At 60.0% G+C, this 109,960-nt stretch carries 108 protein-coding genes, 2 pseudogenes and 1 riboswitch (1 of these 111 running past the window's edge); of the genes and pseudogenes, 52 read left to right on the forward strand and 58 right to left on the reverse strand.

The features are described 5' to 3' along the window. Together AC1DYF_RS10320 and AC1DYF_RS10325 are read right to left on the reverse strand one after the other, a co-directional pair. Positions 1–569: the 5' portion of an AraC family transcriptional regulator gene (locus AC1DYF_RS10320; RefSeq protein ID WP_477876633.1), read on the reverse strand. 313 nt of this gene lie to the left of the window's left edge; 569 of the gene's 882 nt are visible here — the first part of the coding sequence; it begins with the start codon at positions 567–569; the stop codon falls past the left edge of the window. 317 nt (positions 570–886) lie between these two features. Further along, positions 887–1,336 (reverse strand): hypothetical protein, encoded by a 450-nt coding sequence (locus tag AC1DYF_RS10325; protein WP_477876634.1) that lies wholly within the window; start codon positions 1,334–1,336, stop codon positions 887–889. A 242-nt stretch (positions 1,337–1,578) separates the two neighbouring features. On the opposite strand from AC1DYF_RS10325, the gene AC1DYF_RS10330 reads away from it, so the two are divergent. The 3 genes from AC1DYF_RS10330 to AC1DYF_RS10340 all read left to right on the forward strand — a co-directional run bounded on the left by AC1DYF_RS10330 (position 1,579) and on the right by AC1DYF_RS10340 (position 3,648). Continuing rightward, positions 1,579–1,773: a hypothetical protein gene (locus AC1DYF_RS10330; protein WP_477876635.1), complete on the forward strand. Its 195-nt coding sequence runs from the start codon at positions 1,579–1,581 to the stop codon at positions 1,771–1,773. Between the two features lie 338 nt (positions 1,774–2,111). Next, the gene (locus AC1DYF_RS10335) at positions 2,112–3,269 is read left to right on the forward strand and encodes a metallophosphoesterase family protein (protein ID WP_477876636.1); all 1,158 of its coding nucleotides are present in this window, start codon (positions 2,112–2,114) and stop codon (positions 3,267–3,269) included. A gap of 133 nt (positions 3,270–3,402) precedes the next feature. Beyond that, a complete protein-coding gene (locus AC1DYF_RS10340) occupies positions 3,403–3,648 on the forward strand; it encodes a DUF982 domain-containing protein (protein WP_477876637.1) in 246 nt (81 codons plus the stop codon). On the opposite strand, the gene AC1DYF_RS10345 is transcribed toward AC1DYF_RS10340, so the two are convergent. From AC1DYF_RS10345 to AC1DYF_RS10355, 3 genes are all read right to left on the reverse strand, one after another. Further along, positions 3,645–4,508 (reverse strand): calcium-binding protein, encoded by an 864-nt coding sequence (locus AC1DYF_RS10345; RefSeq protein WP_477876638.1) that lies wholly within the window; start codon positions 4,506–4,508, stop codon positions 3,645–3,647. The two genes, AC1DYF_RS10340 and AC1DYF_RS10345, sit on opposite strands and share 4 nt — an antisense overlap. Before the next feature lie 507 nt (positions 4,509–5,015). Continuing rightward, complete coding sequence (locus tag AC1DYF_RS10350; protein ID WP_477876639.1) at positions 5,016–5,687, reverse strand: class I SAM-dependent methyltransferase; 672 nt, start codon at positions 5,685–5,687, stop codon at positions 5,016–5,018. A 449-nt stretch (positions 5,688–6,136) separates the two neighbouring features. Next, positions 6,137–6,961: an AraC family transcriptional regulator gene (locus AC1DYF_RS10355; RefSeq protein WP_477876640.1), complete on the reverse strand. Its 825-nt coding sequence runs from the start codon at positions 6,959–6,961 to the stop codon at positions 6,137–6,139. 121 nt (positions 6,962–7,082) lie between these two features. Here AC1DYF_RS10355 and AC1DYF_RS10360 point away from each other — a divergent pair, with 121 nt between their 5' ends. Next, on the forward strand, positions 7,083–8,309 hold the full coding sequence (locus AC1DYF_RS10360; protein WP_477876739.1) for an MFS transporter: 1,227 nt from the start codon (positions 7,083–7,085) through the stop codon (positions 8,307–8,309). Between the two features lie 230 nt (positions 8,310–8,539). Then, the gene (locus tag AC1DYF_RS10365; RefSeq protein ID WP_477876641.1) at positions 8,540–11,638 is read left to right on the forward strand and encodes a P-loop NTPase fold protein; all 3,099 of its coding nucleotides are present in this window, start codon (positions 8,540–8,542) and stop codon (positions 11,636–11,638) included. A 25-nt stretch (positions 11,639–11,663) separates the two neighbouring features. Here AC1DYF_RS10365 and AC1DYF_RS10370 read toward each other — a convergent pair whose 3' ends face one another. Beyond that, on the reverse strand, positions 11,664–12,605 hold the full coding sequence (locus tag AC1DYF_RS10370) for a LysR substrate-binding domain-containing protein (protein WP_477876642.1): 942 nt from the start codon (positions 12,603–12,605) through the stop codon (positions 11,664–11,666). A 69-nt stretch (positions 12,606–12,674) separates the two neighbouring features. Here AC1DYF_RS10370 and AC1DYF_RS10375 point away from each other — a divergent pair, with 69 nt between their 5' ends. The 5 genes from AC1DYF_RS10375 (at position 12,675) to AC1DYF_RS10395 (ending at position 18,314) form a co-directional block, all read left to right on the forward strand. Next, positions 12,675–13,913, forward strand: coding sequence for a YbfB/YjiJ family MFS transporter (locus tag AC1DYF_RS10375; protein ID WP_477876643.1), 1,239 nt, complete (start codon positions 12,675–12,677; stop codon positions 13,911–13,913). Between the two features lie 311 nt (positions 13,914–14,224). After that, positions 14,225–14,581 (forward strand): hypothetical protein, encoded by a 357-nt coding sequence (locus AC1DYF_RS10380; RefSeq protein ID WP_477876644.1) that lies wholly within the window; start codon positions 14,225–14,227, stop codon positions 14,579–14,581. A gap of 190 nt (positions 14,582–14,771) precedes the next feature. After that, entirely contained in the window at positions 14,772–17,045 is a 2,274-nt protein-coding gene (locus tag AC1DYF_RS10385) for a heavy metal translocating P-type ATPase (protein WP_477876645.1), read from the forward strand. Positions 17,046–17,306: 261 nt separating this feature from the next. After that, positions 17,307–17,765 carry a Cu(I)-responsive transcriptional regulator gene (gene cueR / locus AC1DYF_RS10390; RefSeq protein WP_477876646.1) on the forward strand — a complete coding sequence of 153 codons (459 nt, stop codon included), beginning with the start codon at positions 17,307–17,309 and terminating at the stop codon, positions 17,763–17,765. Between the two features lie 114 nt (positions 17,766–17,879). Next, complete coding sequence (locus AC1DYF_RS10395) at positions 17,880–18,314, forward strand: hypothetical protein (protein WP_477876647.1); 435 nt, start codon at positions 17,880–17,882, stop codon at positions 18,312–18,314. Between the two features lie 24 nt (positions 18,315–18,338). Here the strand turns inward: AC1DYF_RS10395 and AC1DYF_RS10400 are convergent, their stop codons facing one another. Continuing rightward, on the reverse strand, positions 18,339–18,905 hold the full coding sequence (locus AC1DYF_RS10400) for a copper chaperone PCu(A)C (protein ID WP_477876648.1): 567 nt from the start codon (positions 18,903–18,905) through the stop codon (positions 18,339–18,341). A gap of 28 nt (positions 18,906–18,933) precedes the next feature. Next, positions 18,934–19,506: a hypothetical protein gene (locus AC1DYF_RS10405; protein WP_477876649.1), complete on the reverse strand. Its 573-nt coding sequence runs from the start codon at positions 19,504–19,506 to the stop codon at positions 18,934–18,936. Between the two features lie 2 nt (positions 19,507–19,508). Next, positions 19,509–19,597, forward strand: a riboswitch (glycine riboswitch). A 156-nt stretch (positions 19,598–19,753) separates the two neighbouring features. On the opposite strand from AC1DYF_RS10405, the gene gcvT reads away from it, so the two are divergent. From gcvT to AC1DYF_RS10425, 4 genes are all read left to right on the forward strand, one after another. Continuing rightward, positions 19,754–20,890 (forward strand): glycine cleavage system aminomethyltransferase GcvT, encoded by a 1,137-nt coding sequence (gcvT, locus tag AC1DYF_RS10410; RefSeq protein ID WP_477876650.1) that lies wholly within the window; start codon positions 19,754–19,756, stop codon positions 20,888–20,890. A 76-nt stretch (positions 20,891–20,966) separates the two neighbouring features. Beyond that, on the forward strand, positions 20,967–21,332 hold the full coding sequence (gene gcvH / locus AC1DYF_RS10415; protein ID WP_477876651.1) for a glycine cleavage system protein GcvH: 366 nt from the start codon (positions 20,967–20,969) through the stop codon (positions 21,330–21,332). Further along, the gene (gene gcvP / locus AC1DYF_RS10420) at positions 21,329–24,193 is read left to right on the forward strand and encodes an aminomethyl-transferring glycine dehydrogenase (RefSeq protein WP_477876652.1); all 2,865 of its coding nucleotides are present in this window, start codon (positions 21,329–21,331) and stop codon (positions 24,191–24,193) included. Before gcvH ends, gcvP begins: the two co-directional genes overlap by 4 nt. Before the next feature lie 130 nt (positions 24,194–24,323). Next, positions 24,324–26,207, forward strand: coding sequence for an ABCB family ABC transporter ATP-binding protein/permease (locus tag AC1DYF_RS10425; RefSeq protein WP_477876653.1), 1,884 nt, complete (start codon positions 24,324–24,326; stop codon positions 26,205–26,207). A 149-nt stretch (positions 26,208–26,356) separates the two neighbouring features. Here AC1DYF_RS10425 and AC1DYF_RS10430 read toward each other — a convergent pair whose 3' ends face one another. After that, positions 26,357–27,151: a class I SAM-dependent methyltransferase gene (locus tag AC1DYF_RS10430; RefSeq protein WP_477876654.1), complete on the reverse strand. Its 795-nt coding sequence runs from the start codon at positions 27,149–27,151 to the stop codon at positions 26,357–26,359. 378 nt (positions 27,152–27,529) lie between these two features. On the opposite strand from AC1DYF_RS10430, the gene AC1DYF_RS10435 reads away from it, so the two are divergent. Continuing rightward, positions 27,530–27,856, forward strand: a complete 327-nt coding sequence (locus tag AC1DYF_RS10435) for a flagellar basal body rod protein FlgC (RefSeq protein WP_477876655.1) — start codon at positions 27,530–27,532, stop codon at positions 27,854–27,856. Positions 27,857–27,872: 16 nt separating this feature from the next. On the opposite strand, the gene sufA is transcribed toward AC1DYF_RS10435, so the two are convergent. The 9 genes from sufA to AC1DYF_RS10480 all read right to left on the reverse strand — a co-directional run bounded on the left by sufA (position 27,873) and on the right by AC1DYF_RS10480 (position 35,623). Further along, on the reverse strand, positions 27,873–28,265 hold the full coding sequence (sufA, locus tag AC1DYF_RS10440) for a Fe-S cluster assembly scaffold SufA (protein ID WP_477876656.1): 393 nt from the start codon (positions 28,263–28,265) through the stop codon (positions 27,873–27,875). Positions 28,266–28,357: 92 nt separating this feature from the next. Continuing rightward, complete coding sequence (locus AC1DYF_RS10445; RefSeq protein WP_477876657.1) at positions 28,358–28,735, reverse strand: SUF system Fe-S cluster assembly protein; 378 nt, start codon at positions 28,733–28,735, stop codon at positions 28,358–28,360. A 12-nt stretch (positions 28,736–28,747) separates the two neighbouring features. After that, positions 28,748–29,980: a cysteine desulfurase gene (locus AC1DYF_RS10450; RefSeq protein ID WP_477876658.1), complete on the reverse strand. Its 1,233-nt coding sequence runs from the start codon at positions 29,978–29,980 to the stop codon at positions 28,748–28,750. 106 nt (positions 29,981–30,086) lie between these two features. Further along, on the reverse strand, positions 30,087–31,361 hold the full coding sequence (sufD, locus tag AC1DYF_RS10455) for a Fe-S cluster assembly protein SufD (RefSeq protein WP_477876659.1): 1,275 nt from the start codon (positions 31,359–31,361) through the stop codon (positions 30,087–30,089). Next, positions 31,362–32,117, reverse strand: coding sequence for a Fe-S cluster assembly ATPase SufC (gene sufC / locus AC1DYF_RS10460; RefSeq protein WP_477876660.1), 756 nt, complete (start codon positions 32,115–32,117; stop codon positions 31,362–31,364). It lies immediately after the preceding gene. Positions 32,118–32,176: 59 nt separating this feature from the next. After that, entirely contained in the window at positions 32,177–32,536 is a 360-nt protein-coding gene (locus AC1DYF_RS10465; protein ID WP_477876661.1) for an RNA-binding protein, read from the reverse strand. Between the two features lie 10 nt (positions 32,537–32,546). Continuing rightward, entirely contained in the window at positions 32,547–32,831 is a 285-nt protein-coding gene (locus tag AC1DYF_RS10470) for a hypothetical protein (protein ID WP_477876662.1), read from the reverse strand. 5 nt (positions 32,832–32,836) lie between these two features. Then, positions 32,837–34,306 carry a Fe-S cluster assembly protein SufB gene (gene sufB, locus AC1DYF_RS10475; protein ID WP_477876663.1) on the reverse strand — a complete coding sequence of 490 codons (1,470 nt, stop codon included), beginning with the start codon at positions 34,304–34,306 and terminating at the stop codon, positions 32,837–32,839. Positions 34,307–34,441: 135 nt separating this feature from the next. Continuing rightward, positions 34,442–35,623, reverse strand: a complete 1,182-nt coding sequence (locus AC1DYF_RS10480; RefSeq protein WP_477876664.1) for a cysteine desulfurase family protein — start codon at positions 35,621–35,623, stop codon at positions 34,442–34,444. A gap of 213 nt (positions 35,624–35,836) precedes the next feature. Here AC1DYF_RS10480 and AC1DYF_RS10485 point away from each other — a divergent pair, with 213 nt between their 5' ends. Continuing rightward, entirely contained in the window at positions 35,837–36,514 is a 678-nt protein-coding gene (locus AC1DYF_RS10485) for an alpha/beta hydrolase (RefSeq protein WP_477876665.1), read from the forward strand. A 133-nt stretch (positions 36,515–36,647) separates the two neighbouring features. Continuing rightward, positions 36,648–36,806 (forward strand): hypothetical protein, encoded by a 159-nt coding sequence (locus tag AC1DYF_RS10490; protein ID WP_477876666.1) that lies wholly within the window; start codon positions 36,648–36,650, stop codon positions 36,804–36,806. Between the two features lie 54 nt (positions 36,807–36,860). On the opposite strand, the gene AC1DYF_RS10495 is transcribed toward AC1DYF_RS10490, so the two are convergent. Further along, the gene (locus tag AC1DYF_RS10495; protein ID WP_477876740.1) at positions 36,861–37,388 is read right to left on the reverse strand and encodes a GNAT family N-acetyltransferase; all 528 of its coding nucleotides are present in this window, start codon (positions 37,386–37,388) and stop codon (positions 36,861–36,863) included. After that, positions 37,368–38,474, reverse strand: a pseudogene (locus tag AC1DYF_RS10500) (anhydro-N-acetylmuramic acid kinase); the annotation flags it as partial. The gene AC1DYF_RS10495 and the pseudogene AC1DYF_RS10500, both read right to left, overlap by 21 nt. A 95-nt stretch (positions 38,475–38,569) precedes the next feature. Between AC1DYF_RS10500 and tyrS the strand changes: the two are divergent. Then, positions 38,570–39,823 carry a tyrosine--tRNA ligase gene (gene tyrS, locus AC1DYF_RS10505; RefSeq protein WP_477876667.1) on the forward strand — a complete coding sequence of 418 codons (1,254 nt, stop codon included), beginning with the start codon at positions 38,570–38,572 and terminating at the stop codon, positions 39,821–39,823. A 29-nt stretch (positions 39,824–39,852) separates the two neighbouring features. Here tyrS and AC1DYF_RS10510 read toward each other — a convergent pair whose 3' ends face one another. Next, on the reverse strand, positions 39,853–43,242 hold the full coding sequence (locus AC1DYF_RS10510) for a YhdP family protein (RefSeq protein ID WP_477876668.1): 3,390 nt from the start codon (positions 43,240–43,242) through the stop codon (positions 39,853–39,855). A 112-nt stretch (positions 43,243–43,354) separates the two neighbouring features. Here AC1DYF_RS10510 and AC1DYF_RS10515 point away from each other — a divergent pair, with 112 nt between their 5' ends. The 3 genes from AC1DYF_RS10515 (at position 43,355) to AC1DYF_RS10525 (ending at position 46,121) form a co-directional block, all read left to right on the forward strand. Beyond that, positions 43,355–43,825, forward strand: a complete 471-nt coding sequence (locus AC1DYF_RS10515; protein ID WP_477876741.1) for a peroxiredoxin — start codon at positions 43,355–43,357, stop codon at positions 43,823–43,825. Positions 43,826–43,865: 40 nt separating this feature from the next. Beyond that, positions 43,866–44,693 carry a ferritin-like domain-containing protein gene (locus tag AC1DYF_RS10520; protein ID WP_477876669.1) on the forward strand — a complete coding sequence of 276 codons (828 nt, stop codon included), beginning with the start codon at positions 43,866–43,868 and terminating at the stop codon, positions 44,691–44,693. 120 nt (positions 44,694–44,813) lie between these two features. After that, positions 44,814–46,121, forward strand: coding sequence for a M23 family metallopeptidase (locus AC1DYF_RS10525; protein ID WP_477876670.1), 1,308 nt, complete (start codon positions 44,814–44,816; stop codon positions 46,119–46,121). A gap of 12 nt (positions 46,122–46,133) precedes the next feature. Here AC1DYF_RS10525 and AC1DYF_RS10530 read toward each other — a convergent pair whose 3' ends face one another. After that, on the reverse strand, positions 46,134–46,757 hold the full coding sequence (locus tag AC1DYF_RS10530) for a sulfotransferase family 2 domain-containing protein (protein ID WP_477876671.1): 624 nt from the start codon (positions 46,755–46,757) through the stop codon (positions 46,134–46,136). A 319-nt stretch (positions 46,758–47,076) separates the two neighbouring features. Between AC1DYF_RS10530 and AC1DYF_RS10535 the strand changes: the two genes are divergently transcribed. Beyond that, positions 47,077–48,645, forward strand: coding sequence for a DEAD/DEAH box helicase (locus AC1DYF_RS10535; RefSeq protein WP_477876672.1), 1,569 nt, complete (start codon positions 47,077–47,079; stop codon positions 48,643–48,645). Positions 48,646–48,648: 3 nt separating this feature from the next. After that, entirely contained in the window at positions 48,649–49,065 is a 417-nt protein-coding gene (locus AC1DYF_RS10540) for an NUDIX domain-containing protein (RefSeq protein WP_477876673.1), read from the forward strand. Positions 49,066–49,140: 75 nt separating this feature from the next. On the opposite strand, the gene AC1DYF_RS10545 is transcribed toward AC1DYF_RS10540, so the two are convergent. From AC1DYF_RS10545 to AC1DYF_RS10560, 4 genes are all read right to left on the reverse strand, one after another. Then, on the reverse strand, positions 49,141–49,404 hold the full coding sequence (locus AC1DYF_RS10545) for a hypothetical protein (protein ID WP_477876674.1): 264 nt from the start codon (positions 49,402–49,404) through the stop codon (positions 49,141–49,143). A gap of 149 nt (positions 49,405–49,553) precedes the next feature. Beyond that, a complete protein-coding gene (locus AC1DYF_RS10550) occupies positions 49,554–49,877 on the reverse strand; it encodes a TfoX/Sxy family protein (RefSeq protein WP_477876675.1) in 324 nt (107 codons plus the stop codon). A gap of 70 nt (positions 49,878–49,947) precedes the next feature. After that, on the reverse strand, positions 49,948–52,155 hold the full coding sequence (locus tag AC1DYF_RS10555) for a TonB-dependent receptor domain-containing protein (RefSeq protein ID WP_477876676.1): 2,208 nt from the start codon (positions 52,153–52,155) through the stop codon (positions 49,948–49,950). A gap of 325 nt (positions 52,156–52,480) precedes the next feature. Continuing rightward, positions 52,481–54,142, reverse strand: a complete 1,662-nt coding sequence (locus AC1DYF_RS10560; RefSeq protein ID WP_477876677.1) for an NAD+ synthase — start codon at positions 54,140–54,142, stop codon at positions 52,481–52,483. Between the two features lie 151 nt (positions 54,143–54,293). On the opposite strand from AC1DYF_RS10560, the gene AC1DYF_RS10565 reads away from it, so the two are divergent. After that, complete coding sequence (locus tag AC1DYF_RS10565; RefSeq protein ID WP_477876678.1) at positions 54,294–54,836, forward strand: DUF1003 domain-containing protein; 543 nt, start codon at positions 54,294–54,296, stop codon at positions 54,834–54,836. A gap of 6 nt (positions 54,837–54,842) precedes the next feature. On the opposite strand, the gene AC1DYF_RS10570 is transcribed toward AC1DYF_RS10565, so the two are convergent. After that, the gene (locus AC1DYF_RS10570) at positions 54,843–55,256 is read right to left on the reverse strand and encodes a GFA family protein (RefSeq protein WP_477876679.1); all 414 of its coding nucleotides are present in this window, start codon (positions 55,254–55,256) and stop codon (positions 54,843–54,845) included. Positions 55,257–55,546: 290 nt separating this feature from the next. Here AC1DYF_RS10570 and AC1DYF_RS10575 point away from each other — a divergent pair, with 290 nt between their 5' ends. Further along, positions 55,547–56,449 (forward strand): calcium-binding protein, encoded by a 903-nt coding sequence (locus tag AC1DYF_RS10575; RefSeq protein ID WP_477876680.1) that lies wholly within the window; start codon positions 55,547–55,549, stop codon positions 56,447–56,449. 61 nt (positions 56,450–56,510) lie between these two features. Here the strand turns inward: AC1DYF_RS10575 and AC1DYF_RS10580 are convergent, their stop codons facing one another. The 6 genes from AC1DYF_RS10580 to AC1DYF_RS10605 form a co-directional block, all read right to left on the reverse strand. Then, positions 56,511–57,122: a hypothetical protein gene (locus AC1DYF_RS10580; protein ID WP_477876681.1), complete on the reverse strand. Its 612-nt coding sequence runs from the start codon at positions 57,120–57,122 to the stop codon at positions 56,511–56,513. 487 nt (positions 57,123–57,609) lie between these two features. Further along, positions 57,610–58,983 (reverse strand): class II 3-deoxy-7-phosphoheptulonate synthase, encoded by a 1,374-nt coding sequence (locus AC1DYF_RS10585; RefSeq protein WP_477876682.1) that lies wholly within the window; start codon positions 58,981–58,983, stop codon positions 57,610–57,612. A 160-nt stretch (positions 58,984–59,143) separates the two neighbouring features. Beyond that, the gene (locus AC1DYF_RS10590; RefSeq protein WP_477876683.1) at positions 59,144–59,302 is read right to left on the reverse strand and encodes a hypothetical protein; all 159 of its coding nucleotides are present in this window, start codon (positions 59,300–59,302) and stop codon (positions 59,144–59,146) included. 191 nt (positions 59,303–59,493) lie between these two features. After that, positions 59,494–59,937, reverse strand: a complete 444-nt coding sequence (locus AC1DYF_RS10595) for a hypothetical protein (RefSeq protein WP_477876684.1) — start codon at positions 59,935–59,937, stop codon at positions 59,494–59,496. Positions 59,938–59,985: 48 nt separating this feature from the next. Further along, entirely contained in the window at positions 59,986–60,384 is a 399-nt protein-coding gene (locus tag AC1DYF_RS10600; RefSeq protein WP_477876685.1) for a VOC family protein, read from the reverse strand. 68 nt (positions 60,385–60,452) lie between these two features. Continuing rightward, the gene (locus AC1DYF_RS10605) at positions 60,453–60,890 is read right to left on the reverse strand and encodes a tautomerase family protein (protein WP_477876686.1); all 438 of its coding nucleotides are present in this window, start codon (positions 60,888–60,890) and stop codon (positions 60,453–60,455) included. Between the two features lie 123 nt (positions 60,891–61,013). Here AC1DYF_RS10605 and AC1DYF_RS10610 point away from each other — a divergent pair, with 123 nt between their 5' ends. Then, entirely contained in the window at positions 61,014–61,604 is a 591-nt protein-coding gene (locus tag AC1DYF_RS10610; RefSeq protein ID WP_477876687.1) for a TetR/AcrR family transcriptional regulator, read from the forward strand. A gap of 35 nt (positions 61,605–61,639) precedes the next feature. Here AC1DYF_RS10610 and AC1DYF_RS10615 read toward each other — a convergent pair whose 3' ends face one another. The 4 genes from AC1DYF_RS10615 to rpiA form a co-directional block, all read right to left on the reverse strand. Continuing rightward, positions 61,640–62,494 (reverse strand): LysR family transcriptional regulator, encoded by an 855-nt coding sequence (locus AC1DYF_RS10615; RefSeq protein ID WP_477876688.1) that lies wholly within the window; start codon positions 62,492–62,494, stop codon positions 61,640–61,642. A gap of 361 nt (positions 62,495–62,855) precedes the next feature. After that, the gene (gor, locus tag AC1DYF_RS10620; protein WP_477876689.1) at positions 62,856–64,244 is read right to left on the reverse strand and encodes a glutathione-disulfide reductase; all 1,389 of its coding nucleotides are present in this window, start codon (positions 64,242–64,244) and stop codon (positions 62,856–62,858) included. Positions 64,245–64,363: 119 nt separating this feature from the next. Beyond that, complete coding sequence (locus AC1DYF_RS10625) at positions 64,364–64,888, reverse strand: DUF2059 domain-containing protein (protein WP_477876690.1); 525 nt, start codon at positions 64,886–64,888, stop codon at positions 64,364–64,366. Positions 64,889–64,906: 18 nt separating this feature from the next. Further along, entirely contained in the window at positions 64,907–65,605 is a 699-nt protein-coding gene (gene rpiA, locus AC1DYF_RS10630) for a ribose-5-phosphate isomerase RpiA (protein ID WP_477876691.1), read from the reverse strand. A gap of 184 nt (positions 65,606–65,789) precedes the next feature. Here rpiA and AC1DYF_RS10635 point away from each other — a divergent pair, with 184 nt between their 5' ends. Together AC1DYF_RS10635 and AC1DYF_RS10640 are read left to right on the forward strand one after the other, a co-directional pair. Continuing rightward, complete coding sequence (locus AC1DYF_RS10635) at positions 65,790–66,461, forward strand: HAD family hydrolase (protein WP_477876692.1); 672 nt, start codon at positions 65,790–65,792, stop codon at positions 66,459–66,461. A gap of 14 nt (positions 66,462–66,475) precedes the next feature. Beyond that, on the forward strand, positions 66,476–67,078 hold the full coding sequence (locus tag AC1DYF_RS10640) for a DUF488 domain-containing protein (protein ID WP_477876693.1): 603 nt from the start codon (positions 66,476–66,478) through the stop codon (positions 67,076–67,078). Positions 67,079–67,226: 148 nt separating this feature from the next. Here AC1DYF_RS10640 and AC1DYF_RS10645 read toward each other — a convergent pair whose 3' ends face one another. Both AC1DYF_RS10645 and AC1DYF_RS10650 read right to left on the reverse strand, forming a co-directional pair. Beyond that, complete coding sequence (locus AC1DYF_RS10645) at positions 67,227–69,191, reverse strand: L,D-transpeptidase family protein (RefSeq protein ID WP_477876694.1); 1,965 nt, start codon at positions 69,189–69,191, stop codon at positions 67,227–67,229. A gap of 378 nt (positions 69,192–69,569) precedes the next feature. Further along, on the reverse strand, positions 69,570–69,917 hold the full coding sequence (locus AC1DYF_RS10650) for an ArsR/SmtB family transcription factor (protein WP_477876695.1): 348 nt from the start codon (positions 69,915–69,917) through the stop codon (positions 69,570–69,572). Positions 69,918–70,079: 162 nt separating this feature from the next. Here AC1DYF_RS10650 and AC1DYF_RS10655 point away from each other — a divergent pair, with 162 nt between their 5' ends. Continuing rightward, positions 70,080–71,303, forward strand: a complete 1,224-nt coding sequence (locus AC1DYF_RS10655; protein WP_477876696.1) for a hypothetical protein — start codon at positions 70,080–70,082, stop codon at positions 71,301–71,303. A 103-nt stretch (positions 71,304–71,406) separates the two neighbouring features. Continuing rightward, positions 71,407–72,795, forward strand: coding sequence for a class II fumarate hydratase (gene fumC / locus AC1DYF_RS10660; RefSeq protein ID WP_477876697.1), 1,389 nt, complete (start codon positions 71,407–71,409; stop codon positions 72,793–72,795). Positions 72,796–72,899: 104 nt separating this feature from the next. Here fumC and AC1DYF_RS10665 read toward each other — a convergent pair whose 3' ends face one another. Together AC1DYF_RS10665 and AC1DYF_RS10670 are read right to left on the reverse strand one after the other, a co-directional pair. Beyond that, entirely contained in the window at positions 72,900–73,229 is a 330-nt protein-coding gene (locus AC1DYF_RS10665; RefSeq protein WP_477876698.1) for a hypothetical protein, read from the reverse strand. 193 nt (positions 73,230–73,422) lie between these two features. Further along, positions 73,423–74,307, reverse strand: a complete 885-nt coding sequence (locus AC1DYF_RS10670) for a LysR family transcriptional regulator (RefSeq protein WP_477876699.1) — start codon at positions 74,305–74,307, stop codon at positions 73,423–73,425. A gap of 111 nt (positions 74,308–74,418) precedes the next feature. Here AC1DYF_RS10670 and AC1DYF_RS10675 point away from each other — a divergent pair, with 111 nt between their 5' ends. Beyond that, positions 74,419–74,607: a 4-oxalocrotonate tautomerase gene (locus AC1DYF_RS10675; protein ID WP_477876700.1), complete on the forward strand. Its 189-nt coding sequence runs from the start codon at positions 74,419–74,421 to the stop codon at positions 74,605–74,607. An 89-nt stretch (positions 74,608–74,696) separates the two neighbouring features. On the opposite strand, the gene AC1DYF_RS10680 is transcribed toward AC1DYF_RS10675, so the two are convergent. Then, positions 74,697–74,927 (reverse strand): hypothetical protein, encoded by a 231-nt coding sequence (locus tag AC1DYF_RS10680; protein ID WP_477876701.1) that lies wholly within the window; start codon positions 74,925–74,927, stop codon positions 74,697–74,699. Between the two features lie 201 nt (positions 74,928–75,128). Here AC1DYF_RS10680 and AC1DYF_RS10685 point away from each other — a divergent pair, with 201 nt between their 5' ends. The 5 genes from AC1DYF_RS10685 (at position 75,129) to AC1DYF_RS10705 (ending at position 80,219) form a co-directional block, all read left to right on the forward strand. Next, a complete protein-coding gene (locus AC1DYF_RS10685) occupies positions 75,129–76,736 on the forward strand; it encodes a fumarate hydratase (protein WP_477876702.1) in 1,608 nt (535 codons plus the stop codon). A 236-nt stretch (positions 76,737–76,972) separates the two neighbouring features. Next, positions 76,973–78,043, forward strand: coding sequence for a GGDEF domain-containing protein (locus AC1DYF_RS10690; protein ID WP_477876703.1), 1,071 nt, complete (start codon positions 76,973–76,975; stop codon positions 78,041–78,043). A gap of 128 nt (positions 78,044–78,171) precedes the next feature. Next, entirely contained in the window at positions 78,172–78,672 is a 501-nt protein-coding gene (locus AC1DYF_RS10695) for a MarR family winged helix-turn-helix transcriptional regulator (protein WP_477876704.1), read from the forward strand. Continuing rightward, a complete protein-coding gene (locus AC1DYF_RS10700) occupies positions 78,669–79,349 on the forward strand; it encodes a GNAT family N-acetyltransferase (protein WP_477876705.1) in 681 nt (226 codons plus the stop codon). The genes AC1DYF_RS10695 and AC1DYF_RS10700 overlap by 4 nt, the downstream gene beginning before the upstream one ends. A gap of 198 nt (positions 79,350–79,547) precedes the next feature. Continuing rightward, positions 79,548–80,219, forward strand: coding sequence for a L,D-transpeptidase (locus AC1DYF_RS10705; RefSeq protein ID WP_477876706.1), 672 nt, complete (start codon positions 79,548–79,550; stop codon positions 80,217–80,219). Positions 80,220–80,314: 95 nt separating this feature from the next. Here the strand turns inward: AC1DYF_RS10705 and AC1DYF_RS10710 are convergent, their stop codons facing one another. The 3 genes from AC1DYF_RS10710 to katG all read right to left on the reverse strand — a co-directional run bounded on the left by AC1DYF_RS10710 (position 80,315) and on the right by katG (position 84,078). Next, positions 80,315–81,415, reverse strand: a complete 1,101-nt coding sequence (locus AC1DYF_RS10710; protein WP_477876707.1) for a glycosyl hydrolase family 18 protein — start codon at positions 81,413–81,415, stop codon at positions 80,315–80,317. A gap of 41 nt (positions 81,416–81,456) precedes the next feature. Next, positions 81,457–81,789, reverse strand: a complete 333-nt coding sequence (locus AC1DYF_RS10715) for a DUF6678 family protein (RefSeq protein WP_477876708.1) — start codon at positions 81,787–81,789, stop codon at positions 81,457–81,459. A gap of 96 nt (positions 81,790–81,885) precedes the next feature. Further along, a complete protein-coding gene (gene katG, locus AC1DYF_RS10720) occupies positions 81,886–84,078 on the reverse strand; it encodes a catalase/peroxidase HPI (RefSeq protein ID WP_477876709.1) in 2,193 nt (730 codons plus the stop codon). A gap of 242 nt (positions 84,079–84,320) precedes the next feature. Between katG and AC1DYF_RS10725 the strand changes: the two genes are divergently transcribed. From AC1DYF_RS10725 to AC1DYF_RS10735, 3 genes are all read left to right on the forward strand, one after another. Continuing rightward, the gene (locus tag AC1DYF_RS10725; RefSeq protein WP_477876710.1) at positions 84,321–85,244 is read left to right on the forward strand and encodes a hydrogen peroxide-inducible genes activator; all 924 of its coding nucleotides are present in this window, start codon (positions 84,321–84,323) and stop codon (positions 85,242–85,244) included. Positions 85,245–85,359: 115 nt separating this feature from the next. Then, positions 85,360–85,950 carry a hypothetical protein gene (locus AC1DYF_RS10730; protein WP_477876711.1) on the forward strand — a complete coding sequence of 197 codons (591 nt, stop codon included), beginning with the start codon at positions 85,360–85,362 and terminating at the stop codon, positions 85,948–85,950. 118 nt (positions 85,951–86,068) lie between these two features. After that, positions 86,069–86,437, forward strand: coding sequence for a hypothetical protein (locus tag AC1DYF_RS10735; protein WP_477876712.1), 369 nt, complete (start codon positions 86,069–86,071; stop codon positions 86,435–86,437). A 112-nt stretch (positions 86,438–86,549) separates the two neighbouring features. On the opposite strand, the gene AC1DYF_RS10740 is transcribed toward AC1DYF_RS10735, so the two are convergent. Both AC1DYF_RS10740 and AC1DYF_RS10745 read right to left on the reverse strand, forming a co-directional pair. Beyond that, complete coding sequence (locus AC1DYF_RS10740) at positions 86,550–87,173, reverse strand: nucleoside 2-deoxyribosyltransferase (RefSeq protein WP_477876713.1); 624 nt, start codon at positions 87,171–87,173, stop codon at positions 86,550–86,552. A 14-nt stretch (positions 87,174–87,187) separates the two neighbouring features. Further along, on the reverse strand, positions 87,188–87,976 hold the full coding sequence (locus tag AC1DYF_RS10745) for a M15 family metallopeptidase (protein WP_477876714.1): 789 nt from the start codon (positions 87,974–87,976) through the stop codon (positions 87,188–87,190). A gap of 230 nt (positions 87,977–88,206) precedes the next feature. Here AC1DYF_RS10745 and AC1DYF_RS10750 point away from each other — a divergent pair, with 230 nt between their 5' ends. Beyond that, positions 88,207–88,659 carry a carboxymuconolactone decarboxylase family protein gene (locus AC1DYF_RS10750; protein WP_477876715.1) on the forward strand — a complete coding sequence of 151 codons (453 nt, stop codon included), beginning with the start codon at positions 88,207–88,209 and terminating at the stop codon, positions 88,657–88,659. A gap of 73 nt (positions 88,660–88,732) precedes the next feature. On the opposite strand, the gene AC1DYF_RS10755 is transcribed toward AC1DYF_RS10750, so the two are convergent. The 4 genes from AC1DYF_RS10755 to AC1DYF_RS10770 are packed head-to-tail and all read right to left on the reverse strand — an operon-like array spanning position 88,733 to position 91,010. Then, a complete protein-coding gene (locus AC1DYF_RS10755; RefSeq protein ID WP_477876716.1) occupies positions 88,733–89,032 on the reverse strand; it encodes a hypothetical protein in 300 nt (99 codons plus the stop codon). Positions 89,033–89,065: 33 nt separating this feature from the next. After that, on the reverse strand, positions 89,066–89,419 hold the full coding sequence (locus AC1DYF_RS10760; protein WP_477876717.1) for a hypothetical protein: 354 nt from the start codon (positions 89,417–89,419) through the stop codon (positions 89,066–89,068). Between the two features lie 45 nt (positions 89,420–89,464). Beyond that, a complete protein-coding gene (locus AC1DYF_RS10765; protein WP_477876718.1) occupies positions 89,465–90,076 on the reverse strand; it encodes a pyridoxamine 5'-phosphate oxidase family protein in 612 nt (203 codons plus the stop codon). Between the two features lie 46 nt (positions 90,077–90,122). Further along, on the reverse strand, positions 90,123–91,010 hold the full coding sequence (locus AC1DYF_RS10770; protein ID WP_477876719.1) for an alpha/beta hydrolase: 888 nt from the start codon (positions 91,008–91,010) through the stop codon (positions 90,123–90,125). 44 nt (positions 91,011–91,054) lie between these two features. Between AC1DYF_RS10770 and AC1DYF_RS10775 the strand changes: the two genes are divergently transcribed. Beyond that, positions 91,055–91,555: a MarR family winged helix-turn-helix transcriptional regulator gene (locus tag AC1DYF_RS10775; protein WP_477876720.1), complete on the forward strand. Its 501-nt coding sequence runs from the start codon at positions 91,055–91,057 to the stop codon at positions 91,553–91,555. Positions 91,556–91,730: 175 nt separating this feature from the next. Here AC1DYF_RS10775 and AC1DYF_RS10780 read toward each other — a convergent pair whose 3' ends face one another. Continuing rightward, the gene (locus tag AC1DYF_RS10780; protein ID WP_477876721.1) at positions 91,731–92,084 is read right to left on the reverse strand and encodes a gamma-butyrobetaine hydroxylase family protein; all 354 of its coding nucleotides are present in this window, start codon (positions 92,082–92,084) and stop codon (positions 91,731–91,733) included. Positions 92,085–92,221: 137 nt separating this feature from the next. Between AC1DYF_RS10780 and moaA the strand changes: the two genes are divergently transcribed. Together moaA and AC1DYF_RS10790 are read left to right on the forward strand one after the other, a co-directional pair. Then, positions 92,222–93,256, forward strand: a complete 1,035-nt coding sequence (gene moaA, locus AC1DYF_RS10785) for a GTP 3',8-cyclase MoaA (RefSeq protein WP_477876722.1) — start codon at positions 92,222–92,224, stop codon at positions 93,254–93,256. A gap of 12 nt (positions 93,257–93,268) precedes the next feature. Next, complete coding sequence (locus tag AC1DYF_RS10790) at positions 93,269–93,934, forward strand: hypothetical protein (protein ID WP_477876723.1); 666 nt, start codon at positions 93,269–93,271, stop codon at positions 93,932–93,934. 91 nt (positions 93,935–94,025) lie between these two features. Here AC1DYF_RS10790 and AC1DYF_RS10795 read toward each other — a convergent pair whose 3' ends face one another. After that, entirely contained in the window at positions 94,026–94,328 is a 303-nt protein-coding gene (locus AC1DYF_RS10795) for a hypothetical protein (protein WP_477876724.1), read from the reverse strand. Here AC1DYF_RS10795 and AC1DYF_RS10800 point away from each other — a divergent pair. From AC1DYF_RS10800 to AC1DYF_RS10825, 6 genes are all read left to right on the forward strand, one after another. Next, positions 94,327–95,172: a hypothetical protein gene (locus tag AC1DYF_RS10800; RefSeq protein ID WP_477876725.1), complete on the forward strand. Its 846-nt coding sequence runs from the start codon at positions 94,327–94,329 to the stop codon at positions 95,170–95,172. The two genes, AC1DYF_RS10795 and AC1DYF_RS10800, sit on opposite strands and share 2 nt — an antisense overlap. Before the next feature lie 259 nt (positions 95,173–95,431). Further along, complete coding sequence (mobA, locus tag AC1DYF_RS10805) at positions 95,432–96,055, forward strand: molybdenum cofactor guanylyltransferase (RefSeq protein ID WP_477876726.1); 624 nt, start codon at positions 95,432–95,434, stop codon at positions 96,053–96,055. Positions 96,056–96,067: 12 nt separating this feature from the next. After that, a complete protein-coding gene (gene mobB, locus AC1DYF_RS10810; protein WP_477876727.1) occupies positions 96,068–96,592 on the forward strand; it encodes a molybdopterin-guanine dinucleotide biosynthesis protein B in 525 nt (174 codons plus the stop codon). Positions 96,593–96,648: 56 nt separating this feature from the next. Then, positions 96,649–97,128 carry a hypothetical protein gene (locus tag AC1DYF_RS10815; RefSeq protein WP_477876728.1) on the forward strand — a complete coding sequence of 160 codons (480 nt, stop codon included), beginning with the start codon at positions 96,649–96,651 and terminating at the stop codon, positions 97,126–97,128. A 2-nt stretch (positions 97,129–97,130) separates the two neighbouring features. After that, positions 97,131–97,517 carry an acyl-CoA thioesterase gene (locus AC1DYF_RS10820; RefSeq protein ID WP_477876729.1) on the forward strand — a complete coding sequence of 129 codons (387 nt, stop codon included), beginning with the start codon at positions 97,131–97,133 and terminating at the stop codon, positions 97,515–97,517. 181 nt (positions 97,518–97,698) lie between these two features. Next, positions 97,699–98,022, forward strand: coding sequence for a PAAR domain-containing protein (locus AC1DYF_RS10825; RefSeq protein ID WP_477876730.1), 324 nt, complete (start codon positions 97,699–97,701; stop codon positions 98,020–98,022). Positions 98,023–98,122: 100 nt separating this feature from the next. On the opposite strand, the gene AC1DYF_RS10830 is transcribed toward AC1DYF_RS10825, so the two are convergent. After that, positions 98,123–100,363 carry a cadherin-like domain-containing protein gene (locus AC1DYF_RS10830; RefSeq protein WP_477876731.1) on the reverse strand — a complete coding sequence of 747 codons (2,241 nt, stop codon included), beginning with the start codon at positions 100,361–100,363 and terminating at the stop codon, positions 98,123–98,125. A gap of 772 nt (positions 100,364–101,135) precedes the next feature. Continuing rightward, positions 101,136–102,110, reverse strand: coding sequence for a DUF3137 domain-containing protein (locus AC1DYF_RS10835; RefSeq protein WP_477876732.1), 975 nt, complete (start codon positions 102,108–102,110; stop codon positions 101,136–101,138). Between the two features lie 109 nt (positions 102,111–102,219). Between AC1DYF_RS10835 and uvrB the strand changes: the two genes are divergently transcribed. After that, complete coding sequence (gene uvrB / locus AC1DYF_RS10840) at positions 102,220–105,414, forward strand: excinuclease ABC subunit UvrB (protein WP_477876733.1); 3,195 nt, start codon at positions 102,220–102,222, stop codon at positions 105,412–105,414. A gap of 240 nt (positions 105,415–105,654) precedes the next feature. Here uvrB and AC1DYF_RS10845 read toward each other — a convergent pair whose 3' ends face one another. Beyond that, entirely contained in the window at positions 105,655–105,924 is a 270-nt protein-coding gene (locus AC1DYF_RS10845; protein WP_477876734.1) for an antibiotic biosynthesis monooxygenase, read from the reverse strand. A 360-nt stretch (positions 105,925–106,284) separates the two neighbouring features. On the opposite strand from AC1DYF_RS10845, the gene AC1DYF_RS10850 reads away from it, so the two are divergent. Further along, a complete protein-coding gene (locus AC1DYF_RS10850; RefSeq protein ID WP_477876735.1) occupies positions 106,285–106,422 on the forward strand; it encodes a hypothetical protein in 138 nt (45 codons plus the stop codon). Between the two features lie 381 nt (positions 106,423–106,803). Here AC1DYF_RS10850 and AC1DYF_RS10855 read toward each other — a convergent pair whose 3' ends face one another. Beyond that, a complete protein-coding gene (locus AC1DYF_RS10855) occupies positions 106,804–107,319 on the reverse strand; it encodes a hypothetical protein (RefSeq protein ID WP_477876736.1) in 516 nt (171 codons plus the stop codon). Positions 107,320–107,609: 290 nt separating this feature from the next. Here AC1DYF_RS10855 and AC1DYF_RS10860 point away from each other — a divergent pair. Further along, positions 107,610–108,799 (forward strand): IS3 family transposase gene (locus AC1DYF_RS10860; protein WP_477876737.1). Its coding sequence is split into 2 segments (ribosomal slippage): positions 107,610–107,862 and positions 107,862–108,799, totalling 1,191 coding nucleotides; the frame shifts between segments, so codons are not numbered across the junction. Between the two features lie 725 nt (positions 108,800–109,524). Here the strand turns inward: AC1DYF_RS10860 and AC1DYF_RS10865 are convergent. After that, positions 109,525–109,782, reverse strand: a pseudogene (locus AC1DYF_RS10865) (HD domain-containing protein); the annotation flags it as partial. Positions 109,783–109,960: the final 178 nt, after the last annotated feature.

Below are 109,960 nucleotides of genomic sequence, written 5' to 3' on the forward strand. Positions count from 1 at the left end.
CGCTTGCTGTCAAAATCGGGCGATCTGGCGGGGCGCTGCCAACGGTCTATCGCATAAGTACCCAACAGGTATCCCGCGAGTGCCGCCTGCATGCCATCCAGAAAAAGGCGGTCGGCCGGCTCACCCGCTCGACCTAAAATTTCGTTGAACGCGATTGCCATCTGATAGAGCGTCGAATCTCTCAGGCCGCCAACATAGGACAATTCTGCCTTAGCAGGATCAATATCATAGTCGGCCAGGGCGCTGTGCGCGATCAGCGTCTCGGGCAAATAGACGTGCAGGCATTCGATGGGCGATGTATTCGCACTTTCGCTCTCTTCGACTCCCTTCGGCAGAATGCATGCGATACCTGGTTGAATGAAATATCGGCCGGTCGCGCCGTTGGTGTTTTGCTGAGCAAATGCACGGCCAGCAATGACGAAGGCAAGCTCGGTTGAGGATCGTACGCCTGGCACGTGATGGCCGGCCTCCAGTCGGCGTCGCTCGACGCGCAAATTGGGAAGCTGTATGGCCGCCCTGAGCTGGCTGCTCGCCTGATATTTAGCCTCGCTGTGCGAATTCAGAACCATGATCGACTCCGGGGAGCGCCAGCAGCCCTAGCCGATTGGACGCCTGTAAAGTCTTTATGCGGAGAGCTCGCACCGAGGGGAATTTACTATGGCATTGCATCGACGGCAACGCCTTGCCTCACGAGGCCTTTCTCAATGATTCGGCCAAACAACGGCGTCGCCGGTGTCGCCAATCGGGCTGTATATACCAAACCTACGGGGCGGTTCCAGCCCTGTAGCCAAGCCTCAAACAGAGTAGAGCCCGACACCGGTTCTCCCCTGACCGCGACTGGCTGCGGCGGAAGCCGGGATCCATGTCGGAGGCTGAATAAGCGGGATCACGCTTCTTCCTCGAAGATGTCGTTATCGACGAGGATCGATTGCCACCTTTTCCACTGCTTGACCGTCACCGGGAATTTGTTCTTGCTCAGTGCTGCCGCCTTGAGCATATGCTGGACAAACTTTTCCTGCCGCTCTTTGAGATGATTTTCCGCGAGCAGGATTTTGGCGAGTCGGATGGTTCGCTCGCTCGACATGGCGATATAGTCTGGTTGGGGCTTTGCCTCCGGCGCCCCTGGACGATCGCGATAGACCGCCTTGTCTCGATAGACGATTTTCTGCTCCGTTTTTGGGGTCATGGCGGCGCTCAGATCGTGGAGTGAGCTGCCGACCGATTCCAGCGTGCGGACGATGGCCCTGGCTGTTGCCACCACTTCGCCGTCATGGTTGCTGGCAAGCCGGGGAAAGAGCTTGCTCAACTTGTCGATCGTGGCAGGCTGGAGCGTCATGGCGCACCTCCATGGATGTCTGCAGGGCAGCATAAGTGAGCGGAGATTGTGGCGATCCACAACGTCGATGAACTGATCAGGTTCGCAGTCGCCCGCCCGATCAATCCTCGATCACCCGGAATGTCAAGCCATCTTGGCGAGAGATGACGGTCATCGCGTCCTCCGGCTCGGCTGCGCCGCACCACCGATCAGGCTGCGGCATCCCGACTGCCTTTCTCCGATGCAGGCTCGCGATACGAAACATGCCGCCGCAGACCCGCGTCAATACGCCGCATATCTGTCCCTCTTCGCAGGCGATCGAAGCAGCCGCCGACGCGCGTGGCGACGGCAAACTGATAGAAAACAAAAAACAGATACAACCGTTTGAAAAGCTTCATGGCGAGAAGCCAGGCCCGTCCGCTGTTGTCAAACAAATGCGCCGCGCGGCCAAGTTTTGAAAGCCTCCATGCGCTCCATAGATTGAATTGTGTAATGCAAGTTAAGACAATCATAAATAAACGTTGCTTTACCGTAGAATTGCAAATGACGCAGTGTCTCCCGCGTCAGCGCGATCCACTGTGGACGCGACGAGGGAGGATTTGAAATGGCAGCACCTAGCCCCGCATTTTCAGCCCCACTATTCCATGAACCGGTGTTTTCCGAGGGAAAACCAAGCCATGATCCCGCCGGTTTTCTCACCAAACATCCGTCTGACGGGCCGCTCTATGACGAGGTTCACGATCTCCTGAAGACGCAGGTCGTTGCCGTGCCGCCGTCACGGGCGGCGGCAGACGAGATGTTCAGTCTGGCAGCCGCTCTCGGCCAGCGCGGTCCTGACGTCGTCAACCAAATTACAGCGGCGGGGCGCATCGTCTTCCATGCCATCGGCGACTCGGGCGCGACGGAGGAAGGCAAGCAATATGCCGATGAACTGAGCGTCGCTGATCAGCTCACCATGGACTGCAATGTCACGGACACCACCAATCGCCCCGCATTCCTGCTGCACATGGGTGATCTGGTCTACAGCTTCGGCGAGTCGCAATATTATTATGATCAGTTCTACGCACCGTTCCGCGACTATCCCGCGCCGATCTTCGCGATACCGGGCAACCACGACTCTTTCGTCCTGCCGAATACGCCGCCTGCTCAGACTGCATTAGCAGTCTTTTCACGAAACTTTTGTTCGCAAAGCTTCGTCATCACGCCCGAGGCCCGCTCGCTGCACCGCACGGCGATGACGCAACCGGGTGTCTATTACGCATTGGACGTCCCCTTCGTCCGGATACTCTGTCTGTTCAGCAATGCACTCGAGGATCCGGGCGTGATCTCCACCGAGGGCGGCAAATGGCCTGCTGTCACCGATGTCCAACTGGACTTCCTCAGGGCCCAACTGACGAAGATCAAGCAAGAGAACTATCAGGGTGCCGTGCTCATTGCCGTGCATCACCCGCCTTTCAGCTATGCCCCGCCCAAGAATCACCGCGGCACCGGTGGCTCGCACAGCGGCAGCATCGAAATGCTGGCCGAGATCGATACCATTTGCGCAGAAATCGGCGTCTATCCCCATGCCTTCATTTCGGGGCACGCACACAACTACCAGCGCTATACACGCAGGGTAACAATGGGCGGGCAAGCCTGTGAAGTCCCGTTCATCGTCTGCGGCGATGGCGGCCATCACGTCAATCCCATCGTGCGCGCATCGCACGGCCATCCTGCCGATGTGCCGCATTTCGGCATTCCCGTAGACTATCTGGATGCAAAACCCGCAATCACCACCGATGGCCTGTCGATGGAGAAATACAACGACAGCGGATATGGCTATCTGCGCGTCAGCGCCGACAAGGATAAAATCGCGATCGGCTTTCACCTCGTGAGCGACAGAGTGACCCTGGCGCAATCGCGATTTGACAAGATCACAGTTGACATCGCCTCCCACAAAATAATCGCCAATTAGGACGAAGCAAGCCGAAGAGCCGGCATTGCCGATTCTTCGTATTTGTGCGCTACCGCACCGAAACCATTCATGTTTTCCCTGCGTTAACTATAGGCCGCGGCATATCGCCTGCCTTTTAGTCTAGGGAACGAACATGAACACAGAATGGGATTCGCCGGTTATCATGAAATGGGGCGACGAGACGACCATTATCCGCAATGCGCGCGAGGCCATCCATTTTCTCGATGGTCGCACGCCGACAGAGCGGGGCTATCTTTACAGCCTCGCACGGCGGCGCTGCGAGGCCAATCTCGATGCTCCCGAGGCGTCGAAATCGGCCCGCCTCGCCTTTCATGCCGCCGTCTGCGAGATCGGCATGTTTCCGCAGGAGCGGCTCTAGAAGATCGGAAAATCGGTATTGTCGAGGATGGTGCCATCCGTAACATGCGCGAACAATATCCGATCAAAATGCGTCCCCGAGCCATCCTGGTCGAAATAGAGGTTGCCATCCGCCTTGTCGTAGAGAATGCGGTCGCTGCCGTCGACTCCTGCCGTGGAGGTCGGGCTTGAGATCTCCTTGAAGGCCGAGGTTGGCAGATTGCCGGCCTTCAGGCCGGTGAACATGCTGCTGTCCAGCATGAACGTATCGTCAGAGTGGCTGAAATCGAGGATCGTATCGACATTGCCTTTTGCCAGTGTCGCCGCGAACACGAAACTGTCATTGCCCTGGCCGCCCATCAGGGTATTCTTGCCCGCATCGCCCTCGATGATATTGTCCTCCGCACCACCATAGAGGACGTCGTTTCCATCTCCACCGAAGACGGTCCCATCCACGTCGCCCTTGCGGCCATCATAGTAATCGTTGCCGCCGCCGAGCACGACATTACCAAGCATTTCGCCGGTATTGATCACCCTGTCGATCGCACCGCCGGACGCTTCAAAAAAGCTCCCATTCGGCCCGGAGATCGTCCCGCTATTGCGGACGATCAGTTCCTCGGCGCCGAGCGCGTCGATACCGTATCCCTGCGATGTCATGCTGCCGAAATTGTCGATGCGCGAGACCTTGCCGTCATCTGTGACGCCGTTGAAATAGACGCCATAGGTATCACCCCAGACCGACCCGGAATTCTCGACGATGCTGTGGGTGGCGCCCATCGCAATCGCGCCATAGCCAGTGCCGGCTCCCGTCACGCTGCCGGTTTTGCCGATGACAACTAGCTCGTCGCTGAGGCTATCTCCCGTCAAGGGGGTAAAGTTCATAYCGATCCCGGCGGCGCTGATTTCTCCCTCTATGATGAACGAGTCATCGGACCCTTGAATTTCTGCAGCATCCCCTGGACCCGCGTCGATGAGACCAGCAGTGGTGACAAGGTATCTGATATCGGTCCCCGCCGTGTTAAATGAACCGGTTGCTTTATCGATAGTGATGTATGTCGAGAAAGGCATTAGGCTCTCCATCGCGATTGAACAGGAAGCGAGACTTACCAGCTTCGTAAGACGCGCGATTCAGGCAGCCGGTTATCTCCGGAAAATGGCGCGAAGCCGCTGACCGAAAACATTAGCCCCATGCTCTCTCATTTGGCGAGGTCATTTTGTCGCGGGCAAATGAGCATGGCGCGCAACGCGAAAGACGGCTCCGCAATGGCAGCCGCCCGGAGGAAGAGGCCATCGTAGCTCGTCTCGTGTGACAAGACGAAACCTTCTAAAGACATGGAAAGGCCGCCTGCACCGGAGCGCAAGCGGCCATTTACATGAGAGAAACGAGCGTTAACCAGCCTTCTGGACGATGAAGCTCCAATAGGTGTCGGGGCCGGCCGGGACATTGAAATTGACGTCGGAGACGGTGACCGTGGAATAGCCGGCGCGCTTGATCAGCTGCAGCCACATCGACTTACCCAGCACGGAATAATGGTTCGGATTGTTCTGGTGGCGGCAGGCCGTGTCCGGGGCCGGCACTTCCATATAGAGCACGCCGCCCGGCTTCAGCACGCGGCAGGTCTCGTTGAGCGAGAACAACGGAAACACCGAATGTTCCAGCACATGCCGGCACCAGACGAGATCAAATGTCTGGTCGGGGAATTCGAGGAAGGAAAGATCCATCTCCACCGCGTTGAAACCCTTCTGGCGGCAGATGTCGATATCTTCGCCGATGGCGATGCCGATCGCATCGAGCTTGTCGGCGGCGAAATGTTTCAGCGCCACACCCTGGCCGCAACCGATGTCGAGCACCTTGGCGCCGGCCGGCAGCGGATGGGCTTCCTTGACACGCTGCCAGACACTGGCAGTGATATAGTCGTGCAGGCTCGACGTATATTCCGGGTAGACGTCCGACCAGAGTGTCTTCAAGAACGCATCAAAACGGGCGTATTTCTGTTCGAGGGGCTGATACTCGGGCTTGAGGGCAGACGCTAGATCTTCGCGCAGGGCAGTGACGGCCATTGAAATTCGCTCCGTAAGGGTGGCGCCAGGGGATCGCCCTGACGAAAACGAAGCTAACGAGTTATGGTAAATTTTCGCTTAATTGGAAACTCCGAGCGGTTGTGCTGGTTAGCGCTTCGACGGGCAACGAACCCTCGCGCTGCTTGTTCCAAAAGGAACAGCCGATGCGATCACGGCATGGCACAAGACGCTCATCAACGAACGGGAGTGACCGCCATGACCATGCTGATGACCTTCGCCTTTCTCGCTGTTCTCGCCGTCGGCACGCTGCCGGTGTCGTTCCGGCCGCTCGACATCTTCCACCGCTGAGCCGCAGGCTCCGTCCTGACGCAGAGCAATGATCATCCTGACCGGATCCATCTTCCTGCTGCCCGTGGTGCTGTCGAACAGCGCCAGCCTGCTCCTCACCGTCAGTCTTATCGCCGCTGTTTGAGGCGATTCCACCTGCGTTACTGTTTTGCGATCCCGCTGCCCAGATAGCTGCGCGGCGGCGAGCCCAGCACACGGCGGAACATGGTGGTAAAGGCCGCGGCGTTCTCATAGCCAGCCTCCAGCGCCACTTCCGTGACCGAAAGGCCATCCGACAGCTTCGGCAAGCAGGCAAAGACGCTTGCCTGCTGGCGCCAGGTGACGAAACTGACGCCTGTTTCCTGGCGGAAGAAGCGCGTGAAGGTGCGGCGGCTCATGGCGAGCTCATGCGCCCAATCGTCGAGCCGGGCATTCGGCGACGGATTGGCGACGAAGGCCGCGCAAAGCGCCGACAGCCGCCCGTCGAGCGGAAACGGCAGACCCAGCGGCCGCTCGCGCAACGCCATGATCTCTTCCACCAGCAATGTCTGGACCAGCTCGGCCTTGCGGCCACCGGTCATTGCCTCCTGCAGCCGAATGGCCTCCAGAAGCAGGCTCCGCGCCAGGTCGGTGACTTCGAGCACCAGCGGCCGGTCCTTGACCAGGACCTCCAGCGACGGCGTCACATAGACCGATTTCATCTCCATGCCGCTCAGCATTTCCACCGCATGCGGAAAGCGCGGCGGGATGAGCAGCGCATGCCCCGGCGGGATCATGAAGCGGCCACGATCGGTCTCGACCAGCACCACGCCAGCAAAGGCGCAAAGCAATTGCGTGCGGCTATGGATGTGCCGCGGCACCAGATAGCCGGTCGGATAGCTGTTGGCATGGACGTAGATATCGCCGTTCGCTCCCTCGATCCTGGCAAGGGCACGGTCATGCTTCTCAACGGCGTCTTTAGATGGCTCTCGCACATGTCGGTTCATGTTTGGCCCAATCGCAAAACAATTCGACCAAAACACAAAAGCAGGTCAACCGCAAGACATGTAAGTAAGCCTTACGATCCCGACGCAAGAGCGGGTCGGTTCAGGAGACATTTCCATGGCAATGGTCACGGACGCGCAACCGGTGCCGTCGACGGCATCGGCCGTTCCCCGGTTTCAGAAGGCAACCCTTTCCATCCTGTTTGCGGTGAGCTTCGGTCACCTGCTCAACGACATCATGCAGTCGTTGTTGGCCTCGCTCTATCCGCTGTTCAAAGCCAATTACGACCTCGATTTCATCCAGATCGGCCTGTTGACCGCGACCTTCCAGATCACCGCTTCGCTCTTGCAACCGGTGGTCGGCATCGTCACTGACAAGAAGGCAATGCCCTATGCCCTGCCCGTCGGCATGGCGAGCACCTTCTGCGGCCTGATCACGCTGGGCAACGCGCATAATTTCACCATGCTGCTCATCGGCGCCAGCATGATCGGCTTCGGTTCGGCCGTCTTCCACCCCGAATCGTCGCGCATCGCCCGCCTGGCCTCCGGCGGCCGCCACGGCCTGGCACAATCGCTGTTCCAGGTGGGCGGCAATGCCGGACAGGCAATCGGCCCGTTGATCGCTGCCTTCATCGTTCTTCCGCGTGGCCAGGGCAGTGTTGCCTGGCTCTCCGTCATCGCCATGGTCGGCATGGTGCTGCTCTCCTTTGTCGGCCGCTGGTATGTCAGCCATCGCCGGCAACAGGTCTCGAAGGCGCCGGCCAGCCGTACGCTGCCGCTGCCACAGAACAAGGTGCTTTGGGCCTTCCTGATTCTCGTCCTGCTGACAGCGACCAAAAATGTCTACATGTCGAGCATTTCCAGCTATTTCACTTTCTACGTCATCCAACGCTTCGGCATGAGCGTGCAGGCGTCACAGCTGATGCTGTTCCTGTTCCTTGGATCGGTGGCGGTCGGCACTTTCCTGGGCGGCCCGATCGGCGACCGTTTTGGCGCTCGCTTCGTCATCTGGTTCTCGATCCTCGGCGTTATCCCGTTCGCGCTGCTGCTGCCATACGCAAACCTGTTCTGGACCTGCGTTCTGTCGGTGGTGATCGGCCTGATCTTCGCTTCGGCTTTCTCGGCCATCGTCGTCTTCGCCCAGGAACTGATTCCCGGCCGGGTAGGCCTGATCGCCGGCATCTTCTTCGGCTTCGCCTTCGGCGCCGGCGGACTGGGCGCGGCGCTGCTCGGCCTGCTCGCCGACAAGCATGGCCAGGACGGCATCGTGCTGGTCTACAAGGTCTGCTCGTACCTGCCGCTGCTCGGCCTGTTCACGGTGTTCCTGCCGCGGATTCCGAAAAGCCACTGAAAAACCATCCCGCGTCAATCCAACGCCCTGCCTGCGGTGAAGCAGGGCGGGCGTTCTGCGCTCTAGGTATGCAGGACGGACAACTGCCTAATTGACAGCACGCCAATAAAGCGCAAAACATACATTTGCTCGCAAAGATAAATGCTGCAACGCAGCGGATCACATCAACCGCGTAGTCTCCTTTTTCAGGGAAACTGCGCGGTCGGACTTGTTCGACGGGAGGCTGAGCATTGGACGAGAGACGGAAGAGAGAGCCAACCGCTTGGCAGGTGCTGGAGGAGAAAGCCGTTGGCTGCTTCGATAATCAGGACGGCGAGGACATTCTACACTACGTCCTTGAGCACGCAGCGCATTTCGCAAATGTCTCGCGGCAGCATACAAAAATCACCGTAGATCGTCGTGCTTTCTGCCTAGGCACAGCCAAAGCGGCGGACGAAGGGCAAATGGAAAGATCGCCAGCGGCTCAGACATTCCTGGAATGGCTGAAAGTGGACCCATTTGACGTTGTTCAAAAGCAAGGACGAGATGAAAGCGATATTTTAAAGGCTCATTCAAAAAACGCAGTCGTCGTCGCCTCAAAAAACATGAACGACATCGCGGCAGAAGCTCGCAAGTTTGCAGAGCAGACACGCGAGAAGCTTGCCTTCCGACATTTTCTCTCTGCTTTCATGTGCTTGAGAACGAACACGCATGGCGCGCAGGAATTTCTTGAGGATTTATACAGCAGAAAACTACTCCCCGTCGAAGACTTCCAAGATCTACTTTATGATCGAATGGAAGAGGATCGGGAGCCTAACATTGAGCGGTGGCGCAGAATTCTCCTCCTATCTCCACCTGGGACCAGCGTCCGTCGAAAAGCCGACCCATCCTCTCGCGCTAGTATTTGGCGCAAAACTCTCAACTCTTCTGCGTCCGGGGCCACCGATGACAGAGAGAACAACCCGTCGCCGCAATCATCTTCCGGCGCGACGGACGTGCAGCCGATGGCAACTAGCCAACCCACCACAGATGGTTCAACCGATCCTCGTGGGAGGCGTGACTTTACCTCCGATGCGTATACCACTTTGGATCCGAAAGACCCGCTTGGACTGAAGGCGGACGTCCGTGCGTTTGCCGATCTCATTTGCCTGCGGGAGGTGCTGCCTCCGCTGTCGATCGGCCTGTTCGGCGGCTGGGGATCGGGAAAGTCCACGTTTATGTCGGCCTTGGAAGGGGAGATCGACCAAGTCGTTGGCGAGCATTTCGCGGACGGCGACCCCCTCGACCGAGATACGACCTATGTCAAACATGTCGTCCACATTCGTTTCAATGCTTGGCATTTTGCCGATGCCAATTTGTGGGCTAGCCTGACGGCGGAATTCTTCGACCAGCTGCGCGCTGGCGGCTATAAAAACACGGACAAGGTCATTCATTCGCAGCTAGTCGCGGATGTCGGCGCTCATGCACGCAAATTGTCCGACGATGCAAAGCAAGCAAAAGAAAAGCTTTCCCAGAGCGAGAAGGCCCTGATCGAAGCCCAAAAGCAGCGCCAAACAGCGCTGGCTGACTCGAAGGACAGGCTCAGCCAGAAATACTCCCAGACACTGGTGGTAGCTGTAAGTGCAACCTATGCAAACTTTAAAGCGGACCTCCCTGAGATGGGGCGGACAATCGATCCGGAGCAGCCGGAGAAGGACATTGCGGAATTCATCGGCATCGTGAAAGAGGTGCAGACCTGGCGCGGTCAGGGCCGCACCCTCATTCGATACATCCATGCACGCGGCTGGCGTATGACGGGGCTCTTCGCCGCCGTGGCCACTGCCGCTGGCGGTGCTTTGCTGCTCTACTGGAAACCGGCCATCTGGCTTTCCGTACTGCCCATCCTCGCCGGCCTCGCCGGGATTGCCCAGATTCTTCGGCCCGGCGTGAAGCTGATCGGCAGCCTGTTGAGGAGCAGCGTCGACTTTGCCGCCGCGCTGCAAGGAGAAACGGATGCCGCCCTGACGCGCATCTCCCAGGCGGACGAAGCGCTGAAACGCGCCGCCGCCGAAGTTGATGCCTGCAAGGCCGCAGCAGCCAAGGCCGTCGCGCTGGAGGCCCGTTATACCAGTACCACGAAGCTGCTGGGCAGTTCCCCGAAGCTGCTCCGCTATCTGCTCGAGGACGATCCCGAAGCCCAAGCGCTGGCAAAGGAGACCGGTCTGATCAGCCGCGTCAGGCGTCTGTTTCAGGAACTCGACACCGTTCTGGGAAATGCGACGACGCCCGAAAACGCTGCTCCCGAAAAAAACGGCGAACGACCCTCCGCACGAGGTGGTCCCAGGCCAACCGAAGACAACAAGGATAAGGACGAGGAGCCCAATGAACCTGTCCCGGACCGCATTATCATCTACATTGACGATCTCGACAGATGTACGCCGCGGCAAGTCTATGAGGTCCTGCAGGCGGTGCATCTCCTGCTCGCGTTCAAACATTTCGTCGTCATTGTCGGAGTGGATTTCGCGTGGATATCGCAGGCGCTTGCCAAGGAATTGCAACCCAGTTTGCTAGGCGCGGAGAAGCTGGATGACGAGCTCACCGAACGCCAACTCGCGATCCGCTACCTCGAAAAAATATTTCAGATCCCGTTCTGGCTTCGCAGATTGACTACTTCGAGCAATGCCGGCGGGGAAGGATCGTACACCCTTTTCGTCGACTCCCTGCTGGCTGACAATACGCCCAAATCCAGCACGCGAAAGTCAGATTCAACCGGGCAATCGGAAAATGGGGGCGGAAACGCAGCGGTCGTGGTTGAGAACAAAGACGACCTGCCGACCGAGGAAACTCCTCAAGAGCCGTCCACATCGCAATCCGAATTCAAATCCGAGCCTGAGTCGGAGTTGCCGTCAAAAGCGTCACCTAAACTCGAACCGATGAAACTGGAGCCAGAGGAGATCAAATTCCTCAAAATTCCTGCGATCGGCCGTCTGGCGGGCAGCGAACCGCGCACCGTCAAGCGCTTCATCAACATCTATCGCATTGTCCGAGGCGCCAGTACTGAAAACGAACAGGGCCGAGCGCGCTTTCTCGGGGAAGGCCAGGAGGATGCTCAGCCGTCAATACCCGCTGAATATCCGATCGCGGCGATTATGGTTGCGATCGAAACAGGCCAACCAATGGCGGTGGCAGACGCCCTTTTTCGCGCCATCACAAGTCCGGCGACCGACAATGACTTCCTCAACGGACAGAGCGACGATATCCGCAACGCCTTCAAGGAGGCCGTGGGCCGGCGTGGGGGGGCGCCGATTGACCGGGAGACAGTCGTCAAGTGGGCTCGCGAAGCGCGGCGCTTTTCATTCAACAAGATCTAGCAGGGGATCTCGTCGCCACGACTCGTCAGATATCTGCCACGCCTATAATACTAGCCGCGAAAGCCTCGCGAATGATGCCGATCAACCAGCGGGTCGCCGGATCTTCGGCGATCTCGCGCCGGCAGATCACCGAAACCATGTAGGTGCCCATGTTGATCGGCATGGTCGACAGCGACAGGCCGGCATTCTTGGCCAGCACCCGCGCCGCATGCGCCGGCAGGCTGGCAATGACCGGCATGGTCGCGAGATAGGCCGGCAGCGACGAGAAATGTGTCAGCGCCGTGTGGATGCGGCGCGTCCGGCCGATGGTTTTCAGCGTCTCGTCGACGATCCCTTCGCGGCCGGTGAACGAGATGAGCAGGTGCGGCAGCGACAGGAACGCGTCGAGCGTCAGCGGCAGGTCGAGTTGGCAGAGATTGTTGTTGAGGATGGTCAGATAGCCGGAGCGGCCGATATCCTCGGCCACCAATCCTGTCCGCGCCGGCACGCCGGCTGCCACGGCGAGATCGATCTCGCGGCTCAAAAGCATCTCGGTCGCCGTGTGCCGGTTTGCCTGCCGGAAGACGATGGACACCCGCGGCGCCGAGGCGAGCAGCGCAGTCGAGATCGCCGGTCCGATCGCCACTTCGAAATCGTCGGACATGCCAACAGAGAAATGCCGCGCACTGCTTGCCGGATCGAAGCCGCGATCGACCACCAGCGCCTGGCGCAAGAGATCGATGCCTTCGCCGATCTGCGCCGCCATGGCGACAGCCCTCGGCGTAGGCTCCATGCCCAAGCGGCTGCGCAAGAACAAGGGGTCGTCCGCCGCCAGCCTGAGACGCGCCAGTGCTGCGCTCACAGCCGACTGGCTGAGCGACAGGCGCTGCGCCGCCTTCGACACGCTGCGTTCCTGCCAGATGGCGAGGAAGGTGACCGCGAGATTGAAGTCGAGCCGGCTAATATCATTCAGATTGATATTGCTCATTCAAAAATGCGATTTGATCGATAGTTCTGGCGACACGATATAGGAAGAAACCCAACCGGATCAATTCCAATGTCCGACACTGCAATCCAATCCACCCGGCTTGAAGCCTCTCCGATTGTCGTCGCGCTTGCCGGCGCGATCTCGCTTGCCGTTGCGATGGGCATCGGCCGCTTCGCCTTCACGCCCCTCCTGCCGATGATGCTGCACGACGGCACGATCGATATCGGCGGCGGCAGCCTGCTCGCCACCGCCAATTATATCGGCTACTTGATCGGCGCGTTGCTCTGCATGCCCCTGCCCGCTTTGATCCGCCGGCTCGGCTTTGGCTTCAGCGATGCGCTCATGGTACGCTTCGGTCTGGTGATGACGGTGTTGCTGACGGTGGCCATGGCCGCCCACATGCCGTGGGCATGGCCTGCTCTACGGCTCCTCTCGGGCATCATCTCCGCCGTCGTCTTCGTCTTCATGGCAAGCTGGAGCCTGAAGCGGCTTTCAGACCGCAGCGCCTCGCATCTCGCCGGCATCATCTATACCGGTCCCGGCATCGGCATCGCGCTCTCGGGGGCAGCGGCCTCCAGCGTCTCCTCGGTTGGCGGTTCCGCAGCCTCAGGCTGGCTGGTCTTCGGTATACTGGCCGCGCTCCTGTCTTTGGTCGTCTGGCCGGTCTATCGGCCGGATGGGTTGACCCGCAGCACGATAACGGCGGGGCACGCCTCCTCCGACAGGCGCCGCGACCGTTGGACGGTCGAGCAGATGGTCCTGTCGCTCGCCTACGGACTGGCTGGCTTCGGCTACATCATCACCGCCACCTATCTGCCGGTCATCGCGCGGGAGACATTGGGCGAGACGCATTGGATCAATCTGTTCTGGCCGGTCTTCGGCATCGGCGTGGCGGTCGGGGCATTGCTGACGCGCTTCTTCCCGCGCAGGTTCGACGGCCGCCTGGTGTTGATCCTGTCCTACATCGTGCAATCGGTCGGCGTCGTCTTCGCTTTGCTCCTGCCCTCGGTCATGGGCTTCATGCTCGGCAGCGTCCTGGTCGGCCTGCCGTTTACCGTGATCACGCTTTACGCCATGCACGAGGCCCGGCGGCTGAGGCCCGTCGATGCAACGAGCTTCATCGGCCTGATGACTGCGCTCTACGGCATCGGCCAGATCGCCGGCCCGCCCCTCGCCGCCGCCATCCTCGCCCATAGCGCCAGCCATGCAGCGGGATTTTCGTTGGCATTGTCGGTGGCGTCTGGTTCGCTGGTCTTCGGCGCCCTGCTCTATGGACTTCTGCTGGCGCGCTATCGCCACAAGGGATGAGCGCTGGCCTCCCTGAAGGAGCCGCCCTCGGGTTATCCTGGGGACAAGCATAATCGGAAGGGAAAACTTTACCGAATTTGCTCATGGGTTGCTAAGCTTGCCATCGCCGTCGACATTCGAAGTCGATAGTCATAGCTTGCATGCAATCGGGGAATTGATTTGCCTGAGAGGAGCAAGTCCTGGAACGCAAAAAGCCCCTATATCGAACCGTAAACACTCGGACGCATGGCGTTTGCCATCACACCGGTGGCGACTTTGCCTGGGAAAGAAACACGAAGCGCCAACAAGAAAACCAATCGGCGCTTGGCTCGATGCATGGCAAGAAGCAGCGAGGACTCGATTACACACCGCTGTTCAAATTTCTTCTCTCCAGGGTCGGAGAAGACTGGGCAAAAACTTATAGTGAGGCGGTCGCAAGATTAGACCGCCCCGACGCCATCTTTTGGATCGTAGCTGAAAACGAACTCGACAAGAATGCCGTCGTCCGGGTTGGTGAGAACACCTACTACAGCGGTCTTTACGTCGATGAGAGCAATATGTTGGCAGCAGTCGATCCCTGTGTCACCGAGAACGATCTAAACCCCACATGTGAATGCTGCACGCACACGTTCAACGGAAAACGCTTCACGCGTCCATACGAACTCGGCGCCGACCACCCTGGAAAGTGACAGAATAGCTTTCATCGCCGGGTGCCTTCAGGGAGTCTTGTTTTATGAAAGACAAGCAAGGACCGTTGCGTCGCGCATACGAGCCCCGCGCCGATCTCAACCAACCCGCCGACTTTTTTCTTTCATCCTCTTGACCTTCCCATCGTTGGAAGCCCCATCTTCTTCGGCAGTCAGAATAAGGAGAAGAATCGTGGTTTCACTGACTGATACTGCAACGAGGCATGGCGGCGAGGAGAGTGTCACGCTCGCCATCGAGGGCATGACCTGCGCCTCCTGCGTCCGGCATGTCGAGAAGGCGCTGAAAAACGTACCCGGCGTGATCACCGCCAATGTCAATCTCGCCACAGAGCGCGCCGAGGTGACCCGCGTCGTCGGCCAGGCCGATGAAAGGACGCTGGAATCGGCCGTCGAGGATGCGGGGTATGCCGCCCGCCCTTTTGATTTTGTCGCGCCGCCGGAGGATCAATCCGCGCGTCGCGACGCAGAAAGCCGCAACCTGGGCTGCGCGCTGATCCTCGCCGCGGTTTTCACCGCTCCGGTCTTCGTGCTGGAAATGGGGGCGCATTTCATTCCCGCGGTGGATGACTTCATCATGCTGCATATCGGCATGGGCGTGAGCCGCATCTTGCAGTTCGTTCTGGCAACCGCAGTGCTTCTCGGCCCCGGCCTGCGCTTCTACCGCGCTGGCATTCCGGCACTGCTGCACGGTGCGCCGAACATGAATTCGCTGGTCGCGGTCGGCACGCTCGCCGCCTGGTTCTATTCCGTCGTCGCGACTTTTGCCCCCGGCGTGCTGCCGCCCGGCACCGCCAATGTCTATTACGAAGCGGCAGCGGTGATCGTGACGCTGGTGCTTGCAGGCCGCAGCATGGAAGCGCGCGCCAAGGGCCGCACCTCGGATGCCATCCGGCATCTCATCGGCCTGCAGCCGAAGACGGCAATCGTCATCCACAACGGACAATCGGCGGAGATCCCGCTCTCGGAGATCCGCATCGGCGATCGCATACAGGTCCGGCCCGGCGAGAAGATCGCGGTCGATGGCGTGGTGGAGGATGGTCACTCTTTCGTCGACGAGTCGATGATTTCGGGCGAGCCGATGCCAGTCGAGAAAACCGCAGGAGGCTCGGTGATCGGCGGCACGGTCAACCGCACCGGCAGCTTCATCTTCCGCGCCGAAAAGATCGGCGCGGATACTGTGCTCGCGCAGATCATCCGCATGGTCGAGCAGGCGCAGGGCGCCAAGCTGCCGATCCAGTCACTGGTCGACACGATCACGGCCTGGTTCGTGCCGGCGGTGATGGGTGTTGCGGCTCTGACGGTGCTGGTCTGGCTGATATTCGGCCCGGATCCGGCGCTGACATTCGCGCTGATCAACGGCGTCGCGGTGCTGATCATCGCCTGCCCCTGCGCCATGGGGCTCGCCACGCCGACCTCGATCATGGTCGGCTCCGGCCGCGCCGCCGAACTCGGCATCCTGTTCCGCAAGGGCGATGCGCTGCAGGCACTTGGCGAGGCGACTGTGATTGCCTTCGACAAGACCGGTACGCTTACAGAAGGTAAGCCAGCTCTAACAGACTTTGCCGTCGCAAAGGGTTTTGACCGCGCCGAGTTACTGGCCCAGGCCGCCGCGATCGAGGCAAACTCGGAACATCCGGTGGCCCAGGCAATCGTCGCCGCGGCGAGGTCGGAGGGCCTGACCTTGCCGACAGTTCGGAATTTCGAAGCCCTGCCAGGCTTCGGTGTCAAGGCGAAGGTCGGCGACCGCATAGTCGAGATCGGCGCCGACCGGATGTTTGTCGGCAAGGACATTTCAGGCTTTGCCAGCGATGCGGCGCGATTGGCATCGCTGGGACGGACGCCGCTCTATCTCGTGGTCGACGGCGCGCCCGCGGCCATGATCACGGTCGCCGATCCGGTCAAGCCAAACACGCCCGCCGCCATCCGCGCGCTCAAACAGCGCGGCCTCACCGTCGCGATGATATCAGGCGACAATCGCCGCACGGCGGAAGCCATCGCCCGTGAGATCGGCATCGACACGGTCGTGGCCGAGGTGCTGCCGGACGGTAAGGTGGCGGCGCTGGAAAAGCTGCGCGCCGGCGGCAAGACCATCGCCTTTGTCGGCGACGGCATCAACGACGCACCGGCGCTCGCCGCCGCTGATATCGGCATCGCCATCGGCACCGGCACGGATATCGCCATCGAAAGCGCCGACGTGGTGCTGATGGGTGGCGATCCGGCGGCTGTGGCGCGGGCAATCGGGCTTTCGAGCGCGACGATGCGCAATATCAAACAGAACCTGTTCTGGGCCTTCGTCTACAATGCCGTGCTGATCCCGGTCGCCGCCGGAGCGCTCTATCCGGCCTATGGCGCGCTGCTGTCGCCGGTCTTTGCCGCCGGCGCCATGGCACTCTCCAGTGTGTTCGTGGTCGGCAATGCGCTGAGGCTGCGGCGCTGGGTCGAATAATATGATCGAGCTTGGCTTTCCCCACGTCCAGGGGATGGCCAGGCTCAGGAACATCTTCGATGGCCTCCGCCGCTGTGGCCGCTGTGCCCTCCGATACCAAAGCCCAAACCGCCCATGAGACCGAATGCTACGATCAGGTTACCCATTCGCGCTCCCTGAAAATGCGCCCAAAGTAACCTATATCAGCGCAAACGGCAATTTGCGCTGCGTCTTCTCGCCACGCGATCGACGGACGCTGAAAACAATCTGAAGAGGTACCTGATGAATATCGGTGAAGTCGCAAAGCAGTCCGGCGTTTCGGCCAAGATGATCCGCTACTATGAGAGCATCGGCCTGATCGCCGCTGCTGACCGCAGCGAGGCAGGCTACCGCAATTACGGCATGAACGACGTCCACACGCTGCGCTTCATCCGCCGCGCCCGCGATCTCGGATTCACCGTCGAGCAGATGGGCGATCTGCTCGCGCTCTGGAAGGATCGCTCCCGGGCCAGCGCCGAGGTCAAGAAGATCGCGCTCGGCCATATCGCCATCCTCGAGCGCAAAGTCGCCGAACTCAAGGCGATGACCGAAACGTTGCGTCATCTTGCCAATCACTGCAACGGCGATGGCCGACCGGAATGCCCGATCCTCGAAGACCTTGCACAGGCCAATCCGCCGGATATGCATCAGACAGATATCGGCAAATTCGGCCGCACGGGAATCGCAAACCAGACGCGCTGACGGGCGCGAAAGCCCCGCAGAAATTGCAGAATCGTTAAAAATGGAACAAAGCCTGAAACCGAACTTCTAGGGTTGCGCGTTACAGTCCGTTACAATGCACAACGGAAATTCGCCATGACCCAGATCGTCACCGTATCCGCGGTCACCGCGGCCTATGCCACAGAGGGGCTCAAGCCGAGCGCCCGCGTGAACGGTTCGACGCAGACGTCGGAGGCGGTCAACGCCCAGATCCAGGAAGTGCGCCGCGCCGACAATCTGCAACAGGTGCAAATGCGCGAAGTGGTTGGGGCCGCCTCCATCACCGCCTTCTTCGTCGGCGCCGGCGAGCGCGGCCGCCAACTTGTACAGACCACGCTACGCGAGGCTCAGGAAGCCTATTTCTTCGGCAAGGAGGACGTCGAGGAAGCGGATGCCGGCAATGTCGATCAGAACCCCGAGCAGCAAGCGCGGGATCACGACACAGGCGAGGATCAGCCACAAGAAGAGGGCGCTCCCGAAATGCTGGCCCTGCCCTCACCTGAACAGTTGCTGCAATCGATCGACGAGTAAAGCGCCCCTATACTCCCGGTCGGATCACATCTTCATGTTGCCCATGCCCGGCCGCATGTCCTTGACCGGGATATCAATCTCGACCTTGCCGGCTTTCTCGAAATCAAGCACGGCATGCACCATGTCGCCTGCCTTGAACGGCGCTTTCACGCCCATGATCATCATATGCAGGCCACCAGGCTTCATCTCCACCGTCTGACCAGCGGGAAGCGGCAAACCATCGGTGAGCTTGCGCATGGTCATGACGTCGTTGTTCATCGCCATTTCATGCATTTCGACGGTTCTCACGTCAGCAGAGAGCGACACGGAAACCAGCCGGTCGTCCTGGCTGCCGTGATTGACGATGGTGAGGAAACCGCCGCCGACCGGTTGGCCGGGCGTCATCGCCTTGACCGCCGCGGCGGTGATTTCAAGGTCGCCGATTTTGACCGGCATGAACATGCCGGCCATGTCGCCCTGCATTTGGGCAGCGAAGAACAGCACGGGGTGTCCGGGCTGAATATGCGGAACGGCGCGTACCGCCGGATAGGCAAAGGCCATGGCCGGAAGAGTGGAAAGCAGGAAGGAAGCGAGAATTCTGGTCCGCAGCATGGATCGGTTCTTTCAATGAAACTGCATGTCAGCCGCTGCCGTTTGCCGGCTGCGGCGCTCGAATGGACGAGGCATCAAGCAAAGGTGGTCCGCGACAAAGCCCGTGCCCAAGAGCACGGCGTTTCAATCCAATCAGGGAAGCCCGCGGGCAAAGGTTTTTTTCTGCCTCTGTGAAGAAACCGGCAAAAATCGAAGGCGATGGCACGAAAGCATGTCCGGCCGCGGCAAAACACAGGTCGCAATGACGCATGTCATGCGGCACCCCGCCTGTGTTGTCGCCCGTCTTGCAAAGCGAGGGATAGCTGCCATCCGGTAAGCGGTATCGGGCAGCCAAACTGCCGTCGTCGGGCATCGCCAGCCCGTGTCCTGTGAAGCCGAGCATGATCAGGGCGAGCGCGCAGACGATGCGCGCAGAAACGGCCCTGATCCACCGATCTCCCATGCCCGAACTCCTTTTTTCATCAGTTCCATAGACAGTTCTTGCCGCCGTGGCTAGCCACGCCCCGCAGCCGGCACGGCCATCGCCATGAAGCAGAACGACAGAAACTTGCGCGATCGCGTCATTTCCCTCTTGCCAGCCGCGGGCTGTCACGGCTATCAATTCTCTACCTGCTGGGAGAATCTGCGACAGCCGCAGTGCCGAAGGAGCAACCGCCCCGGAAACTCTCAGGCCAAAGGACCAGCGGGCATATACGAACTCTGGAGAACGGCGCCGGCCAGCCGGATAGCCTGCCGAAGGGATAGCAATCTCAGGCAAAGGGACAGAGGGGGCTTGAGGATTGCGGGTTGCCCGACGGCACGCCCGTTCTTGAGCTGGTGCTCTGAGCGCCGAACCCGGGAGACCGTTCGTGGATGACACACCGCTTCTGAAAACACCCCTCCACATGCTGCATCTGTCGCTTGGCGCCCGCATGGTGCCGTTTGCCGGATATGACATGCCTGTGCAATATCCCACCGGCATCCTCAAAGAGCACCTGGCGACCCGCAAGCTCTGCGGCCTGTTCGACGTCTCGCATATGGGCCAGGTGATGATCCGGCCGAAGTCGGGACGGATGGAGGATGCCGCACTGGCGCTCGAGCGGCTGATCCCGGTCGATATCCTCGGCCTCAAGCCCGGCCGGCAGCGCTACGGCGTCTTCACCAATGGCCGCGGCGGCATTCTCGACGATCTGATGGTGTCCAACCGCGGCGATCATTTCTACATGGTGGTCAACGCGTCCTGTAAGCATGCCGATCTCGCCCATATGCAAGAACATCTCTCGGACGCCTGCGACATCGACATGCTCGCCGACCGGGCGCTGATCGCACTGCAAGGCCCGCATGCAGAGCATGTGCTGGCGGAGTTCTGTCCGGAAATCACCTCGATGAAGTTCATGGACGTCGAGGAGGACGACCTGCATGACATCGACTGCATCATTTCCCGCTCCGGCTATTCCGGCGAGGACGGTTTTGAGATCTCGATCCCCGCCGACAAGGCCGAACTCGTTGCGCATCGCCTGCTCGACCATCCCGATTGCGAGCCGGTGGGCCTTGGCGCGCGCGACAGCCTTCGACTGGAAGCCGGCCTCTGCCTCTATGGCAACGACATTGACACCACCACCAGCCCCGTCGAGGCCGCCCTCGAATGGGCGATCCAGAAGGCCCGCCGCAAGGGCGGCGCTCGCGCCGGAGGCTTCCCAGGCGCCGACCGCATCCTCGACGAGTTGGAAAATGGCACCGCCCGCAGGCGTGTCGGCCTGAAGCCCGAGGGCAAGGCGCCGGTCAGGGCGCATGCCGGGCTTTATGCGACGGATTCGCTGGAGTCACCGATCGGGGAAGTCACCTCCGGCAGTTTCGGTCCGAGCGTCGATGGGCCGGTGGCGATGGGCTATGTACCGATCGACCTCGCCGGCGCTGGAACGCGCGTCTATGCGGAGGTGCGCGGCAAGTTTCTGCCAGTCACTGTGACGGAGCTACCCTTCCTTAGCCCAAGCTACAAGCGCTAGCCAATGAACGCCTGCATTTCCACGATCACCCCCTCTCACCTATTTGAACGACCCAACCTTCCCCAAGGAGCGATACATGCCGAAATTCACTGAAGATCATGAATGGCTGGAAATCGAAGGCGACATGGCGACGGTCGGCATTACCGCCCACGCCGCCGACCAGTTGGGCGATCTCGTTTTCGTCGAGTTGCCGCAGATCGACGCCAAGTTCGACAAGGGTGCCACGGCAGCCACCGTCGAGAGCGTCAAGGCTGCCTCCGATGTCTTCTGCCCATTGAGCGGCGTGATCRTCGACACCAATGACGCCATCGTCGCCGATCCATCGCTGGTCAATTCCGATCCCCAGGGCAATGGCTGGTTCTTCCGTATCCGGCTCGCCAATCCCTCCGAGGCCGATGGCCTGATGGATGAGGATGCCTACAAGCGGATGATTGAATCATGACCCTGCCCAAAGACTTCGCCTTCACCGACTACGATCCCTACAATTTCGCCGATCGCCGCCATATCGGCCCCTCGCCCGACGAGATGGCGGCGATGCTGCAGGTGATCGGCTACAAAAACTTGGACGCGCTGATCGACGACACCGTGCCGGCTGCGATCCGGCTGAAAACCCCGCTCCAATGGGACAAGCCGCTCACCGAGCGCGAAGCGCTCGACAAGATGCGCGAGACGGCCAACAAGAACAAAAAGCTCGTCTCGCTGATTGGCCAGGGCTATCACGGCACGATCACCCCGCCGGTGATCCAGCGCACCATCCTAGAAAATCCGGCCTGGTACACGGCCTATACGCCCTACCAGCCGGAGATCAGCCAGGGCCGGCTGGAAGCGCTGCTCAACTACCAGACCATGGTCAGCGACCTGACCGGCCTCGACATCGCCAACGCCTCGCTGCTGGATGAGTCAACCGCCGCCGCCGAAGCCATGGCCATGGCTGCGCGCGTGGCGAAAACCAAATCCACCACTTTCTTCGCTGACGAGAATTGCCATCCGCAGAATATCGCACTGCTGCGCACCCGCGCCGAACCGCTCGGCCTGACGGTCGTGGTCGGCAATCCCTTCCGCGATCTCGACGCCAACAATGTCTTCGGCGCCATTTTCCAGTATCCCGGCACTTACGGCCATGTGCATGATTTCACCGATATCATCGGCAAGCTGCATGCCGCCGGCGCCATCGGCGTCGTCATCGCCGATCCGCTTGCCCTCTGCTTGCTGAAATCGCCCGGCGACATGGGCGCCGACATCGCTGTTGGCTCGACCCAGCGTTTCGGCGTGCCGGTCGGCTATGGGGGCCCGCATGCGGCCTATATGGCCGTCCGCGACGAGTGGAAGCGCTCCATGCCCGGACGCTTGGTCGGGGTTTCGGTGGATGCGCGCGGCAACCGCGCCTATCGGCTGGCGCTGCAAACCCGCGAACAGCACATCCGCCGCGAAAAGGCGACGTCCAATATCTGCACCGCCCAGGTCCTGCTCGCCGTCATGGCCTCGATGTATGCTGTCTTTCACGGCCCAAAGGGCTTGAAAGCGATCGCACAGAGCGTCCACCAGAAGACGGTGCGGCTCGCCAAGGGCCTGGAAAAGCTCGGCTACACCGTCCAGCCGGACAGGTTCTTCGACACGATCACCGTCGAAGTGGGCAAGCTGCAGGGCGTCATCCTCAAGGCGGCAGAAGCCGAAGAGGTCAATCTGCGCAAGATCGGCCACGATCGCATCGGTATTTCGCTCGACGAACGCTCGCGGCCGGTGACGCTCGAAGCTGTCTGGCGCGCCTTCGGCGGCGATTTCCACGCCTACGAGTTCGAGGCGGATTATCGGCTGCCGGAGGACATGCTCCGCACCAGCGAATACCTGACGCATCCGATCTTCCACATGAACCGCGCCGAAAGCGAGATGACCCGCTATATCCGCCGGCTCTCCGACCGTGATCTGGCCCTAGACCGTTCGATGATCCCGCTCGGCTCCTGCACGATGAAGCTCAATGCCACGGCGGAAATGCTGCCGATCACCTGGCCGGAATTTTCGGAAATCCATCCTTACGTGCCGCCGCACCAGGCCGAGGGCTATCGCGTTCTTCTCGATGACCTGACGAAGAAGCTCTGCGACATCACCGGCTATGACGCCTTTTCGATGCAGCCCAATTCCGGCGCGCAGGGCGAATATGCCGGACTGCTGACCATCCGCAGCTATCACATCGCCCGTGGCGAAGGCCATCGCGACGTCTGCCTGATCCCGACCTCGGCACATGGCACCAACCCTGCCTCGGCGCATATGGTCGGCATGCAGGTCGTCCCCGTCAAAGTCTCGGAGAACGGCGATATCGATCTCGACGATTTCCGCACGCTGGCGGAAAAGCATGCCGCCAATCTCGCCGCGATCATGATCACCTATCCCTCGACCCATGGCGTGTTCGAGGAGACGGTGCGCGAGATCTGCGAGATGACACATGCCTATGGCGGCCAGGTCTATCTCGACGGCGCCAACATGAATGCCATGGTCGGCCTCGCCCGCCCCGGCGATATCGGCTCAGACGTCAGCCATCTCAACCTGCACAAGACGTTCTGCATTCCGCATGGCGGCGGCGGGCCTGGCATGGGACCGATCGGCGTCAAGGCGCATCTCGCGCCCTACCTGCCAGGCCATCCCGAAACCGACGGCAAGCCGGGCGCTGTCTCCGCGGCCGCCTTCGGCTCGGCCTCCATCCTGCCGATCTCCTGGAGCTATATCCTGATGATGGGCGGCGAAGGCCTGACCCAGGCGACCAAGGTGGCGATCCTCAACGCCAACTATATCGCCGCGCGGCTCAAGGGCGCCTATGATGTGCTCTACAAATCCGCCTCCGGCCGTGTCGCGCATGAATGCATCATCGACACGCGGCCGCTGCAGGCAAGCTCGGGCGTCACGGTCGAGGATATCGCCAAGCGGCTGATCGACTGCGGCTTTCACGCCCCCACCATGAGTTGGCCCGTCGCCGGCACCTTGATGATCGAACCGACAGAAAGCGAAACCAAGGCCGAACTCGACCGCTTCTGCGACGCCATGCTGGCAATCCGCGAGGAGGCCCGCTCCATCGAGGACGGCCGCATGGACCGGGCGAACAACCCGCTCAAGAATGCACCGCACACGGTGCAGGATCTCGTCGGCGAATGGAACCGACCCTATAGCCGCGAACAGGCCTGCTTCCCGCCCGGCGCCTTCAAGGTCGACAAATACTGGCCACCGGTCAACCGCGTCGACAATGTCTATGGCGACCGCAACCTCGTCTGCGCTTGCCCGCCGGTGGAGGATTATGCGCTAGCGGCGGAGTGAGAGGCGAAACATCGCCGCAAAGTGGATCGCGGGAGGTCGGCAGTTGCAGACTGCCGACCTCATCGCTATCTGCGACGCCTATGCGGCAAGTCGGATAGCGACATTGTCGTTTCGGCAGATGGTGAGTTGAATGGCATCCGGCAAAAAGACCGTCTCAACGGAATCGGGAGGCACTCTCCAGACACTGGCCAATCTCTGGATCTATATGTGGCCGGAAGGGCGACCGGATCTCAGGATGCGGGTGATCCTCGCCCTGATCCTGCTGCTGGTCGCCAAGGTCTTCCTGCTGTCGGTTTCCTATTTCTTCAAATGGTCGACCAACGCGTTGAGCGGCGACGCCGGCAGAACCGGCGATCTCGCCTCGTTCGCCATCGGCGTGCTGTCACTGGTGGCCGCCTATAATCTCGCGCGGATCATCCAGGCCGGCTTCAACCAGCTGACGGGCTCGCTGTTTGCCCGCGTCGGCCAGCATGCCGTGCGCACGCTGGCGCTCGAAACCTTCGAGCATCTGCACCGGCTGTCGCTGCGCTTTCACATCGAACGCCGCACGGGCGGGCTTTCGCGGGTGATCGAGCGCGGCACGAAGGGCATCGAGACGATCGTCCGCGTCATCATCCTCAACACAATGCCGACGATCATCGAATTCACGCTGACGGCGGTGATCCTCACCTGGACCTATGGCCCGAGCTATTTCGCCGTCACAGCGCTGATGGTCGCGAGCTATCTCTGGTTCACCGTCAAGGCCAGCAATTGGCGGATCGACATCCACCGCAACATGAACACTGCCGATGCCGACGCCAATTCCAAGGCGATCGACTCGCTGTTGAATTTCGAGACGGTCAAGTATTTCGGCAATGAGGACATGGAGGCGCGACGCTTCGACCAGTCCATGGCCGGCTATGAGAGAGCCGCTCTCAAAGTCACGACATCGCAGGGCCTGCTGAACTTCGGCCAGATCGTCATTTTCAGCATCGGCATGCTGGCGATGATGAGCATGTCAGCGCTGGCGATCCGCACGGGAAATCAGACGGTCGGCGACTTCGTCTTCATCAATGTGCTGCTGATGCAGCTTTCGGCACCACTGCAGGTCATCGGCTTCGTCTATAACGAGGTGCGCAACGGCATCGCCAATATCGAGCAGATGTTCGACCTGCTCGACATGGATGCCGAGGTCACAGACAGGCCGGGCGCCAAGGATCTGATCGTTGCCGCCGGCGCGATTTCCTTCAAGGGCGTCTATTTTGCCTATGATCCGAACCGGCCGATCCTGAAGGGCGTATCCTTCGATGTGCCCGCGGGTCACACCGTCGCCGTCGTCGGCCCCTCCGGCGCCGGCAAGTCGACGATCTCCAGGCTGCTCTACCGCTTCTATGACGTCCAACAGGGCGCGATCACAATAGATGGCCAGGATGTCCGCGAGGTCACCCAGAAGAGCCTGCGGAGCGCCATCGGCATGGTGCCGCAGGACACCGTACTGTTCAACGACACGATTGCCTACAATATCGGTTACGGCCGCCCCTCCGCCACTCAAGGCGAGATCGAACATGCCGCCGAAGTCGCCCAGGTCGATCGCTTCATCAAATCGCTGCCGGAAGGCTACGAAGCCACGGTCGGCGAGCGCGGCCTGAAGCTCTCGGGTGGGGAGAAGCAGCGCGTCGCCATTGCCCGCACCATTTTGAAATCGCCTCCGATCCTGATCCTCGATGAAGCTACATCGGCACTCGACACGCGCACGGAGCATGAGATCCAGTCAGCTCTTGATGAAGTCTCGAGAGATCGCACAACGCTGGTAATCGCCCATCGTCTCTCGACTGTTGTGAAAGCAGACGAGATCATCGTGCTGAAGGATGGTGTCATCGCTGAGCGTGGCAAGCATGCCGAACTGCTGGTCCAGGACGGCCTCTATGCCTCCATGTGGAACCGCCAGCTCGAGGCGACAGAGGCTGAGGAGCACCTGAAGAAGGTGCGCGAAGAAAGTGATCTCGGCGCAGCCAAGAACGGCATGGCACGATAAATCCACCAACCACCGTAGAATTGACGGCCAAGACGAGGTGGAGCCGTGACGGCGAGATCAGGCGGCCATCAAAAGAATGGAAGCGCCGGGCCAAAGGCACCGGCGCTCCAAAACCGAGTATCACAAGGGGGTACGAGGGCTACTCGGCCTTAGGCGGGCTTTTCCGCAAATACGTGAACGTACTGCGTTGATCCCGAGGCCTGCCCGCCGACCTCGGCACCGTGTTCGTCAAAAATCATCGGCCGAGCTGTAAAGCCGGCATTCAGCAGCTGGTTGTGGATCTGTGCGATCGTCGTCGCATAGACCATGATGCCGAAATAATGCGCATGGTGCAGCAGGATGGCGTGCTCGCCGTCACGCACCTCGTGGCGCCGCCGCTGCCTGGCTCTCAACATGCCGACGAGGTATCGGTAATACCGCAACCCAAGCTTCAATGGATTGGAGCTTGGCGGCATGACGCTGGCGCGGGACGGCGCCTGCTTGAAGCCATCCCAGTCGCGATGAAAGGTCGAGAACACAAAGGCTCCGCCCGGCGCCAGCACGCGGTTGACCTCCCTGAGGATTGCCAGCCGCCCCTGCGGATCGACGGAGTCGATGCCGTTGTAACTGAAGACGACGAGGTCGAAGCTATTGTCATCGAGCGCGCGCATGTCGCGCGCATCCATGAGCTGGAAATTCAGGTGGGTATGGTTGGCGCGCGCGACTTCGACCATTTCCGGCGTATAGTCGATGCCGAGATAGGAACCGGCCCGGCCGGAGAGCAGCGCCGCAGTCCGCCCACCGCCTACGCCGATGTCGAGGAAGCGCCCGCCGCCAAAGTGGTTCAACGCCATGCCGAAGATGCGCCTTTCGCCGGCGTCGATATGGCCGTGGATATGCCGATAGCCGCGCAGCGACAGGGGAGCGCTCCAGGTCTCGCGATTGATCTCTTCCATCGCATGCATTGCCGCATCTCCTGTCGAAGGAGGTTAGTTCGTTGATTGCACAGTACTCCGTTGCGATCCCCGCGCAAAATCCAGCCGCTTATGGGGCTGCGACAAGGTTAATTGCCGTGTTTCGGCCCGATTTCTGCTTTGCCGCGACACAGGCTGTGCTTTTCCGGAACGCGGGACATGTATCATCCACGGCCGCGCCTCTTGGAGGCTCTGTTGACCGTCTGAGGAGGCGCGGGCTTGCCGCATCGGCATAGAGCTGCGGCATTTTGTGCTCAATCCCGTTATGGCACGGTTTTTGGAAAGCCTTAGCGACGCGTGAACCCTGCTGGTTCAGGCTTTTCTAAAACAATGAGCCTACACAGGATGTACTCAGCCAAGGACGAAGAGATGAGCATCTCGACGATCATGAACACCGCCGCTTCCGGCCTGCTGGCGCAGGATACGCTCCTCGGCGCCGTCGCAAACAACATCGCCAACCTGCAAACGCCCGGCTACGGCCGCCAGGTGACGAATTTTTCCAGCCTTTCGCCAACCGGCGTCCAGGCGACGGTCACGCAGGACACGCCAGCGACCGTCCCCGGTGCATCCGATGTGGATCCGACCACGGAAATCACCGATATGATAGAGTCGGAAGCAAGCTTCGACGTCAATGCCGCAGCCTTCGAGACTGGCGCCGATCTTTGGCAGGTTCTGGCAAGCATCAAGCGCGACTAAGGACGCCGCCCAGGCGTCAACCGGCACGGACCACAGCATCACCGCGCGCGGCCAAGGCAGCGAGGTCGGCTGGCTTGAGCTCGACGGATTCACCGCAGCCGCAGGCCGAGGTCTGGTTCGGATTGGTAAACGTAAAGCCGGAACGCAGCGTGGTGGTCTCAAAACCCATCTCGGTGCCGAGCAGGTAAAGCACCGCCGCGGGCTCCACCCAGACTTTCGCGCCGTCGCGCTCGATCACGTCGTCCTTGGCATTCGGCTCGGTCACCAGGTTGATGGTATATTCCATCCCGGCACAGCCGCCCTTCTTGATGCCGACGCGAATGCCCCGGGCATCGCCCGTCGAATTTCCGACGATCTCGCGAACGCGCACCGCAGCCGCCTCCGTCATGGTCATCACTGCAAAGCCCATAGGCCCATTCTCCTTCAACGACCGGGTTCAAGGCCCGATGTTTCACGATTCCAATGTAGTCGAGCCGGGTTAACGGTTCAATAGAGCTGAATTCAATACCATCCGAGCGCAACTTGCGCCTCTTCGCTCATCCGGTCGGCCGACCAGGGCGGATCGAAAGTCATGGATACGTCGACGCCGGAAACACCTTCCACCGCGCCGACCGCATTCTCCACCCAGCCCGGCATTTCGCCGGCCACGGGGCAGCCCGGCGCGGTCAGCGTCATGACGATCTTGACCATGCGGTCATCTTCGATGTCGACGCGATAGATCAGGCCGAGCTCATAGATATCAGCCGGAATTTCCGGATCGTAAACCGTCTTCAGCGCGGCGATGATGTCGTCGGTCAGCCGGTCGAGTTCCTCCGGCGCAATGGTGGATTTGATCAGCCCGTCGCGGACATCGATCTTCTCGGCTTCAGTCGTGGTCATGGCGCGGCACTTTCATGCGAAGAATTTGCGGGCATGCTCGAGAGCGTCGACCAGAACATCGACCTCGGCCCTTGTGTTGTAAAGCCCAAACGACGCCCTGCATGTGGAGGTGACGCCGAAGCGTTGCAAGAGCGGCTGCGCACAATGCGTGCCGGCCCTGACCGCCACGCCGTCACGGTCGATCACCATCGACACGTCATGGGCGTGGATGCCTTCGAGTTCGAAAGAGAAGATGCCACCCTTCCCCGGCGCATTGCCGAAGATTTTCAGCGAATTCACCGACCGGAGACGTTCCGCCGCATAGGCCGCCAGCCCGGCTTCATGTTCGGCAATCGCCGCGCGGCCGATCTTCTCCATGTAATCCAGCGCATAGCCCAACCCGATCGCCTGCACGATCGGCGGCGTGCCGGCCTCGAAACGATGCGGCGGATCATTGTAGGTGATCGCGTCGAGCGTGACTTCGCCGATCATCTCGCCACCGCCCTGGAACGGCCGCATGGAAGCGAGCCGCTCGGGTTTGCCATAGAGGACGCCGATGCCGGAGGGACCGTAGAGCTTGTGGCCGGTCATCACATACCAGTCGCAATCGATGTCGCGAACGTCGACCGGCATATGCACCGCACCCTGCGAGCCATCGATCAGCACCGGAATGCCGCGTTCGTGGGCGATGCGGCAGACCTCCTTGACATTGACCACCGTGCCCAATGCATTCGACATATGGGTGATGGCGACCAGTTTGGTCTTGTCGGTCAGGCATTTCTCGAAATCGTCGAGATGAAAAGCGCCCTCATCATCGACCGGCGCCCAGACAAGCTTGGCACCCTGCCGCTCGCGGATGAAATGCCAGGGCACGATATTGGAATGATGCTCCATGATCGACACGACGATCTCGTCGCCATCACCGATATTCGGCATGCCCCAGCCATAGGCGACCGTGTTGATCGCCTCGGTCGAATTCTTGGTGAAGACGATGTCGTCGACAGACCGTGCGTTCAGGAAGCGCCGCACTTTTTCACGCGCCGCCTCATAGGCGTCGGTCGCGGCATTGGAAAGGAAATGCAGGCCGCGATGCACATTGGCATATTCTGAGGAATAGGCATGCGCGACCGCGTCGATCACCACCTGCGGCTTCTGCGCCGAGGCGCCATTGTCGAGATAGACGAGCGGCTTGCCATAGACGGTCTTCGACAGGATGGGAAAATCCTTGCGAATCGCCTCGACATCATAGGTACCATTGGCGGACATTTTGAACCATCTTTCCGATCGCTGAGGCGGTCCCAGCAGCTGGTCGAATACGAGTATTCCTCTCCCGCATCGAACGGGAAAGGATTATGCGAGGGGCGATCCCCCTTCAATCCGCGTGCTTCTCCAACCAACCCTGGATGACACCTTCCAGTGCCTCGATCAGCGCCTCGTCTTCAAGCTCTTCGACGGTTTCCTGCACGAAGGCCTGTACCAGCAGCCCTCGCGCCTTTTTCTCCGGAATGCCGCGCGAAGCGAGATAGAAGAGATGATTGTGATCGATATCTGCAACCGTGGCGCCATGGCCGCAGACCACGTCGTCGGCAAAAATCTCCAGTTCCGGCTTGGTCGAAAATTCGGCCTCGTCGGAGAGCAGCAGCGTGTTGCACGACATCTTCGCATCGGTCTTTTGCGCGCCGGGGGCGACACGGATCTGGCCCTGGAAAATACCCTTGGCACGATCGAAGACGACATTGCGCATGATCTCGGTCGACGTCGTGTTCTCGACGTTATGGCCGAGGACCAAAGTCACGTCGGTATGGCTGTCGCCGCCGAGCAGATTGATACCGCGCAGCGTCAGGTCCGAGCCTTCGCCGTCGACATCGATAAGGATTTCCTGCCGCACCAGCTTGCCGCCGGCATTGATGACGTAAAGCTTGAGCTTGGCGTCCTTGCCGAACTTCACGCGGATCTGTCCGAGATGGGTATCGGCCGGGCCTTGCTGCTGCACGATGATCCAGACGACATCAGCACCTTGCGACAGCGTGATATCACTGACCGAAGACACAAGCGCCCGATCGCCGCTCCCGGCCACATGACGCTCGATAACGGTCGCCTTGGCGCCCGCACCAAAGCTGACAGGCAGGCGGGTATTGACGAAACCGCCACCCTGCACGATCTGCAGTTCGACCGGCTTGTCGCTGTCGAAGCCATCGGGGAAATAGACGGAATAGCCGTCGCGAACGAAGCTGCCGTTCAGCCGGCCGATCAAGTCGTCCGCATCGCGGACCGCCAAGCCCTTCAGTGCCGAACCGTCGAGCAAGCTGTCGCTGTAGCGCTTCACGGTCACGCCGGCGGCCTGCACGCCCTTCTCGGCGACACCATTGACAACCGGCAGCACCGGCGCGCCCTCAACCAGTGCTGCAATCGGCGAAACGGAAACCGGCGCCTCAGCCGGCACGCCCGTCATCATCGCGCGCAGATCAGTATAATGCCAGCTTTCGCGGCGACGGGTCGGCAGGCCGGCGGACTTGATGGCGCCGATCAGCGTCGAGCGCTGCGTCGTGACGGCAGTATCACCCGGCAGCGAGCCGATCGCGCCGCCGAAGGCATCCAGCAACGCGCTTTCCGCCGCCGTCAGCTTGATGGGAGTCTGAATGGTCATTTACGCCGCCTCGCCGATGATATCGGCATAGCCATTGGCCTCGAGCTCATGCGCGAGTTCCTTGGGACCGCTCTTGATGATCTGGCCCTTGTAAAGCACATGCACCGAATCCGGCACGATATGATCGAGCAGGCGCTGGTAGTGGGTGATCACGACGATGGCGCGGTCGGGCGAACGAAGCGCATTGACGCCGTCGGAGACGATCTTCAGCGCGTCGATATCGAGACCGGAATCGGTCTCGTCGAGCACGCAAAGTTTCGGCTGCAGCAGCGCCATCTGCAGGATCTCCGCGCGCTTCTTCTCGCCGCCGGAGAAACCGACATTGAGCGGCCGGCGCAGCATATCCTGGTTGATCTGCAGATCGCTGGCGGCAGCCTTGACCAGCCGCATGAAGTCCGGCGTCGTCAATTCCGCCTCGCCGCGTGCCTTGCGCTGCTCGTTCATGGCGACCTTGAGGAACTGCATGGTGGCCACGCCCGGGATTTCAACCGGATACTGGAAAGCGAGGAAGATACCCTTGGCGGCACGCTCGGCCGGGTCGAGCTCCAGAATGCTCTCGCCATTAAACAGGATGTCGCCCTCGGTGACCTCATAATCCTCACGGCCGGAGAGAATATAGGAGAGCGTCGATTTTCCCGAGCCGTTCGGCCCCATGATCGCCGCGACTTCGCCGGCCTTCACGGCGAGATTGAGGCCGCGGATGATCTCGGTGCCGTCCTCGGCGATCCGGGCATGCAGATTTCTGATTTCCAGCATTTTGTTCTTCCTGTCATATGACGAGTTTCAAGGACCCGCCTATTTGATATCCTGCGCTCTCAGCCCTCCGGCACGAAGCGCTGCGTCACCACGATCTCGCCGACGATATGCCGGTTGAACTCTTCCAATTCCTCGGCCGGGACCCACAATTCCTCATGTTCCCGACCACCGACGATCCTTCGATCGAATTTCGACACATAGGCCGCATCAACATCGAATTTCGTCACAAAGCCTTGGCGCGAGCTGACTTTGGTATTCCAATCCCTGGCGATCTGCGCCGCGTAGCCTTCATTCGTCACCGGATAGAAGATCGGCTGGTCCGGCAGCCGCGGCGGAAATGCCTTCCAGCCGCTCGCCTCGATCAACTTCAATTCTTCGGCGCCGACTGGCCGAAACGGCGTGGTCACACCGGTCATCATCCCCACCCCTTCAGTCCTCGGCCAACCTTCGCTTCCACTCTTCCAACGTCGTCGTGTAGTCCGTATGCTGCTTGCCGACGCTGTTTAAGCGCCATTGCGTTGCGCCAATCCCGGTGACGCTGGCTGCCACCCCAACCGTCCAGTGAACGAAACCGGCGAGCAGCAATCCGACAATCGCAACCGCCAGAGTGCTCACCGCGAGCTTGGCAATCATGATGTCGCCCTGCCTGCGAATCGCCCAGAACCGTCCTCGCCACACGAGAAACCATATGTGCGGCGGCAACGGATCGGTCATCGCAACTAGCCGACGCTGCCTTCCAGCGAAATGCCGATAAGCTTCTGCGCTTCCACCGCAAATTCCATCGGGAGCTGCTGGATGACATCGCGGACGAAGCCGTTGACGATCAGCGCCAGCGCTGCCTCCTCGGGAATGCCGCGCTGCATGCAGTAGAAGAGATGGTCTTCGGAAACCTTGGACGTCGTCGCTTCATGCTCTAACTGTGCCGAGGCATTCTTCGCTTCGATATAGGGAACCGTATGCGCGCCGCATTTGTCGCCGATCAGCAATGAATCGCACTGGGTGAAATTACGCGCATTCTCCGCCCGGCGATGCACCGACACCTGGCCGCGATAGGTATTGTTCGACCGACCGGCCGAAATGCCCTTGGAGATGATGCGGCTCGACGTGTTCTTGCCGAGATGCAGCATCTTGGTGCCGCTGTCGACCTGCTGATAGCCATTCGACACAGCGATCGAATAGAACTCGCCGCGAGAACCATCGCCACGCAGGATGCATGACGGATATTTCCAGGTGATCGCCGAACCGGTTTCGACCTGGGTCCAGGAGATCTTGGAATTCTTGCCGCGGCAATCGCCACGCTTGGTGACGAAATTGTAGATGCCACCCTTGCCGTTCTTGTCGCCCGGATACCAGTTCTGTACCGTCGAATATTTGATCTCGGCATCATCGAGCGCGATCAGCTCGACCACCGCCGCATGCAGCTGGTTCTCGTCACGCTGCGGCGCCGTGCAGCCTTCGAGATAGGACACATAGGCGCCCTCCTCGGCGATGATCAGCGTCCGCTCGAACTGCCCGGTATTCTTCTCGTTGATGCGGAAATAGGTGGAGAGTTCCATCGGGCAGCGCACGCCCTTCGGCACGTAGACGAACGAGCCGTCGGTAAACACGGCCGTATTCAGTGTCGCATAGAAATTGTCGGTGACCGGCACGACCGAACCGAGATATTTACGCACCAGATCCGGATGCTCGCGCAAGGCTTCCGAGATCGACATGAAGATCACACCGGCCTTCTTCAGCTCATCCTTGAACGTCGTGACCACCGAGACGGAGTCGAACACCGCATCGACGGCGATCCTGGAAGACGTGACCCCCGCCAGGATTTCCTGTTCCTTCAGCGGAATGCCGAGCTTCTCATAGGTCTTGAGCAGTTCCGGATCGACCTCGTCGAGCGACTTCGGACCCGATGCGCTCTTGGGCGCCGAATAGTAGCTGATCGCGTTGAAATCGATCTTCGGATAGTCGACGCGCGCCCAGCTCGGCTCTTCCATGGTCAGCCAGCGGCGATAGGCGTCGAGTCGCCATTCGAGCATCCAATCGGGCTCGTTCTTCTTGGCGGAAATCAGCCGGATGACGTCCTCGTTGAGGCCGGGCGCCAGCTTGTCGGATTCGATCTCTGTCTCGAACCCGTATTTGTATTGGTCCACGTCAATCGCGCGAACCTGGTCTATGGTCTCCTGGACCGCAGCCATGTCGATCTCCAATCTCGCCGGGTCAAGGCCGGCGGCTTGTTGTCTGACAGCTTCGTTGCTTGCAGTCGTGCAATGCGTTTGCTGCCTATATAGTGTTACCCGGCCGGGATTGTTATCCCGGCAAGCCGACGGAAGTTACCCAGCCGCCAGAATTAATGCCGCATGCGCCTTGGCAATACGGCCTGTAATGCGACGGAATGCCGCGATCGTGCGTTCCATATCCGTTTCCGTGGTCGAAGGCCCGATGGAAATGCGCAAAGCTCCCATGCGCGGATCGAGGCCCATGCCCTTCAGCACATGGCTTTCGCCCACCTTCCCAGACGAACAGGCCGAACCGGCAGACAGCGCCACACCTTCGAGATCGAAGGCGATTTGGCCGGTCTCGGATTTCAGGCCTTCCACAGAGAAGAAAGTGGTATTCGGCAACCGCCCGGACCAACGGCCATGGATCACCGTCTTCGGCACGATCGCCAGCATCTCGGCCTCCATCCTGTCGCGCAAGGCGGCTGTTGCCGCCGAACGTATGCCAATGCCAGACGCCGCGATCTCAGCCGCAACGCCGAACCCGGCGATCGCCGCTGCATTTTCCGTGCCCGAGCGATGGCCCTTCTCTTGCCCTCCACCGCGGATCAGCGGCACCGGCATCAACGTCTCGCCGCGCGAGATCAAGGCACCGGCCCCTTTCGGCCCGCCGATCTTATGTGACGAGACGACCAAAAAATCGGCTTCCAGCGCTTCGATATCGACCGGCAGCCGGCCGAAAGCCTGTACCGCATCGACGATCAGGATGCCGCCTTGAGCATGCACCAGCGCCGCCGCTTCGCGCACCGGCTGGATGACACCGGTTTCATTGTTCGCTAGCATCAGCGCGACCAGCGGCAGGCCCTCTGCCTTGTCATGCGCAGCCAGCATCGCTTCCAGCGCAGCCAGATCTGCGACGCCATCGGCACCGACAGGATAGACAGACATCTGTGCGGCGCCAAACCTGCCGCCCTCGAAGAAAGCCTTGTGCTCGATAGCCGAAACATAGAGCCGCCCGATGGGCAGCACTGCGCGGCCCATCCTGTAATCCGGCGTCAGCGCCAGATTGGCGGCCTCGGTGGCGCCACTGGTGAAGGTGACATGCGCCGGCTTGGTATTGAGCGCAGTCGCAATCGTTCGCCGCGCCGCTTCGATCTCCGCGCGGACAGCCCGGCCCTCGCGATGCACGGAGGACGGATTGCCCTCCATCAGCGCTACACGCAGAAATGCCTCGCGCGCTTCTTCGAGAAGCGGCGCCGTGGCATTCCAGTCCATGTAAATGCGCCTATCGACCATGCTAAAACAGCGTCCATCGCGAGATCGCCGTTGGCGAATCGCATTTTTCTTGAAATTTCGGTCTCGCCTGTCCTATGAAGCGTTCCAACGAATAGGGCGATGCCCAAAATTTCGAATGGTTCTAAACTAGCTCATAGAAAAGCTGACTGGTTTCGTCAAGACTGGAATGGCTCTTGCGAGCCGTTTTTGGAACTTTCAACACCTGGAGTGAGAATGCCTGAAGTCATCTTCAATGGTCCCGCCGGACGCCTGGAGGGCCGCTATCAGCCGTCCAAACAGAAAAGCGCCCCGATCGCGATCATTCTTCATCCGCATCCGCAATTTGGCGGAACGATGAACAATCAGATCGTCTATCAGATGTTCTACATGTTCCAGAAGCGCGGCTTCACCACGCTGCGCTTCAATTTCCGCTCGATTGGCCGCAGCCAGGGCGAATTCGACCATGGCGCCGGCGAACTCTCCGACGCCGCCTCGGCGCTCGACTGGGTGCAGAGCCTGCATCCTGATTCCAAGAGCTGTTGGGTGGCGGGCTATTCCTTCGGCTCCTGGATCGGCATGCAGCTCCTGATGCGCCGGCCGGAAATCGAAGGCTTCATCTCGGTGGCACCGCAGCCGAATGTCTACGACTTCTCCTTCCTCGCCCCCTGCCCGTCCTCCGGCCTGATCATCAACGGCGATTCCGACAAGGTGGCGCCCGAGAAGGATGTCGCCGGCCTGGTCGACAAGCTCAAGCAGCAAAAGGGCATCCTGATCACCCACAAAGTGGTTCCGGACGCCAACCACTTCTTCTCCGGCCAGATGGAAATGCTGATCGACGAATGCGGTGACTATCTCGACCGCCGGATGGCGGGCGAACTGGTGCCGGAGCCGGCGGCGAAGCGGATCAGATAGTTGCTGGGTGAGAATCGTAGTCGATACGAACGTTTTCGTTAGCGCTTGTATCGGCCGCGGTGCTGGGTCGGACCTGATCGCCGGAACTCTCGGAGATCGCCGAGCCGAGAGAGTTTCTCGAGGGACTCAGCCGATGAACGCCGTAACCTTTAATATCCCTGATGAAGTCCACGAGCAGATCGATAGGATCGCTGAAGACAAGGGCGTGACGGTCGAAACGCTTCTGAGCGAAATGACTGCCAGTGCCGTGAAAGAATTCGAAGCGCGGCAGGCTTTCCTCGAAATCGCATGACAGGGCGAAGGCGAAGTCGAGGCAGCGCTTGAATTTCTCCGCCGCTAGCTCCGCCTATTCCACCACCAACTCAAAAAACCGCGCTGGCTTGCCGTGCAAGGGCTTTATGCCCTGATCGCTCATCCCGATCCTCTCCAGCACGCGAATTGACGCGGTATTCTCCGCATAGGCGAAAGCGACGAAACGCCGTTCGGGCCGATTGGCGAAGAACCATTTCGCCAAGGCCGTCGCGATTTCCGTCGCATAGCCCTTGCCCCATTCCTCGCGCTGGATCGAATAGCCCAGTTCGAAACAACCGCTCTCGGCAAAGAACGAGAAGCCGGCCCGGCCCATGAACCTGCCGTCGTTCTTGTGGATCAGCTTGAGCTTGGTCATGCCTTGCCGTTCAAAATCGGCCAGCCAACCCTCCATGCGGTATTCTGCATAAGGCAAGGTCCATGGCAGGCCTTCGCCGACAAAGCGTCCTGTTTCCAGCGTATCGTGCAGGCGGTGGATCAGCGGCGCATCGCCTTTCTGCCAGGGAACGAGTTGCAGCCGCTCCGTTTCGACGATCACCGGCTTCGCCAGCACGCCGCCGCTCACTGGCTCGGCTACACCGGTCGTGCCGGGGAAGGTCAGCGGCAGGCCTTTCACTGCGCGAACAGCCAGATAGGCCCAGGCTTCCGCTTCCATACTGTCGCCGTTGAAGTCGAGCGCCTCAGCCGGAACGACCTTTGCGCCCTTGGCGAGCTGATCGAGATCAGCCATGATCGCAGCATTCAGTCGTCCGCCGCCGCAGACGACAATCAGTTTCGGTGGTTCTGGCAGGTGTCGCATCGACTTGACGATCGCCCCCGCCGTCACATGCGCCAATGTCCGGGCGCCGTCTTCGAGACTGGCCTCGTCCGGCTGAGGCGGCCGGAAATCGTTGCGATCTAGCGAGATACGCATATTCGACGTGAAGAACGGATGCGCCAGGTAACGGTCGGCCATTGCCGTGACCATCCTCCCACGCGAAGCAATTGCGCCTCCCTCATCGAACGCCAGTCCAGCCTGGGCCTCCACCCATTGGTCGATCAGCGTATTGCCCGGACCAGAATCGTAAGCGACGATGCAACCATCGGAACCGATATAGGTGAGATTGGAAATCCCGCCGATATTGACGAACATTGCCGGACGCCCGGCAAATTCGGCAATCCCCGCCGCCAGCGCCGCATGATAGGCCGGCACCAGCGGTGCGCCCTGCCCGCCATGGGCCATGTCGTTGGCGCGCATGTCGTAGATGACGGGAATGCCGGTTTCACGCGCAAGCAGCGGCCCATCGCCAATCTGCACCGTCAGCGCCTGATGCGGCCGGTGCAGCACCGTCTGGCCGTGAAAGCCGATAAGATCGACATCCTGATAGCCAAGCTTCTCCCTGGCGAGAAAATCCTTTACCGCTGCGGCATGCCGTAGCGTCAGCTCGCGCTCGACGTCCGCCATGTTCCCCGACCGCTGGTCGCGCTGCTCGATTGCTTTTGCGGTTTCGAGCGTTTCAGCCAGCGCCTCGCGAAATTCCGGCGGGTAGGCGACGCCGAGCGACGCCCCGCGCTCTACCCTGCCCTCCCCATCCGTCTTCAACAGCGCAACGTCGATGCCGTCCATCGACGTGCCGCTCATCAGCCCGATCGCGGTCTTCAAGTCTGCCATTGATCGATCTCATTCCAAACATTGGTCATTGAGAGGGATGCATATAGCGAAAAACTTTGCTAAAGGCGCCGTCAAATTATCCGAAGGCCATCCTCATGTCCCAGTTCAAATCCGAATTCCTGCACACGCTCTCCGAACGCGGCTTTATCCATCAGATCTCCGACGAGACCGGTCTTGACGAAGCTCTGAGCAAGGAGACGGTGACTGCCTATATCGGATTTGATCCGACAGCACCCTCGCTGCATGCCGGCTCGCTGATCCAGATCATGATGCTGCATTGGCTGCAGAAGACCGGCCACCGGCCGATCTCGCTGATGGGTGGCGGCACCGGCATGGTCGGCGACCCCTCGTTCAAGGAAGAGGCGCGGCAGCTGATGACCGTCGACACGATCGAGGGCAACATCGCCTCGATCAAGCGTGTCTTTGCCAATTACCTCGCCTATGGCGAAGGCGCCAAGGACGCATTGATGATCAACAATGCCGACTGGCTGCGTTCGCTCAATTACCTCGAATTCCTGCGCGATGTCGGCCGCTACTTCTCGGTCAACCGCATGCTGTCCTTCGACAGCGTCAAGACGCGGCTCGATCGGGAGCAGTCGCTCAGCTTCCTCGAATTCAACTACATGATCCTGCAGGCCTACGATTTCGTCGAACTCGCCAAGCGCTACGATTGCCGTCTGCAGATGGGTGGCTCGGATCAGTGGGGCAACATCGTCAACGGCATCGATCTCGGCCACCGCATGGGGACGAAGCAGCTCTTCGCGCTGACCTCGCCGCTGCTGACCACGTCTTCCGGCGCCAAGATGGGCAAGTCGGCGACCGGCGCCATCTGGCTGAACCCGGACATGCTGTCGGCCTACGACTTCTGGCAATACTGGCGCAACACCGAAGACGCCGATGTCAGCCGCTTCCTGAAACTCTACACCTCGCTGCCGATGGATGAAATCATCAGGCTTTCGGCGCTCGGCGGCTCGGAGCTCAACGAGGTGAAGAAGATCCTCGCCACCGAAGTCACGGCGATGCTGCATGGCCGCGCCGCGGCCGAACAGGCTGCCGAGACGGCACGCAAAGTGTTCGAGGAAGGCGCGCTCGACAGCAACCTGCCGACGGTGGAAGTCGCCGCCCGCGAACTCGATGCCGGCATCGGCCTGCTGGCGCTGTTCGTCAAGGCCGGCCTGGCTGCGTCGAACGGTGAAGCCCGCCGGCATGTCCAGGGCGGCGCGGTGCGGATCAACGATCAGCCGGTCAGCGACGAGAAGCGTGTGATCGGCAGCGGCGATCTTACCGCCGACCAGGTGATCAAGCTGTCGCTCGGCAAGAAGAAGCATGTGCTGGTGAAAGCAGCGTAAGCTGCTTGGCGGGTGGAGAGACCTACCCGTCACTGAAACTCGAAGATATTGCGAAACACCCCCGGCGCGATCAGCGACAACGGGTTGACCGTCAGCTTCGGATGGTCGAACGGCCCTTCGAGCTTGAAGGTGATGCCGAGCAGTCCCCGGTCGCGGCCATTGCCGAGGATATTGCCGATCAGCGGCAATTGGCCGAACAGGCTGTTGAGCCCATAGGCAGGCATGAAGGTGCCGGTCATGTCGGTGCGTCCCCTGGCATCGCGGACCGTGCCCTGGAAAGTGGCGCCGACCTGATCGCCGCGGACGATGCCATTGTCGACCTTGACGATCTTGCCGTCCAGCAGGACGCGGGCAAAACCGCGGCGAAATTTCTGCGTGCTCGTATCGATATCGGTGTTCACCGCATCCGAAAGGCTGCGGCCGTCGGAGCCGGTCCGTGCCGACACGATCGACTTCAGCCGCTGCTCGTTGATGAGCTCGAAATTATGAATATCGATCGAGCCCTGCCAGGAGGTGGCACTGCTACGGTGCAGGCTGAGATTGAGCAGCCCGCCATCCATGTTGTGGTATAAATCCGTGAACCGCGCCACCGCGCCGGCATCGCCCGCAGTAATATCGATCGAACCGGCGGACTCGTCGCGTTTGACGACCACGGCCTGTCCGGATCGGGTGACGCCGCTGAAGTTCAGCGTCTGCACCTTGCCTTTCGCAGTCGAGAGCTTGAGGATGACTGAAGACAGGCTCTCCTGGTTGTAGCCGGTTGCCTTGCCGATGGTGGCGACGATCGTGGTCGTCGTCTTCGAATCACTGTCGGTCGAGGTGGACGTCGCCGAATCCGGCGATTTTATCTTGTCGAGAAATGGCCTGAGATCGATCGACTGCCCGCTGACTTCGATCGACAGCCCGCCGGATTTACGCGTCAGGTTGAGCGCAAAGCTGTCGGAATTGGCAAGCTTCACCCGAGAGAATTTCGCTGACACCAGGCCGCGTTTGTCCACCGTCAAACTGCCCTTGGCACCAAAACCGTCGCCATTGAACTCGAGATCACGGATATCGGTCTGCCCGTCACGCTCGATCAGCGTGAACTCCGCGGTCGCCGGTATTCCCGGCCCCTTGCGCCAACCGATGATCGGGATCGACAGGCTGGCCGACGTCAGGTCTATCTTTGCCTTCTGGCCTTCATCACCGGCCTTTTCCATCCGCACGCCCACATCGCCGGACACGTAAGATGCAAGCGAGGGAGCCACCTTGGCGATCTCATCGCGGCTGACATTGCCCTCGATCAGCCACTGCCGCACGACATCGCTGTCCTTTACGACAGGCTCGGTCATCGACACGTCGACGCCTATGCCGTTGATTTCGGCCTTGCCCTTCAGCACCGCAGATTGCGGATCGACCGTCAACGTCGCATCGACATTGGTCACCTTGCGATTCTCGATCGTCTTGAGCAGGCCGACCTTGTTGAGATCGACGGTGACGTCGAACGCCGGCGGCGGCGGCCTCTGCTCCTTCTCCAGACCGAAGGTGACGTTGAGATTGGCCTCGGCCGTTCCGGAAATATCCTTGGCGGCAAAGGGCATGCGCGACATCGCGTCGATGGGCTTATAGGCGGATAGCTCGGCAAGCGCCGAAGCGTTGCCGGAAACGATCAGGTTGCCAAGCGTCGCCATCAACGGCTTTTGAGCCGTATCTGCGATCTCGAAAATGCCGCCGCCGCCTTTGACGACCTTGCCGGATGGCAGAGCGATCTCGCCATCCTTGACGTCGATTTTGACGTCCCGATCCTCAATCAGGAAATGTCCATCCGTCTTGCGCGACGCCGGCATGGTGTTGGAGAACCGGATCGAGGTGTCCTCCGCATCGAAGCCGATGCGCAATTCGCCCTTTTGGAAAATCAACGGCCCGGGGTGATCGGGGATACGGCCCGCCGCCAGGTTGATGTCGATCTCGGCATTCTTGACGGTTCCGTTCGTCAGATTGTCGAGAACCCAGGCACGCTGTTTCTTGGCGATCCAATAGGGCCAGAGCTGCTTGACGCTGGCCACCGAGATCGTGTCGGAATGCGCCTTGATCGCCAGTGCCGGCGTCGGCGGCACGAACTGCGTATGCGCAGAGCCGGACAGCGTGCCGGAATCGGTCGACAGGCTCATCGCATCAAGGAAGAGATCGGCCGTAAGCGGCAGGACGTAACCTTGGGCGCTGAAATTGAAATGTTCCGGCTTTTCATGTGCGGCCGGAACATCCGATACGCCATCATTGACATTGAGCGACAGCGCGAAACCCGGCGGCTTGCCCGGCGTCACCTTGTCGAGATCGACAGCCGAACCTTCCAGCGGCATCACCGCTTCGCCCATGTCGATCAATCCATCCGTCAGCTCGATCTTGCTACCCTTGAAATCATAGGAGAGCAGCAGATTGAGAGATTTCAGCGGCTGATCGTCGCCGTCGGAATAGAACATGCCCTCGCCGGCCGAAAGCCTCAGCGCCAGTTCGCGATCGCGGCTGGCGCTCAACAGGACAGTCAGCGGCGCATTGATCCCTTGGCGGGGCAGGCCCGTGGTCTTGTCATATTTCAGCAGCAACGGCGCGGAGTCGAGGCCGGAGAGGTCCGCGTTGACGGCCTGCACCTTGCCGTCAGCGGTGTCGAGTGCGACGGACAGTTTCGGCGTGAGTTTGCCGTAGCGGATCGAGGTCGTCAGCTGATAGCTGCCGCGCGCCAGATGCGAAAAAACGAAATCGCCGAGATCGATCCGGTCACCGAGTTTCGTCGGCTCAGGGAGCGTGAGGGATACGTTCTTGGCGACGATCTCCTCCGTCCGGGCGTTGCGTAGCGCTTCGACGCCTTTGTCGAGACCGGGATAAAGTTCGGCGAGCAGGCCGGGAATGCGGTCGATCCGCATGGAAGCCCAGTCGATCGGCCGCCGCGGCAGGAAGCGCAGGTCACCCTCGGCGCGGCCGATTTCGAGCCGCGCAAGTTCCATGCGCCCACTCAAAAGTGGCATCGGATCGAGCACGGCGGCGATCGAATCGGTCTTCAGCGCCACGATTCCCGTCTTCACATGCGTGATCTTGACGTCGACGGCGGCAACGGCCAGCAACCAATTGTCGGAAAACCTCAGCCGCACGGCGCCGACCTGAGGCTTGAAATCCTCACCCAGTGCCGCAGAGAGCGAGGCTTCGGCCCGCGCGGTCAGGGTCGAGTCGAGATATCCCTGCTCCAGTGCGATGAACAGGGAGCCGATGGCAATGACCACCAGCATCACCAGGATGAGCACGCCCTTGATGCAACGCCGCGTCCAGCCCGGGCCACGCGGCACGCCGAGCACTTTCGCATTCTCGTGCCATGCCGACGGCATCGCGTCGAGATGACGATAGTCACCCTTGTCGAAGACGACTTTTTCGCCGCGGACATGTTTCAAGAAGCGGTGCCTTTTTCGTTTACCGCAACCTACCCTATAAGGATGCGATTTTCATGGCCGAAACTGATTCCCGTCGGCCGATCCATACGTGCAGAAAGTACCTGAACGCAACATGACCGAACTGGCCGTTACCGATCAAGCCCCCGATTTCAACCTGCCGACCAATGGCGGCGGGGCGGTCTCCCTTACCGGACTTTCTGRCAAAAAAGTGGTGCTCTATTTTTATCCCAAGGACAATACCGAGGCCTGTACGCTCGAAGCCCAGGATTTCTCTGCGCTCGCAGCGGAATTCGAGGCGGCGGATGCKATCATCGTCGGCATTTCGCCAGACAGTRCCCGCAAGCATGACAATTTCTGTAGAAAATACGACCTGCGCATCATCCTCGCCGCCGACGAGGATCGCAAGGTGATCGAGACCTACGGCCTCTGGGTGGAAAAGCAGATGTATGGCCGCAAATATATGGGCGTCGAGCGCACCACTTATCTGATCGGCCGGGACGGCAGGATCGCCGCGGTCTGGCATAAGGTGAAGGTCAAGGCCCATGCCGAGGAAGTGCTTGCGGCCGCCAAGACGCTCGCCTGAAATGAATCAATGTGCCAACCGGAACCGATAAGCGATTGAGATGACAGCCGAATTGACCGTAACCACCCTGCGCGCCGGCGCGATCGCGGCGATCTCCGCCGCCGATCTCGACCGCAAGGTGGCGCTGACGCGCGAGACGCATCGGCTCTGGAACGAACGCGTGCTGTCGCTGCGCTCACCGCTCGACCCCGAGCCGCCGCTCCGGCCCGGTCGGCCGGAAAGACCGGAACTGATCTCGCCCGGCAAGACGAAGAAGCGCTCGCTGCACACCAAGTCCGGCCGCATCGCGCTTTTGCACGCCATCTGCCATATCGAACTTAACGCCGTCGACCTGGCGCTCGACATCGTTGCTCGCTTCGCCGACCAGCCGGTGCCGCGCTCGTTCTTCGACGGCTGGATGCAGGTGGCCTTCGAGGAGGCGAAGCACCTTGGCATGGTACGGCAGCGCCTGCGCGACCTCGACGCCGATTATGGCGACCTGCCCGCCCATGACGGTCTTTGGGAAGCCGCGCACCACACCCGCAACGACCTGACCGCGCGCCTCGCGGTCGTGCCGCTTATCCTCGAAGCCCGAGGCCTCGATGTGACGCCCTCGATGCGCGACAATCTGCGCGAACTCGGCGACGAAGCGAGTGCGGCGATCTTCGATGTCATCTACGCCGACGAGAAGGGTCATGTCGCCGTCGGGGCCAAATGGTTTCGATTCCTTTGCGCCCGCGAGAGGAAGGACCCGGCAGCCGCCTTCCAGGCTTTGGTACGGGCCAATTTCCGCGGCGGGCTGAAGGCGCCGTTCAACGACCTCGCCCGTGCCGAAGCCGGTCTCACGCCGGGCTTCTACCGGGCGCTCTCACCGCTCTCGAATGCTTGAATTTATGCAAGCAAAATCAGATATTAAACCGTTTGTTAACCTTAATGGTCTGTAATCATTCGCAAGCGGAAATGCAGATCCGCTCCGTAGTTTCGCAATGATGGCGCGGAGGGTGTGCAAGTGTCAGACGGGCAGAACAGGGTGTTCGGCAAGAAGAAGGAAAACCACCTTCTGATTCTTGCCAGCGGCGACAAGGTCCGGCATATGACAGTCCGCCCCTGGATGGCCGCCCTCGGCGTCTCTGCCTTCGGCATCTTCACCATGGTCTATCTGAGCGCCACCGCCTATCTCGTCCTGCGCGACGACCTGATTGGTGCCTCCATGGCGCGCCAGGCGCGCATGCAGCACGATTACGAGGACCGCATCGCCGCCCTGCGCGCCCAGGTCGACCGCATCACCTCGCGGCAGTTGCTCGACCAGCAGGTGGTCGAGGACAAGGTCGAAAAGCTGCTCGAACAGCAGATGGCGCTGACCTCACGGCAGGGCAAGATGGGCGATGTGCTGCAGCGGGCCGAGGATTCGGGCCTAGACATCGGCACCCCCGATACCAGCAAATCCGCCACGGATACCGACATGGACAGCGAGCATAGCGAGGCGAGCCCGCTCGAGTCGTTCAAGAGTCTTCTGGCCAGCCACACACCCGACAATGGCGGCATGAAGACCCGCGCGCTCGCCTTTGCCGACGACAATGGCGATGTCGCCGACCATGCCGACAAACTCTTCACCAAAGTCACCTATTCGCTGAAGGATATCGAGCAAAAGCAGCTCTCACATATCCAGACGCTGACCGCCAACGCCTCCGAGCGCACCCAGAATATTGAGGAAATCCTGCAGAACACCGGCTTCAAGGTGCCTGACGCCAAGGACCTGGCCGCCGCTCAACCAGACGACGACAGCGCCGTCGGCGGCCCCTATGTCGCGCCGGAAACCGCCGATGAATTCGAGAACTCTCTTTCCAGCCTCGACCTGGCACTCGACCAGCTCGAACGCGTTAAGACTTTCGCCCGCAAACTGCCCTTCGCCAATCCGGCGCCCGGACGCCAGATCACCTCGCTGTTCGGCAATCGCATCGATCCCTTCTTCGGCAAGCTCGCCATGCATCCCGGTATCGATTTCCGTGAAGCGCCGGGCACCGAGGTCCACACGACCGGCGATGGCACCGTCATCTATGCCGGTCCGGCCAATGGCTATGGCAATCTCGTCGAGATCGATCACGGCAACGGCATCTCGACCCGCTACGGGCATCTGTCGAAAATTCTGGTCAAGAAGGGCGAGAAGGTCAAGGAAGGCGACCTGATCGCGCTCTCCGGCTCCACCGGTCGCTCCACCGGCCCGCACCTGCACTACGAGGTGCGCCGCAACAACCAGGCGGTCGACCCGCTGCGGTTCCTGAATGCCGGGATGAAGCTCAATACCTATATCGAATAGGACCAAGCACTCTCAGTCGTCGGTCTCGTCTGCGCCTGCCTCACCCTTGCGCTTCCTGTAGCCGAGCAGGTTGATATCTTCGCGATAAAGATTGCGGCAGAAGGCAAGCGTCTTGTCGTCCGGCTCGAAGTTGACGCCGTCGAACGAGGCACCCGCCATTTCATTGACATGCGGGAAATCCTGCGGCTCGCGGCCCATCAGCCGGTCGACGATGTGAATGTCGGTCTCGATCGATTCGAGGCGCATCACGATCTGCGGCTTCGCCCGTTTCAGCCACCAGATCTGCGGCCGGAAATGCAGTTCCTCGGTCAGCGGAAAGTCCGCTTTCTGGCATTCCCGCACGAAATGATTGATATCGTCGCCCAGCCCACGCTCGATAATGAAATCCCTCACCGGGCGCATGAACCGGCCGCCTCTGGCCATGTGCACCGAATATTTATAGGCCGAGACGAAGCGCGGAATGGGATCGCGCACCGCACAGAACCGTACATAATCCGGCTCCAGCAGGTGCCGCTCGTCCTTGGCGACGAAATGATCGGTCGATTTGTGCTGCAGCCCGAGATAGCGCGTGATGCTCATCCCGCCGGTTTTCGTGATATGCACGAAGACAAGATTGGTATCGGGTATCTGCTTCATCGGTTCTCTCGCCCAGAGCATGCCTCGCGAAAGCGTGTCGTGAGATCTGATTCACGCGACGCGCTTCAGCGCCAACGGCCTCGCCGCACCCAACGCTTGCCCGTCCGGAGATTCGATGTCAACGACGATCGGCGATGGATGAAACACAACCGGCCACTGTTCATCGGACCGACAAATTCCATCCGGCTAACAAACGGCTGCTCTGCAACTGTGCTTATTGGAAGACACCGTGGCCGAAAATTAAGTCTGTTCATCCCAATCCGGTGATTTCCTTGACTTTACACATATTAACGATTATGTGCAGCGCAACCTCAGCGCCATGCGCGCCACGAATCTTCTGACAGACCCGAAAACGAACGGAAAATTCTTTCCTTTGACCAGCTTTCAAGACCTTGGCCTTAGCCAAAAAGTCCTCTCCGCTGTTACAGACGCCGGATATACGATACCCACTCCCATCCAGGCCGGCGCGATTCCCCCTGCGCTGACGCGGCGCGACATCCTTGGCATTGCCCAGACGGGCACGGGCAAGACTGCCTCCTTCGTCCTGCCGATGCTGACGCTTCTAGAAAAAGGCCGCGCACGCGCCAGAATGCCGCGGACACTGATCCTCGAGCCGACCCGCGAACTCGCCGCCCAGGTGGCAGAGAATTTCGAGAAATACGGCAAGAATCATAAGCTCAACGTCGCCTTGCTGATCGGCGGCGTCTCGTTCGACGACCAGGACCGCAAACTCGAACGCGGCGCCGATGTCCTGATCGCCACGCCAGGCCGCCTGCTCGATCATTGCGAGCGCGGCAAGCTCCTGATGACCGGCGTCGAAATTCTCGTCATCGACGAAGCCGACCGCATGCTCGACATGGGCTTCATCCCCGATATCGAGCGGATCGTCAAAATGATCCCCTTTCACCGCCAGACGCTGTTCTTCTCGGCCACCATGCCGCCGGAGATCCAGAAGCTGGCCGACGCCTTCCTGCAGAACCCGGAACGCATCGAAGTCTCAGCGCCGGCTTCGACCGCCAAGACCGTCATCCAGCGCCTGCTCGCCTCCAACGGCCAGGATTGGGAAAAGCGCGCCACGCTGCGCGATGCCATCCGCGAAGTCGAAGCCGAGATCAAGAATGCGATCATCTTCTGCAATCGCAAGAAGGACGTGGCCGACCTGTTCCGCTCGCTAGAACGCCATGGCTTCTCGGTCGGCGCCCTGCATGGCGACATGGACCAGCGCTCGCGCACGAACATGCTGCAGAGTTTCCGCGACGGTAACATCAAGCTGCTCGTCGCCTCCGACGTCGCCGCCCGCGGCCTCGATATCCCCGATGTCAGCCATGTCTTCAATTTCGATGTGCCGATCCATGCGGAAGATTATGTTCACCGCATCGGCCGCACGGGCCGCGCCGGCCGCTCGGGCGCTGCCTTCATGTTGGTCACCAAGCGCGACAATCGCCATCTCGACGCGATCGAAAAGCTGATCGGCGAGAAGGTCGAATGGCACAAGGGTGATCTTTCGGCGCTGCCGCCGAGCGAAGCGAGCAGCAGCAAGAGCCATTCCTCCAGCCAGCACGGCAAGGGTCGGGACAGTGACCGCAGCCGTTCGAGCCATGGCAGGAAGGACGGCAAGGACGCCGCATTTCATAAAAGTGACACCAAAAGCAACGATGGTGGCGCAGTTATCGATATTGATTCCAAGAGACCGGAGAAACATATGGCCAAGGATAGCAATGCCGTGAAAAAGGATGCGCCACGTCCGGACCGCGCACCACCGCGGCCTTATCCTGCCAATGACGACAACCGCCGCCGCCGCTACCACGACCATGACGACGGCCCGACCCCGATCGGCTTTGGCGATGACGTGCCGGCCTTCATGCTGACCAGCGCCGCCATCAAGTAAGCCGTGCCCGGACGCAATTTCCCGGGTGTCGGAGCAGGCCTTGCCATCCTTCGGGATGGCAAATTGCTTTTATACAGGCGGACGCGCCCGCCTGAGGCCGGTCACTGGAACATTGTCGGCGGCAAGATCGACCATCTTGAACGCTCCGATGTTGCTGCCCGGCGCGAGGCCGAGGAAGAGACCGGGCTTACGATTGGCACTGTCGAATTCCTCTGCCATTCGGAACAGATTTTCACGGATGAAGGCCAGCACTGGGTATCGCTGATCTATGCGACCCGCGATTTTTCCGGCGAACCACGCGTGGTGGAACCGGAAAAGCTGCCGGAATTCGGCTGGTTCGACTTTGACCACCTGCCGCAGCCGACGTCGAGATTCGCGCTGGATGCGGTTGCGCATCTAAAGACGCAAGCCGGCAAATAAGCATTCATTTCAGGCGAACAGTGCGCAGAAAGCCGAAAGCTCTCGGCGCACCGCGACATTCAAAACCATCAGCTGTCAGGGGCACACTTCCACATCACGCACCCTGCCCCAGCGGTTGACATGCTGCTGCATGACGCAATGGTCGGCCGGGCCACGTTCAACGACGACAGGCCGCTCCTCATGCGCGATGGCAGTGCCGACCAGAACGCCGACGGCGCCGGCAGCAAGGCCGATAAGCAACAGCGGATGCGCATCGGCCTCGGTGGCGGTGGACAGCGTAGTTCCGGCGGCGGTGACGGCGATCAGAGCAGCGGCAATGGCAGTTCTCGAACGAAACATGGTCGTTCCTTTCATAAATTTCGGTTCGTCTTCGCTGATCGAAAACAGCCCGATCATGAGCCGCCATACATGTCCGGACAGTGGACGGCGGGTGAATTATGATTCACTTGACCTGTCTCGGGAAGCCATGGTTTGGCTCTGGCACTCGCCTACTTCGCGCTCCGCCGCGCCGCCTCCACCGCAATCCGCACCCATTTCGCCGCCTCGTCCGGATCGTCGAATGCATCCGACGGGATCGGCCAATAGGGCATGGCGACCGGCTTGTTGGTCTTGTTGTGCGTGTAGGTCCACTGCTTCGACCCCGCCGCCTCGTAGAGCGGCGCGGCCTCCTTGTCGCCCTTCAGCATCATTTCGTCTCGCAACTCGCAGGCAATGATCATGCCGTCGAGATAGACGCCCTTGCCGCCGAACATGCGCTTGATCGTCACCGGTCCGACCGAGCGGAAGAGATCCTGAATATCGTCGTGATCCATGCCGAAGCTCCCATTATCAGCTTGGAATAACGGGAGCATTCCGCAGTCTTGTCAAGCACGGATACCTGTCTCAGAACCGCGCCGTGGCGCCGACCATGAATGTCCGGCCACGGCCATTGGTGATGTCGGTGAAGACATCACTCGAACCGGTATTAGGGTTCCAGTAGCTCTTGTTGAACACGTTCTCAACGCTGAAGAAGGCACGGAAATTATCAGTGATCTTCCAGGAGCCGTAGAGATCAAACAGCGCGAAAGCCGGGCGTTTGAACGTATCCTTCTCAGTGAGCAGCGCCTGGATGCTGTCGCCGGTATAGTTGACGCGGCCACCAAGCGTGAGCTTCTGGTCAAAGAGACGCGTGCCGACATCGAGCGTGGCGAAATCGTCCGGCAACGTGCCGACATCGCTGCCGATCCCGGCAGCTTCGCCGAGCGGCTGCTTGGTATTGGCGACCGTGAACGACAGGTTGGCATAGGCAATCCCCATGTCATAACCACCCTGGAATTCGACGCCATCCATGGTGGTGACACCCGGCAGGTTGACCCATTTCACCACATCGGGATCGTCGGTGGTGGAGGCGTAGGTGATGTAGTTGGAAATCCGGTTGCGGAAATAGCCGATCTTGGCATAAGCGGTATCGCCGGGCCTGATGAGATCGTCGCCGCGCAGGTTGACGCCGATGTCCAGGCCCTTCTGCCGCTCTGGCACGAGATCGGGATTGTTCTGGATCGGGTCGCCGGTGCCGTCGAAATTATGCCCGCCGGGATAGAACATCTCCGAGGCCGTCGGCGGCCGCATCGTATAAGCATAGGTAGCGTAGAACTGCAGCCAGTCCTTTGGCGTCACCGTGACGCCGATCTTCGGATTCCAGTTGCCGCCGTCGCGGGTGAGCGATGGCCCGGTGCAGTTGCCGACATGGTCCGCCGCGCAGCCATCGTCTCCCGGCTCCGGATAGCTGGTGACGCCATTCAGGTTCCAATAATCGTAGCGGATGCCTGTGGTCAGCCCAAAAATGCCGCGCGTCAGCGTCGTATCGAGGAAGCCACCGCTTTTGATCAGGGTTCCATCGGGATTGGCGCCGCGCGCGTCATTGGCCTTGTAAGCATCGGAGTTGATCGCGGCACCATAGTCGAACTTGACTATGGTGGCGTCGTTGATGTCCCAGGTGCTGGTATTGCTGATATCGAGCCCAAGCCCGGTATCGGTACCGCTACGGCCATCGAACGCACCACCGGTGCCGGCCAGGTTGACGTCAGTGATATTGGCATAGACGTTGATCTTCAGATCAACAATCTTGTCGCCCGGCTGGTAGGCATATTTGGCCGTATAGGTCTGATTGTGGATCTGCCAGTTATAGCCGGCGCTCTCGACGTCGAAGGCGTTGTCATACCAGACGCCGCCAAGCAGCAGCGATTGAGTGTCGTCCGGCATCAGACCCAACTTGACGAGCCCGGATTTCGACTGCTGGCTGGCATTGTAGGGATATTCGATGCCATCGCCATTCCTGAAATTGCCGAAATTGCTGCCGCTGAAGGCGCCCATGATCGAGACGCCGCCGACCGTGTCGAAATCATGCTTCCAACCGGCCGCCGTCGTGCGGGAGAAATATTTGCCGTTGGTGCCGAGCTGGATGGTCTGCAGCCCACCATAAACCTTACCGGGAAGCAGCACGTCGTCGATGCCGATCGTCCTGAGATTGGCCGCGCCTGACAGCGTCCCGAGCCCATCATTGCCAGCCACCGCGCCACGCGTGATATCAACGCCGACGAGCAGGTTCGGATCCACGAAGGCCATGTTGTCGAACGTGCCGCCATGGCCGGACAGGTTGCGAAACGTCTGCGGCACCCCGTCGATCATGGTATTGACGCGGTTCATGCCCTGCATGCCGCGGATGTTGACGATGATGCCGGGATTCTCGGTCTGCTGACGGGTATAGGCGCCGGGTGTCGAGCGGACCGCGGCATTGGTATCGCTGGCAAAACGCTCCTGGAAATTCTCCGCCGAAATGGTCGAGACCGGCGCCGGCGTATTGGTGATATCGGAATCACTGCCTTTGTCGCCGCCGATAATCAGACGCTTGAGCTTCGTGGCGCCATTGCTGTCGGTGCCTTCGTCGTCGCTGGCCGCGTCACTGCTCTTGTCCTGAGAATTGCTCGAATCGTTGTCGAGCGTGATGACCTCGCCATCGTCCGACTGCGCCCAGGCGCCTTGATGCGGCACGACAACATTCAATGCGACGCCCGCCAGCAAAACGGCAAGCCAACGCCTTCCAACACCCACGGCATACCCCCGCCAAATCCATCCGGCCCTGATGGCTTGCCCCGGGAAGTCTGGCGGCTGGCTTTCGGCCTTGCAGGGCATCGAACGCCCTGTTAATGAGCCGGACCATGCAGAAGTTGACTTTATGTGTCAAGTTATGACCCTGGTTTTTTCAAGGATTTCGGAGCTAGAAATCTGCCCATCCACGCGCCGACGGTGATGAAATCGGTCAAGCCGCGGCGAAAATGGTGCTTTTCGAGAACCGGAGCGGAGCGTACTCAAGTACGTGAGCACCGGAAGCGCAGAAAGGCGCCATTTGCAGCCCGGCTTCACCGATTTCGCCCCCTCAACTGCGATCGCGGAAGCGATTGGTGATCGGGTACCGCCGATCGCGACCAAAATTCTTGCGCGTGATCTTCACGCCCGGCGCCGATTGCCGCCGCTTGTATTCGGCCATGTAGAGCAGATGCTCGATGCGATGCACCGTCGCCGGATCATGGCCGCGGGCGATGATCTCGTCCGTGCCCATCTCCTCCTCGATCAGGCATTCGAGGATATCGTCGAGCACCGGATAAGGCGGTAGCGAATCCTGGTCGGTCTGGTCGGGCCGGAGTTCTGCGGATGGCGCCTTGGCGATGATCGCGGCCGGGATCACTTCGCCCGCCGGTCCCAGACCGCCGGGCGGCAGATGCGCATTGCGCCAGCGCGACACGGCATAGACCTGCATCTTGTAAAGGTCCTTGATCGGGTTGAAACCGCCATTCATATCGCCATAGAGCGTCGCATAGCCGACCGACATTTCCGACTTGTTGCCGGTGGTGACCACCATGGCGCCGAACTTGTTGGAGATCGCCATCAGGATCGTGCCGCGTGTGCGGCTCTGGAGGTTTTCCTCGGTGACGCCCTCTTCCGTGCCTTCGAACAGATCCGACAGTGCCGAGGCAAAGCCTGCGACCGGCTCTTCGATGTCGACGACGTCATATTGAACACCCAGAGCTTCCGCGCAGGCCTCCGCATCGGCAAGCGACTGTTCGGATGTGTAGCGATAAGGCATCATCACCGTACGCACCCGCTCGGCGCCCAGCGCATCCACCGCCAGTGCCGCACAAAGCGCCGAGTCGATGCCGCCGGAAAGCCCCAGCACCACGGACTTGAAGCCGTTCTTGTTGACATAGTCACGCAGGCCGGTCATGGCCGCGAGATAGTCCGCCTCCACATCCGTCGGCAGCGCGGCATAAGGCCCTTCGCAGCGCCACCTGCCCTCCTGGCGCGTCCAGGTGGTGGTGACCACCGCCTCCTCGAATTGCGGCATCTGGAAAGCGAGACTGCCGTCGCCATTATAGCCGAAGCTGGCGCCATCGAAGACGATCTCGTCCTGACCACCGATCTGGTTGGCATAGATGAACGGCACCCCGGTCGACCCCACCTGGCGGAGCACGACGTCATAGCGAACGCCAGTCTTGGCACGGAAGAAGGGCGAGCCATTCGGATGCAGGAATATCTCAGCACCTTTCGCGGCAAGCGCCTCGCAAACGCCGAGATCGCCCCAGATATCCTCGCAGACCGGCAGCCCGAGCTTGATGCCCCGGAACTCGACCACATCCGGCAATGGCCCCGGCACGAACACCCGCTTTTCGTCGAACTCGCCATAGTTCGGCAGGTCGACCTTGTCACGGACCGCCACGATCCGTCCGGCATGCAGGAAAGCCACGGCGTTGTGACGGCCGGAATCGCTCTGTCGCGGAAAACCGATAACCACGGCCGACCCCTCCGCCGTGGTCTCGTGCGCCAGCGTTTCGACGGCCTTCAGACAGGCTTTCAGGAAGGCCGGCTTGAGCACGAGGTCTTCCGGCTGGTAGCCGGATAGGAACAATTCGGTCATCAGCAGGATGTCGGCGCCCTGTTCTCCGGCCTTGGCCAGCGCCTGACGCGCTTTCGCCAGGTTGCCGGCGACATCACCGACGGTTGGGTCGAGTTGGGCGACTGCGATGCGAAGCGTATCGGTCATGAGCCTGTCCTCCGACCATCAAATTATGCGGCGCGCGACGATCTGTCCATTGCGGCTGATCCGATGCGCGAGAAATGCGATCCAGCTGGAAGATCATTGTGCTATATGCCCGAATGCCGGAACAATCAGGCAGCCACGCGGAGAGAAACGGATGTTTGCGGATATTGAAAAGAAGTTTTTCGGCAAGACGGCTGACGAGCTCAGCCCTTCGGAAAAACGGGTGCTGAAGCTGACGCGCGAACGCAAGGTGCTCGCCAGCAATGCCAGCGAGGATTTCCTCGCCAACTCCAGCTTCGGCGAACGGCTCGCCGACTCCATCGCCCGCGTCGGCGGATCGTGGGGCTTCATCATGGGGTTCGGATTGTTTCTGCTGTTCTGGGTCGCGGTCAATACCATCGTGCTGATGACCCGCGCCTTCGACCCCTACCCGTTCATCTTCCTCAATCTGATACTTTCCATGCTCGCCGCCATCCAGGCGCCGATCATCATGATGAGCCAGAACCGCCAGGCCGAGCGCGACCGGTTCATGGCAGCCAAGGATTATGAGATCAACCTCAAGGCCGAGATCGAGGTTCTCGGCCTGCATCACAAGATCGACCTGCAGGTGCTCACGGAAATCAAGGCGTTGCGGGACCGGCTTGAAGGCCTCTGCGCCGACGTCACCAAGCTCAGGGGCGAAACACCAGCGCCGTGAAACAGCTCATCCGCCGCTGATTGTTGGCCCGTCCTGCGCATATTGCGGCAGGCCGTCGTTGATCTCGTAGAAATCGCTCTTGTCGGCGCAATAGATATGGTAGCCGGCGGCGAGGCCGGTCGGCTGGTCGAGCGAGCCGGCCATGATCGAGATTTCGTCGCGCCCGACGCCCTTCCAGAACAGCGCCGACCCGCAATGGCGGCAGAAGCCTCGCCGTCCTGTATCGCTGGAATGATACCAGGTGATATTGTCCTCACCGGTGATTGTCACATCACTCACCATGGCATTGGCCGAGGCATAATAAAGGCCGGTCTGCCGCCGGCACTGGCCACAGTGGCAGAATGTCATGTCCTTGAACTTCCCGCTGACCGTGAAGGTCACGGCGCCGCAAAGGCAGGACCCGGTGTGAATGTCTGTCATTGGCTTCTCCCATCTCGATGAAGCCAGATTTTTCCGTCTTTGCCGCGGGGTCAAACGAATAGGCCTGATGCTGGCATTGAATTTCCTTGAACCACCGTCACCTGCTCCATCTCCCGATGATCGGGAGAACTTCGGCGGCGAATTTACATAGCATTTTACGACAACCTTAGATGTTATGGTTAATCCGAAGTAAACATGCATGGAGGGCTAGCGTCCGATTTTCAGACGGGCACAGTTCGACTATGTTCCGCGCCATCCCACGGACCGATGCAACAAGATGGAGACGACAGATGGCGAATATCACTGGTACCAACCACGCCGACACGCTTTCCGGAACCGATCTCGGCGACGTGATCACCGCGAAGAACGGCGATGACACGATCCTGAGCAGCGGCGGGCTGGACCATATCGACGGCGGCCAGGGCAGCGACACGATGGACTATAGCAGCTACGACGGGGAACTCAGCATCGTGCTGGCCAACGACGCACCGACCACCGTCTATGGCAATGGCGCTCCCGGTGACGTGCTCGTCGACATCGAAAACCTGATCGGCGGCCGTCGCGACGACTATTTCGCCGGCGACAATTCCGACAACACCTTCCGCGGCAATGGCGGAAACGACTATTTCGTCGCCAGCAACGGCTTCGACCACTATTATGGCGGCTCCGGCTACGACATGGTTGATTATTCCGCCACCGGTGTCGGCCTCATTATCAGCGCGCCGAAGGGCGGCGTCAGTATCGTATCGGGCGGCGGTGTCGACCACGATACCCTCTCCGGCATCGAGCAGATCATCGGCACGGCCTTCGACGACAAGATCCTCGGCGGCAAGGCCAACAATGAATTCCACGGCGGCGCCGGCGATGACGTGCTCAAGGGCGGCGCTGGTGGTGACGTATTGACCGGCGACGCCGGCAACGACCAGCTGACCGGCGGCGCCGATGCCGACATCTTCGTCTTCTCCGGCAAGTTCGGTGCCGACACGGTGACCGATTTCCATGCCACGGGCGACGATCACGACGTGCTCGACCTCAGCGGCGTCTCCACACTCTCAAGCTTCGACAACATGCTCATCGACCACCGCATCTGGCAGGACGGCAATGATACGGTGATCGATGCCGGCAAGGGCAACGAGATCGTGCTCAAGCATGTCGACATCCACGATCTGTCAGCAGCAGATTTCCTGTTCTGAACAACAAACCGGAATGTGAAAAGGGCGCCACCGGCGCCCTTTTCATTCTGCGTTTCCGCCTTCAATGCCCATCCGCGGACCAGTGCAGTGTATCCGACAGCAGCTTGTGGACGCCGTAGGTGGCGCCGATGGCATGCAGCGTCGTATTGGTGGCGCCCGATTGCGGCGCGCCGAGAATGAAGGACATGCCGTTCCTGTCCGTCATCGGAATTGATCCGGTCCAGGTAATATCCATGTCGATCGCCAATCCCTCGATATCGTGAGAGGCGACGGATGGCGCGTAGACGATGCGGAACATCGACGCCATTTCCTGAGCCGCCGCACGCGACTTGGCATCATTGCCGTGATCCCAGTTGATCGCGCAGCCGGCCTTGGGCGGCACTTTCGACGGTGCGATGAGATGGTGCGAAACGTCCCAGCTATAGCGCATCAGATAGGTGCGGATGGGATTTCTCAGTGTGGCGAACACCTCCACCCTCGCACCGGCCTTGACCAAGGCCTGCACGAAGTCCTGCACATTGCTGCGGAAGGGTTGCTTGAGGTCTGCAATATCGGTGCTATTGGCAAATTTCGCCTGGTTTTTCGACCACCAGGCAGCGCCGCTGAGATTGCGATCCCGCGGCACGGTCGGCCCTTTCGAGCCCGCAGCATTCGCCGTTCTACCGCCTGCCATCTGCGCCTCCTATTCGACCTATCCCACCATGTCCCCAGATTCGAGCATTTGCGCGGCCGATGATCGGCTCGCATGTTGCTTCCTAAGCGCTGCCAGCCACGTAGTGGTTCCCTTACAACACGGATCGAGCTTTTTGGTGATCGCGGCCCGCCGGCCTGAATTGTTTCCGTCGCGACGGAAATGATCGCACCAGCCGCGATCCGAAACAAAAGCTGAAATATCGCCCGGCGTTGCGCCGGCCCAAACCGGGACAGGCGCACCGGCCGGCGAAAAGAATGGGATGACGAAGCAAAGACGACCGGTTGAAGCCACAACGACCTTCCGCATGCAATCCGTCCTCATGCCGTTGGCATGGAATCTCGACAGAATAGCCGCAAGATCGCTCGAAAACAACAATCGTGACGGGGGCGAGGTCGCCACGATGACTCAGATGTAGAAAAAGGCGCAGGTAAAACCTGCGCCTGATGTCAGCAAAGATATCAATTAATCAGCCGTTGACGGCAATCTTGCGCTCATCGCGGCCGCTCTTCAGCTTCTCAGCCAGCAGGAAGGCAAGTTCCAGCGCCTGGTCGGCATTGAGGCGCGGGTCGCAATGGGTGTGATAGCGATCCTGCAGGTCGTCGGCCGTCAGCGCGCGGGCGCCGCCGGTGCATTCGGTGACATCCTTGCCGGTCATCTCGATATGGATGCCGCCCGGATGCGTGCCTTCCGAATGGTGGATGGCGAAGAAGTTTTCGACCTCGCTCAGGATCCGCTCGAACGGCCGGGTCTTGTAGTTGTTGAGCGTGATCGTGTTGCCATGCATCGGATCGCAGGACCAGACGACCTTGCGGCCCTCGCGCTCGACGGCGCGGATCAGGCGCGGCAGGTGCTCGGCAACCTTGTCATGGCCGAAGCGGCAGATCAGCGTCAGCCGGCCGGCTTCGTTCTGCGGATTGAGGATGTCGATCAGTTCGAGCAGGCCGTCGGCGGTCAGCGAAGGGCCGCATTTGAGCCCGATCGGATTCTTGATGCCGCGGCAATATTCGACATGCGCATGGTCGGCCTGGCGGGTACGGTCGCCGATCCAGATCATGTGGCCTGATGTGGCGTACCAGTCGCCGGAGGTCGAATCGACGCGGGTCAGAGCCTGCTCGTAGCCGAGCAGCAGCGCCTCGTGGCTGGTGAAGAAATCGGTTTCGCGCAGGGCATGATTGTTCTCCGAGGTGATGCCGATCGCCGCCATGAAATCCATGGTTTCGCCGATGCGCTCGGCCAGCGCCCTGTAACGGTCGGCCTGCGGACTGTCCTTGACGAAGCCGAGCATCCACTTGTGCACATTGTCGAGATTGGCATAACCGCCCATCGCGAAAGCGCGCAACAAGTTCAGCGTCGCGGCAGACTGGCGGTAGGCCATGATCTGCCGTTCCGGATTGGGGATGCGCGCTTCCTCGGTGAATTCAATCCCATTGATGATATCGCCGCGGTAGCTCGGCAGTGTCACATCGCCCAGCTTCTCGACGCCGGACGAGCGCGGCTTGGCGAACTGGCCGGCAACGCGACCGACCTTGACGACCGGCTTCTGGGCGCCGAAGGTCAGCACCACGGCCATCTGCAGGAAGGCGCGGAAGAAATCGCGGATATTGTCGGCACCATGTTCGGCGAAGCTCTCGGCGCAATCGCCACCCTGCAGGAGGAAGCTTTCTCCATTGGCTACCTTGGCGAGCGAGGCCTTCAGACGCCGCGCCTCGCCTGCAAAAACCAGCGGTGGATAGGTGGCAAGCTGAGCTTCCGTGGCCTGCAATGCAGCCATGTCCGGATACTCCGGAACCTGCTGAATGGGCTTAGACCTCCAGCTTTGCGGGTTCCAATTCTGTGCCATCGTACTCACCTTGTGACGAGATAAAACATAACCCCGGCGGCATTGCCGGGGAATTGGCGGCTTATATACATTAAGGAAGCGTTTGCAAAGTCTTCAATACGTCGCGCGAGGCAGTCCGCGCGTTCCCGCGCGGATGTCGCATCGTTGGAAATCCGGCGCCTCAGCGAACCAGTTCGAAGGCGGCGTAGGCGATGGCGACGATCGAGATCATCGGGAACAGCATGAAACTCAGGAACCCACCACCGCCGCGCTGGCGGTCGTAGTCGGTATCATAACTGGCAGTCTCGGTCGGCGGCACCTCGATATTCTGCGCGATCATGACTTTCCTCCTATTGATCGTGCTTCTTTTCTTTGCCCTGGAAACGCATCTCCTCATGCGCATCCCGGCCGGCACGTATTCACGCCCTTGAATATAGCATACGATGGGAGGAAAGACAAATTTGCGGTTGCGAGATGTTACTGGAGCGTTAAACGACAGGCTTAACGCATTGCGATGACGTCGTTACCGCCTCAAATACCCCGCGCCGGGTTCGGCTTCGGCTTGCGGACCTGCAGAGTGACCGTGCCGATCTGCCGCTGCTCGACCAGAAATCCTCCATCGTCATAGGTCACTGCAAAGATGCGGAAGCCGTGTATTCCCATTTCGCGGAGAAGCTCCGTCGGCGGTTGACTTTCGCGAAGCTGGCATTTCCGCGCCACGTCCCGACAATCGATCCGCAAGTCCGGCGCCGCATCCCGCGCCCCGACCAGAAGTGTCAGCCCCACCGGATCCACATCGAAATTGAGTTCACAATCCCTTTCGACGTGGCAGAAGCTTTCACCGGTAATGAGCCGGTTCTGCTCAAGCCGGAAAGCATAGTAAACGGATACGACGCCCTGCGGCAAATCCTCCGCCATGGCCGGACGCGCCATCAGCGCCGCGAGCAGAAACACTTTGAACCAATCTCCCGACATCCGTGTCCTCCACGACATCGGGAAAGGTCCTCGTGAAATTCATCGGAATTAGGGCGCATCTGCGTGGAAGTTCAACATCCATTGCACGCCGAACTTGTCGGTCAGCTTGCCGTAATAATCACCCCAAGGCTGAATGCCCAATTTCGTCGTCACGGTGCCGCGTTCGGCAAGCCGATCGAAAAGCAGGTCCGTTTCCGCGCGGCTGTCGGTCATCAGCATATGGGCCGAACCGCGCATCGGCTCCGCATCCGCATTATCCGATGCATGGAACAGAATGCCCGGTCCTTCGAAACGGGCATGCATGACCTTATCCTGCATGCCCGGAGGAGGCATCACGATTTCACCGTATCGAACCAGGACCGTCACCCGTCCCAAACCGCATGCGGTGTAGAAGCCCAGTGCCTGTTCACAGTCTGTGGTGAAGAACAGATAATTCGAAAGCAGCATTCAGGCCCCGTTTCAGGGAAAGCGGCCACTCTCCGCTTTCCCAAATGTGTGAAAGGTTGACGACTGTGTCAGGCCGCCGAGGCGGATTGCGCCGCATTCTGGATCTCGGCGACCAATTCTCCGTTGGTGAAGCCCCGGCCGCCTATTCCCCAGGAGCCATCGGCCGCATAGACGATGTTGGTCCAGATATGATCCCGGCGGACACGGCCTTCCGCAGCGTGTTCCACGATATCTGTGGCTCTTTCGATGAAAGCTTGTTTCACCGCGTCCGTCGAAAGCGCAATGGAGGGCAGCTTCAGTTCGATGAACGCCGCGGCAGCCGCGCGCCCGCCGGCAAACACATGTTGTCGGGGCAGCACGTTGATCGTGCCCACGACATTGGGCTCCATGAACGTGTTGCCGTCGAGTTCGGTGATCTCGAGCAGCGCTTGCGTCAGCCCATCGAAAACCTGCGCTTCGGCTTTGGAAGACAGCAGTCCTTCAGGCACAGTCAGTGTTATCGGCATCGTCTATCTCCAGTTTGAATTGGAACGAGCAATCGTTATATAGTGATCGCTCTTTATTCATACATACCGACCGCTCTCTATGCAAGAATAAAAGAGCGCTCACTCTCTAATGCGAGGACAGCAATGCGCTACAGCGCTGAACACAGTCAGGAGACACGGACGCGCATCATCGATGCCGCCGGCAGGCTTTTCCGCAGGGAAGGTTACGGCGGATCAGGCATCGAGGGCCTGACCAAGGCGGCGGGTGTCACCAATGGCGCGTTTTACGGTCACTTCAAATCGAAGCGAGAGGCGTTTCGCACCGCTGTTGTCGCCGGGCTCGGGGAATTGCGCGCCGGCATTGCCGAGATCAAGGCTGCGCACACGAAAACCTGGCTAAGGACCTTCGTGGAATTCTATCTGGGACCGAAGCGAACCTGCGAGATTGGCGAGAGCTGCACCCTGCCCAACCTCTCCCCGGACGTCATGCGCGCCGACGCCGAGACGCGGAGCGTCTATCAGACCGAACTTCTCGGCATTATCACGGAAATATCCGCCGGCCTGGATGGCGAGACCGAATCCGCAAAATTCGACCAGGCCGTGGCCCTCATGGCGCTATTGTCGGGCGGCGTCACACTTGCACGCACGGTGACTGATCCGGAGCTCTCGGAGCGCATAGCCGCCGCCGTCAAACGCGCGGCACTCCGCATGCAGCCACAAGCGAGTGACCAATAGCAATCGCTGTCATTCAGAGTGCAGGCAGGCAGCAATCACCTGCCGCTCAATCGCTTCTCCTCGCCCTTCAACAGAGTGGCCAATCTTTCGATCACCAGCCGCACTTCGGCGCGGTGCCGGTCATCATCATTGGCGACGATGAACAGCGGGTGATCGAGTGTTTCGATAAGCCCGCCATGTCGCACCAGGCCAGGCTTCGCGTCGCCGACGAAAACAGGCAGCACCCCGCATCCCGCCCCGGCCTGGATCAGACGGATCAGAAGTTCAGGCGATGTCGTCCAGGTGAAAATCTGCCCCTCATGGTTTTCAAAAACCCATTTGTCGGCCGGCGCGTGCGAATGCTCCGTGCCGATCGAGATCCAGCGCTCGTCGGTGACCGGTGAGGCGGCGGACTGATAGACGGCGTAGGACATGGTGACGGAGCGCCGAACGGCAAAATTGCCGTTGACGGGCCGCTCCCCGAGAATTGCGACATCGGCCCGTCGGAAGGTCAGGTCGATGCCGGTGTGAACCGATTGGCAGCACAGCCGATAGGCATCGTCGGACCTACGAATATCCATGGCATGCTCGGCGATGAAGGGCGCCAGCCAATCATCGGCGGCAATCGAGACGATCGGCAGGGCAAAGGCGTCCTTGTGCCAATCCGCGATGCTGTCGGCGGCCCGCTGCATGGTCCGCACATGTTCCAGCAATATCTCACCGTCATGGGCGAGCCTGTAGCCCTGCTGGCTGCGGACGAACAATGTCCGGCCGGTGGTGCGCTCCAGCGCCAGCATGCGCCGGCCGATCGTCGGCGCGCTCATGCCCGTGCACGAGGCAGCGCCGCTCAGCCCGCCCTGCAGAGCCACGTGAAAGAAAAGCTGCAGATCATCCCATGCGGCTGTGTTCATTCTGGATTTCCGTCGTGAAAAATCGAGCCATGCCATCCGGCCGGCGCACGATCCATAGACGCAAAATTGCATGGACGCATGCTTCAGCCATGAAAGACCCGTTTCATGCGCGCCTCTACAGCCACGCCGGCCTCGGCACTACGTCTGCGCTATTCCAACCGATGGAGACGAAAATGTCCAGAGACTGGTTCACACTGACCCGTAAGCCGTTGCTCACCAAGCATTCCGATCCGCTGGCAGATCCACTCGACGGCGGCGACTGGTAAGGTCTCGAATGGACCCTACCCTTGCTTGCCCGCATGTCCGGCGGCGATCGGCAGTCGCCGACGGATGGCGCGCTGCCACACCCGCACGCCCGAATTCAGACGCGCTCGCCGTTCCTGATCCGGTAAGTCGGCTGATACATGGTGACCAATTCTTCGGCCGCAGTCGGATGCACCGCCATCGTGCGGTCGAAATCGTCCTTGGTGCAGCCGGCCTTGAGCGTGATGCCAAGGATCTGCGCCATCTCACCGGCATCGTGGCCAAGGATATGCGCGCCCACCACCTTGCGGTCGGCGGCATTGACGATGAGCTTCATGATCATCCGGTCGCTGCGGCCCGAAAGCGTCGCCTTCATCGGCCGGAATTCGGCGCGGTAGATTTCGAGCTCGTCGAACTTCTTCGACGCCGCTTCCTCGCTCAGGCCGACCGTACCTATCTCCGGCTGCGAAAACACGGCCGTGGCGATCAGGTCGAGATCCGGTGATGTCGGATTGTTACGGTATTCGGTTTCGATGAAGCACATCGCTTCATGGATCGCCACCGGCGTCAGTTGCACCCGATCGGTGCAGTCGCCCAGCGCAAAGATGCCTGGCACATTGGTGCGCGAATAGGCGTCGACGACGATCGAACCCTTCTGGTCGAGCGCGACACCGGCCGCCTCCAGACCCAACCCATTGGTATTGGGCGTGCGACCGAGCGCCAGGAATACCTGCGCCGCCTTGAGCTGTTTGCCCTGCTTGGTGGTCGCGGTACGCGTGCCATCGGCATCAAGCCTGACTTCCGTGATCACATCCCCGCAGAGGATCTTGATGCCTTTGCTTTCCATCTCCTTGTGCAGGCCCTGGCGCAGGTCCTGGTCGAAGCGCGACAGGATTTCCCTGCCACGATAGATCATCGTCGTCTCGACGCCCATGCCGTGGAAGACGTTGGCGAATTCGACGGCGATATAGCCGCCGCCCTCGATGATGATCGATTTCGGCAGATGCGGCAGATGGAAGGCGTCGTTGGAGCTGATCGTGTGCTCATGACCGGGCAGCGATCCATGCATCGAGGGTGCACCGCCGACGGCGAGGATGATCCGTTCCGCCGTCACTGTCTTGCCGGTCGATTTCAACAGGATGCTGTGCGGGCCGGTGAGTTCGGCGCGGGTTTCGAGGATTTCGGCGCCGGCACCGGTCAGCCCCTTGCGATAGAGGCCTTCGAGACGAGCGATTTCCTTGTCCTTGGCAGCGATCAGCTTTTCCCAGGAAAACGAGGTTTCGCCGACTGTCCAACCAAAACCCACCGCGTCCTCGAAATGCTCGTGATATTGCGAGGCATAGACCAGCAGCTTCTTCGGCACGCAGCCGCGGATGACGCAGGTGCCGCCGAAACGATATTCCTCGGCGATTGCCACCCTCTTGCCGAGCGAGGCGGCCACCCGCGCGGCACGCACGCCTCCCGAACCTCCGCCGATGACAAACAGATCATAATCGAAATCCGGCATGCGAAACCCCTGTCAGTGGATGCCCGCAGCATATGGAGAGAGTCCGGGCAAAAGAAAAGCCCGTCTCGCGGAAACGGGCTTTCGGATTGATCAGCGGTGCCTGTAGGGCGCCGAAATCGTTATTTCTTCTTTTTCTGCGCTTCGATCTTGGCTTCGAGCTCGTCCTCTGTCGCCTTGGACATGTCGCGAGAAATGCCGGATGCCCAGATGTCGCCGGCCTTGGAGAGTTCGCGGATCGAAAGAGGGCCGTACTTCAGGAGCTTCTGGCCGGCCGGCGTCGCGTAGAAGGCGGCGATCTGGTTGAGTTCGTCCTCGCTGAACGCCTTGGCGTAAATGCGGGCGGCTTCCTTTTCGAGATCGGCGCGGCGCGATGCGAATTTCAGCGCCTGCTCGTCCACGACATCGTTGATCAGCTCTTCGTAATTCGGCGAGCCCTGGATCATCGTCGTCTTCAGCTGCATCGAGATGGTGGGCAGGATGTTGTCGAACGGATCGGTGATGTGGATCGCAGCGATGGCCGCACGCGCCGCCTTGAGATGCGAGTCCGTGATATTGTCATCAGCAGCCAGCGCGCTCGTCGCAGCAATGCCAATGGCAAACATCGCGCCCATAGCGACCCGTCCGAGCATGTGCATCTTCATCATGGGATATTCTACTCCTCGTCAGATTTTTGGCGACAGCGTCCGCGCGGCCGTCGGGCCGGCAATGATGGCAAGCGAAGCCAGATTGATAAAAAGCCCGTGTTCCACGACGCCTGGAATGGCGTTCAGACTCGATGCCAGAGCCTCTGCATCAGAAATGCGGCCAAAAGAAGCATCGAGGATATAGTGTCCGCCGTCGGTCTTGTAGAAACCGTCGCCGGACTTGCGCTGCTCGATCTCGCCGCTCAGGCCGAGCGCGGAAGCAACCCGCTCGATTGCGATTCGCGTCGACACCAGTCCAAATGGATTGACCTCGATCGGCAGCGGAAAGGCGCCGAGCATATCGACCAGCTTGGTCTCGTCGGCAATGACGATCATGCGCCCGGAGGCAGCGGCAACAATTTTTTCGCGCAGCAGCGCCCCGCCGCCACCCTTGATCAGGCGCAGCGAAGAGTCCACCTCATCGGCGCCGTCGATCGTCAGGTCGAGCTCCGGCAGTTCGTCCAGCGAATTGAGCGGCACACCGAGTTCCAGGCAGAGCCGTGCAGTGCGTTCCGAGGTCGGGACACCTCGGACTTGAAAACCTTCCGAAACCTTTTCGGCGAGAAGCCGGACGAACTCTTCCGCGGTCGAACCGGTGCCGATCCCGAGTCGCATGCCATCTTCGACATGTTTCAGCGCCTCGGCGGCGGCGGTGATTTTCATTTGCCGGGCGTCCATGCGCCAGGGTCTCCGATTGATCGTGGATCGGGCTTTTACACGAGCTTTTCAGGGAACGAAAGGCGCAATGACCAATTTCAGCGGGGCTTTCCGCTTTATTTGAAAGCGCCTCTTGCTGGCGGTTTGCAATTGCCCACAGCTTGCCCTATCGGTCTCCGCGACCGCTCATTTCCGGGAGAATTCAGTGCCCCCCGTGCTTGCCGTTTTCGATCTCGATGGAACCCTGATCGACACCGCCCCTGACCTCATCGACAGCCTCAATCATACGATTGCCGCCCGCTCGCTCGAACCGCTCGTCTATTCCGACCTGACTCACCTCGTCGGCTCCGGTGCCCGTGCCATGATCGAGCGCGCGTTCGCGCTGCGTGGCCGGCCGTTGGGCAACGGCGAGCTTGAACCGATGATCGACCGCTTCGTCGAGCATTACCGCGCCGGCATGCCGGGCAAGAGCCAGCCCTATCCCGGCCTTGTCCAGGCCCTCGACCGGCTTGAGACCGCCGGCCTGCGTTTTGCCGTCTGCACCAACAAGATGGAGGGTCTGGCGCGGCCGCTGCTCGAAACGCTGGGACTTTCGGATCGCTTCAGCGCCATTACCGGCGGCGATACGTTTGCCGTCCGCAAGCCGGACGCCGAACACCTGCTCGGCACGATCCAGCTCGCCGGAGGCGATCCAAAGCGCACGGTGATGATCGGCGACAGCCTCAACGATTTCAAGGTCGCGGCCAATGCCAAGGTGCCGTCGATCGCCGTGCCCTTCGGCTATTCCGAAGTGGCGGTCGAAACCCTGAACCCGACTGTTGTCATCGAGAATTTCGATGAACTCACGGCCGAACTGATCGACCGGCTGGTCGCCTGAGGCGGACGCCCGCGATGGAGGTGGCCGGCACAATCTGGACGATCGGCCATTCCAGTCTCGGCATCGACGTTTTCATGGGACTGCTCAAGGCGGCTGGCATCGAGGCCGTCGCAGATGTCCGCAGTTCGCCGTGGTCACGGCATAATCCGCAGTTCAACCGCGAGCCGTTGAAAGATAGCCTCAAGGCCGCCGGCATCACCTATGCCTGGCTCGGCGCGGAACTGGGCGGACGGCCGAGCGAACCACGCTATTATTGCGAAGGCGTCGCGGACTATCGCCTGATGCGCCAGGCGCCAGCGTTTGCCTCCGGCCTCGAGCGAATAACAAACGGCGCCAATACCTATCGCGTCGCCTTGATGTGCGCGGAAAAACATCCGCTCAACTGCCACCGTTGTCTGTTGGTCGGACGGGCCCTGCACGAGGCCGGCCGCCCCATCGTCCATCTGCTGCACGATGGCGCCACGATGACGCAGGCGGATGTAGAAGAAGAGCTGCTGGTGTTGGCCGGGAGGGATGGCGCCGATCTCTTCGCGCCGCATCGGGAGCGGGTGGATGCGGCCTATTGGACGCAGAACAGCAAGAATGCTTTTGCGGATCCAAGGAAGTCCGAAGGATAGCCGAAAACGCGAGAGTTTTTGGCCGCAACAGCACCGCAAGGGCCCTTCTCTCCCACAAGCGCCAGGAAGACCCAGCGGCATCGCCTTACAAACAACAAAAGGCGCCGCCAGTCACCCAGCAGCGCCTTTCGAGTAAGATCATCCAGCCTCAGCTTGCCGCGTGACGCATCTTCTCAGTCGCGTCAAATGCCTTCTGCAGGTAGTTGTCGCGGCTGTAGACGTCGTCGAAATATTCCACCACGCCATCCTTGTTCGGATAGGCGGTGAAATAGGCGATGTAGATCGGGAACGGCCGCGGTACCTTGACCTGCTCGTTCTGACCGGTGGCGATATGAGAGGTGATGTCCTCGACGGTCGTGTCCATCACCGCTGCCGCCATCTTCTTCGGATCGGACAGACGCACGCAACCATGGCTCAGCGCCCGCATGTCGCGCTTGAAGAAGCTCTTCTGCGGCGTGTCATGCATGTAGATCGCATGCTTGTTGGGGAACATGATCTTGACCTGGCCGAGGGCATTTCCGGAACCCGGCGGCTGGCGGACGTCGACCGCATCGGTCGTCTGCCAGTCGATGTCAGACGAGGAAACCTGCTGGCCGTTGACCGAGGTTTCGTAGCCGAGGCGGTCGAGATAGCTCGGGTCCTGGCGCAGGTGCGGCAGCATTTCGTTGACGATGATCGAGCGCGGCACGCCCCAATAGGGATTGTACTCGACGAGACGAATCTGGTCCTCGAAGAAGAAGGTCTGGTGGCCGGGCGAACCGACGACAACCCTCATGTTGAACTGTTCCTGGTTGTTTTCATGGTAATAGACCAGGAAGGCAGCCTGATTGATGAACACATAGCGCTCGCCGAGATCGTTCGGCAGCCAGCGCATCTGTTCCATCGCCACGGTAAGCTTGTGGATCTTGGAATCCTGGGTTTCGACCGCACCACCCATCAGCACCTTGACGGTGCCCTTGCCGATGATCCCGTCACCCTTGAGGCCCTTCTCGGCCTGGAACGCGGCGACGAGCTTGGCGAGTTCAGGCGTATAGTCCTGGCTATCCTGGTAAGAGGCAAGCGTTAGCGACTGATCGAGCTTCAGCTTGTCGGAACCCTTCTGACGGATTGCTGCGACGATGTTCGGCAGTTGGTCGCTCGACATGCCCGGCTTGAGCGTCGAAGTCAGCGTGATCTCGATCTTGGCCGGCTGCTGCTGACCGCCTTGGTCACCACGCAGCTTGGCAAGTTCGGCTTTCAACTGCTCGAACTGTGCATTGGAAGGCGCGCGGCTGTTGAGATAGGCCTTGATATCAGGCGAGGCCGAAATCACCCGCATCGCACCGACGAGGTTCACGTCCTTGCGCTTGAAATCATAGTATTCAGCGATCCGGTTCGGATCGATGCGGCCGCGAACATCGTCTTCGACGAAGGTCAGCACGGCGGCGCTGAGCTCGATTTCGAACTGCATCAGCTGCCGCTGCTTGGTCGTTGCATCGACGGCAGCAAAGGTGTCGGTCGGATCTTGCACCTGATAGTCGGCGGGATCGAGGCCGACCGCATCGGCAGCAGCGAGAGCCGCCATCGCGTCGCGCGCCTTCTGCGTCACACCATGGGCGTCAACCCAGAGCAGGCCGTTATGTTGAGCGTAGAAAGTCTCGATGGCGGCGGCCACCTCGGCAGGCGCCTTGGCCCGCACATCCATCATGAAGGCGCGCGGATTGTTGCTGAAATCCATCGCCGCCGGGACGCTGACGTCCTGGATGGAGCCGGTATTGCTCGCATCGGCCGTCTTGGCGGGGTCAACCGCAGCCGTTTCCATCCTAGGCGCGAACTTAGCGACGTTGACCAACTTCAGGCCGTCGGCCTTGTAGGTGAAGTAGCGCGGCGCCGAAACCTTGGGAAGCGGCCGGCCGGCCCCGGGGCTATCGGGAAACGCACCGTCGTCGTCGTCGAGCGAACCCGCGAGATCGCTGCGGCCGAACAGGCTGCTGCTCTTCTTGCTGGTGTGGCTCGCCGTCTTGTTGCCGGTCAGGAAGTCGAGGAGCGTCGCCGAATGCGCCGCAGGCGCGCCAAAGGTGAATGCGCAGGAGATGGTCAGGGCAGCAATCGCCGCGGTCTTCAAAGGCTTCATCTTATATCAATTCCCAACGGACCGGAGCGTTCCGGCCGAATATCCCGATGTTGAGCAAGTCATAGCTGATTGCCCGGCGCTTGAAAAGAAAACGGATAACCCCGCCCCTTCATTCAGGGGGTCACATATTTGTGACCTCTTTTTGTCGCTATGTTTGCGCGGGCTCTAATAACATGCTGATAACCTTAACATTTTATTAAGGCTGCTAATATTCCACTCCGCCGTTTCCCGCAGCGGCGGCATTGCGCCGCCGAGACATTTGCCCGGCGATGTGACCAAAATGGCACTCGCATTTTGGTAGTTCTACTTCATCATGCAAGGATGGGTTGCTTGACTGGGGCGAAACGGATCGGATAGCACCCGCCGCCGGACCGCCGATCAACAGCTGGGGGCACGCCTGTCGCAATGCAGCGAATCAAGCGCCGGCTTGACAATGTCCGGATTGCCGCCGCAACAGTCCTGCAGCAGATAGCCGAGCAGCTCGCGCATCGCGCTCATTTCGGCGAAATAGCGAATGTTGCGTCCTTCGCGCTGCGAGCGGATCAGTTCGGTGGAGGAAAGCAGGGTCAGATGCGCCGAAAGCGTATTGGGCCTGAGATCGAGCGCAGAAGCGATCTCGCCGGCATTCAGCCCCTGCCCGCCCGCGCCGACAAGCAGTCGGAATATATCAAGGCGGCCGCGGTGGGACAAAGCCGTCAGCTTGTTGATCGGGGTTGTTTTTTCCATCGCTGCACTATTCATGCGGTAACCGTGAACGCAAATGAAGTTTTGTTAAGAAGTATATAGTGTCGCAGCCCGCGCAATGCACGCTGTAAATTGAGCCACACACAGGCAACTTGCCTTTCGCCGTTCATACCGCTTCAATGGCCGCAACGACGGAGAGGTTCCATGCGGCACTGTTTCATCCTGGTTGTCATGCTTCTGGCGGTACTGGCCGTCCGCCCAGCCGCGGCGAGAGAGCCGACTGAGGTGGAGCTTGTCATGGGCGATCCGGTCGGCTGGAAGGTCGGCGAACTCGCCGGCAAATATGTCTACTCCGACGCGCAGGGACGAAGCTGGACGGTCAAGCTCAAGCCTGGCGACAGGGTCGACGGCAAACTGCAATCGGTGACCGTGACGGTCAGTGCAGACGGCATCAAGCCAGCCTCGCTGTCCATCGACCTCGAGGACGCCGACGACAACGGCACGCTCGCGGTCTACGACTTCGATGCCGAACTGCCCACGTTCCTGACCACACACTACACGAACGGCGCCCATTGCTGCTACGATGTCCAGGCCTTGGTCTTCAACGGCAAGAAACTGGTGGCGACAGATGTCGACAGCTACGACGGCGGCGTTGACGTGCGTGACATCGACGGCGACGGCACCTACGAGATCGACACGGTCGACCAGCGCTTTTCCTATGCCTTCGACGACCATGCCGGATCGCGCGCCGCCCGCGAGATCGACAAGGTCAGGGAGACAGGCACCGTCACCGTTACGGGCGAGTCGCAATACCAGCCCTATTTGTTGGTGGAACTGGGCCGCGAACTGGCCGCATGTAACGCCGATCCCGGACCCGGCATGTGTGCCGGCCCTCTCGGAACGGCAGCGACACTCGGCATTTACCAGAGCGCGGTCGCAGATGTGCCATTCGAGAAGATCGACAAGAGCAGGCAGAATCCAAGCTATCTGACCTGCGATCAGGACGATTGCGGTAAAGAGATCAAGTTCCTGAATTATCGGCAGGCCTTGGAATACCGGCTCAAGGACTGGGGCTACAGCACCCGTTCGTCATTGAATGATAAGGGCCGCGCCTTCTTCCGCCGGTTCGCCTCCTTCACCAAGGGCTTCGGTGCCGCGGCCCTCCCCTGCGGCAAAGACGCCTTCCAGGTTCGCCTGGACAAGAACGAGCAATTCGCCGAGATCGGCACGCCAGGACATTCCTGCCGCATTGAGACGATCAATGTGCTTGAGAATGCCGCTGTCGCGCTCGGCTTTTGCGCCATGACGACGAATCTCTCCCCGCGGATCGAAATGGAACTCGATGGCGACCAGCTAACCATGAGCTTCATCGACAAAGGCGTTCTGAATGCGAAATCCGCTCCGGGCACCTTAAAGGCCTGTCCTTGAACCCAGCCGCCCCTTGTCACGCGGCATCATGTTTATCGCTGCCGGTTGCATCGGACGCTATGAGCACTAAGTAAAACCCGGATGAAAAGCGAGGGAGAGCGGGATGACCACGCGCACCGAAACCGACACGTTTGGACCGATCGAAGTCGATGACAGCCGCTATTGGGGGGCACAGGCCGAGCGCTCGCGCGGCAATTTCAAGATCGGTTGGGAAAAGCAGCCAGCCTCGATCATCCGCGCGCTCGGTGTAATCAAGCAGGCAGCCGCCCGCGCCAATATGAAACTCGGCCATCTCGACAAGCTGCTCGGCGATGTCATCGTCACCGCTTCGCAGGAAGTCATCGACGGCAAGCTCGACGACCATTTTCCGCTCGTCGTCTGGCAGACCGGTTCCGGCACCCAATCCAACATGAACGCCAACGAGGTGATCTCCAATCGGGCGATTGAACTCCTGGGCGGCATCAAGGGTTCCAAGAAGCCCGTGCATCCCAATGATCACGTCAATATGAGCCAGTCGTCGAACGACACCTTTCCGACGGCCATGCATATCGCCTCGGTCGAGCAGATCGTCCACCACCTGCTGCCGGGCCTCAGGCACCTGCATGCGGCCCTGGACGCCAAATCCCGCGATTTTGCCGACATCATCAAGATTGGCCGCACGCACACGCAGGACGCCACGCCGCTGACCCTCGGCCAGGAGTTTTCCGGCTATGCGGCGCAGACGGCCTCGGCGATCAAGCGCATGGAGCTGACGCTGCCCGGCCTCTACGAACTCGCCCAGGGCGGCACGGCAGTCGGCACCGGCCTCAACGCGCCGGTCGGCTTTGCCGAAAAAGTGGCCGATGAGATCGCTGCGATCACCGGCCTGCCCTTCGTCACCGCGCCGAACAAGTTCGAGGCGCTGGCGGCCCATGACGCCATGGTGTTCTCGCATGGCGCCATCGCTTCGGCCGCCGCTGCCCTGTTCAAGATCGCCAACGACATCCGCCTGCTCGGCTCCGGCCCGCGCGCCGGGCTCGGCGAACTGGCGCTGCCGGAAAACGAGCCGGGCTCGTCGATCATGCCGGGCAAGGTCAATCCCACCCAGTCCGAAGCGCTCACCCAGGTCTGCGCCCACATCTTCGGCAACAATGCCGCTATCACCTTCGCCGGCAGCCAGGGCCATTTCGAACTCAATGTCTACAACCCAATGATGGCCTACAATTTCCTCCAGTCCGTCCAACTCCTTGGCGACGCCGCCCGCTCCTTCACCGACAATTGCGTCGTCGGCATCGAACCGCGCCTCGACAATATTAAGGCGGGCCTTGAGCGCTCATTGATGCTGGTCACAGCGCTGGCGCCGGTGATCGGTTATGATGCGGCGGCGAAGATTGCCAAGACGGCGCATAAGAACGGCACGACCTTGAAGGAGGAAGCGCTGGCGAGCGGGTTGGTGACGGAGGAGCAGTATGACGAGGTCGTGCGGCCGGAGCTGATGATCGGGCCGAAGTGAGATGCTCCAGCATGTTTATTCAACATGCCAAGTCCGCGGCGCATTTTTTCGACCAGATCGAATGATGTCAAAAATCGCCAACTGATCGAAATCGCGACAAACAATTAGGCGATACTGGCAAGATACCGTTGCTTTATCTCATCAACGCACAAGCGACAAACGACGTGCCTGCCCTCGATCGCCTCGTAGGCTTTAAAATATTCCTCCTCCTGTTCATCCGTGACTTCATCTTCCAACACTGAAAAATTATCGAAGGCCATAAACCTCTGAAAATCCAGGCCATCATAACATTCGTTGCAAAGGAATAGTCCACTTCCGATCACGAAACGATGACCGTCCGGATATTTGCCATCGTCGAGCGCGCTGGAAACATGTGCACATACTTCGAGGATGCCTATGACCCCACCATGCTTTTCGCAAATCAGCTTGCCCAAGAAACACCACCGATCCGCGCCATTGGTCTACCACGACTTTGGCAACCTCACGCGTAAATGCAAGCGATCGTTCGCGTATCGATGATCATAGTGAGACTTTGTAGCCGGAACTGACGATCAGGTGGAAGCGGAGAACCGCAAGGCAGACTCATCTCTGCCGGCAAACGTGATTCGGCATGTCCGGCCGTCCGTCTCAACTGAAATTAACGACCAAAAGATCGATGACACTGCGCAGCAGCGCGGTCGGCCTACGATCCGGGGCGTAGACGAGATACATCGGCGTCGGCATGAACGACCACTCCGGCAACACCGCCTCAAGCCTGCCGGCGGCGATGTCCTCGGCCAACAGCAGTTCCGGCTGCAGCACGATACCTGCGCCATGGACAGCCGCTACGCGCAGCGCCGCGCCCTGGTTTGCGGTGAAGTGACCGCTGATGTCCACCTCGCAGCTTTCACCGTCCGGGCCGACGAGTGCCCAGACGCCTTGCTTGCGCCAATAGGACTGCCCCAGGCACGAATGTCCGGTCAAATCCTGCGGATGTTTCGGTCGCCCGTGGCAATCGAGATAGGACGGAGCCGCCGCCAGAATCCTGCGATAGGGTTTCAGTGGCCTTGCCACGAGGTTCGAATTCGTCAGCTCACCGATATGGATGCCGAGCTCGTATCCTTCACCGATCAGATCGTGGCCGCGATTGTCCAGCGTCAAGTCAATGCTGACATCCGGGTTTTCACGCAGATATCCGGCAATCACGGGCACGAGCTTCTCGCTGCCGAAGCTGACGGGAGCAACCAGGCGCAATTGGCCGCGTGGGCTCGCCTGGAGCTCCGATGCACTTGCTTCGGCGAGAGCCATCTCCGCCAGAACCGCCTTGCAGCGCTCATAATAGAGCTTGCCGACCTCGGTGAGTTGGTGACGACGCGTGGTGCGGTGAAGCAGCCGCGCGCCCAGGCGCTGCTCGATCAACCGCACATGCTTGGCGACCATCGTCGGCGATACGTCGCTGATATCGGCGGCGGCAGCAAAGCTGCCATGTTCCACAACCCTGACAAACATTTCCATACCGGCCAGCTTGTCCATAATTCCTAACCTCTGGGTTCTGAATGAACATCCCGTCCCGCTATTTATCTCGAGATCGGTCTGTAGAACACTCCGAAGCGCCCGACCTGGGCTGTTCCTATGGAGATTGACATGCCGATATTGAGACTTGAGATGCATCCGGGGCGGACGCCTGAGCAGAAGCGGAATTTCGTCCGCGAGGCGACGAAGGTCGTCGCCGAAACCCTCGTATGCCCACCGGAGTCGGTCGAAATCATCATCACGGAAGTGGCAAAAGATGCCTGGGCGACGGCAGGAAAGTTGAAGTCCGACAACACCTGATATGTGATCCACAACTCACAAAGGCTCCCGCAGCATTGAATTGTTGCGGGATCTCAACAGATCGGAGCGGCGGAGCGCCCGAGGCGCGCTCAGGATTTGCCGTTATCGGGCACGCATTGCTGAACTTCGCAATCGTCAGTGTTGGCGTATTTCTGGCATTCCCGTATGGCCCGGCTCTCGGCCGCCTTTTCATTGGCATAGTTGCTGCTCCAGCCCTGGGCGCCATCGCTGGCGGTGGCGACGCAGCTCCAGGCAAAGGCGGTGGAAGAAATCGCGGTGATCGCCGCGGCAGAAACAACGGAAAGCAGGAAGGCGCGCATGCTGTAGCTCCTTGCGATTGCTTTGATGAAATTGCTTTACGTTAATCGGTACACCGCGAGAAGACCGCCAGCCGATACACCCAAGAATAGTCAGACTGCCTCTCCGTTGCCTGCGCCCGTCTGCCGCCTTTAGAATCATTGCAATCCGCCCTTGATGTCCCTAAAACCACGGCCATCCCGAACCCTTCGAAAGGCTTTCCCATGGCCGGTGATCTCTTTCCGCTCGGCGAGGACAGGACGTCCTACCGCAAGCTCACCTCCGACTACGTCTCCGTCGACACATTCAAGGGCCAGGAGATCCTGACCGTCGAGCCCGAAGGCATGCGGCTGCTCGCCGAAACCGCCTTCGCCGACATCAATCATCTGCTGCGCACCGATCACCTGAAGCAGCTCGCCTCGATCCTGGACGACCCGGAAGCCACCGCTAACGACCGCTTTGTCGCCTACGACCTGTTGAAGAACGCCAATATTGCCGCCGGCGGCGTCTTGCCGATGTGCCAGGACACAGGCACCGCGATCATCATGGGCAAAAAGGGCCGCCGCGTCTGGACCGAAGGCGGCGACTACGAAGCGCTCGCCCACGGCGTCATGGACGCCTATCTCAAGAAGAACCTGCGCTATTCGCAGCTCGCGCCCATTTCGATGTTCGAAGAGAAGAACACCAAGAACAACCTGCCGGCCCAGATCGACATCTATGAGGAAGGCACGGATGACTATGAATTCCTGTTCGTCGCCAAGGGCGGCGGCTCGGCCAACAAGACCTATCTCTACCAGGGCACGCCGTCGCTTCTGACGCATGACCGTTTGGTCGCTTTCCTCAAGGACAAGATCCTGTCGCTCGGCACCGCGGCCTGCCCGCCCTACCATCTTGCCATCGTCATCGGCGGCACCTCGGCCGAGATGAACCTGAAGACGGTGAAGCTCGCTTCGACCCACTATCTCGACGAATTGCCGACCGAAGGCTCCGAAGGTGGCCATGCCTTCCGCGATGTCGAAATGGAAAAGGAAATCCACAAGCTGACGCAGAGCCTCGGCGTCGGCGCGCAATTCGGCGGCAAGTATTTCTGTCATGACGTGCGCGTCATCCGCCTGCCCCGCCACGGGGCTTCGCTGCCGATCGGGCTCGGCGTCAGCTGTTCCGCCGACCGCCAGGCCAAGGGCAGGATCACCAGGGACGGCATCTTCCTCGAAGCGTTGGAAACCGACCCGTCGAAATTCCTGCCGGAGGTCGAGGATCGCCATCTCGACGATGACGTCGTCAAGATCGACCTCAACCGGCCGATGGCGGAAATCCTGGCCGAACTGACGAAATATCCGATCAAGACCCGGCTGTCACTGACCGGTCCGATCATCGTCGCCCGCGACCTGGCGCATGCGAAAATCCGCGCCCGCCTCGAAGCCGGCGAAGGAATGCCGGACTATTTCAAGAACCATCCGATCTACTATGCCGGCCCGGCAAAGACCCCTGCCGGCTACGCCTCGGGCTCCTTCGGCCCCACCACCGCCGGACGCATGGACTCTTATGTCGACCAGTTCCAGTCCTTCGGCGGCTCGATGGTCATGCTCGCCAAAGGCAACCGGTCCCGGGCAGTGCGTGAAGCCTGCGCCACCCATCACGGCTTCTATCTCGGCTCGATCGGCGGCCCGGCGGCGCGGCTTGCCAAGGACTGCATCAAGAAGGTCGAAGTGGTGGAATACGCCGAGCTTGGCATGGAGGCGATCTGGCGGATCGAAGTCGAGGATTTCCCCGCTTTCATCGTCATCGACGACAAGGGCAATGACTTCTTCAAGGAGTTGAACCTCGAATAGTTCTGGCGCCAGGGCCAGCCCCACTATCATGGTGGGGCATGGCGCCTGTCCAAAGGGGCTGGAATCGACATGACAAATATCATTTTTGTCTCGGATCAAGTCGAATCTGTTCTTAAGTACGAACCCAAAACATTGAATTGCCTGCTTTTCCTCTTTCGAAGTGACCCAACATTAACCGTTTCCCAACACTTGAGCGTTAAAACAAACGGTGGGCATGGATGTTAGGGAGCTCACTGATGAACATGGCGCAGCCTCAGCAAAAGGTGCAGGTGCCGGATATTGCCGCACAGGTGACCTATGCCATGCGCCAGATGGGTGTCTCGCCGATTCCCCGCAATTATGAGCTCTTCTATGAAGCCTATATCGGCTCCAACCCGAAGCTGACCAAGGAACTGGCGGCGCTCGGCACGCGCGCGACGCAGGAAGAGTTGGACGCCATCGGCGCACAATATTTCGGCCATCAGCAGGCCAATGTCGTCGACAGCGCCCATTCCAAGATGCTCAAGGATCTCGAAGGCCTGGTCACGCTGCTTCGGCAGGAGCACACCTCGCTCGAAAGTTACAACAAGCTGCTTGGCGACACCTATTCGCGAATTACTTCCAAGAGCGCGGCGAGCGCCGACCTGCTCAACAGCGCCATCACTCTGCTCTCCGACGCGACCGATTCGAAGATGGTCGGCAACCAGGTGACCGCCGACGGCATCGAGACGAAGTCGCGCGAGATGGAGGACGTCCGCAAGGAACTCGAAGAATATAAGCGCATCGCCAACACCGACTCGCTGACTCGCCTGTTCAACCGCCGCGCCTTCGACGAGCGGCTTGCCGCCGTGTTCAACAACCAGTTCGGTCGCAACACGACGACGGTGATCCTCGGCGATATCGACCATTTCAAGAAGATCAACGACACGTTCGGCCATCCGGTCGGCGACAAGATCCTCGCCACTGTCGGCAATGTCATCAGGTCCAATGTCCGCAAGGACGTCTTCGTCGCCCGCACCGGCGGTGAGGAATTCGCCATCATCCTGGAAAACACCTCGGTGGAGGAAGCGGCGTCGGTGGCCGAACGCGTCCGCCGTTCGCTGGAGTCGACGCCGTTCAAGAACTCCAAGACCGGCGTCAACTACGGTCCGGTAACGCTGTCACTCGGCCTCTGCCTCGCCGCCGAAGCCGAGAACCCGCAGGAACTCTATCAAAAAGCCGATGTGGCGCTGTATGCCGCCAAGAGCAATGGCCGCAACTGTTGCATGGTCTTCGAGGACGGAATGAAGAAAGAGCTTTCCAAGAGCTGGCTGCTTTATAAAAAATAATCAAGCCTACACTCCACTCACATTCAAGCCGGCCTTTCGCCGGCTTTTTTATTGTGCCGAACGGGTGCTTGCAAGGCTACTCATAACCATTTATATAACGTGTTATATAAATGGTTATGAGCTTCCTCATGAACGACGTGGTCCGCACATTCGGCTACCTGGCGCTCGGCACGCGGCTGAAGCGGCTCGGCGAAAGGCTGCAGGCCGAAACACAGAAGCTGATCGACGGCCACGATGGGGTCACGATCATTGCCAGCCAATTTCCCTATCTTGCCGCCGTGGACAAGCTCGGCCCGCTCACGATCGGCGAGCTTGCAGACGCGCTCGGCGTCAGCCAGCCAGCCGTGACCCGGACAGTCATGCAGCTGGTCGATGCGGGGCTGCTCACCGCGGAGCCTGCGCCCGACGACCAGCGGCGGCGTGTCATCAATCTTTCCGCCGGGGGCGAGCAGTTGATCGAACGCGCCGCCAAAACCGTCTGGCCCGCGATAGATGCGGCAGTCCGCGACCTCTGTGGCGACTTGGAAGGTCCATTTCTCGACCAGTTGGCCGCCATCGAGGACGGCCTCGACGAACAACCCCTCGCTATCAGAGCGCAGCGGCTTTCACAGAAGGAGCAACGGATATGACCTCCATACTCGATCGGCCGGGCTGGAGCGCTCTCGACACCCGCCATGCAGAACTCGCAATCGGCAACGGTCTCGCGCGACGCTATGGCCCTGGCGTCAGCTCGTTTGCCGCCACTGCCGATGATGAACCGGAAAGTCTCGAAGCATTGGCGGCACTTGCCCGCCCCGGCGAACCGATGATCCTCGCCCAGACAGGCCAGATCGGCCTTCCGAACGGCTTTCGTGCAGCAACAACCACGCCGCTGGTGCAGATGATCCTGGAGCACCCGATCGATCCCATTGTCGATCCGCGTATCGTTCGCCTCGGCTGGCCGGATGCGGAAGAGATGCTTGCGCTGGCGACATTGACCAAACCCGGCCCGTTCACGTTGAAGTCGCAGGCGCTCGGCGCTTTCTGGGGCATCCGGGACGATGGCAGGATCGTCGCCATGGCGGGCGAACGGTTGAAACAGCCGGGCTTCGTCGAATTGTCCGGCGTCTGTGTCCATCCGGATTTCAGGGGCCGCGGTCTTGCCAGGGCATTGTCGCAATTCGTTTCGCAACAGATCATGGCTGCGGGCGACACGCCTTACCTGCATACTTTCTCAGGCAACGCACCGGCGATAAGTCTTTATGAATCCCTCGGTTTCCGCCACCGCGCCGATCTCACCGTGGTTGCGATCATGCCCGACGCATAGGCCAGTCCGCCATCCCAAGCGCGCGGGCCTCTATTGCCAGACATGCTGTAAATCTCGCAAATTTTATTCAAATTAACCATGTTCCTTTAGGAACAGCGGCCGCGTCTTGCCCGGTCTACAACACCTCCATCGAACAACGGGATGAGGCGCGGCCAGGGCGAAAACGGCCCCTCTCCCCAACCGAACGGAGAGACTGAAATGAACAAGATGATCGCATTCCTTGCCGCCTCGCTGACCGCCGCCATGATGTTTACCGCTCCGGCCCATGCAGGCTTCCTGCTGTTCGGCAAGGAAAAGACCCACACCGACGCACAGTTGGCCTCGCTGTCGACCAACGCCAACAAGCAGGGCTGGATGCAGTTGCTCGGCGACGACAAGCCGGTCAAGGCGAAGAAGAAGGCTGACATCAACACTTCGCCGATCGGCCGCAAGCTGGTTGCCTTCGACCCCACTGTTCCCGTCGGCACGATCGTCATCGTCAATTCCGAGCGTCGCCTCTACCACGTTATCTCCAAGGGCCTCGCCATTTCCTACGGCGTCGCCATCGGCAAGGAAGGCTTCAACTGGACCGGCACCGAGACGGTCACCGCGATGACCGAATGGCCGACCTGGACTCCCCCGAAGGAAATGCGCGAACGTGAAGCCAAGAAGGGTCATATCCTGCCGGAAAAGATGGAAGGCGGCCTCACCAACCCGCTCGGTGCCCGCGCCATGTATCTCGGCTCAAGCGAATTCCGCATCCACGGCACCAACCAGCCGCTCTCGATCGGCCATGCCGCCTCTTCCGGCTGCTTCCGCATGGCCAACGAGGATGTCGAACACCTCTATGCCAGCGTGACCATCGGCACCAAGGTGATCATTCGCGACTGAAGGATTTCGAACCCGTAGAAAAGCCGGCCATGTGCCGGCTTTTGCTGTTTTGTGGTTGAGACGCATTCACCGGAGTGGCATTTCACCGCTCGCCATCAGAAAAAGAATCCGTCGTGCGACGCCGCATGCTGTGCGATCCCATCGAAGATCGATGAGAACTCCCACTGATCCTGAATGACGCCGCTTCTGTGCGACGTCGGCTCGTGATCGGTCGTGTCCTTGGTCGCTGCAATGTCGCGCGGCAGTTCCCACATGCCGATGCCGGTGATCCATGGCGTCTTGGCGGCAAAGGCTGTCACTTCGCGTGCATCTTCCAGCGTGAACACTTCGCTGGTCTTCGGGTTCTGCCAATTGTCGTTCTGACCGATCATCGGCGTGATTGCGATCTTCACATCATCCATGCCGAGCTTGAGCAATTGCCTGTGCACCGCCTTGGCGGCGTCGATCGCATTCTCCCCCATGTCGGGATGTTTCTCGCCGGTGAAATAGTCCATCGCCATGATGTTGACGACATCGAGATCGACGTGGTCAGCCTTGGCCTGCTTGAGAATGCCGAGCACATTGCCGCCGGTATAGCTCGTATCATGCGGCAGCCCATTCGGCTGGGTGGCGATGGTGAAGCTGACCTGGAGATCGGGATCGGCGGCTTTCAGCCGGTTGATCGCCAGATCGCGCAGATGGTTGGCAGCCTTGTCGGCAACGACATCGTAGAGATCGCCCTCGTCGCCCGTGATCGTGTCCGGCTCGATGTCGAAGTCGAGATGGTCGACGCCATAGGTGTCGATCACCGACTGGTATTCTGAGGTGAGCGTCTTGAGCGCAATATGATCGGCCTGCGCCCTGGAATAATCGTCCGGCCCATTCTGCAGGTTCTCCGAATATTGATTGGCAATGACCGCCACGTCACGGCCGCCAAAGCCGCCAAACGAGATCGTCACCCTGCCGCCATCCGCCTGGATCGCGCCGATCTGCTGGGCGATTTTTTGCGTCGGCAAAGCGTCCGGATCGAGCCCTCCCCAGCTCAGCGTCGGCACTTCGCCCTGCTTGAGATGGGCGTCGGCACCAGACCCATTGAGCTGTGAATCCTGACCTTGCATGAAAGCGAGCGTAAAATCGCTAAGGCCCGATTGCTGCGCCAACTTGCCGAGGTCGCTCGGCAACGTCATGTCGATATAGGGGGAATAGTACTTGGTCACGATTGCCTCCTCCACGCATCTCCAGCATGGTTGCTTGCGCCTCAAAGATAGCTGACGATCTGCCCCGGTGACGAATATCCGTATACGCGATAGCCGCCCTCGATCTCGTCGGCTGGCACATGTATTTCCCTCAACACCACTGCAATGCCGTCCATATGAACGGCGGTATCGGCGAAAATATCGACATAGACAATGTCGTCATAACCACCGTCTCGGAAATGATAGTACCACTCCCGCTGGGGTGGACTTGTGTAGCCGGTGAGGCTGCAGGTGCTCCATCGAGGTGGTGGCTCCAAACCGTACATCGCAAGTCGAAGTTCGTCCCATTTGGTATTATTCATGAGAGGATTAAGCCCCGTCTGCCGGTCTTTCATCGCTTGCTCTCCTTCTTGGCGTCGCGGTCGGGCCATCAAGCAAAAGCCCGCGGCACGACTGCCGCGGGCTTTGCTGTCATTGGTGGAAGTCGCCGATCAGGCCAGGTCGTAACGATCCGCGTTCATCACCTTGTTCCAGGCCTTGACGAAATCGGCGACGAACTTGCCCTTGGCATCGCTCTGGCCGTAGACTTCGGCGAGCGCCCTGAGCTGCGAGTTCGAGCCGAAGACGAGGTCGACGCGGGTGGCGGTCCACCTAGTCTCGCCGGTCTTGCGGTCACGGCCTTCGAACAGGTTCTTCGAACCGTCGGCCGCCTTCCACTCCGTCGCCATATCGAGCAGGTTGACGAAGAAGTCGTTGGTCAGCGCGCCCGGACGCTTGGTGAAGGCGCCGTTCTGCGAGCCGTCGGCATTGGCGCCGAGTGCACGCAGGCCGCCGACGAGCACGGTCATTTCCGGCGCCGTCAGCGTCAGCAACTGGGCCTTGTCGACCAGCAGCTCTTCGGCCGAGATCGAATAATTGCCCTTGAGGTAGTTGCGGAAACCATCGGCGATCGGCTCGAGCACGTCGAAAGACTCGACATCCGTCTGCTCCTGCGACGCGTCCATGCGGCCCGGCGTGAACGCAACTTCGAGGGCGTTGCCGCCATCGGCTGCCGCCTTTTCGACCGCAGCGGCACCGCCGAGAACGATCAGGTCGGCCAGCGACACTTTCTTGCCGCCGCTCTGGGCGTCATTGAAGCTCTTCTGGATGCCTTCGAGCTTTTCGAGCACGCCGGCGAGCTGAGCCGGCTGGTTGACCGCCCAATCCTTCTGCGGCTCGAGGCGGACGCGCGCACCATTGGCGCCGCCGCGCATGTCGGAACCACGGAAGGTCGAAGCGGAGGCCCAGGCCGTCGAGACCAACTGCGACACCGTCAGGCCCGAGGCAAGAATCTTCGCCTTGAGATCGGCAACATCCTTCGCATCGACCAGTGGGTGATTGACGGCCGGGATCGGGTCCTGCCAGATCAGCTCTTCGGCCGGAACATCCGGACCGAGGTAGCGCGGGCGCGGGCCCATGTCGCGATGGGTCAGCTTGAACCAGGCACGTGCGAAGGCGTCGGCGAAGGCTTCGGGATTTTCGAAGAAATGCCGCGAGATCTTCTCGTAAGCCGGGTCGAAACGCAGCGCCAAGTCGCTGGTCAGCATGGTCGGAGCATGACGCTTGGACTTGTCATGCGCATCCGGAATTGTGTTGGCGCCGGCGCCGTTTTTCGGCGTCCATTGATGCGCACCAGCCGGGCTCTTCGTCAGTTCCCAATCGTAGCCGAACAGGTTCCAGAAGAAGTTGTTGCTCCACTTGGTCGGCGTCGAGGTCCAGGTGACTTCGAGGCCGCTCGAAATCGTGTCGCCGCCCTTGCCGCTGCCATAGCTGGAAATCCAGCCAAAGCCCTGGGCTTCGATGTCGCCACCTTCCGGCTCAACGCCAACATGGGTGGCGGGACCCGCACCATGCGTCTTGCCGAAGGTGTGGCCGCCGGCGATCAGCGCCACGGTCTCTTCGTCGTTCATTGCCATGCGGGCAAAGGTTTCGCGAATGTCGCGCGCCGAGGCGAGCGGGTCGGGATTGCCGTTCGGGCCTTCCGGGTTGACGTAGATCAGGCCCATCTGCACGGCGGCGAGCGGGTTTTCGAGATCACGATCACCGGAATAACGCTTGTCTTCGAGCCAGACGTCTTCCTTGCCCCAGTAGACATCTTCGTCCGGCTCCCAGACATCCGGGCGACCGCCGGCGAAACCGAAGGTCTTGAAGCCCATCGATTCCAGCGCCACGTTGCCGGTAAGGATCATGAGGTCAGCCCAGGAGATCCGGTTGCCGTATTTCTGCTTGATCGGCCAGAGCAGGCGGCGGGCCTTGTCGAGATTGACATTGTCCGGCCAGCTGTTGAGCGGCGCGAACCGCTGCTGGCCCGCACCCGCGCCGCCGCGGCCATCGGCCGTGCGATAGGTTCCGGCGCTGTGCCAGGCCATGCGGATGAAGAACGGGCCGTAGTGACCGAAGTCGGCCGGCCACCATTCCTGCGAATCCGTCATCAGCGCCTGCAGGTCCATCTTCAGGCCCGCGAGGTCAAGCTTCTTGAACTCTTCGGCATAATCAAATCCAGTACCCATCGGGTCCGACTTGGCGGAATGCTGGTGCAGCAGCTTGAGGTTCAGCTGGTTCGGCCACCAGTCGCGGTTCGACCTTGTGCTGGTCGACGTATGCGCGACTGGACACTTGCCGGCGTTCTCGACTTTGGCGTCCATATTTCTCTCCCTTAGGGTTGCTTCGGTGCGGTTGCGAAAAGGATGCCATCCAGGGAAAAAATCACGGAGCCCTGGAGAGGCCATCCGATCTCATAGCCTGCTGCACGATCGGCCGGCAGGCGCGGTGATGGCGATATGAATTGGTCTCGGCATGGCGGTATCCCATCTTCCTATTTTGACCATATCAAGGTTGTTCCATTAATTTAAGTTGGATTTCCTGATCGCCGCGATAAGATGAGCTTATGATCAACCTGACACTCAAACAGCTCCGCTATTTCGAGGCGCTCGCCAGGCACGGACATTTCGGTCGCGCCGCCGAAATATGCGCCATCTCGCAACCCGCGCTGTCGATGCAGATCAAGGAGATGGAGGAAACGCTCGGCATCAATCTGTTCGAGCGCAGCGCCCGTCAGCTCCGCCTCACCCATTTCGGCGAGACGTTCCTCGCCCGCGCCCGCGAAATCCTGCGCTCGGTCGATGAGCTCGAGGATCTGGCGCGCGCGGCGCAAGACCGGCTGGTCGGGCGGCTGAGGATTGGCGTCATCCCGACGATCGCGCCCTATCTGCTGCCGACCATCATCGGCAACCTCACCCGCCTCAATGAAGGGCTCGACATCCATGTGCGGGAATCACTGACCTCGAAACTGATGCAGGAGCTGGCTGCCGGGCGGCTCGACACGGCCATCGTGGCGCTGCCGGTCTCCGAGCCGTCGATAACCGAGGTGCCGCTGTTTGCCGAAAACTTCGTGCTGGTCCGGCCGGGCGAGGACGAGGGCAAGCCGGTGCCGAACCGCGAGGCACTGCGCGAGATGAAACTGCTGCTGCTCGAGGAAGGTCACTGCTTCCGCGACCAGGCGCTCTCCTTCTGCAACATGCAGACGGCGCTGCCGCGCGAGCTTCTGGATGGCAGCTCGCTCTCAACGCTGGTGCAGATGGTCAGCGCCGGCATCGGCGTGACCCTGATCCCGGAAATGGCGGTATCGGTGGAAACCCGCTCCGCCACCGTTTCCATCGGCCGATTTCCGGGCACCCAGCCGGCCCGCACGATCGGCATGATCTGGCGCAAGACGAGTCCGCTCGCCAAGCAGCTGATGCAGGTCTCCGACGTCGTGCGCCAATCGGCCGAAGAGATGCGGGCGCAGCATGCCACGAAGGCCGGCGCCTGAACGCGCAGGCTGCACACGTTGCCGGCATCAATCGTCGACAAGTCACCGCGGGAACATCGGCACCCTCTGAGAACGGATAGAGGTGGTAACAACAGAAGCAAAAAGGTCTTCCTGCATGAATCTCCGTCCGATCCGCTCCGCCCTTGCTGCAGCCTTCATCCTCGCCGCAGGCGCAGCCCTTGCCGACGACAGGCTGCCGCCACCGGTCAACGGCGTCACCTTCGAAGAATGGGCGGCCGGCAATGCGCGGCTCTCCAATCAGCAGCCCCTCGCCGATATCCTGAAAGTGCTCAACGTCGACGAGGCGCATTGGAACCAGACGAACGCGGCCTTCCTCGACGCGCTGAAACATGGCGACCCTGCCTCCTACATGTACATTCACTATGGCGAAGTCTTCGCCAACCCCGCCGTCGGCCGCTTCAAGGGCCGCAATGATCAGCCGGAAATCGAAGCCAAGCTCGCCACCTTCGACGACTATGCCCGCGTCCAGGCCGACCTCACGGTCTCGGCGGAATTCGGCAAGGACCCGCAGGACGTGCTGAAGCAGCATAACCTGACCGTCTACGAATTCTCGCAGGAGGCCGGCAACTGGGTGAAACTGATGGGCAAGGCGGCGGAGGCAGGACAGACGGAAAAGACGGAGAAGATGAACCGCGTGATGCAGAAATACGAGGCGGAGTATCGGAAAAAGTATCAGGCCGAATAGCCGGTGTGATCCCTTGTGAAGGTGGTTCAATGCCTTCACTGCGGTCATAAATCGCACCTGGATATTGAAAACCACCGGTCCCGTCACGAAGTGAATAGCTAAACCGGAGTTCCCGAAGATGTTCTATCTCGTGCTTGGCCTATGCGCCGCGATCGTGACGTTTTTCGTCGCTCGTTACTTCGCTGTCAAAACCAGGCTGGTCGAAAAAACCATCAATGAAACCATTGCCCGCAAATTGCTGACCAGCAAGCACAGCGCCGAACTGCAGCGGCTGCGCGAAGAAAATGGCGTCATGCGCAATTTGCTGGTCGACATGCTGGAAAACGAGGCATCAGTGACCGCTGTCAACCAGAGCGCCTCTTCGACGGAGAAGCAGCGCGTTGTCAGCGCGATAGCACAGCGTCGGCGCGAGATTTTCGCCGAAGCGATGTACACCTTGCAGCACAGCGAAAAGAAGGGTGCCCGCGCCTCAAATCTTGCTGAATGATGGGATGCGCAGCCGGCACAGGAACGCGTAGGACAAAAACCGGGCTTTGACTTCGGATTGCGCCGGTCCGCCCTCGCCCCTCCGTCAAACCTGGCTACGCCCAGCCCACCCCTCAGTCATCATTGCTCGCGTCAAGCTCTTCCGGCCGCTTCCCCTCGTCCTTGTGCCTTTCGTCCCGCTGCTGCGCCAGCGCCTTGAGGCATTCCTCAAACGCCGTCAGATCCGTATAGAGCGCATCCGGCGCAGCATTATGGACGGCGATATGCCCGCCGCGGCGCTCGACGCCGCCATGCATCATCAGATTGTCGATCATGTCAAAGTCCTCGGCCGACAGGCCGTCCGGGCCACGCTTGTGGCCATCGGCCGTCGGCGCGATCTTGCCGCCATAGTAATCGACGGTGCGCTCGTAATGGCTTGTCGTGACGTTGGTATAGGCAGCCACCAGCTTGCCCTGGGCGCACATATAACCGAGTTCGAAACAGGTGCCGACATCCGCCGCAATGCCGCGGAAGGGTGTGAGGTTGGCGATCACGCCATCGGCGCGATCCATCATCTCTTCGTCGACCCTGCTGATCGCAAGGCCGAAGCCGTGCTTGGTGTCGGCCGGCGGGATGTCGAGATCGCCCGGGCAGATCGCCTCAAAACCGTATTTCTGGCAGAGCGCCACCTTCGTCTTCATCATCTCGCGCGCATTCGGCAGGAAGACTTCGGGACCGGCCATGTAAAGTTTCAGCATTCTCGGACTTCCATTCATTGACAGGCGGATATGCCGGAACGACGGGCGATTTCGAGGAGTTCCGGCCGATATTCGAAATGCATCGTATCGTAGTGATACCAGCGGCCACCCCAAATGAAACCGTGTTTCTCAAAGATGGCGACGATTTCCATGGGAAATTTGTTCTTGTAGACCGGCACATGGCCCGGTTTGCCACCCGACCAGAGCCAATAGTCGGCGAATTTGGTGTTGAGGTCGATCGCCGCGCCAAAACTATGGACCGAGAGGTTCTTCTGCCCGGCAACCGGCCGCCAGTTGAAGACACCAGCCGAGGGCGCGAGATATTTCTTCAGGTCCGCATGGCCGGCAAGCTCATCTCGGGCTGCGGCCAGCGCCTTGTCCACGCCGTTGACCTTGGTCACATGCAGCGTCTCGCCGAACCATTTCACCGCCACGAGATTGTCCTGAACCTCCTTCTTCGAACCGCCATACATCACCCGTATGAAAGGCTCGGAGCGGATGCGGCCGGGATCGAAATTGACGTCGGGCCGGGTTTCGCAGGGCCCAGCCGGATAGATCTGTTCAAGGCTGTCCTCGACGTCGCCATCCTCCAGCATCTGGAAATGATCGCGTTTCTTGCCATCGTCGACGATCACCGCTTCCTGTTTCTGGCGGAAGACGATGTGATTGTTGGAAGCGCTGGTCACCGTGTCGGGATAGGCTTTCACCAGGATATCGAGCTTCTGCTCAAGCGTGAGGTCGTCCGCAAGGGCTGGGCCGGCCATCGCCATCGCTGCAAAAACACCGGCTATTGCTGATTTCATCTTCCTCTCCTCGCCCGCACCTTTGACTATAACGTTCTTGTGGGGCGCGCTATTTGCGTAGATAAGACAGCCGCCCCGAAATCCCCATCGGCCAGCCGGCAAAGATCGCACAAATTCCCGACGCGCACGTCGCCGCAACAGACTTCCCTCTTGAAATTCTTACGCCGTATAGCTAACTCTCATCTTGGCCTTACAGTGTAAGGTTTTTCTCGGATCAAGGGAGTTTCCAGATGACCGCGCATGTCTCTCGCATCCTTGCCACCGCCTCGCTCATCGCCGTCACCATGGGCATCGGTGCCAGCTTCGCCGGCGATGTTCCCGCCTCGGCCGATGCCGCCTATGCCGAAATCAAGCAGATGATGGGCAGCGTGCCGACCTTCGTCAAAGCCTTCCCGAAAGAAGCGATACCCGGCGCCTGGGCCGAGGTCCGCGACCTGCAGCTGAGCGACAAAACGGCGCTGAACGCCAAGACCAAGGCGCTCATCAGCCTCGCGGTCTCGGCACAGATTCCCTGCACATACTGCATCTACGAAGACACGCTCGACGCCCGCCGCGCCGGCGCTACCGACCAGGAAATCCAGGAAGCCGTGGCGATCTCGGCCCTGACCCGCCACTGGAGCACCGTGTTGAACGGCATGCAGGTCGATATGGCGACGTTCAAGAAGGAAGTCGGCGGGCAATAAGATATTGCGCGGCTGGTCAGGGCCAGCCTCTGTGCCGGTTCCGTCCCTCGGCCCTGTCGAGGGATGGCGCCATCTAGCGCCGCGACAGCCGAGCTTCTGCCAGCTTCAACTCGGCGACAATCTCATATCCGCTGTCGGCGAGATTGTCACCGCGCTGGACGGCGGCATTGAGTTTCGGAAGCAGTTGCGAAAGTTCCGGAACACGGGCAAAAGCGTCGCGAATGTCGGCATTGCCTTCCTCTTCGAGCGGAACTCCCGCGCCGGGATAATGGTCATCCGCGTCGAGCGCGCGACCGAACTGGCTGACGGCGCCGCGAATGGTCTCGAAGGCGCCTTCAATGCGTTTCACTTGCTCTGGATTGAACTCCGTCACGTTTGACATCCACCTGCTATGGTCGAAGATGTTTCAGGTTGTTTCGGAATTCAGCTGCGGCTCCCGCCCCTCCATCAAAGCAGACATTTCGGCATCCTCGATGGGACTCCAAGTCCGCCCCCGATCCGACGAGCCAAAGTAGCGGCATTTCGTTATCGGGTCGAGGATGAAGCTGAATTGCGCGACCTTGACGACAAGGCAATCCGGCAGGGCTAGCAACTGAGCGCTGAAAGAATGAACTTCATCGGGGCCATGCGGGGCAAACATGAAGCTGGCATGCGTCGCCGTGGTGACTTCGACGTCGAACGGTTCCGGATCTTCTCCCTCGAACACGACCGCCTCGTTGTCATACCATGACGTGGGAAGTTCGCGCGTGACGAGCCTCATTGGCGATCTCCTGCCTCCACTGCCCGAAACAACACAGCCGATCACCTACCACATGGTCTTGGCGGCGCGCCCGGCCCATTCCTTGTCATAGGTCTCGCCGTCGAACTCGGTGGCGATGCCCTTCAACATGTCGCCGACAGTCGGCAGGCAGCCGGGTGCCACGAATTTTTCCGCGTTCCACAGGTCGGCGCGAATCACGGCGCGGGCGCATTGCGAATAGACCTCGTCGATGGTGATCACCACGACCGAGCGCGGATGCTTGCCGTCCATCTCGAAACGTTCGAGCAGCGCGGGCTCGATCGCCACGATGGCATGACCGTTGACGCGCATCGTCGTGTTGGAGCCGGGGATCAGGAACATCAGCGCCACGCGCGGATCGCGCACGATGTTGGAGAGCGAATCGACCCGGTTGTTGCCGCGCCAGTCGGGCAGCATCAGTGTCTTCTCATCCTCGATATGCACCACCTGGCCGGCGTCACCGCGCGGTGAACAGTCGAGCCCTTCCGGTCCCGATGTCGCGAGTGCCACGAAGGGCGAGGCCTCGATCATGCGGCGATATTCCTGCGTCAAGCGCGGCATGACCTTGACGATCGATGCCTGGCTCAGGCCGCTATTGTAGATTTGAGCGAGTTCCTCGAGGTTTTCGACCTTGCGCATGGTGCATCTCCGTTGCCGGAATTGCTCTACACGATGAGGTGGTAAATCACCCGAGAAAAGTTTTGATGGCATCGATCGTCGCCGGTGAATTGACGATGCGGCGATGACCCAGCCCGTTCAGCCAGACAAGATGGACCTGCGGCCCAACTGCCGCATAAAGGCGGGCAGCGTGCGCCGAAACTTCCTTGTCGTCCTCGGCATGCAGCACCAGCACCGGCAGGTCCGGCTTCGACTTCAGCATCGCATCGGCCGCGTAGAAAGCGACAGGCCGGTTTGTCAGGGCCTCCACCGCCGCCTCCATCGCCCGGTGTACACGGCCGGTAAAACCCATTTCGCCGGCATAGCCATCGAAAATATGCTTGGCGGCCACGGGTGCTGCGATCAGCACCAGCTTATGCGGTGCCCGTCGCTTCACCCAGTCCTGCGGCGCGGCAGCCGCCATGGCGGCGACGAAGCCGCCGAAGGAATGGCCGATCACCGCATCGAAATGCTCGAATTGCCGCCAGACCGCGTCGATCGCATCCACGGCCATCGGCACGGTGAGCCGGCGGCCGCTCGACCCGCCATGGCCCGGCAAATCAAGGCCGACCACTTCGGCGCCCGCCTGTCTCAGCCCGGTGACAAGCGCCTGCATATAGTCGATCCGCGATCCCCAGCCATGAATGACGAGAAGGCGCCTGCCGTCCGGCACCCCGAGCGGCGGGAACCGGTGCGCGGTGACATGGCCGTTCGGCACAGCCAACATCAACCGCTCCGCCTGCCGCATCTGGGGCTGCGACATGTCGAACAGGCGTTTGACCTTGTGATTGGCGGGCGCAGGATTGCCTGTCGCACAAAATAGCCGGAATGCCGCCTGCCCCGCCATTCGCGGCGCGACCAGCCCGGCGAGATTGATGGCTTGCCCTGTCAGCTTGGCGATATATGATGACATCATGATAGCAGCCTGATAGGTTCAATGCTGAACAATAAAGTACAACAATGAACAAAAATCAAGCACTAACCAAAACGCAGAAACTGCCCTGGGATCATCCACGTTTCCGCACCTGGATCGCCGTCGGCCGCGCCTGCCAGTTGATGCAGCTGACGCTGGCGCGCAACATGGCCCATCTTGAGATAAAGCCGCCGCATCTTGACATCCTGGTGAACCTCTACCGCCGCGAGGGCATTTCGCAGCAGGAACTGGCGCGCAAGCTGCTCGTCGGCCGCTCCAACATGTCGATGCTGCTGCCGCAGCTGGAAAAACGCCAGTTGATCGAACGCCGCGGCGACGGCCGCGACAAGCGCGTGCTGAGACTATTCCTGACCCCCGAAGGCAAGGACATCACCGAGAAGGCGATGGCGATCCAGACCGCACTGATCGACACGGTGATGGGCGAAACGGCCGAGGAGCGCTGCCTGGAGGTGGCCGAGCATATGGAAAAGATCGTTCAGATCTTGCTGGCGGAGGAAGCTGATGGAGATATTCAGTCTCATCGTTGAAGCGATCAGTCGCCGACGCGCTCGGAGAAGGATTGAGGAGCGCGTGTTGCGCGGCAATCCGGAAAAGGCGCTTGCTATCCTGGAAAGTCTGAAGAGCCTGCCGCCCGAGCCCGGTGACGAAATGCCAACGGCAAACACCGGCAGGCGGGACCATCGTTGAGCGCGACTATCGCGCTCAACGGCTCAACCCCTTCTCCGCCAGCTTCCGCTCATAGTCCGCGAACATCTCCCCGCCCCGCTCGCCGAGTTCCCACAGATAGCTCCAGGTGAATATCCCCGTATCGTGCATGTCGTCGAAGCCGATGCGGATGGCGTAATTGCCGGTCGGCGTCACCGACATGATGCCGACATTGCGCTTGCCGGGCACGGTGACCTCCTGGCCCGGTCCGTGCCCCTTCACCTCCGCTGATGGAGACAGCACGCGCAGCATCTCCGCCGGCAGCGCGACGGCCGCACCATCGTCGAAGGTGATGCTCAGCACCCGCTTGTCCTTGGATACCTTGATTTCAGTCGGCCAGTGATCACTCATCTTTCACATCCTTTTGTCCGCAATTAAGGACCAGCCGTCGCATCCGCAAGAACTTTCGGGTTCAAATCCTGCTAGACTTCACTATATAAATCGAGAGAGACGTGAGCCGTCTGTCGCTCGCGTAGAGGTTCGCACGCATGAATGCCCATCCCGGCACGATCACAAACGAGACACGTCCGGCGCCGATGATTGATCCGTTCGGGCGCCATATCAGTTATCTGCGCGTCTCGGTGACCGATCGCTGTGATTTCCGCTGCACCTATTGCATGGCCGAGAAGATGGTCTTCCTGCCGAAGAAGGATCTGCTGACGCTGGAAGAGCTCGACCGCGTCTGTTCCGCCTTCATCGCCAAGGGCGTGCGTAAGCTCCGGCTGACCGGCGGCGAGCCGTTGGTGCGGCACAATATCATGCATCTGGTCCGCAGCCTGGGCTCGCGGATCGGCTTCGGCCTGGAAGAGCTGACGCTGACCACCAATGGCTCGCAGCTTGCCCGCTTCGCCGATGAACTGGCCGATGCCGGGGTCCGCCGCATCAATGTCTCGGTCGATACACTCGACGCGGAAAAGTTCCGCGCCATCACCCGCACCGGCGAACTTGTCAAGGTCCTCGCCGGCATCGACGCGGCCCGCAAGGCGGGCCTGCACGTCAAGATCAACAGCGTAGCGCTCAAGGATTTCAACGACCACGAAATCCCCGAGCTGATGCGCTGGTCGCATGGACTGGGCATGGACATGACCGTCATCGAAACCATGCCGATGGGCGAGATCGACGAGGACCGCACGGACCAATATCTGCCTTTGTCGGTGCTGCGCAAATCGTTGGAAGAGCAGTTCATTCTCGAAGATCTCGACTTCCGCACCGGCGGCCCGGCCCGCTATGTCCGCGTTGCCGAAACCGGCGGCCGGCTCGGCTTCATCACGCCGATGACCCATAATTTCTGCGAGAGCTGCAATCGGGTGCGGCTAACCTGCACCGGCACGCTCTATATGTGCCTCGGCCAGAACGATGCCGCCGACCTCCGCGCCGTCCTGCGCTCAAGCGATGACGACACCGTCCTTGCCGCAGCCATCGACGAGGCCATCCGCCGCAAGCCCAAGGGCCACGACTTCATCATCGACCGCGAACACAACCGGCCGGCCGTCGCCCGCCATATGAGCGTCACCGGCGGCTGAGGGATTTTCCACATGCGTTTGCAGACCATTTTCCGGCCGATCGCCTGCCTTGCGATCGGCATTGCCCTCCTGTCCGGCACGGCGCGAGCCGATGACAACAAGGCGATCGTCCAGGCAATGCGATGGGCGGAAAAAATCGCAGGCAAAGCCTGCAACTTCACTACCTTTCAACAAAGCAGCGAACTGGGCAACAGCCACCTCTATCAAATCCGCTACCGCCATCCCGGCCAGGACCAGGATTCTCCCGACAATACCTTCCTTCTCTACCAGTTGCTCTGCGCACGTGGTGCCTATGACTCCACTTTCGTCTACCTGACGAAGGAGGACGGTGCGTTCCGGATATTGTCCTTCGCCGAACCGAAACTCGACTACGACTATACCGATGAGAGTTTTTCCAAACTCAAGTCGCCGCCGAAAGTGGCTGGCTATGCGACCACATCTGTTCTCACCGATTCCGCCTTCGATCCGAAGACAAATTCGATCTCGATGAATGCGAAATGGCGCAGAGAGGGTGACGCCTGGTCATCCGGCACATGGCAATTCGGCGATGCTCAGTTCGTCCTGCGGCGATACGACGTCGACCCGACCTTCGAGGGAAGCCTCGACGGCAACAATGGTACGGCGCCCGAAAACAAGGAAAGCTACCAGGTCTTTCCGATTATCGAGCGCAACCGGTGACAGGCGGCGAGCGCTGGCAATTAGCGCAGGCCCTTGATCGGTTCAACAAACCTACAAAAAATCCGCGGATTAATTCTTTTCAAGTTCGGCTTTAGTCATATCGGGTTGAGGGCCAAAGCACGTTTGCAATTCCGGTTGCCATAAATCTGTTGTTCGGCATATCCTCGGTTACCCAGCGAGCACTATTCAACATCAGATGACCATGAAGGCGAGCTTTGTCGAAACGGCTTAGATCGACATAAGGAAAATATATGCGGAAGAGTACCGGTGTTTCGTGGCTGGGCAAATTGCTGACAGCAGGACTAAGCTTTGCATTCTCAATCGCATGCTGTGCGAATGTTACGCCGGCCATAGCTTCGGAGCCCATCGCTGTTACAGGAACTACGGTGACCATGACCCCGCCCGAGGGGTTTGTCCCGGCGACAGATTTTACGGGTTTTGTGAACCTGGAAAAGGGGGGCAGCCTGTTCGTGTTCGAGCTCCCCCCCGAAGCGATGGAGCAGGTGTCTACGCTCTTCGACGATCCGGAAGACGCCGCGAAAGGTTTTGCGACCCAGGGCATAATGGTGACTGACCGAGAGGTCATCAAGATTGCCAGCGGAGAAATGGTTCCGTTACTGCATGGCACCCAAGAGCAGAATGGCATTGTCCTCGACAAGTGGATAGCGCTTTATGGTGGAAAAAAGACCGTCTTGATTACCTTTCAAGTTCCGCAAGAGAGTGCATTGGACCCAAGAGTTGTGAAAACGGCATACGCGTCCGTTTCCACAGGACCAGCGCCATCGCTTCATGAACAATTGTCGGTTCTGCCGTTCAAAATCGAAATCGCTGAGCCCTTCAACATCATAGATACCTTCGGTGGTAGCACTGTATCGATGATGGTCGGGGACAAGAACGTTGATCCCGAAGGGCTGCAGCCCATGATGACCGTGACGGAAGCACAGGTAAGCGGAGACTTATCGAATCTTGCGACACTGGCAGAGCGCGCCCTTAGAACAACGACAGGCTTCCGAGCGGCGAAGGTGACCATGCAGAAAGAAACTGCCTTCGCGGGCACAAATGGTTATCTGCTAAAGGGAACCTATAACGACAGAGGACGAAAGAAGAGCTTCTTGCAGTATTTGGGCGTTAAAGGTACTCGGGTAATTCGTCTGCTCGGAAGCGCCGACGAAGAGAAGTTTGTCACGCTTCAAGCGACGATCGAGAAAATTGCCGCTTCTGTGACGTTGAAAGATTAGCTTACGCTTGCACGACAATACAGCGCGAGGCCGAAAGAGTTTCGCGACGGAAAATTTAGCTCCATACTTTTTGAACGGGACCTAGTCGATCTATAGACGATGAAGCACATCGTTCACGGATACGCTCAATGGCCCTCCATCCCAATCTCAAGGGCGCGCTGCGGATAACATCAGCCATGGCAAGTTTCACTGTAAACGCCGCCACGGTCAAGATTGTCACGCCGCCCATTAACACTGGACAGACTTCGAGGCAGTCGGCATGAGTGCGCTCTTCCCTGGTGTGATCCTGAGCGGCGGCAAGTCGTCGAGAATGGGCGAGGCCAAAGCGCTGCTGCCGTTCGGCAAAGGCCGCCTCATCGACCATGTCGCAAACCGCCTGCGCCCGCAGGTGAGCGCACTTCATCTCAACAGCAACGAGCCGGCGATCGCGCTACCGGCAATCCAGAGTTTCGGCGACCGTTTCATCGGCTTTCACGGCCCGCTCGCCGGCATCCATGCCGCGCTGGCGCATATTCGCGAATCCGGCGTCGCGGCCAGCCATGTCGCGATTGTGCCGGTCGACGCACCGTTCTTTCCGCTCGACCTTGTCGCCCGCCTGCAGGCGGCCCTCATCGGCTCGGATGATATCGCGCTGACCATGTCCGGCGGACAGATGCATCCGGTCATGGGCCTATGGCCGCTGTCGCTCGAAGAGCGCCTCGGCGCGTGGCTGGAAAACCCGCCAACCCTGAAAGTCCGAGCCTTCCTGAAGGACCTGCCTGTCCGCATGGTCGCCTTTCCGTTCGCCGCAACCGAATTCGGCGATCTCGATCCGTTCTTCAACGTCAACACGAGGGACGACCTTGAATATGCAAGAAAAATACTCAATACGCGCGGCTTCTGAGGGATCGATCAGATGACCGCACCCAAAATCCTCGGCATTGCCGGGTGGAAGAATTCCGGCAAGACCGGCCTGACCGTCCGCCTTGTTAGCGAACTCATCGCCCGCGGCTACGTGGTTTCGACGATCAAGCACGCGCATCATGACTTCGACATCGACAAGGTCGGGGCCGACTCCTTCCGCCATCGCCAGGCCGGTGCCCATGAGGTGACGATCGTCTCCGGCACGCGCTATGCCATCATGCACGAATTGCGCGGCGCGCCCGAGCCGACCCTCGCCGAGGTACTGGCGCGGCTTGCACCGGCGGATATCGTGGTGATCGAAGGCTATAAGCGCGAGCCGGTGCCGAAGATCGAGGCTCGCCGCCTGGAGGCAAGCAGCCGTGAGCCGCTGGCGCCCACCGACCCCTATATCGCCGCCATCGCCGCCGACCATCCGGTGACGGACACCGACCTTCCGGTCTTCGATCTTGACGATACGGCAAGCATTGCCGATTTTGCCCTCGATACAATGGAACTCCCAAGAACCAAGACGCCATAGCCTTGCATTCAGCGCGATTTGCCTGTTGTCTGCAGCAAACAAGGAGGGAGTTTGCCATGCGCCATCTGGTCTTTGCTACACTGATCGCCATACCCTTGCCCGCGCTGGCCGCCGAGCAGTGCGATCATTGGACGGCCGGGATGCAGGAGGACGAAGGCGGCAGCGTCATGACTGCAAGCATCTGCGCCCCAGCCGGCAAGGACAAGGCCTACCTTTCCTTGACCTGCGGCGAACCGGGAAAACTCTCCATCCGCTTCCTTCCAGCCCCGACGAAGGGGTTCCCGCCAGGTGACAATTTCAAAGGCAAGCTCGAATTCTCGCTTGACCTGAAAATGTTCGACCTGCCCTCTGTCTACGAGGAGATGGATGGCGCCCTGGCCACGGACACAGAGATCGGCGCCCCCATGGTCGATATGTTGCAGCACGAGAAGCAAGTCACGGTTTCGGAAACCAGCGACCATGGGCCGGACGCGACCTTCTCCTTGAAGGGCTCGCGCGCCGCTTTCCAGAAACTCATCGCCGACTGCAAGAAATGACCATGACACCTGCACCGGATATCATCGGAGAACTGACGCTAAGGACGCTTGCCATGCCGGGCGACGCCAATGCCGCCGGCGACATTTTCGGCGGCTGGGTCATGGCGCAGATGGACCTTGCCTGCGGCATCCGCGCCGCCGAGCGCGCCCGCGGCCGCGTGGTTACCGTCGCCGTCAGGGAAATGGTTTTCCAATTGCCGGTGAAGATCGGCGACACGCTCTGTGTCTATACCGAGATCATCAAGGTCGGCCGCACATCCATCACGCTGAATGTCGAGACCTGGGCACAGCGCTATCTGTCGCACCAGATGGACAAGGTCACCGCCGCGGTATTCGTGATGGTCGCGCTGGATGCCGAGGGCAAGCCGGCCATGGTGCCGGAAGAATAGCGCATGCCTCCTGAAGCGGCGCCAGGTCGATAGCGGCAACTTGTATCCCAAATCCGCGTCTGCCTCTGATCGCCGTCGGTGCCACCTTCATTTTCCGCGGCTGAATGATAGTCTGTTGCAATCCTGCCGGATTGCTGCGTCATGATGCTGAAAACGCGTCTTTGAGATGAAAGCGAAGACTATGAAACGCTTGCTGCCCACCCTGCTCTTCCTGCTCATCCCGCTTGCGGCCCGGGCCGACCAGATCCCCGCCTGCGCGCTGAGCGGCTCGATGACGATGACGATCGGCGGCAAGCCGGCGCTCCGGCTCTCCGATGTCGCCAACTGCCCGAAAGAGCTCTACGACGTGATCAATTCCGTGCAGATAGACGGCCAGCCCATGGTGCATTTCAAGACAGGCATCGTCGGCAAGACCCGCTGTACCGCCGGCGGCAGCGTCACTGTCGATGTCGAGGGCAAGGCGGCGACATCGCTCGGCGATGTGAACTGCTCGGAGGCGAAGTAACGGACGTCGTAGCGGCTCCCCGCACAAACAGTCTTCGCGGCCACCGCTACAAGCCCGGCGCTTGCCGAGGCCGGCGATATGGCCGGCCTCGGCAGCACGCTCAGAGATGGAAGTCCGCGTCGACAGGCTTATTACCCTCGACATCGATTGCCATATCAAAACCCTTGTGAGCGTCGTTGTTCAGGAAGATCGTGTAGTCCTTGCCATGCGTCTCGATATAGAGGCTGCCGATCGTGGCAAGCGCCTGCTTCTCGCTGGTGACGATCTTGAAGTGGTCATCCGCGCCGGTCTTGGTATTGGCGTCGATCGCTATGAGATCGATGATATCGTGCTGGGCATGCGAGAAATCCTCGATCACGTCAGCAGTCTTCGCGGAAGATCCCGTATCGCCCTTGCCGAACACGAAGGTATCGGCGCCGCTGCCGCCCCAGAGCTGGTCGATACCGGCACCGCCGGTGATCACATTGGCCAGGCCATTGCCGGTCAGCTTGTCCGCCTTGCCGGAGCCTGTCAGGTTTTCGATCGCGACATAAATATCGCCCTTGGCATCGCCGGTATTGTCGGAAGGCTTGAGCAGGCTGGCCGTCACGCCCTTCACCGAGCCGGCATAGGAGACAGTGTCCAACCCGACGCCGCCATCCAGCCGGTCGGCGCCCACACCGCCTTCGAGAACGTCGTTACCGGTGCCGCCGATGAGCGTATTGGCTCCGGTGTCGCCAGTGAGACTGTCGGCAAAGCTGGAGCCGGTCAGATTCTCGATCGAGACATAGGTATCGCCCTCGGCATCGCCCGTGTTGGCGCTCGGCTTCAGCAGGCTGGCTGTCACACCGGCTGTAGCGGAAGCATAGGAGGCCGTGTCCGCGCCGTCGCCGCCGTCCAGCGCGTCGGCGCTGGCGCCGCCGTCGAGAAAGTCATTACCCGCACCGCCACTGAGCACGTTGACGCTGCCGTCGCCGTAGAGCTTGTCGCCAAGGTCGGAACCCCTAAGATTCTCGATCGACGAATAGGTGTCGCCATGCGCATCGCCGAGATTGATGCTCGGCTTCGCCAGGCTCGCCGTCACCGCCAATTTCGCATCCTCGTAGGAGGCTGTGTCGTTGCCGTCGTCGCCGGAGAGAATGTCCGTCCCCGCGCCGCCGACAAGGGTATCGTCGCCGGCGCCGCCATACATCGTATCATTGCCGCCGAGGCCGAGAGCGTTGTCGTTGCCGCCGAGGCCGAAGATGTAATTTCCCGCCGTGTCGCCGGTCAGCGCATCGGCGGAATCATCCTCCTCGGTTCCGTAGATCGCGGTCGTGCCCTGGATGTTGATGGTGATGGTGTCGACATCTCCACCCGCGGTCTGGACGCTGAACGTGTCCTGCGTCGTGTCCCCGTTCGCAAGGTTGGCGACGGCAGACGAGTCGAGATTGTAGGTCCAGGTCCCGTCTGCGGCGACCGAGAAGGTACCATAGCCCTGATCCGAGGTCTGTCCTGTCACGGCCACCAGGGCCGTCGAACTGTCAGGATCGGAAACATGTAGCGTGCCGCTGACACTGGTTTTCAGCAGCGAGCGGACCGTGCCGGTCTCAGTGCCTGAGAAAGTCGCGGGATCATCGACATTGTCAACCGTGAATGTGTAGGTCTGGGTATCCGAGACAGCACTGTGCGGATCACGGACCTGGATATCGAAGCTCGCCGTTGCCGCATCGTCGCCATTCTGGTGGAATGTCACGAGACCGTTGTCAAATTGCTGCTGCGTAAACGAGGTGACCTTGGTGGTACCGACCTGCACATATCCGTGCTGCAGATTGCTGACGAGATAAGTCAGGCTGCTGTCATCATTGTCGAACCCATATATTTGCCCGGTCGAAAATGCGTCCGAAGTCCCGCCCTCTGTGATATGCGGCAGATTGGCTGGGTTATCCTGGCCGCCGAGCGACAATGCCGGCGCGTCGTTAACCGCGGTCACAGCGAACTTCAGCGTGCCCGTGGCCGGGATGCCCGAGGCATCCACGACCGTCACGTCGAAACCGGCTCCTGAAGATACGTCTTCGTCGCCGTCATGCACAAAGCTGACCAGGCCGGCCTTGAGCTGCGCTCCCGTAAAGGTCAAACTGTCCGATGCGACGCCATTGACCATCAATGTCCCATTCAGCACATTGCTGATGGTGAAGACGACGTCGGAGTCCACAGTGCCCGGATCGTCCGTATAGGACATGGCGCCGGACTGAGTGGTGAAGGTAAAGGTTCCGCCCTCTGCCATTGTTATCTTCGACGCAATCGTCAGGACTGCCGGGTTGGTGTCTCCTGTGTCATCCATCGGTGACACGCCACCGGCGGCTTCAATATTTGCGGACATTTCGAAATCTCCTAATCGGGCGAAAGCGCACGCAAAACTTTTCCGCAATCGATTCGTTATCAACTAGCGCGAGCTTGGCCGCGGATGGTTAACAATGTTCTGCGCCCCCGCCCGATTTTTCACATGCCATGGCGAATGCGCATCAAATGGGGGAGCCGAGTGCGGGAGGACACATGGCCTGCCAGCCTCTTTGACAGAAGACTACAGCATCCGACATTGCGCGGAGATGACCTGTCGCCGGCGCGCCGGCAATTCGAGACGGAGCCTGCAACCATGGGATATGCTTTTGAAGGCATATCCGGACGGTGAGATTGCTGTTTCAAACAGATTCGACAGGCGGGGCAACAGGCCCGGTTTGACGGCGATTGGAGACCTGGATTGATAGGCGGCAAGCAGGCGGCAAGGTGGCGGCAAGGTGGCGGCAAGGGGCGGCAAGGAAATGCTTGCCGCCTGTTTTATTCAATAGAATCAATAACTACGGCGGAAACGGCAAGCAAAAGGCGGCAAGGGCGGCAAGCAGCTGTAAGCCATTGAAATCATTGAGGCGGCAATGGGCGGCAAGGGGGGCTCTCCTACGGAGAGAGGGCGCGCTTGCCGCCGCGCTTCTCTGCGGGAGGATGGAACGCGGCAGCCGCATGCGATGGGAGCGGACGACATCGATCTGCTCTGGGACAATGTGGATAGGCTGCCCAAGGCGCGGGAGCCGAGCGGTCTGGATCGCAGGGAGCTTCGCCCGCAAGGTGCAGGCGGGCGATGGAGCGGCTCGCTCGATTCAGAATTTTCCGCCCGCGACGCCGACCTTGCTGATCAGATGCGCAATGGCAAGCAGCACGACCATGTCGCGGATCATCGGCTCGACATCCTGCCTGTAGTCCACGTCCTGCAGGATCGACGGCACGTGAAAGTAGTCGCGATCGGCGGGCAGCAGCAGGAAACATTCCCGGCCGCGCAATGCGATGCGCGCGTCCCCGGACTGCCAGTTGCGCTTCAGGTATTTGAGCGCCGCAATCAACGTCCCCTCGACGATCGCTCTCGCGGCCCTTTCATTGTCGGTATGGATCGCATAGGCCGCATCGATCTCCGCATCATCAGAAGCGATCGTGTCCTCGTTGCCGCCAAAGGTGTCGTGAACCCATTCCTGCACAAGGTTGCCGCGCCGGGCTGCGACGAGCAGGCCGGGAAACTCAGGCTCGACGGGAAAGCGGAAGATCAGTCCGCGGAACACCGTCGTCCTGTCCTTGCCGCTGCCGACCTGGAGCCTGGATTCGACCATTTCGAAGCTGAGCCCGTCATGCGTGCCGCTGATCAGGTCGTCATTTTCGCTATGGCTGAAGCGGACCAGCTTCATGCTCTTGATGTCGGCGAGCAGGCCAGCCGGCGCGCGACCCTGAGCATATTCCACACGATCGATGAAGCCGAAGACCACCGGGAACAGCCGGTAGCGCAGGCCGAGCTGATAGTCCTTCACCGGTTGCCAGGCAAAGCCCCACACCCACCAGCCGCACGCCGCCACCACGGCGACGACGAAGCCCAGCGGATTGTGCTTGCTGTGGTCGCTGCTGTGCAGCAGCAGATAGACGAAGAACAGCAATACGAGTGCATAGGCGCCCATGTAGAGGCCGACCTGGATATAGGCCTGCCGCTGGATGGCCGGCCGCTCGGCATTGTATCCGGCGATCTCTGCCTGGATCTTTGCCAGCCGGGTCTCGTTCGGCATGTAGTGCTGCGGATCGCTCAGGCTATCCATCTCTGCCCCTCGATTGCCCGTTCACTGCTGCCAGAAACTGTCAGCAGCGTCTCGATTTTTAGACGTCCGCGGCCTTTATTTTATTCGGTTTCCGCGCCATATATTGGCCATGGCCAGATCCCCGAAAACCTCCCCGTCCGGCTTCGAAGAAGCCCCGCAAGCGCCCTTCGAAGGCGAGCCCCTGTCCGGCTCTGTGTCGGACTGGGTGAAGCAGCTCGAGCGCGAGGCCGAGCAGGCATCGCGCGGCGAAAGCATGCGCGATATCCGCTCCAAGGCCGGCAAGCACAGGAAGTCGGTCGAGAACGATGCCCGCAGGATGCAGGAAAGCGGACTGGTCGACAAGCGCTCCTCGCGCGGCGCTTCGCTGGGCGGCTCCAATGATCCGCGCACCCGCGCTGCGGCCGGCCTCAACCCGGTCGCCGGCCTCGATATCTCGCTGGAAGACGCCGAGCGGCTGAATGCCGAGAGCAAGGCCAAGCAGAAGAAGTCGGCGAAGAAATCGTCTGTCGTCGAGGAGGAAACTGACGACAACCAGGCCGCCGGCGCCGTCACCGCCACGGTCGCGGCGCTTTCCAAGCTGATCGAATCCGGCAATCCGCTGTTCAAGGACGGCAAGATCTGGACGCCGCATCGCCCTGCCCGGCCGGAGAAATCCGAAGGCGGCATCCCCTTCCAGATGGTCACCGACTATGCGCCGAACGGCGACCAGCCCGGCGCCATCCGCGACCTGACCGAAGGCCTGACCACCGGCGAGCGCAACCAGGTCCTGCTCGGCGTCACCGGCTCGGGCAAGACCTTCACCATGGCGCAGGTGATCGCCGAAACCCAGCGCCCGGCCATCATCCTCGCCCCCAACAAGACGCTGGCCGCGCAGCTCTATTCCGAATTCAAGAACTTCTTCCCGCACAACGCGGTCGAATATTTCGTCTCCTACTACGACTATTACCAGCCGGAAGCCTACGTCCCGCGCACCGACACCTATATCGAGAAGGAATCGACCATCAACGAGCAGATCGACCGGATGCGCCACGCCGCCACCCGCGCGATCCTCGAACGCGACGACTGCATCATCGTTGCCTCTGTCTCCTGCATCTACGGTATCGGCTCGGTCGAGACCTATACGGCCATGACCTTCCAGATCGAGATCGGCGACCGCGTCGACCAGCGCCAGCTGCTCGCCGACCTCGTCGCCCAGCAATACAAGCGCCGCGAGATGGATTTCCAGCGCGGCAGCTTCAGGGTCCGCGGCGACACGATCGAACTCTTCCCCGCCCACCTGGAGGATGCCGCCTGGCGCATCACCATGTTCGGCGACGAGGTCGAGGCGATCACCGAGTTCGACCCGCTCACCGGCCAGAAGACCGGCGACCTGAAAAGCGTGAAAATCTACGCCAACAGCCACTATGTGACGCCACGCCCTGCCCTGAATTCGGCGATCAAGTCGATCAAGGAAGAGCTGAAGATCCGCCTTGCCGAACTGGAAAAAGCCGGCCGCCTGCTCGAGGCTCAGCGCCTCGAACAGCGCACCCGCTACGATCTCGAAATGCTCGAAGCCACCGGCTCCTGCCAGAGCATCGAAAACTATTCGCGCTACCTGACCGGCCGCAAGCCCGGCGAGCCGCCACCGACCCTGTTCGAATATATCCCCGACAACGCCATCCTGTTCATCGACGAGAGCCACGTCACCATCCCGCAGATCGGCGGCATGTATCGCGGCGACTTCCGCCGCAAGGCGACGCTGGCCGAATTCGGCTTCCGCCTGCCGTCCTGCATGGACAACCGGCCGCTGCGCTTCGAGGAATGGGACGCGATGCGCCCCGAAACCGTCGCCGTCTCGGCCACCCCGGGCGAATGGGAAATGGAACAAGCCGGCGGCGTCTTTGCCGAACAGGTGATCCGCCCCACCGGCCTGATCGACCCGCCGGTCGAAGTCCGCCCGGCCCGCAGCCAGGTCGACGACGTGCTCGGCGAAATCCGTGAAACCAGCCTCAAGGGCTATCGCACGCTGGTGACGGTGCTGACCAAGCGCATGGCCGAGGACCTGACCGAATACCTGCACGAACAGGGCATCCGCGTCCGCTACATGCACAGCGACATCGACACGCTGGAGCGCATCGAAATCCTGCGTGATCTTCGTCTGGGTGCTTTCGACGTGCTGGTCGGCATCAACCTGCTGCGCGAAGGCCTCGACATTCCCGAATGCGGCTTCGTCGCCATCCTCGATGCCGACAAGGAAGGCTTTTTGCGCTCGGAGACGTCCCTTATTCAGACCATCGGCCGCGCAGCCCGTAACGTCGACGGCAAGGTCATCCTCTATGCCGACCAGGTGACCGGCTCGATGGAGCGCGCCATGGGCGAGACCGCGCGGCGCCGCGAAAAGCAGATGGCCTGGAACGCCGAGCACGGCATCACGCCGGAATCGGTCAAGGCCAAGATCTCCGACATCCTCGACTCTGTCTACGAGAAGGACCATGTCCGCGCCGATATCGGCGTCAAGGGCGTCAAGGGCGGCGCCACCGACCTGGTGGGCGGCAATATGCAAGCCCATCTCAACGCGCTGGAAAAACAGATGCGCGACGCCGCCGCCAACCTCGACTTCGAAGCCGCCGCCCGCCTGCGCGACGAAATCAAGCGCCTCAAAGCCGTCGAACTGGCGATCATGGACGACCCGATCGCGAGAGAGGAGCAGAAGGCGCTGGAGGCGAAGGGCTCGAAACTCGCAAACGGCAATAAAGGACCTGGGCGCCGCCACGAGTCAATCTCCCCCCTTGAGGGGGAGATGTCCGGCAGGACAGAGGGGGGTTCCGCACCCTCCCACTCCGACGGCATCCCCCCCTCTGCCCCTAATGGGGCATCTCCCCCTCAAGGGGGGAGATCATCCGCACCCTCATCGCTCTTCAAAAAGCCCGACCTCGACAATATGGGTCCCGGCACCGACATGGAACGCCCCGTTCGCTCCCAATCCCCCAAGGACCGCGGCGAGGAGCGAGACGGCTCCCTCTTCCACAAGCCGACAATGGAGGACATGCGCACCGACCCGACGCATCACTCCCCGCGCGGCGAATCCCTGTTTAAGCGCAACAACCTCGACCAGATGACCGTCCGCCGCACCGAAAAACCGCTGGCCGCCAACCCGCTGCCGGAAAAGCCGCTCGACCCGACCGCCAAGACCAAGGGCCGCACCGACACCGGCCCCAAGGACGACGGCTTCCGGCCGATCATCCGAGCGAAGTCCGGCGTGGGGAGCTATGAGGACGATCGACCCAAGAAGGGTAAAGGGAAGACGGGCAAGCCGGGGGAGTGAGGGTTACCCCTCACCAACTTTGGCCAAGGGTTCGCTATAGCTCACCCGGCCTTCGTATCCTCTCCCACAAGGGGCGAGGAAAAACCCGCGGCACCGCCTCGCCTCAAACAAGGGCAGCAATCGAGGCACCCTACCTCGCCCCTTGTGGGAGAGGATAGTAAGCCCGCGAGAGGCGTAGCCGATCGCCTGGGCGCACTTGGTGAGGGGTGATTTCAGGGTGACTTCAGCGCCCAACCCTGCTCACGCCTTCTCCGCGAACCACACAGTCGGAACACCAACAACGCCGCTGCTCTGCATCGCCTTTCCAAGTTCTTCGAGCTTGGCAAACGCATGCGCCGCGTCCGCCGTGGCGAAATCATGGATCACCGTCACATCATTGGGGTCGTCGACGGACCGGTAGACGGATTCGGCGATCACGCCATTTGCCTTTTGCACCGGCGCAAATGAATCGTAGACCTTCCGCCAAGCCGCATAATCGGAAACCTGATGCCGCACAAACACTCTCGTCATGTCACGCCCTCCCGGTTGAAATCCCATCAATATCGCTGTCACGCATCCGCAAGGCGGCCGCGTTGGACCGAGGCCGACATATCAAATGTCGTGCCCGCTGCGCTGGATCTGACGAAGCAAACCGGCGCCGCGCATAGTTTCCGTATGCTGCCGATCAAGCGCCTGCGGAACTCCTTTTCTATATCACGGAAAGTATACTTCGACACCACGAATTGTTGGTGTGAAGATCAATTGAAACATGCCGAATTGATCATCGGAGTGAACGCGCTTGGTGAGGAGTGATTTCAGCACTCGACGCTGCAACCGATTATCGAAATAGGAATAACAACAAACAACTAATTGCCACGCAGCAGCAAAAACATGTTCGAAAAGCACGAACTCTGGGAACGCAGCGAAGACTACATCTACGTCGTCTTCCGTGACCTGGACACCGACCTCCACTACGCTCAGCAGGCAGACTTCCTGCATGGTGGCGCCTCGCTTGAGGATGTCAGTTGAACAATGATCTTCGGCTACTTTTATGTCGCCGACCTGTTCAGGAATGTATCCAAGATCGAACGGTTGCGTGGCTTCGAGACTGTGGAGAAGCTATCGAGTTGCACGAGGCAGTGGAGTGGAATGTGGAGCGAGAAGCATTTGAGGAAGAGGGCAAGCCGAGCGCGTAAACGCATAGCTTCGGTTTTTCAAACTCAAGCCGGCTGAAATCCCTGTGACACACGTACAGAGATCAAGCCACTTCCGTGGCGTGAAAAATGCCAAAGAACTCCGATTACCGTCCTGCTATTTTCGAAAAGAACGAATTTAGGAATTTAGCGAAACCGAGCCATATTGGCTCCAGCGATTTGGAGACGATCTCAATACCGCAACTAAAGCTACCATCTAGGTCATTTCACTCAAAACATCTTTTGCTTCATTTTTATAAGTAATTGTAGCAGGCTTTAGCCGCATGGCCTCCTCGAGGGCAGAGTGCCGATCAACGAAACCCTCCTTAACTTCAAGAAATCTCACGGTCGCCGCTAACTCAAGGCTTCGCCATGCCTTTCGTGTCATAAACCGAACCGCTCGAACCTCTTCTTCATTGAAGTCTGGGCTTTCTTCCAAAAATTTACGGCCTGCATCAGTAAGATGATAAGAATAGCGTGCGTTTGTTTGATCGTCGAAGTAATGGGCGCGCTCATCTAACCAATTTTGCGCAACAGCAAAACGAAGAGCATCGGATACCGTCCGGCTATACGGACCATAATGGTGATAATCAAAGTCAGTCGCGTCAAAGAATGACGAGCCCGAAACAGCTAGCAAAAATGCTTCTTTTTGCAAGCGAATGCGCGTATCGAGTTCTCCGCCCGCGGCACTTATTATTCTCATAATCCCCAAGAGAGTTTTTGGACGACTCATATTAGCGCTCCTATACGTTGCCATCGAGAGCATACAGAACAAATAGAGAACAATCTACTGTTTTCCCATTTTCGCCCGCACCTCTTCTAAAACTATCAAGCGAGGGAAATAGGTCTTGTTTTTCAGAGCCTTGACGATCACGCTGTCAGAATCGTCTTCCAGAGGCTGATCCTTCTTCCCCCCTCCAGTCAACCATATAGATTCATCCGGAGATTCTGGATTAAAATTGACCTGCCACGGGTAATTTCCTCCAGAATGGATTAGAGTCCGGCCCATTGAAGGACGGACGCATGAAGAAGCAGAGATTTACGGAAGAGCAGATTATTGCGGTTCTGAAGGAGCAGGAGGCTGGCGCGAAGGTAGCCGACCTGTGCCGCAAGCACGGAGTTTCCGAAGCGACATTTTACAATTGGAAAGCCAAATACGGCGGCATGGAAGTGTCCGAGGCCAAGCGTCTGAAGGCGCTTGAGGAAGAGAATGCCAAGCTGAAGAAGCTGCTCGCCGAGCAGATGCTGGATGCAGCCGCACTTCGCGAGCTTCTGGCAAAAAAATGGTAGGGCCTGCCGCCAAGCGTGACGCTGTCACGCATCTGAAGGCCGTGATGGGTCTTTCGGAACGGCGGGCCTGCCAGATCATATCCGCGGACCGCAAGATGATCCGCTACCGGTCCTGCCGGCCGCCAGAGGTGGCGCTGCGGGCAAAGCTGCGCGATCTTGCAAACGAGCGACGGCGCTTCGGATACAGGAGGCTGTTCATCCTGCTCCGGCGGGATGGAGAGCCGTCCGGCGTCAATCGCATCTATCGTCTTTACCGCGAGGAAGGACTTTCCGTGCGCAAGCGCAAGGCCCGGCGGCGTGCCGTCGGCACGCGTGCGCCGATCCTGGTCGAGGCAAAGGCCAACGCTCGCTGGTCATTGGATTTCGTCCATGATCAGTTTGTTTGCGGCAGGCGCTTCCGCGTGCTCAACATCGTTGATGATGTCACGCGCGAATGCCTGGCGGCTATCCCTGACACCTCGATCTCGGGGCGTCGCGTCGCAAGGGAGTTGACGACACTCATCCAACGACGCGGCAAACCCGGCATGATCGTCTCAGACAACGGCACAGAACTCACCTCGAATGCCATCCTGGCCTGGTCGAAAGACCACAAGGTCGAATGGCACTACATCGCGCCCGGAAAGCCGATGCAGAACGGCTATGTCGAGAGTTTCAACGGGCGCATGCGCGACGAGCTGCTCAATGAAAGTCTGTTCTTCGGCCTCGATCACGCCCGAAGCGCTATTGCCGAATGGATCGAAGACTACAACCAATTCCGGCCACACTCATCGCTCGGATATCTGACCCCGGCGGATTACGCCGGGACCCTCGCCGCAACCGGCTCCAACGCTGCGCAAGATGAAAGCTTCGCGTTTCCGCCGGTTGCTCCCACCGCGCCAAGTGGCGTATCCAGAACCGCCGAGGCTCTAATCGCCACTGGATGAAAGTTCAGTGGCAGGTCAAAATCATATCCCTTGTAACTTGTGCGAGACGGATCGTCGACCGCTACATAATATTGCGCAAATTCGTCCCCAACAATCTCTGAGGTAAATTGCAGAGCCTGTTTTTCTTGAGCCGCCATCTTCGCGTAAGTGACATCAGTAATGGTAATTGCCTTTAACAATTTCCTACTGAGCAACCGCTCGCTCAAGTCATGCAAAACTTTATCGCCATAATAGCGCCAGTAATCAATGAGTCCCCAAACTGTAACATCAGAGATTCGGCCGTAATCTTTGAGAGAGATCTTAGAGCCACCCTCAAGCAGCGATATAAACGGATGAATGTTGCTACCTATATTTGGGAAAACATCGACCTTCCCATTCTTGTAGAGATCCATCGCGCGCCGAAATATATTTAACAACATTTGCGTCGCAGACCTTACGCCCTGATGATAATATATCGCACGATACAATTGATCGATAGTCACTAGATATGCCTCGACAGCTTCTATGGCGCCTCTATTAACAGCTATACTTTTCCCATCATGCACATCAAGAAGGTCGAGTAATCTCTCAAAATCATACCCATGCCCACGCATACCCGCAAACATCGCATCACGCTGCACGTAATCAAGACGATCCGCATCCATTTGGCTAGAAACTATTTTATACTTCCAATCATCTGCGCTTCGTAACTTCTTATCAAAATATGCAGCAATAGCTTGTGGAAGATTCGCATCGACTTCACTTAGAATAGCGTTAATTTTTCCTTCTCCCATGATATACGCTTTGGTCATCGCTTCATGGTGAAATTCTATACCATTTGATTTAAGTATTTCTTCAAGTGCATGGGAAAACGCGCCATGGCCGATATCATGGATCAGCGCCGCCAACAGTATTTCCATCTTAACGTCATAATTTTCAGCTTGAGATCTGTTCCTGCATATCCGCTCATACATCAAGCGTGCTACGTGCTTAACCCCCAAGCTATGCGCAAATCTCGAATGCTCAGCTCCGTGGAAAACTAGGCCGTAAACTCATAAACGGGCTTCCCCTTTGGGTTTGACGGTGATTCAAGGCTGCCATTGATTTGGGAGCCTAATGATGACCCGTCGCCGCCATGAGCTGACTGATTTGGAATGGAATATTATCGCGCCTTTGTTGCCG

It is taken from the genome of Rhizobium sp. P2_G9, assembly GCF_056403475.1.

Coding starts and splice junctions, on each gene's coding strand:
- AC1DYF_RS10325 (WP_477876634.1), bottom strand. CDS start 1,336: ATGACGCTCCAGCCTGCCACGATCGACAAGTTGAGCAAGCTCTTTCCC.
- AC1DYF_RS10330 (WP_477876635.1), top strand. CDS start 1,579: ATGCCGCCGCAGACCCGCGTCAATACGCCGCATATCTGTCCCTCTTCG.
- AC1DYF_RS10335 (WP_477876636.1), top strand. CDS start 2,112: ATGTTCAGTCTGGCAGCCGCTCTCGGCCAGCGCGGTCCTGACGTCGTC.
- AC1DYF_RS10340 (WP_477876637.1), top strand. CDS start 3,403: ATGAACACAGAATGGGATTCGCCGGTTATCATGAAATGGGGCGACGAG.
- AC1DYF_RS10345 (WP_477876638.1), bottom strand. CDS start 4,508: ATGAACTTTACCCCCTTGACGGGAGATAGCCTCAGCGACGAGCTAGTT.
- AC1DYF_RS10350 (WP_477876639.1), bottom strand. CDS start 5,687: ATGGCCGTCACTGCCCTGCGCGAAGATCTAGCGTCTGCCCTCAAGCCC.
- AC1DYF_RS10355 (WP_477876640.1), bottom strand. CDS start 6,961: ATGAACCGACATGTGCGAGAGCCATCTAAAGACGCCGTTGAGAAGCAT.
- AC1DYF_RS10360 (WP_477876739.1), top strand. CDS start 7,083: ATGGTCACGGACGCGCAACCGGTGCCGTCGACGGCATCGGCCGTTCCC.
- AC1DYF_RS10370 (WP_477876642.1), bottom strand. CDS start 12,605: ATGAGCAATATCAATCTGAATGATATTAGCCGGCTCGACTTCAATCTC.
- AC1DYF_RS10375 (WP_477876643.1), top strand. CDS start 12,675: ATGTCCGACACTGCAATCCAATCCACCCGGCTTGAAGCCTCTCCGATT.
- AC1DYF_RS10380 (WP_477876644.1), top strand. CDS start 14,225: ATGCATGGCAAGAAGCAGCGAGGACTCGATTACACACCGCTGTTCAAA.
- cueR (WP_477876646.1), top strand. CDS start 17,307: ATGAATATCGGTGAAGTCGCAAAGCAGTCCGGCGTTTCGGCCAAGATG.
- AC1DYF_RS10395 (WP_477876647.1), top strand. CDS start 17,880: ATGACCCAGATCGTCACCGTATCCGCGGTCACCGCGGCCTATGCCACA.
- AC1DYF_RS10400 (WP_477876648.1), bottom strand. CDS start 18,905: ATGCTGCGGACCAGAATTCTCGCTTCCTTCCTGCTTTCCACTCTTCCG.
- gcvP (WP_477876652.1), top strand. CDS start 21,329: ATGACCCTGCCCAAAGACTTCGCCTTCACCGACTACGATCCCTACAAT.
- AC1DYF_RS10425 (WP_477876653.1), top strand. CDS start 24,324: ATGGCATCCGGCAAAAAGACCGTCTCAACGGAATCGGGAGGCACTCTC.
- AC1DYF_RS10430 (WP_477876654.1), bottom strand. CDS start 27,151: ATGCATGCGATGGAAGAGATCAATCGCGAGACCTGGAGCGCTCCCCTG.
- AC1DYF_RS10435 (WP_477876655.1), top strand. CDS start 27,530: ATGAGCATCTCGACGATCATGAACACCGCCGCTTCCGGCCTGCTGGCG.
- sufA (WP_477876656.1), bottom strand. CDS start 28,265: ATGGGCTTTGCAGTGATGACCATGACGGAGGCGGCTGCGGTGCGCGTT.
- AC1DYF_RS10445 (WP_477876657.1), bottom strand. CDS start 28,735: ATGACCACGACTGAAGCCGAGAAGATCGATGTCCGCGACGGGCTGATC.
- AC1DYF_RS10450 (WP_477876658.1), bottom strand. CDS start 29,980: ATGTCCGCCAATGGTACCTATGATGTCGAGGCGATTCGCAAGGATTTT.
- sufD (WP_477876659.1), bottom strand. CDS start 31,361: ATGACCATTCAGACTCCCATCAAGCTGACGGCGGCGGAAAGCGCGTTG.
- sufC (WP_477876660.1), bottom strand. CDS start 32,117: ATGCTGGAAATCAGAAATCTGCATGCCCGGATCGCCGAGGACGGCACC.
- AC1DYF_RS10465 (WP_477876661.1), bottom strand. CDS start 32,536: ATGATGACCGGTGTGACCACGCCGTTTCGGCCAGTCGGCGCCGAAGAA.
- AC1DYF_RS10470 (WP_477876662.1), bottom strand. CDS start 32,831: ATGACCGATCCGTTGCCGCCGCACATATGGTTTCTCGTGTGGCGAGGA.
- sufB (WP_477876663.1), bottom strand. CDS start 34,306: ATGGCTGCGGTCCAGGAGACCATAGACCAGGTTCGCGCGATTGACGTG.
- AC1DYF_RS10480 (WP_477876664.1), bottom strand. CDS start 35,623: ATGGTCGATAGGCGCATTTACATGGACTGGAATGCCACGGCGCCGCTT.
- AC1DYF_RS10485 (WP_477876665.1), top strand. CDS start 35,837: ATGCCTGAAGTCATCTTCAATGGTCCCGCCGGACGCCTGGAGGGCCGC.
- AC1DYF_RS10490 (WP_477876666.1), top strand. CDS start 36,648: ATGAACGCCGTAACCTTTAATATCCCTGATGAAGTCCACGAGCAGATC.
- tyrS (WP_477876667.1), top strand. CDS start 38,570: ATGTCCCAGTTCAAATCCGAATTCCTGCACACGCTCTCCGAACGCGGC.
- AC1DYF_RS10520 (WP_477876669.1), top strand. CDS start 43,866: ATGACAGCCGAATTGACCGTAACCACCCTGCGCGCCGGCGCGATCGCG.
- AC1DYF_RS10530 (WP_477876671.1), bottom strand. CDS start 46,757: ATGAAGCAGATACCCGATACCAATCTTGTCTTCGTGCATATCACGAAA.
- AC1DYF_RS10535 (WP_477876672.1), top strand. CDS start 47,077: ATGCGCGCCACGAATCTTCTGACAGACCCGAAAACGAACGGAAAATTC.
- AC1DYF_RS10545 (WP_477876674.1), bottom strand. CDS start 49,404: ATGTTTCGTTCGAGAACTGCCATTGCCGCTGCTCTGATCGCCGTCACC.
- AC1DYF_RS10550 (WP_477876675.1), bottom strand. CDS start 49,877: ATGGATCACGACGATATTCAGGATCTCTTCCGCTCGGTCGGACCGGTG.
- AC1DYF_RS10560 (WP_477876677.1), bottom strand. CDS start 54,142: ATGACCGATACGCTTCGCATCGCAGTCGCCCAACTCGACCCAACCGTC.
- AC1DYF_RS10565 (WP_477876678.1), top strand. CDS start 54,294: ATGTTTGCGGATATTGAAAAGAAGTTTTTCGGCAAGACGGCTGACGAG.
- AC1DYF_RS10570 (WP_477876679.1), bottom strand. CDS start 55,256: ATGACAGACATTCACACCGGGTCCTGCCTTTGCGGCGCCGTGACCTTC.
- AC1DYF_RS10575 (WP_477876680.1), top strand. CDS start 55,547: ATGGCGAATATCACTGGTACCAACCACGCCGACACGCTTTCCGGAACC.
- AC1DYF_RS10580 (WP_477876681.1), bottom strand. CDS start 57,122: ATGGCAGGCGGTAGAACGGCGAATGCTGCGGGCTCGAAAGGGCCGACC.
- AC1DYF_RS10585 (WP_477876682.1), bottom strand. CDS start 58,983: ATGGCACAGAATTGGAACCCGCAAAGCTGGAGGTCTAAGCCCATTCAG.
- AC1DYF_RS10590 (WP_477876683.1), bottom strand. CDS start 59,302: ATGATCGCGCAGAATATCGAGGTGCCGCCGACCGAGACTGCCAGTTAT.
- AC1DYF_RS10595 (WP_477876684.1), bottom strand. CDS start 59,937: ATGTCGGGAGATTGGTTCAAAGTGTTTCTGCTCGCGGCGCTGATGGCG.
- AC1DYF_RS10600 (WP_477876685.1), bottom strand. CDS start 60,384: ATGCTGCTTTCGAATTATCTGTTCTTCACCACAGACTGTGAACAGGCA.
- AC1DYF_RS10605 (WP_477876686.1), bottom strand. CDS start 60,890: ATGCCGATAACACTGACTGTGCCTGAAGGACTGCTGTCTTCCAAAGCC.
- AC1DYF_RS10610 (WP_477876687.1), top strand. CDS start 61,014: ATGCGCTACAGCGCTGAACACAGTCAGGAGACACGGACGCGCATCATC.
- AC1DYF_RS10615 (WP_477876688.1), bottom strand. CDS start 62,494: ATGAACACAGCCGCATGGGATGATCTGCAGCTTTTCTTTCACGTGGCT.
- gor (WP_477876689.1), bottom strand. CDS start 64,244: ATGCCGGATTTCGATTATGATCTGTTTGTCATCGGCGGAGGTTCGGGA.
- AC1DYF_RS10625 (WP_477876690.1), bottom strand. CDS start 64,888: ATGATGAAGATGCACATGCTCGGACGGGTCGCTATGGGCGCGATGTTT.
- rpiA (WP_477876691.1), bottom strand. CDS start 65,605: ATGGACGCCCGGCAAATGAAAATCACCGCCGCCGCCGAGGCGCTGAAA.
- AC1DYF_RS10640 (WP_477876693.1), top strand. CDS start 66,476: ATGGAGGTGGCCGGCACAATCTGGACGATCGGCCATTCCAGTCTCGGC.
- AC1DYF_RS10645 (WP_477876694.1), bottom strand. CDS start 69,191: ATGAAGCCTTTGAAGACCGCGGCGATTGCTGCCCTGACCATCTCCTGC.
- AC1DYF_RS10650 (WP_477876695.1), bottom strand. CDS start 69,917: ATGGAAAAAACAACCCCGATCAACAAGCTGACGGCTTTGTCCCACCGC.
- AC1DYF_RS10655 (WP_477876696.1), top strand. CDS start 70,080: ATGCGGCACTGTTTCATCCTGGTTGTCATGCTTCTGGCGGTACTGGCC.
- fumC (WP_477876697.1), top strand. CDS start 71,407: ATGACCACGCGCACCGAAACCGACACGTTTGGACCGATCGAAGTCGAT.
- AC1DYF_RS10670 (WP_477876699.1), bottom strand. CDS start 74,307: ATGGACAAGCTGGCCGGTATGGAAATGTTTGTCAGGGTTGTGGAACAT.
- AC1DYF_RS10675 (WP_477876700.1), top strand. CDS start 74,419: ATGCCGATATTGAGACTTGAGATGCATCCGGGGCGGACGCCTGAGCAG.
- AC1DYF_RS10680 (WP_477876701.1), bottom strand. CDS start 74,927: ATGCGCGCCTTCCTGCTTTCCGTTGTTTCTGCCGCGGCGATCACCGCG.
- AC1DYF_RS10685 (WP_477876702.1), top strand. CDS start 75,129: ATGGCCGGTGATCTCTTTCCGCTCGGCGAGGACAGGACGTCCTACCGC.
- AC1DYF_RS10690 (WP_477876703.1), top strand. CDS start 76,973: ATGAACATGGCGCAGCCTCAGCAAAAGGTGCAGGTGCCGGATATTGCC.
- AC1DYF_RS10695 (WP_477876704.1), top strand. CDS start 78,172: ATGAACGACGTGGTCCGCACATTCGGCTACCTGGCGCTCGGCACGCGG.
- AC1DYF_RS10700 (WP_477876705.1), top strand. CDS start 78,669: ATGACCTCCATACTCGATCGGCCGGGCTGGAGCGCTCTCGACACCCGC.
- AC1DYF_RS10705 (WP_477876706.1), top strand. CDS start 79,548: ATGAACAAGATGATCGCATTCCTTGCCGCCTCGCTGACCGCCGCCATG.
- AC1DYF_RS10715 (WP_477876708.1), bottom strand. CDS start 81,789: ATGAAAGACCGGCAGACGGGGCTTAATCCTCTCATGAATAATACCAAA.
- katG (WP_477876709.1), bottom strand. CDS start 84,078: ATGGACGCCAAAGTCGAGAACGCCGGCAAGTGTCCAGTCGCGCATACG.
- AC1DYF_RS10725 (WP_477876710.1), top strand. CDS start 84,321: ATGATCAACCTGACACTCAAACAGCTCCGCTATTTCGAGGCGCTCGCC.
- AC1DYF_RS10730 (WP_477876711.1), top strand. CDS start 85,360: ATGAATCTCCGTCCGATCCGCTCCGCCCTTGCTGCAGCCTTCATCCTC.
- AC1DYF_RS10735 (WP_477876712.1), top strand. CDS start 86,069: ATGTTCTATCTCGTGCTTGGCCTATGCGCCGCGATCGTGACGTTTTTC.
- AC1DYF_RS10740 (WP_477876713.1), bottom strand. CDS start 87,173: ATGCTGAAACTTTACATGGCCGGTCCCGAAGTCTTCCTGCCGAATGCG.
- AC1DYF_RS10745 (WP_477876714.1), bottom strand. CDS start 87,976: ATGAAATCAGCAATAGCCGGTGTTTTTGCAGCGATGGCGATGGCCGGC.
- AC1DYF_RS10750 (WP_477876715.1), top strand. CDS start 88,207: ATGACCGCGCATGTCTCTCGCATCCTTGCCACCGCCTCGCTCATCGCC.
- AC1DYF_RS10760 (WP_477876717.1), bottom strand. CDS start 89,419: ATGAGGCTCGTCACGCGCGAACTTCCCACGTCATGGTATGACAACGAG.
- AC1DYF_RS10765 (WP_477876718.1), bottom strand. CDS start 90,076: ATGCGCAAGGTCGAAAACCTCGAGGAACTCGCTCAAATCTACAATAGC.
- AC1DYF_RS10770 (WP_477876719.1), bottom strand. CDS start 91,010: ATGATGTCATCATATATCGCCAAGCTGACAGGGCAAGCCATCAATCTC.
- AC1DYF_RS10775 (WP_477876720.1), top strand. CDS start 91,055: ATGAACAAAAATCAAGCACTAACCAAAACGCAGAAACTGCCCTGGGAT.
- AC1DYF_RS10780 (WP_477876721.1), bottom strand. CDS start 92,084: ATGAGTGATCACTGGCCGACTGAAATCAAGGTATCCAAGGACAAGCGG.
- moaA (WP_477876722.1), top strand. CDS start 92,222: ATGAATGCCCATCCCGGCACGATCACAAACGAGACACGTCCGGCGCCG.
- AC1DYF_RS10790 (WP_477876723.1), top strand. CDS start 93,269: ATGCGTTTGCAGACCATTTTCCGGCCGATCGCCTGCCTTGCGATCGGC.
- AC1DYF_RS10800 (WP_477876725.1), top strand. CDS start 94,327: ATGACCCCGCCCGAGGGGTTTGTCCCGGCGACAGATTTTACGGGTTTT.
- AC1DYF_RS10795 (WP_477876724.1), bottom strand. CDS start 94,328: ATGGTCACCGTAGTTCCTGTAACAGCGATGGGCTCCGAAGCTATGGCC.
- mobA (WP_477876726.1), top strand. CDS start 95,432: ATGAGTGCGCTCTTCCCTGGTGTGATCCTGAGCGGCGGCAAGTCGTCG.
- mobB (WP_477876727.1), top strand. CDS start 96,068: ATGACCGCACCCAAAATCCTCGGCATTGCCGGGTGGAAGAATTCCGGC.
- AC1DYF_RS10815 (WP_477876728.1), top strand. CDS start 96,649: ATGCGCCATCTGGTCTTTGCTACACTGATCGCCATACCCTTGCCCGCG.
- AC1DYF_RS10820 (WP_477876729.1), top strand. CDS start 97,131: ATGACACCTGCACCGGATATCATCGGAGAACTGACGCTAAGGACGCTT.
- AC1DYF_RS10825 (WP_477876730.1), top strand. CDS start 97,699: ATGAAACGCTTGCTGCCCACCCTGCTCTTCCTGCTCATCCCGCTTGCG.
- AC1DYF_RS10830 (WP_477876731.1), bottom strand. CDS start 100,363: ATGTCCGCAAATATTGAAGCCGCCGGTGGCGTGTCACCGATGGATGAC.
- AC1DYF_RS10835 (WP_477876732.1), bottom strand. CDS start 102,110: ATGGATAGCCTGAGCGATCCGCAGCACTACATGCCGAACGAGACCCGG.
- uvrB (WP_477876733.1), top strand. CDS start 102,220: ATGGCCAGATCCCCGAAAACCTCCCCGTCCGGCTTCGAAGAAGCCCCG.
- AC1DYF_RS10845 (WP_477876734.1), bottom strand. CDS start 105,924: ATGACGAGAGTGTTTGTGCGGCATCAGGTTTCCGATTATGCGGCTTGG.
- AC1DYF_RS10850 (WP_477876735.1), top strand. CDS start 106,285: ATGTTCGAAAAGCACGAACTCTGGGAACGCAGCGAAGACTACATCTAC.
- AC1DYF_RS10855 (WP_477876736.1), bottom strand. CDS start 107,319: ATGAGTCGTCCAAAAACTCTCTTGGGGATTATGAGAATAATAAGTGCC.